The sequence below is a fragment of the Lysinibacillus sp. GW823-FHT06C08 genome, assembly GCF_058795135.1.
Map to the genome: position 1 here is coordinate 1 of NZ_JBXAHN010000006.1, position 115,343 is coordinate 115,343.

Here is a 115,343-nt window from a genome sequence, read left to right on the forward strand (position 1 = left end):
CAGCGTTCGTCCTGAGCCAGGATCAAACTCTCCATAAAAGAAATTTGATTAGCTCAAATTGTTTTGCTGGCATCAATTTTGATGTCCAAAATTTTGTTTCGTTCACTAGCTAAGCTAGCTACTTAAAACTTTATTGATTACGTTTTGCTTGTTCAGTTTTCAAGGTTCATAACGTTGTCGAATCAGACAACTATTTAATCTTATCAAACAACCAAGAGGTTGTCAACACTTTTTTTTGGAGCGGGTGATGAGAATCGAACTCACGACATCAGCTTGGAAGGCTGAGGTTTTACCATTAAACTACACCCGCATTATTTTTAAAAAAATATGGCGCGCCCGGCAGGAGTCGAACCCACAACCTTCTGATCCGTAGTCAGACGCTCTATCCAATTGAGCTACGGGCGCATATGAATTAATTAACTTTGTAATTGACTTTGGTGCGGCCGAGAGGACTTGAACCTCCACGGGGTTGCCCCCACTAGGCCCTCAACCTAGCGCGTCTGCCGTTCCGCCACGACCGCATTCAATTAGTAACTTTCTTATTATACTATACATCAATAGAAAGTCAACCTTTTTCTTAAAAGAGATGAGCCATGAAGGACTCGAACCTTCGACCCTCTGATTAAAAGTCAGATGCTCTACCAACTGAGCTAATGGCTCAAATTAAGAAATGAATGGCTGGGGTACTAGGATTCGAACCTAGGCATGACGGAATCAAAATCCGTTGCCTTACCGCTTGGCTATACCCCAATAAGTGGCGGTCCCGACCGGGATCGAACCGGCGATCTCCTGCGTGACAGGCAGGCATGTTAACCGCTACACCACGGGACCAATATTATTTGCAAAGTAAATTATGAAAATGACCCCTACGGGATTCGAACCCGTGTTACCGCCGTGAAAGGGCGGTGTCTTAACCACTTGACCAAGGGGCCATGGCTCCGAAGGCAGGACTCGAACCTGCGACAACCTGATTAACAGTCAGGTGCTACTACCAACTGAGCTACTTCGGAATAATGAGTGTTATGTTGTCGTCGTTATCTTGTCGACTTTTACTATTATAGGGATAACTAAACAATACGTCAATCTTTTTTTAATATTTTTTTACTCTAATAATTTAAGCCTGCCCAAACACTTGCTACAACAGTACTTTTCAACATTCATTTTAATTTTTCTTACATATAATTGCTGGCAATTAGTACATGTATAGGTGTAGCGTCGTTGTTTTTTTATAGATGATTTAGAAGTATGTAACGCTGAACAGAAACGAGGTGCCTTTACTTTATTTAATAGTTCCCTGAATTCTTTATCCCGATGCTGATACCCCTTACCTTCAATATGTAAATGGTAATGACACAGTTCATGAAGTACAATGCCTTGAATTTCCTTAATACCATATAATTCAAAAGCTTTTGGATTGATCTCAATATTGTGCGTTTGTAAAAGATATCGCCCGCCCGTTGAACGTAACCTTCCATTAAAATAAGCTTGGTGTATAAATGGTTTTTGAAAACTTTCCAAAGAAATTCGACATACAAGCTGTTGTAGTTCCTCATTGTCCAACTTGATCACCTCCAACAACAAGAATACCACACTGTGTAGTATGCACAGCGTGGTAAAAATTTATTACTCAATCTAATAATTGATTTTTAGGAGGAAGCATTGTTAAAGAAATCCGCCCTTTACTAACATCAATCTGTTCAACCCAAACGGTTACAATATCTCCTAACGCCACAACTTCTAATGGATGTTTAATGCGTTTATTTTGAAGTTTTGAAATGTGCACAAGTCCATCTTGCTTCACACCAATATCAACAAAAGCTCCAAAGTCTACTACATTTCGCACAGTTCCCTGTAGCTCCATACCAACTTTTAAATCTTCCATTTTCAATACATCTGTTTTCAGCAATGGCTGTGGGAACGCATCACGTGGATCACGACTTGGCTTCATCAAAGTATCTACAATATCTTGAATCGTTACAACACCAATCTCTAGTACTCCACTTAATTGTTGAATATCCAAAGCAGCAATAGCTTCCTCCGCCTTCTTCGTTCCAAGTTCTTTTTTATCGATCTTTGCCTCTCCTAAAATCTGTTCTGCAAGATGATAGCTTTCAGGGTGGATACCTGTAGAATCAAATGGATTTTTTGCCTCAGAGATACGTAAGAAACCAATGGCTTGCTCATAAGTTTTCGCACCCAATCTTGGAATTTTCTTTAATTGTACACGGGTAGTGAATTGACCATTCTCTTCTCGAACCTTCACGATATTTTCTGCAACTGTTTTAGATAAACCAGAAACGTATTGTAAAAGTGATGAAGAGGCCGTGTTTACATCAACTCCCACTTGGTTAACTGCTGTTTCTACTATAAATGTTAATGATTCATTTAATTTCTTTTGAGAAACATCATGCTGATACTGCCCCACTCCAACTGCTTTTGGTTCAATCTTCACTAGCTCTGATAAAGGATCTTGTAAGCGTCGGGCAATAGACACAGCACTTCGTTGCTCAACCTGTAAATCAGGGAATTCAGCCCGAGCAATATCCGATGCTGAGTACACAGATGCTCCCGCTTCATTAACAATAACGTAGGCTACGTCCGTAGTCAGCTCGTTTAATACATCAACAATGAATTGTTCTGTTTCACGGGAGGCTGTCCCATTACCAATAGCAATTATACTAATTGGGTATTTTGCTAAGATTGCTTTTACAACAGCTTTCGATTTTGCCACATCTGGTTTAGGTGGATGTGGATAGATAGCGGTAACCTCTAGCATTTTCCCAGTTTCATCGACAACTGCTAATTTACAACCGGTACGATAAGCTGGGTCAACGCCCAAGACATATTTGCCTTTCATAGGTGGTTGTAATAGTAGATTACGTAAGTTTGCAGAGAAAATATGAATAGCCTGTGTTTCTGCTTTTTCAGTAAGCTCATTACGTATTTCTCTTTCTATAGAAGGTTGAATTAAACGCTTGTACGAATCTTCGATAGCTAGCTTCACTTCAGCAATAGCAGGAGATGTTCCCGTTGCTGGTATCCATTCTTTCCACATGATCATCAATACGCGATCCACCGGAACATGAATCGAAACTTTTAAAACATCTTCTTTTTCCCCACGATTTATCGCTAGAATACGATGAGGAACAATTCGATTAACAGGCTCCTCATACTCGTAGTACATTTCAAATACATTTTTCTCATCTATTTCTGCATTTTTCACACTCGTTACAAGTACGCCATCTTTCAATGAATACGTACGAATTTTCTCACGAATAGCAGCATCATCAGCAAAGCGTTCTGCTAAAATATCTCTCGCTCCTGCTAGCGCGTCTTCAGTATTAGCTACTTGATCATTATCGACGAATTTAATAGCTAGTTGCTCTAGTGGATCATGACTAAAAGCTACTAAAAGATCTGCCAGTGGTTCTAAGCCCTTTTCTTTTGCAATAGTAGCCTTAGTACGACGCTTTTGCTTGTAAGGTCTATATAAATCCTCTACACGCTGTAGTACTGTTGCTGAAAGAATAGATTTTTCTAATTCTGGTGTAAGCTTATCTTGCTCTTGGATTAATCGAATAACTTCTTCTTTCCGTTGTTCGAGCTGCTGTATGTAGTGATAACGATCCTCTACAGCTTTAATTTGCACCTCATCCAGAGATCCCGTTACTTCTTTTCGATAACGCGCAATAAACGGAACTGTATTTCCTTCTTCTAATAATTTAATAACAGCATCAACTTGCCCTGGTTTAACCGCTACATCTTTTGCAATGAGCTGTAACATTTGCTTTTGTTCCACACCATCACTACCTTTTTCTTTTCATTTTACCATTACACTTTACTAAAAATGCAAAAAAATAGTCTACTCAAACGAATATGAGTAGACTATTTTCAAACATTTAAAAGGTGTTTAGTATGATTCACAGCACACCCATTGATGGATTAGAGCGACACACCGCCACTTGCTAGAATAGCCTCTTGTAATTTCTTGATTGCTTTTCTTTGTATTCTAGATACATGCATTTGAGAAATCCCTAATTGTTCTCCAGCTTCTTTTTGACTTAGTTGCTCTAAATATGTAAGCTGAATGATTTGTTTTTCTCTTTCATTCAAAACAACCATTGCCTCGGAAACAATCATTCGTTTATCAGTCATTTCATAGCCATCGTCTTCCCTACCCAAAATATCGAATAGTGTTACGGTGCTACCATCTGAATCTGACTCTATTGAATGATCCATAGAAAGAGCTTGATAACTACGGCTCATTTCCATAGCCTCTAATACTTCTTCCTCCGCTACATCTAAACGCTCGGCAATTTCTTGAATGGATGGAGAACGCTGCAATTCAATAGTCAGCGCCTCCACCGTAGATTTGATTCTCGGCCCAATTTCTTTTATGCGTCTAGGCACATGAACATCCCATGTTTTATCACGTAAAAAGCGCTTGATTTCTCCAACAATTGTTGGTACAGCAAATGCTTCAAAACTACGGCCAACATTTGGATCAAAACGTCTAATTGCACCTAATAAACCCAGCATCCCTACTTGAACAATATCATCATAATAAGATTTACCATTCGAATACTTACGTGCTATTGACTCAACTAGATATCGATAATGAATCACTAAATTCGTTTGCGCTTCATCATCCTCCGTTGATTGGTACAATTCAATCCACTTTAATACATCTTCTTTGGATGAAGATTTATGTAGTGATTCTTTCGACATTTTTTTCCACCTGCTCCCTAGTGACATACTTTGTCATAAAGACAGTTACGCCACCATCGTTATTGATCATCACCTCATCCATCAAAGTTTCCATTAAATAAAGCCCTAACCCACCTTCTCTTAGCCCTGCAATATTTTCCTCAGGATGGTACGGTCCAATCTTAGTTTTAATCTCCTCGAAATTAAAACTATTACCGTAGTCAGCAATCATCAATTCCATTTTATTGTCGTATAACGCACATCCGATGACGATTTCGCCTTCTTCATCTTCTTTATAAGCGTGATGCACGACATTAGTGACAGCCTCACTTGCAGCAATTTTCAAGTCTTCGATATCATCATAATTAAAGCCAATCCTGCTTGCTAAGCCAGAGACAGTTAACCGAATAACACTGACAAATTGCGGTTTAGCAGGAACTCTAATTTCAATATAGTCAAATTCCTTCATTATCTTAATTCCACCTTTTTATCAGTTTCGATATCCATCAAATCACTCAGTCCTGTAATTTCAAACAATCTTTGTAATCTAGTCGATAAACCAACGAGCTTCACTTTGCCATTTTCACGTAATGTTCTTTTATAAAAGGCAACAAAAATCCCGAGTCCTGTACTATCCATGTAATTTACCTTTGATAAATCGAGTTCAATTTCCAATCCTTCTGTAATCTTTACAGCTTCCAATTCTTCACGTAATCCTGATGCCGTAAACGTATCAATTTCACCTTCTACAAAGCCAAATAATTTATGATCAATTTCTTTAAAATGTATTGTAACGTCCATATAGCACACCTCCACCATATTTATTAGACTATTTTCTGTTCCCTGTTTCATTAAAACGTAAACCTATTTTTTAAAATAACTACAGTAAAATCATCTGTCAGTTTAAAATCCTGTATTTTCTCTATCTCTCTATATAGAAGCAAGCACAATTGTTGAGCTGATAAGTACTTGTTTTCTTTTATGAGTGCTGAAATAATTTCTCTTGAATTTAAGTCATCCTGCCCTCTAAATTCTGTTACTCCATCGGTCATCATGATGATCAAATCATCTTCCTCTAAAACAATTTCATGAAATGTATATTTGGTTTCAGACAACACACCTAGTAATAAGCCTTTAGCTTCTAAAGGAATAAATTCATCTTGCTTGGCTCTATAATGTAAAGCCGGCTCATGTCCTGCAGAAGCATAGGAAAATATATTTTGGCGAATATCTAAGCAGCCATAGAACATAGAAACAAACATACTATCATCAACACCTTTTTCTATTACCCTATTAATGACTTCTAAAACATACGAAGGATCTTTATAGGCATAACTCAATGTCTCAAGTCCGTATTTCACCATAGACATACATAAAGCAGCAGGTACACCCTTTCCTACAACATCTGTTACTGCCACACTTAAATACTCTTCTCCATCGTGAAAAAAATGAACATAATCACCATTCATTTTACGAATAGGAAACGAAACCATTCCTATATCAATACTTTGTAGCTCAGGCACATATGATTTTAATAAGGTCTTTTGAATGTTAGTTGCAATCTTCATTTCCAATTCATACTCAGCCTGTTTTTGTAGTAAGCTTTGATGCTCTCGATGTGCCATACCATAATGCACCATAACTTCAATAAGAAAATCATATGCTGGCTGCGATTCACCCATTCGATTAGGAAATATTGCTTCTACAGCATTTTTATGAATACTAACAACATCCTCAGGGGCTATACTTTTTTGAATTAATTGACGTGTGAAATTTTGAGCAATATATAGATTTTTTTCTGTTTGATTCAACATATAATCTGACAATATTTTTTTATACTGAGCTTCTAATTGTTTCAATTTCTTCACGTCCTAACGCAGCCATTTTTCGGTCCTTATTGTTGTACCCTCTCCAATGACAGATTGGATGTGTAAGCTGTCCATCAATCGCTTAACCCCTGGAAGGCCAGCACCTAGACCCCCCGATGTAGAATAACCATCCTCTGTTACTTTGCGAATATCCTTAATTCCAGGTCCTTGATCAGTTGCAACAACTACTATTTTCTTTTCAGTTTCTGTCTCAATTCTTTCAATTTCAATTATACCTATACTGGCATATAAATAAATATTTCTTGCTAATTCACTAATAGCTGTGGTTATACGAGCTTGATCAACAGTGCCAAATCCAAGTGCCTTTGCCTCATTACGCCCCAGTTGTCTTGCTGTAATAATATCCCACTCTGTAATAATTTCAACCGAAGACTTACTTGTCACTGCTGCCCCTCCATTTCCTTACGGAGTAATACCCTTTTACTTTTATTCGACATATTACACACAAACTATATAGTATTTATAAATGGAATATTCTATGTATATTTTCATATACCTTTAAGAATTTTTTCAATAATCTATTTTTATTAAAAATCTTGTGTATATCTTAAATCTTTTTTTATTATTTATCAAATACGTCATAGCATAATAACGAAGAGATTTTTTGCTACCATCAAACATTTCAACATTCTTCCTATGTACTAATGACATAAGAATTTCAAAGTATACGAAATAACTGAAGGAATAGAAAAGACAAAAAAGCATCGAGATATCAATTATCTCGATGCTTTCTATACACATATGTATATCAAAATTTAACTAGACCTAAACTGATCATCAACGCACCATCAACTTTTTCCATCACAGCATGATCAAGTTGTGTAATACGATCTGTCAATCTTGACTTATCAATTGTCCGCACTTGTTCTAGCAAAATAACCGAATCACGTTCAAAACCATACTTTTCAGCATTGATTTCAACGTGTGTCGGTAACTTTGCCTTTTGAATCTGTGCAGTGATAGCCGCGATGATGACAGTCGGACTAAATCGATTGCCAATATCATTTTGAATAATCAGCACCGGCCTAGTGCCCCCTTGTTCAGAGCCTACTACCGGTGATAAATCTGCAAAAAAAACGTCACCACGTTTTACATTCAAAGTGTCATCCCCCGCTTACGAGACGCTCCACCATATGTTGTGCTTCATATTCTGCATGCAAGCATTCACTCGCGATCATTAAATTAATATGAGACATTTCAACATATCCTTTAATCATAGCTTCCCGTATTTGATTTGGTTGCTCCTGCATTAAATTTTTGCGCGCTAAAGAACGCACAAAAGATTCACCTTCAATTACTTCCTTTGTTTGTAGAAATAGTCTGTCTTGAACAGCAATTGTAGCTTCTCTTAACTTTTTATCGTACACAGCAAGCACCTCCAACGGAACCATACACTTTTCATTACTTCCCATTCTATCATTGAAAGATATTGTTGAAAAGACATGAAATGACAAAATATCTGACAATTTGAAGTACAAATTGTAAAAATATGTTGGCTGTCGAAGGTATATGACGAATAATTATTATTGCAACTTATTACCAATTATGATTCATCTATCATTCGGAAAAGAAATAAGATCTCCAGTGCTTATTAATTGACCAAATTCTTCATACTGGCATAAATTGAAAGCTAAAATATATTGGCATAAATGTGTTTATTAAAAGTATATTCTAGGAACTCTTGCTGTGATCATGCATGGTATTTCATAGTTAATGGTTTCAAGCTTAGTTGCCCATTCATCGATGGAAATCCTATTCTGTCCTTGTTGGCCAATAAGTGTTACCTTCTCACCTATAGCATATGCTTTTGGTAGGGCAACCATACATTGGTCCATACAAATTCGTCCAACAATCGGCATTCTCTGTCCATCAATTAAAACCTCTTGTCCACCTAACTTACGAATAACACCATCTGCGTAACCTATTGGAAGAGTTCCAATCCACATATCTGTTGGCGCAACATATGTAGCTCCATAGCCTACAGATTCACCTTTTTTTATTTCCTTCACATGAACAAGTTCACTTTCGAGTGAAAATGCAGGTTGTAAGGCAAAGGGTAGGATACTCTCTACATAGGAGGACGGTGATAAACCATACATTGAAATCCCATATCTCACAGCATCATACTGCAAGTTAGAATCCTTTACTAATGAAGCTGCTGTATTAGATGCATGAACAAGTGGCGGCTTTATCGGCAATACTGCTAAACAGCTTTCAAAAAATTGTACTTGCTGATCAAAATAAGTTGTATCTTTCTCATCCGCTGTTGCAAAGTGCGTAAATATTCCGTTCAACTCTACATTATCAGTAGAATCAATTGTCTGATACAATGCTAACAAATCCTGCTCAGAGCGAATGCCGATTCTACCCATACCACTATCTACTTTCATATGTAGCAGTAAAGGAAGCGCTTCATTGGCTATAAGTGGTGCTGCTTGCTGTACCCACTCACTTCCATACACAGTGAGCATAATACGCTGTTGAGCTGCGAAAGGAGCAAAGGACACTGGAGATGCACCTAATATTAGTATGTCTGGATCTTCAAAATGTGCTCGAATATGTAATGCTTCATCAGGCGTTGCCACTGCAAGTATTGTGGCACCAGCCTCAAGAGCTGCCTGTGCTACGGCTACATCTCCATGACCATATGCATTCGCCTTTACTACAGCAATTATTTGAACATTAGGTCGTATAAATTTTTTTAAATTTTTGACGTTTTGTTGGATTGCTTGTAGATTTATCATTGCTTTCGTTGGTCGAAAATATTGCTGTGTCTTCATAAGAATACCCTCTTTATTTTTAATTAAAACATTATGTATTACATACATATTTTTTATTTAGCTTGTACAATTATACGTTTATTAGTCCTGAAACGTTTACTTTATAGACAATCACTTAACATTTTCTAAACCACAAATTTTTATATTGTCAATAAGCTACAGCTTTCATGAACTAGAAAGCTGTAGCTAGAAAAGTTACTTCATACTACCTATCGTCATAGATGTAGCAACTTCAATCATTTCTTCACGCGTTAGTTTACTGGAAGCTACAAAGAATTCAACACCATCTTTTTCCCAACTAACTGAAGTATCTGTAATCGCACCTATTGTAAATCCTAAATCAACTGGATCACCAGGCGAAGATACTGGTAACATAGAGTTTTCCTTTGTCACTGGCTGTTGCATAACTGTAAAGGCTTTTTCTCCTTCAAATGTTAAGATAACGCGTTCCATACCACTTTCTTGAACGACTTTTTCATTCGCCAATTGTGCCCAATTTAATACTGGATAGCTAGTTTGGAACTCTTGATATTCTACTTCTGCACCAACTGCTTCTTTGTCTTCTTTGTCTTCTTTACCATCTTTCTCTGCTGGTGTAGCTTGTTCACCTTTAGTTTTATCTTTATCTGTAAATTGCTCAACTGCATACTCTTTGGCAGCATGCTGCACACCTAGTTTAATTTTCTTAAATGTAATTCGAATTTGTTCTTCTTTCACATCATTCATAATGACAACAGAAGTTGGTAGTAAAGTTTTCTTATCTACTGTAATCACCTGATGAGGCATACTATTTTTATAGCTATTTCTAGTAGCCGCTTCAAATATATATGCTTTCTCTTCCTCTTTCATGACAAGATTTTTATCTTCTGCTAAATCTTCTGCAAGAGCTCCTATTAGATATGCTTGACTATTCTTCTTAGGCCAATCACTTTGGAATTTATACATTTTGTTTAATGTTGGTGTTACAACAAATACGCCATCCGCATTACGCACAATCATTTGAGAAACATCTTTTCCACTTTCCATAACTTCTACTCGATAGAAATCAGGTTTAGTATGCCATACTGTTACATTATAATTTCTAGGCTCCCCACCAGATTTGATCTCCATCGTAGCATTTAATTCATAGCCATTTGTCTCTCCCCATTTACCATTCACTTTCTTCAACACTTTTTCCTGTGAGGCTGTACCACATGCCGACAGAAGTAATATCGTACAAAATAAGACGAGCCATTTAACTATTCGGTTGCCCACGCTTTCACCCTTTCTTCTTTCAAATCCACTACGACAATATATGAACCGTATTTGTCAGTTATGTCATTTGTAGAAAAGGCAATATATTTAAATTTACTGGCTAACCTTTTTAGACAACTTCATTCCTATTCTAATAAGATTACTTGAGCAGCTGCATATTGCTTGGAATGCGTAATACTAACAAAACCATTGGCAAGCTCCCCCTTAAAATATAAAACGGGTTTTCCAGCCTCTCCTCGTAATATCTCCATATCATGAAGTTTACATTGTTCGCCAATGCCAGTACCCATCGCTTTCGAAAATGCTTCTTTCGCAGCAAAGCGTCCTGCTAAAAATTCTATTTTACGAGTTTCTGAGTAACCATCAAATAATTTTTTTTCCCTTGTTGATAAAATGCGGTCTTTAAATTTATCTGTACGCTTCATCGCTTTTTCAATACGGTCTATTTCTACAATATCTAGACCAATTCCCTTAATCATGTAACCTTCTCCTTTACCTATTTCCAACAAGGCATGTATAATAATTGTAAATTGAGGTGGAGCCATGTTTAGTAGAACAGAAAATTTTAAGCAATATACAAAGTATTACCCTGTTGTGTCAACGTTAATAGCAATCAATTTAATTCTTTATGTATTGTCTCTTTTACCCGGTGTAGGAACTCTTTTGTGGAATTACGGAATTCAAGCGAATTTCCTCGTTCAAAAAGGTGAGTGGTGGCGTGTATTCTCTGCTATGTTTTTACATGCAGGGTTTATGCATGTGTTTTTTAATATGTTTTCCTTATATCTCTTTGGACCAGAGCTTGAAAAAATTGCAGGTAAAGCCCGTTTTATTACAATTTATTTAGTATCGGGTATTGTTGGCAACATGGCAACCTACATATTCTATGATAGTAGTTATGCGAGTCTTGGTGCAAGCGGAGCTATTTTTGGAATTTTTGGTGCTTTTGGGGCATTAGTGTATTATACTCGTAGAACAATGCCAATGCTTCGTAAGCTTATTTTACCAATCATCATTATCAGTGTCATTATGACTTTTCTTCAACCGAATGTAAACGTTTTTGCACATTTAGGTGGGCTAGTAACCGGATTCATTCTAGGGCTTATTTATTTACATCCAAAAAGAATTTTAAGCTGGCGCAAACAAAAAATGGCGGGTAGACCATAATTTAAGAGAGGAGCAGCACCATGGGTTATAAGTTAGATCTCATGGCACTGCTCCTCTTTATATGAATCGCTTTTTACAGGGCGACCGTCGCTTCATTGGTCATCTTAATTTTTTTCCACTCAGCTGCCGTTATACCATAAACCACTTGGTCTACATGATGATCATACAGCCACTCCGCATCCCTTAATCGCCCTTCTTCATGAAAGCCCAACACTTTTGGAATCGTACGGCTACGAATATTTCCAACCGCTACTCGCACTTCAATACGGTGTAGCTTCAAATAATGAAAGGCATAATCAATTAATGCTTTCATTGAATTTGTTACAAGCCCCTTGCCTACAAACTCATTCCCTAACCAATAGCCAATACTTGTCCACTTGTGTTGCCAGTTGATTTGATGATACCCAATGACACCCGCGAGCTGTCCATCATAGTAAATTCCTGCCTGTATCCCATCGTTATCAGCGTATTGTTGCATAGCCTTTTTTACAAATGCCTCTGTATCTTTAACTGTCTGAACACCATCTACAAAAGGTAACCATTCACGTAATGTATCCCTTGAACGATCAGTCAATGCAAATAAATCATGAACATCACTTAAATCCAATAATTTTAAATAAGCGTCTTCATTAATATCATATTTAAACATAGTCCCCACCCCTTTTGTTCTATTTATTTTATTATAAACTTCATTACCAAATATTTGTATGTAAAAAGCTAATCCTTCCATAAAATTGAAAGAATTAGCTTTGCATTTAATGTTCGTACCAAGATAATATTGTTTCAGCATCTCGTTGTTCCAGACTCGAAACACTACCCGTTGTACCGGATGCTCCGGACATGACTGTTGCTTTTATAGACATAACATTTTTTCTTTTTTGAAAATACGATTGTGTACTTCCCATCGATTGTATACGTTTTTTCTCCACTATCAATGTGATTCGACTGAATACTCTATATTGTAAAGCCAGTTGCTTCCCATCAATTTGATAGCCTGCTGTTTTATGCTGCCAAACCCCAAGTAGTATCGTTAATGGAATGAGTAGCAATGACAATAGACCATACGGGTAGAAGAAATAACTACATGCACCAATAATAGGGACAAGCCAAATAAAATCTATGCGATAAAAGAAAGGTCTTGCTTTTTTAGGTGATCGAGTAAAGGAAGGATTCCAATTCATATCTGGGAAAAGACCCTCTAATGTCTGCATACAATCTTGTTTCTTAATGAGTGGGAATAAGGTAATTTTTTTATCCTTCCCCTCTTCACCATTACCTCCAGCACTCTCAACAACAACCGTTGCAAAGCCTGTTAATTGACGCAATGGATTTTCAACAATACGAATAGCCTGGATTCGGTTTAAAGGTAAGGTTATACGCTTTTTCTCTAAAAGTCCTTTAGTTATGATCAGCTTATCTTCTTCGATACGGACTGTATATTCATAGTAATTAATCAAGGTAATAAGGACAGAAACAACCCAGGCTACTATTAAAATTAACATAACCGATATCGCTATTAAAAAGGCCCCGACTTTCACAAAATCAGCCAACTCATGGAAAACAGTTTCATAAGGAATAATATCTGAAAACTGAGAGGCGATAGCAGCAAGACCAGATAACACAACACCAATCCCACCAGAAGTTGTGGCTAACACTAGTAAGTCACGCATGGACATATGGTAAAGAGTTGGTGCGGAAATTGAAATTGAATCGTCTGCGACCTCCGTCTGTTCTGCATATTGTTGGTTTACACCTTCATTTTTGGCACGGCGCATTTCTAGTTCAATAACATCTGCCGCTTCTTTACGAATTGCAGTAAGTTCTACTTCAGGCTTGCCACCTTTACTCCCTGCTGTTTCCACCTGAACTTTGACTAATCCAAAAATACGGTGGAAAATTCCTTCATTATAGTTCAAACTTTGAATACGTTCAAACGGAATATAACGCTTCTTTTTAACAAACAATCCATATTTGATACGGAGTTCTCCATCCTCATACCAATAAACAAATGTCCGCCATTTAATAATGCCTCCAATCAATGCAAGGAGTGCGGCTATTCCCCATACACCGAAGAGTAAAATGGTATCAAAAAAATGATCACTACGGAAATTTAGTGAAAAATTAAAGCCATTCGTTATGATAATGATCGCAATGGGTAATATCATACTTTTTAATGCTTTGACGCTCGTAATTACTGCTGATATAGGATGTAAACGATTAATCTCCTTAGACATCATCTTCCGCCACCCTTGCTAACTCAGAGATACGAGCACGAAGTGAATCTGCTTCGTCCATGATAAGTGCGGGAATTGTATGTACGGTTGCTGCCGTTGATATGGAGATATTACCTAAATCATATTTCTTTAAAATCGGTCCCTGTGTCGTATCAACATGTTGGACACGAACCATTGGTATGAGCGTACGTTTTACTACAAATAAGCCATGTTGTACTTCAATTTCATGTTCTCGCACTTCATATCGCCATCGTTCCCATCTAATTTTAGGAAAAATAAAAACTGATAATATGGCACTTAATACTACAATCGCCCCAGCTATGTAATAAATAAACGTTGGCCATTCAAAATAATAAGTACCATAGCTTACGATTCCTGCTGCAATTAATAGCACCACTGTTTGTATGACACCATATAAACGCCATACAGTTAACCCTTTACGGGAAATTTGATGCACTGGTTGAGCTCTCATTGTCGTTCCCCCTCTTTTCTATAGTAGGTTATACGGAATTCATGACCGTTTTGTTTCAACTATATACGAAAAAAAACCTTACAGCCAGTATGACTGCAAGGTTTTAATATCTACTTACGAAAATTAATCTTCGTGACGTCGAGGAGAACGAGAACGACCTTGTCCACCTTCACGACGGCCTCCTTCACGGCGACCACCTTCACGACGACTGCTACTGTTACTATTACTATTACGGCGATCTCCACCACGAGAGTCACGACGTCCACCGTAGTTACGATTATTACCACCGCGACCACGATCTCCACCGCCACGATTACTGCTAGAGCGTTCACGACGCATTGGTAATGGACGTTCTTCTGAAATTGTTACTGGTGTATCATCTGGCTCTTTCGTTAATGAGCGAAGAGCAGCTGCAACAACATCAATTGCCTCATGATTATCAAGTATTTCTGACGCAAGTGTACGGTAATCACCTAAGTTGTTATTAGCAATAAGACCTTCAAGAGTATCAAGAGCTAATCGTTGTTGTCCTACTAATGCTTCATCTGTTGTTGGCGGACGAAGTGGAGTCATACGTTTCTTCGTAGTTTCTTCTACGATACGCAAGTAACCCATTTCACGTGGCGTTACAAACGTAACAGCAAGACCTGACTTACCTGCACGACCTGTACGACCAATACGGTGAACATAAGATTCAGGGTCTTGTGGAATATCGAAGTTGTATACGTGTGTGACACCAGAAATATCAAGACCACGTGCCGCTACATCCGTCGCAACAAGGATATCAATTTTATTTTCTTTAAATTGACGCAATACAGAAATTCGCTTAGCTTGACTTAAATCACCGTGAATACCTTCAGCAAGGTAACCACGAATAGATAAAGCTTGAGCTAGCTCATCTACACGACGTTTTGTACGACCAAAGATAATAGCAAGTTCTGGTTGGTGAACATTTAATAAACGAGATAAAACATCGAATTTTTCACGTTCAGCAGATTTTACGAAATATTGATCAATATTATCAACAGTTAATTCTTTTGCTTTAATTTTTACGATTTCTGGATCACGCATAAATGTTTCCGCAATTTTACGGATTGCTGGCGGCATTGTTGCTGAGAACAGTAATGTTTGACGCTCAGCAGGAACGTTTTCTAGGATGGAATTAATATCATCGATAAAGCCCATATTTAACATTTCATCTGCTTCATCCAATACTAATGTTTGCACATCTTCTAATTTTAACGTACGACGATTAATATGGTCAATAATACGTCCTGGCGTACCAACAATGATTTGAGGTTTATTTTTCAGTGCACGGATTTGACGGCCAATTTCTTGTCCCCCGTAAACTGATAATAATTTCACACGTTTATCATAGCCAATCTTGTAAAGCTCTTCAGATACTTGAATAGCTAATTCACGAGTTGGAGCAATAACCAATGCTTGGATATTAGGGTTTTTTGGATCGATTTTTTCAATTAGTGGAATCCCGAAAGCGGCAGTTTTACCAGTACCTGTTTGCGCTTGACCTAATACATCACGGCCTTCAATAGCAAAACGAATAGTACCTTCTTGGATTGGTGTTGCTTCTTCAAATCCCATACGCTTTACAGAGCGTAATGTAGATTCGCTAATATTTAATTCTGAAAAATTTGTCAAACTTCTCAATCTCCTTTTTTTCCTTTTAAGTTGACAAATGGTTACATTTTCAGATGAAGTTGTCGGCAAATTCGAGCCTGTGTAGTGGAACGTTTCCGTTACTTAAAAATTCTCTCTACATGATCATTCATGTAGAGCTCTCTTATATGAAAAGGAAAGCCCGGTCTTTACCGAGCGGTTCGATTCTGTCGTAATTATTCACTTTAGAATAAAACCGTTGTGTTCAAAAAAAAGTACTCTTCAACCAAATATGAAGAGTCTTCGCACAAAATGTATCCATTGCTTACACTAGTCTAACATGGCTTTAATACGTATGCAACGATAACGCATGAGTCGTAATAATCTGACTACTTCAAGTATCCTTTAAAAACAGCAAAACCCGCGGAAACCAATCGGAGCAATCTTCCTCAAGACATATATGATGCCTTCCATTATCAGAAAAATACAAAATTTTATCAGTGGAAGCCAATTCATCATAAAGAAATTGTGCTGTGTTAAACGGCACTATTCCATCCTGTTTCCCTTGCACTATAAAGACAGGAATTTCGATATGCCGATAATACGGTTCCACGATTCGAACCAATTTCATAAATTCAATTGTTGAAGCTAATGGCACATTATTAAACTTATGTCGATAACGTAAAAATAGCTCATTATTCGTTAAATTATGATGATATGCATCTGTCGCAAGTAATTTGAAATCAATGACCAGTTGCTTAGGACTAATATATTTTGCAGCAGCACTCAATAATACTAGCTTTTTTACCTTATAACGTTTCGCCAAATATAAAGCTATAATGCCCCCCATTGAAAATCCAACAACGATGAGCTCATCTACTTTTTTAGCTAATGACCGTATGGCTAGCTCTGCGTCCATTAACCAGTGCTTTGCAGTAAATCCATCCATATGCAAGGCTTCACCATGACCCGATAATGTTGGTTCTACTATGAGCCAATCCGTATGCGTCCGTAAGTATGTTGTAAACGGCTCCATCTCATAGGGACCACCTGAAAAGCCATGAATGCATAGTACACCTATTGACAAATCCCTCACCTCGTTTAACAAAGAAACCTCTAAAAAAATGAATCGGTGAGCAATTTATCCCACCGATTCAATGAAAATTATGACGTAAAAGCTTGTAAAATTGTCTCTAATTTCATACCACGGGAACCCTTCAGCAAAACAATAGATGATTCATTAGCAAGTTTTAGTTTTTCAATAATAGCCGTATAATCATCTTCGGCATATAACAATCGCTCTGCTCCAAAGCGCTCTTTTAATACTTCATAAAGATGAGTCATTCGAGGCCCAAATAGACAAACGTAATCGATTTCTTGCTCATCTATTTCCTCCGCTAGCCCTTCATGGAAACGCTGTTCATCCGGCCCAAGCTCTAGCATATCCCCTAATACAAGCCATTTTTCAGGTCGAATAGTTGAAGTAGCGATAAATTGAATAGCCGCTTTTACAGAGGTAGGTGCAGCATTATAAGCATCATTAATAAATAATGCACCATTTGTACCTTGTACTTGTTGCATCCTCATATCTGTTAATACTACATGCTCTAAGGATGTACGAATTTGCTCATTTTTTAAACCTAGTTGATGAGAAATTAACATGGCAACCAATGTATTTTTCACTTGATGCTTTCCAAGTACAGAAATAAAGAAGTCACCCTCTATCATACCGTGGGTAGTAAAGCTACTACCATTAGCATTGGCATGAATATGATCAGCATATAAAAGGTTATTTGGCTCTAATCCAAACGCTACGGCATTTAAATGCATTTCCTTAGCCACTAATTCCTGTAGCAATGGTTCATCTCCATCATAGAATAATAGGCCATCCGGCTGCATTCCTTGAATAATCTCAAACTTTGCCTGTGCGATACTTGCACGGGACCCTAAGTCCTGCATATGGGCCTCACCGATATTTGTAATAACTGTCATATGTGGCTGAGCTAGCTTTGTTAAAAATTCAATTTCGCCGAATCCACTCATTCCCATTTCAAGGACAGCTACCTCTGTATCTTCATCAAGCTGTAAAATAGTAATCGGTAAACCTAGTTGATTGTTAAAATTCCCAATTGTCTTTTGAACTTTAAAGAACGGTGCAAGTGTACCCGCTAAAATATCTTTTGTTGATGTTTTACCGTTAGAGCCAGTAATACCAATAAATTTGGCTTTATGTTCATTACGATAAGCTCGTGCCATTTCCTGTAAAGCTACTTCCGGATCATCCACAAACAATAAAGGTATACCTTCCGGCGGATTAGGTTCATCCTTTTGCCAGAGAGAAGCACCTGCACCTTTTTCAAACGCCTGAGCAACGAACCGGTGTCCATTTGTTTGCTCACCACGAAATGGTACAAATAAATCCCCCTGTTGAATTGTTCTTGTATCAATGGAAATTCCTGATACAACCGTATCATCGTAAGCCGACATATCCTCATTTAACCATGCAGCTAATTGTTTTAATGTTTTTTTCACAATAATCCCACTCAGTCTTTTTTATAGTGAAGCTGTTGTTTTTCTTCAAAACGTTCAATGGCTAACGTAATCAAACGATTGATCAGCTCTGGATAGCTTACATTTGTATGTTGCCACAATAGTGGATACATACTTACTGGCGTGAAACCAGGCAATGTATTGACTTCATTAATGTAAACGCTATGATCAGCTGTTACAAAGAAGTCGGCACGAACTAAACCGCTACCATCAATCGCTTTAAAAGCCCGTTTTGCCAGATCTTTTAAGCTTGATTCTGTTTCCTCTGGTAGCTCAGCTGGAATAATAAGTGCTGTGGAGCCGTCCGTGTACTTAGAATCATAATCATAAAATTCTGTAACAGGTTTAATTTCACCTGGTACTGAAACTTCCGGATAATCATTTCCTAAGACGGCAAGTTCAATTTCTCGAGCGATAATACCTTGCTCGACAACAATTTTACGATCGTATTGTAAGGCAACCTCGATTGCTTTTTTTAATTCATCACGGCTTGTTGCTTTGCTAATTCCAACGCTAGATCCTAAATTTGCAGGTTTCACAAACATTGGCCAAGTTAATCTTTCTTCACAGCGTTCAATGATAGCCTGTTGTTCATTCTTCCATTCACTGCGAATAAAGTACGTATAGGGCACTTGTGGTAAACCAGCAATCTCGAATAATTGCTTCATAACCACTTTATCCATTCCAGCAGAAGATGCTAAAACCCCATTTCCTACATAGGGAAGATTTAAAACTTCTAGTAAACCTTGCACGGTTCCATCCTCACCATTTGTTCCATGTAGCAATGGGAAAATAACATCGAACTGTACTGATTTGCCATGTTCATCGATTAAAAAATCAGTAATATTATTTTCTAAAATTGTAGTATTATCACCAAATTGTAGTTCTTCGATAGTACTTACAGGCTTTTCTAAACGATCTCCACGTCGCCATTCTCCTTCAGATGTTATGAAAATCGGATATACTTCATACTCCTCGAAATTCAAAGCACCAGTGACTGCACGAGCTGTTGATAAGGATACCTCATGCTCCGCTGACTTTCCGCCGTATAATAAACCGATTCTTTTTTTCATTTTTGTGCCCTCCACATACTTCTTGAGTACTATTAGTTTATCACGAAACGTCTTGACAAATGACATAAAAATCCCACCGTAATTTTCGACGGTGAGATTTAAGTGTATATTTCGTTAAATAATATAAATCAATTCATCGTGCTCAGTTTTCAAAATGGTATTTAAATCGTCCCATACTTCATCAGGAAAAGAATATTCTGACAGGTTGCGGACTTCTATCCCATATGCCACTTTTGGTTTTTCAATACGGTACAACGATAATAATGCACCGTCTTTAGCAAATGATCGATAAGAACGTAAGAATTCAGGTGAAATGGTAGGGATACTTGATTTTACTTTTCTACGCCAAAATCCAGAGCTACGTTCCTTTTCGCGAATTAAACTATTAAAAACATTTGCCACCAATAAATCCGAATCACTTAAATGTCGGAAATAAATTTTTGTCATTTTTTCTAAATCTGAAGAGTAATAGACGAATCTATTTTGCAATTTGTTAAAAAATGCAGATGTAATCGGTTCTTTTTTATGACTTATGTAAAGCAATTCCCCTTGTTCCATCGGTGTTAGATGGTCTAGCCTCTTCTCATCCATAAAATCGACCCAACATAGTTCCTTGGACTCAGCCGATTTTTTTACAAAATGGGGTACCTCTTCATCCAATACATATTCAAATTGTGTATGCATATTAAAAGAACCGTCTTCATAGGAATGTTTTAATAAAAGTAAGTGATGCAGTGGTTCAAGCGAAGCCGCAAATTGCGAGAATTTTAACCCGCTAAAAATGACAAATTTATCGACATCATTCATATGAACATAAATATGATACATAAAATCATCAGCTGACTTTAATTTTTTAGCCACAACCATCACCCCATTCTTCACTACATTATAAGACTAAACTCGATTTTTTTGAAACATTTTATGTTAATTGTCGTCACAACTATATACGCAGGCATAAAAGTGCTTTTTGCGTTATAATAGGAATGTTACACATGCATTTGCATACAGGTTTTCGATTACTCATTGAGTTAAAATATTTGCTTAAAAGTTCCATTGACAACGTTCAAAGCAAATTGCAATCTTATCAGTAGACATTCTTCTTTCTGATTTTGAATTCGCACTATTCTTTCAACATTATAAACGAAAATGGAAGAAACGCATTATATTTACTCATATTGAGATACTATTTTTATTTAGGTGGATTTTATGGAAAATAAACGAAATTTCGCAAATCGTTTTGACTGGACCCTTGCTTTTATTCTTTTCACTTTTCTAGTCATTAGTTTGTTAGCTATTGCATCTGCCCAAACATCCGGTCAATATGGCATTAACTACGTTCCAAAACAAATGCAATGGTATGTAATTGGTGCAGTAATTATTGGCATAGTGATGTTTTTTGAGCCAGATCAATATAAAAAAATGTCATGGTATATGTATGGAGCAGGGATTGCCTTATTGGTACTGCTTATATTTATGCCTGAAGGAGAAGGTCAAATTGGTGCACCGGTCAATGGCGCAAAAAGCTGGTACCATACACCGCTTGGTAACATTCAACCTTCAGAGTTTATGAAAACATTCTACATCTTAGCACTGGCACGATTAATTAGTAAGCATCATGAAGTCTATTCATTAAAATCATTAAAAACAGACTTCTTATTATTAGGAAAAATCGGTTTAACTCTTATCGTTCCATTAGCGATTATTTTGAAACAACCAGACCTTGGTTCAGCACTTGTATTCTTTGCCATTACCGCTGCCCTTATTATTGTAGCAGGTATTTCATGGAAAATAATATTACCTACATTTTTAGGTGGCGTAGTAGCAGGTGGTTCACTATTATGGATGGCTCTCTATATGCAAGATTTCTTAGAGAAAACATTCGGTTTTAAAACGTATCAGTTCGCTCGAATCTATTCTTGGCTCGATCCCTACTCCTATTCTTCCAGTGATGGTTACCATTTAATTACATCGCTCAATGCAATTGGATCAGGTGAAATTTTCGGTAAGGGCTTTCGAAACCGAGAAGTATATGTTGCAGAGAACCATACCGATTTCATTTTCACTGTAATCGGTGAGGAATGGGGCTTTATTGGGGCAAGCATTGTTATTTGTATTTTCTTCCTACTAATTTATCATTTAACAAAAACTACTCTTTTATTGAAAGACCCATTTTCAACATATGTTTGTGCTGGTATTATCGCTATGATTACATTCCATGTGTTCGAGAATATAGGAATGACGATTCAATTATTACCGATTACCGGTATTCCACTTCCATTCATTAGCTATGGTGGTAGTTCATTAATGGGGAATGCTCTAGCTATCGGACTTGTCTTTAGTATGAGGTTCCACTATCGGACATACATGTTTACTACACATGATGAAGATGAATAAAAATAGAAAAAGGGAAGCCTCTAGTACAGAGACTTCCCTTTTTCTATTGTAAACGAGTTAAGCTTGAACTTGCGGTGTCTGCGTTGGTGGTGTTAGCACTTTTAAAAGTTCTAGTCGAGACTTTGTTACAGTGGCTGTTACACCCAACTTAGATAAATTCGAAACAATCTTTTTCAAATCTACTTCTTTCCTCATACATTCCACCTCAATCTTTCCTCGATTTTATATAACGTTTAATTGGCAAAAAAGTTTCATTTTTCTACGAGTATGATGTCTGACAAGTTTATCATACCATTTAACTTTGCTTTGAAATTTTTCTTTTTTGTGACATTGTATTTTTTTATACCCTGCCCTGTTCACCACCAAACATTTATAAACTAACCTAAACCCCCATATTTTATTCATTTACATTATTTCACAGCAAAAGAAAAGCCGTCTATCCATGTTTCTCCTTCCGTTTTCTTGTAATAGCAAGAACAACGGGGTTAGAATATACATATTGAAATAATGTATGAAAGCAGGGAACTATATGAAAAAGGCAATTTTATTATTAATGTCTGTTCAATTCCTCGTTTACCTAGGGTTCGGTATTATTATTCCAGTCTTACCTGAGGTTATTGTGCAGCAAAATTGGGATAATCTCCATGTTGGTGGCTTACTGACCGTCTATTCATTAGCTAGCTTTTTCACTGCACCATTTTGGGGCATGCTATCAGATAAGGTAGGTCGTAAACAGCTAATCTTAACGGGACTAATTGGTTTTAGCCTAAGCTTTGTTATTTTTTCATTATTTATTGATAACTTAGCTATTTTATATGTTTCCCGCGTTGTAGGAGGATTATTTTCAGGAGCTTTATATACGGCTGTAACAGGATTTATTGCAGATATGTCTAGCGAGGAGACACGTAATAAATATATGGGCTTTATGGGTATGTCCATCGGTCTAGGATTTATTTTTGGCCCAGCAATTGGTGGAATGCTAGGTCATTATAGCTTGCAATTACCGTTTATCGCATCAGCTATATTAATTGGACTATTATTTATTTATGCAAGTTTCGTCTTAAAAGAACCTGAAAAACGAAAAGATTCAAATAAACGTGCTATTGTGCCAAAAGGTGCTGGGAAAATGCTACAATACCGTGTGCGTTACTTATTTATGTTTTCATTTTTAGTAACATTTATGTTAGCAGGTGTAGAAGCTACATTCCAACTATTCCAAATCGAAAAAATTCAAATTACACCATTACAAATTGGTTATTTATTTATGTTTAGTGGCTTTGTTGATGCTGCGATACAAGGTGGTGTCGTTCGCCGAATTAAAAACGGCAGTGAGACAACTTGGCTAATCGGGGCACAAATTGTAACGGCTGTGGGTATGCTTTTATTCACGTTAACCGCTAACCTATTTATCGCAGGGCTAGCATTATGTGTCTTTACAGCCGGAAACGCACTTGCGAGAACATGTGTTGTTTCACTATCCTCTAAAGAATCTGGCGGGCAATATGGTACAGCAGCTGGACTATCTTATTCCATGGATAATCTGGGACGCATACTAGGTCCACTATTTTTCACCTGGTTATTTACAATGCATGCAAGTCTCGGTTACTATACATCAGCAGTAATCGCTATTCTTTCTATTAGCTTAATTTTTATTTTTAAAGCCTCTAAAAAATCGTTGCGTTTTGATTAACATTGATCATGGCTACGATAGAATGATTATCAAGCAATTCGGATTATCTCTAGTAAATCATAGAGATAATCCTTTTCTATGCTAACTAGCTATTTAAAATCTTCTTTCCTCATTTGAAGTAGGCTATACTAAGTATGTTATTATCAATAGTAAAGGCAGGTGTAGGAATGAGCATTTTTACAGATATAGAATACTTAGTTCCTTTTACTTTATTTTTTAATATTTTATTAGCCATGACTATCATTTTTTTAGAACGTAAAGATGCTACATCTACATGGGCATGGATTCTCGTCCTATTTTTCATACCATTAGCTGGGTTTATTTTGTATCTATTACTTGGAAGACAGTTACGAAAAAAACATTTATTCCGTTGGGAAGGGCGTAAAGATATCGGTATCGATACGCTCATCAACTATCAAATGGATGCCATTCGTAATGAAACATTTGAGTTTCGTATTTCAAATGCAGAGAATTATCAAGAGATGATTTACATGCACCTTAGAACAAACAATGCCGTTTTAACGCAGGACAATCATCTAGATATTTTTGATGATGGGGCCAATAAATTTGAACAGCTCCTTAAAGATATTGAAGCGGCTAAGGACCATATCCATATTCAATACTATATCTTCCGTCTTGATGATTTAGGAACACGAATCGTTCAAGCACTAATTAAAAAGGCGCAGCAAGGTGTCAAAGTACGCCTCCTCTATGATGAGATGGGCTCACGTAATGTGAAGAAACGTCATTTCAAAGAATTGCTTAATGCCGGAGGCGAGGTAGAAGTCTTCTTCCCTTCCATCTTCCCACTACTTAATCCCCGTTTAAATTTTAGAAATCACCGAAAAATCGTTGTCATTGATGGCCGTATTGGCTATATCGGAGGTTTTAATGTTGGGGATGAATATTTAGGCTTACAAAAAAAGTTTGGGTATTGGAGAGATACACATTTACGTATTGAAGGTAGTGCTGTACATCCACTCCAAACACGCTTTTTATTAGATTGGAATCAAGCAAGCTCCCAGCAAAAGATGGGTTACTCGGACCGCTACTTCCCTGCTATCCCGAAAAAAGGTGATGTTGGTTTACAAATTGTATCAAGCGGACCTGACTCCGATTGGGAGCAAATTAAGATTGGTTACTTAAAGCTGATAAATATGGCTCAAAAGTATATCTATATTCAAACGCCTTATTTTATTCCCGATGTAAGCTTCTTAGATGCCATTAAAATTGCGACTTTGTCCGGTATCGATGTACGTATTATGATCCCTAACAAGCCAGATCACATGTTTGTTTATTGGGCTACATATTCCTATGTTGGACAGCTGCTTCGTGCAGGAGCAAAAGTATATATCTATGAAAAGGGCTTTATTCATGCCAAAGCTATCATTATCGATGATGAGGCTTCCACTGTTGGTACAGCTAATATCGATGTTCGAAGCTTTAGCTTAAATTTCGAGGTGAATGCCTTTATCTATGATGCCAACATTTCGCATCAGCTGGCGGAGCTGTTTGAAAAGGATATTTTTGATTGTACAGAGCTGACGTGGGAGATGTACCAAAACCGTTCCTCATTGATCAAATTTAAAGAATCAATATCTCGGTTATTAACTCCTATCTTATAAAATGAAAAAGGAAGAGAGCTTGTTCGTTTAGAACCGCATCTCTTCCTTTTTCTTATTTCACGCCTAAATATTCTTCTAGCGTAATGCTTTGCTTAGCAATTTCTTTAGCTACATCCTTACCAACATAACGATAATGCCAAGACTCATACATATAGCCTGTAATTTCCTCTTTGTTTTGAGGGAATCGTAGAATAAACCCATACTCTTGAGCGTGTGCAAATAACCACTGCCCTGCTGGTGTTTCTCCAAATTCCTCTGTCAGCCATACATCTTCTTTTCCACGCTCTCCTATATCAAACGCTAAGCCTGTTTGGTGTTCTGAATAGCCTGGACGAGCACTGTATCGATCTGCCGCCTCTTGTCCATCACGATTAACATAGTTGTTATAAAGTGTTGTTTGATATTCAAAAGAACGATAACCGCTAAAAGCAACTAAATCAAACCCTTGTTGCTTGGCAGCCTCTAGCATTTGATTGAGCGCTTGTCTTGCTTCTGGATTTTCCTCAGGTGCAAAGGTAGAAGGAAGCGGATAAATTTTATTTGCTAGCAGAATGCCTTTTATATACGTTGGTTCGGTAGGTAAAGTTTGATTAGGCAGATAGCCATTTTCGTCTGGTTGCTGCTCTGGCTTTTCAGGTGTTTCAGGTGTAGTGTCTGTCTTCTCTGTTGTAGAAGAATCTTGGTCTGTTGATTTATTTGTTTCTGTAGATTTTGGTTGCTCATTAGATGCACTATTTACTTGATTATTTTTATAGTTGTAAACTACAAAAATAGATACGATTAACGCAACAGAAATCAAAGCACCCATGATGAGCAAAAGACGATTGTTTTTCACTATTTATGCCCCTTTTAAAAATAGCACATACGAAAAGAGTAGGTCCTCCCTCTGTAAATACTTATCTTATTTTATTACTTGATTGATATAATCTCATTTTAGCACTGTTCACATTTTCAGGTGTGAAATTCACCTGTTATTTTGTAAATATTAGTCTGTAAGAATAATGATGAATACGATGATTGAAGCTAACGCAAAAAATATCGCCATATACTTCATCCATTTTGCTTCTTTTCCATATCCTTGTTCTTCAAAACTTTTTGCTCTAAAGCCATTTGACATGGCAAACATAATTGTCATTGCAAGTACAGCAAAATTAAATTTCCCTATAATAATAAATACAAGTGCCGCAATACTAAAAATAGCGACTAAAATGGATGATAGCCATTTTCTGTTCATCATGTTGTCCCCCTAAAAAAATCGAGGCAACAGAGGCGCCTCGACATGAATAAATTATTTTGCTTTTTCTGGATGTTGCGAATAGTACTTTCGCCCAATATATGTTTGTAGAATTAACAACGCACCACTGACAGACCAATACAAAGGTAATGCTGCCATAGATGACATCGAAATAAAGACAATCATAATTGGTGAAATATAAATAAACATTTTCATTTGAGCCTTTTGCTGCTCAGGTACAGTCCATAATGATACTCGTGCCTGAACGAGGTACACAATACCCGCTACAATCGTCATGACGATATCAGGTGACCCTAAGCTAAACCATAAAAACTCATGTGACTTCACATCTGTTGAATATAAAATTGAGAAATAAAGACCCATAATAATCGGCATTTGAATTAACATTGGTAAGCATCCCATGTTTAATGGATTAATGCCATGCTTTTGATAGAGAGCCATCATTTCTTGTTGATATTGCGTTTGCTCTTCTTTTGTCTTAGCTTCTTTCATTTTCTTCTGAACTGCTTCCATTTCAGGCTTGAATGCATCCATTTTTGTTTTCATCAATTGTTGTTGACGATAGTTTTTCAACATAATTGGCATTAAGACTAAACGGATTAGAACAGTAATCGCAATGATTGCTAAACCATAGCTGCCTGCAAAGATATTGTTCCCGAAAAATTCCAATAAAAATTCCATAGGTTTTACAAAGATACTATAGAAAAAACCTTCTTTGTTTTGCACTGCTTGACAGCCACTAAGTACAAAAACAGCCAGCCCAAGCATTGAAAATAGTTTCAAATTTTTCATTTTTCCACCTACTATAATTTATCAACTACTGTGAAGTATACCTTATAGGGTCTATCTTTATCAAATAGCAAGTGCTACTATTTATGTTTGTTATTTTCATAAAAAAAGGTGCGAGCTATAGCAGTATAGCTAACACCTCTGCACCTCATATTTTTCTATGCTCAAAAGCTATGCATTTTGTAATTCTGTCTCAGCCATTTCAAATCGGTAAAATTCATGATGAAGCTCATCTCTAAAATGCTTCGGCGTAACACCAGTATACTTTTTGAAAATACGTGTAAAATAACTTTGGTTACAGAAATGGAATTGATCAGATATAGATGTGATACTTTTGTTGGTATGTCGTAAGTAGTATTGTGACTCTTCTACACGTCGAACATTTAAGTATTCAACTAATGTAATACCTACATGTTCTCTAAAAATACGTGATAAGTGACTAGTACTTATGTGGAAATTATTAGCTATACTTTCCACAGTTAAATCATTTTCTAATTCATCATTTATATACATGATCACTTTGTTGACAGTTTGATGTCGGAAAGTCGGTTGTTTGCGATCTGCAATAAAATAAACAAAGAAATCAATTAAATCATCGGCAAATTGCAAAAATTCTGCGTCTTTCATTTGGTTTTCGATCATATCATTACAAGCAATATTGAAAGCAAATGCCTTTTTTGAAGGTACTTGATTGTCTAGCAATTTTCGAGCAACGATCGAAGACAAAACGGAAAAATAACCTCGAACAATTTTAATGACCTGCTTCCCAAAACGAATTGAAAGAATATCAATTAATTCATGTAAAGATTTTTTCGCTTTGGTGGATTCTAAATGGTAAATTTCAAAAATTAATTTCGACTCAATATTAAAAAATTCTTCGACGCCGATATATTGATTTATATTATCGATTTCTTGGAAGTATCTTTTGGAAATCGTTTCTGACATAGAATGTTGATGTAGTTGCATAATCTTCCCCATCTTTCCTCAGAGTGCACGAACTGCATTACAATATTTGACATCAATCCCAGTGAATAAAAAATAAGAAAATAGTATTTATTAATTTATCTTAAGAACTGAGTCCTATTTCACATTTTTTTTAAAAAACTACCTTATAAATAACCTAACTTAAACACCAGAACACAAGAAAATAGACTATACAGTGAATTTTACCATATTCTGCGATTTCCTTTCAACCACATTTTAATTGCTACTCTAGTTCTAATTTATCACATAGCCATAGTAGAAACCTTGTAAACTTATTCCTAACAATTAAATTTTACCATATACGTATTAAAATATTTTAGTCATTATCTAAATGTATTTACAAATTATACAAGACAAATTTCACCATTCTAATGAGTCAATCGACATTTTTCTATTTTATTCCTAAATCTTCTCTATATAATTTATATGATTATGTAGTAAAATAGATGATAATACTATTTTTAAAAGTTTAGACGAGGTGTTTAAAGTGGAACCAAAACAAATAGAAGAAATTATGGAGATTATTAAGGAATTCTTTCCCGAGAATACTTCCATTGCTATCTCTGATACCAATGAGTATTTGTATTACCAGCCAAGTAAAAAGGTTGATTTAAAAATTAAACCTGGCGACCCTATTAAAGAAGGTTCAGCGGCTCACAAAGCCCTAAGCTATGGTCAAAAAATTAGCTCGTACATCGAACCTGATGTTTTCGGTGTAGCTTATTACGGTATGAGTATTCCTTTAATGGAGGAAGGCGAAACTAAAGGAGCTATTACTGCTATCTTCCCGCAAAAACCATCAGCATTCTTAACAAACTACATTACCATTAAAATCGATGATTGCTGGTACCCAATTAAGCATGATCAAGTGATTTATTTAGAAACACAACTCCGTAAAACATTTGTTAAAACAATGTCTCGTGAAGGTTATCACCGTTTAAACCTAAGTGATTTAGAGCTATTTTTAGCACCTGATTCATTTATTCGTTGTCACCGCTCTTACATCGTTAACATTGACTACATCGATGAAATTCAACCAGATTCTCACTCAACGTTTTTATTAATTATGAAAGACGGTACTCGTATCCCTGTTAGCCAACGCTATGCAAGCTATTTCCGCCGTTCTTTAGGTTTCTAATTTTAAATACAGCGAGCAATCTATGTGGATTGTTCGCTGTATTTTTTTAATCCGAAATAGATCCCCTCATGTCCCCTATTAACAATTTTTGCATAGTTTTTATGTAGAAATTACCTATATTTATACAGCTCTACAATAAAACGTTTTCTCTGTCGAAAAATCATCTTAATGCTCGATTTTCCTTTTTTTACTCAATTTAATGCTATTCATAAAGTAATTGTGACAATTTGGTGATAGTATTATTCAAATGGTTGGAGTCATACTACAACTGAATAAACAGAAAATTCTCAAATGTTTTTTCTAGTTTTGTAATCGGTTTCCATCAAAATTATTTAGGGGAGGATTTTTTTATGGATGCAAATGTTCAAAAACGCCTAGGTTTAAAAGAGCTTGAGAGTAAAATTGTCACTGCTGAAGAAGCAGCAGCGCTTATTTCTAATGGTGATGTAGTTGGGATGAGTGGTTTTACTCGTGCTGGGGACGCAAAAGTTGTGCCAATGGCTTTAGTTGAGCGAGCAAAAAATGAAGAATTCAAAATTGATGTATATACAGGTGCATCATTAGGACCAGAAGTGGATAAGTACTTAGCAGAAGCTGGTGCCATTCGTAAACGTGGACCATTCCAAGGAGACGCTGGTATCCGTAATTTAATTAACTCTGGTGATGTTTTATATGTAGATGCTCACCTTTCTCATAATGCTGAGCTAGTGCGCCAAGGAATTATCGGACCAATTAAGTATTTAATTCTTGAAGCGGTTGCTATTACTGAAGATGGGTTAATCATTCCAACAAACTCTGTAGGTAACTCACCTATCTTTGCAGAATATGCAGAAAATATTATTATCGAGTTAAACATCTCACATCCAGAAGCTTTAATCGGCATCCATGATATTTATGTACCTGGTGAACAAGGTAAGCGTGAAGCTATTCCAATGACAGACGCTATGCAACGAATTGGTGATATCGGTATTAAAGTGGATCCAGCTAAAATTAAAGCAATTGTTATTTCTGAAGAGCCAGATGCTCCTTCATTAATCGTACCTCCAGATGAAGAAACACAAACTATGGCAAACATTTTATTAGACTTCTTTAGCAATGAAATTAAAGCAGGTCGTTTAACCAAACAATTAATGCCATTACAATCTGGTGTTGGTTCTGTTGCAAACGCTGTACTTGATGGCTTTGCAGATTCAGAATTTGAAGATTTAATCGTGGCATCAGAAGTACTTCAAGATGCAGTATTTAACTTAATCGATGCAGGTAAGGTTAAATTTGCCGCTGCAACTTCAATTACATTGACTGAAGAATTACAGCAAAAAGTATATGGCAATTTAGAAAAATATGCTGATAAAATTTGCTTACGTCCACAAGAAATTTCTAACCACCCTGAGCTTATCCGTCGTTTGGGTCTAATCTCAATCAACACAGCTCTTGAGTTAGATATCTATGGTAACGTAAACTCAACGCATGTCTCTGGTACTCGTATGATGAACGGTATCGGTGGTTCAGGAGACTTCGCTCGTAACGCACGCCTTGGTATTTTTGTTACAAAATCATACGCAAAAGGTGGAGCAATTTCTTCTATCGTGCCAATGGTATCTCACGTTGATCATACTGAGCATGATGTAGATGTTATCGTAACAGAACAAGGTATCGCTGACTTACGTGGTCTTGCACCAAAAGAACGTGTACCTTTAATTATTGAAAACTGTGCACACCCAGATTATAAAGAGCAATTATGGGATTACTACAACCGTGCTGTCGAAGCAACTGGTAGCCATCAAACGCCTCACCTTTTAGAGGAAGCACTTTCTTGGCATGTAAATCTTGCTAAAAACAAAACAATGAAAAAAGAAGTTTCAAACGCTTAATCTTCAATTTTCAGGACGCCTACTAAGTGAAAACTTATTGGGCGTTCTTTTTTATTGGAAATGTTATAATAGGAATATATGCAACTAACTTACTAATTTGTTCTAATTCATGGGAGGAGCTATGAAAAAATTTATTTATGTAATTATTTTCTTTTCTTTTTTCGACCTATTTACCCAGCTACCTGTTATGAGTACATATGCTGAGTCTTTAGGAGCATCAGCATTCCTTACAGGTCTTGCAGTAGGTATGTATTCGTTATCCAATACATTTGGTAATATAATTTCAGGCTTTTTAACGGATCGCAAAGGACCTTTTATCATACTCATCGTTGGTCTCTTAACAACAGGTTTATCATTAACACTTTATAACTTAGTAGAGGAGCCTATTGCGCTTTTAGTAGTCCGTTTTATTCATGGACTTGTTGCAGGCCTCATTGTCCCTGCCGCCTTTACATTTTTAGCAAACGCTACTGAGCAAGAAAAAAGAGGTAAGGGTAGTGCTATTTCTGGCGCATTTGTTGGTATTGCTGCTATTATTGGCCCTGCTTTTAGTGGTATTCTAGCAAGCCGGACAAGTGTCCCATTTGTTTTTAATATTACTGCAAGCTTTATGCTTTTATTAGGGATTCTTTCTTTCTTTTTACTAAGAGCAAATCAAGTAAAAAAAGAAAAAGCGGCACCAAGTACATATATTCCGATAAGTGTATTTTTTAATAATACAGGAACATTAAAGGCATTTTCAGGAGCCTTTTTCTTAATGTTTTCACAAGGTGTAATTGCATATCTTCTACCGCTCAAAGTTCAATCTCTAGGCTTTGACTCTCGTTTAAGTGGCACATTGATGAGCACATTTGGTATTATCGCTGTACTTGTTTTTTTATTACCAACTAATCGTATCTTTGATAAGGTTAACCCTCTAAAAACATTGTCACTCGGTATTGGATTAATGGGATTAAGCCAATTATTAATAAGCCAAGCCGATTCTAGCTCTTTTCTTTATCTAGCAATGGCATGTTATGGGATTGGGTTTGGATTCCTTTTCCCTTCCGTCAATTCACTTTTAATCGATTCTACAACGGCTGAAATACGAGGAAAAGCATATGGTTATTTCTATGCATTCTTCTCTCTTGGTGTAGTATTAGGTTCTTCCTTGTTAGGATGGCTATCACTTGGAGTGATCAGCGGCTTTATCTTTACGGGAATTGTATTATTAATATTTGCTGGAGTAATACTACTCCCACACAAAAGACCTTCTCATGCATAGATGAGAAGGTTTTGTCATTATTTTTCCTTATCTTGAATTTCCTCATTATAGAAGTGGACACCAGTATGTCCTCCACCTTCAGCGACCATTTCATTTGATGCAATCTTCGTTGGAGAAGTACCAGCCTCTGTTGCCACCTCTGTTGATACGCGTTCTGCAATATTGTCGTGCATATCAGGACCTGTTGTCAGATAAGATTCTAATCTTGATTTCATATTATTAAACATCGATAGTGCTTTATCACGGTTCTCTTTTTTACTTAAATAAGATGCTGCTAATCCCGCTAATCCTGCAATGACAACACCTGTTCCTTTTCGTTTAGCCATAATTTATTACCTCCTAAAAATATAGAAACTAGCTCTGTACTATAGTTTTTCCCTATTCTTAGAAGAATAAACATTTATTTTTTTATCTCTATCTGCATATATATAAGAATAAGAAATATACTTGCCTACATATCCGCCGTACTAACCATTCTTCTATTAACATTCAGCTCAATTTTCGACATTTATCATAATTATGTAATTTTTTATGATTATAATAGGCAAGTAAAGGGAATTAATGAATTAATACTAAAAATAGGAGCGTGATTATGATGAAGGATTTCGATTTAGCGTATGATTGGATAGACATGGCTTCATTAGTAGGTGGGGCAGGCCTTTTAACCGTACTAATTTATGGTGTGATACTTCTGTAAGGAGCTACTTGAATGAGTTATCTTAGCAATTAAAAGGCAATCCGCTTACCTTATAAGCAGATTGCCTTTATTTTATCGTTTTACATCATTATAAGCATCTGATTTGGCAAAGGCCGCAACTACATAGGAACAAACTGCTTCCATCTTATAGCCATGTTCACGCGCATACTGTGCTGCCTGATCAAGCAATTGTTTGGCCACCCCTTGACCTCGGAGCTTATCTGATACATATGTGTGATCCATTACCATTACTTGCCCGTTTTGCTGCCAAGTAATTTCTGCAAGTCTTTCCCCTGCTTGCTCATTCAAAAATGCAAATTTATTTCCTGCTAATTGCTGTAATTGAAATTCCATTTCTCACCACTCCTTTTATTCATAGTACCATAGCCTTTTGGATTTTCACAAAACTTGCGACTGTTCTAAACAAAAAGAATCTGTCCACTCATTCTAGTAGATGAGTATGACAGATTCTTTTATTATTCATTGTTAGTTAAACCAAGAAGATATAGTATCTTTTAAATTAGCAAAGAAGCTTTTCACACTCTCCCAAAATCCTTTATCTTCCATAAGAGAGCCGAACTTTTCTTGAATCGTATTACTAATATCGTTTAATTGTTCAGACCATTTACTGAAATCAATATCCAGCTTACTGATTTTATCCATTAAATCTACGAGCAATTGACGGTCCTTTTCACTTAAATTGATGTCAAGCTTGTTTAATTGCTCTTGAACGATCTTTTCAACTTCTTCACGTGTAGCTGGCTTTAATTCAGCAATTTGCTTTTTAATTTCTGTTAGTAATTCAGCTACCTTTGCATCATCCACACCGGCAGATTCAGCAATAGATGTTGCAACCGATAACTCCTCATTTGCTACATCTGTTCGTTCAATATCAAGCGTTTCACCTGTAGTAACCTCGTATGCCTTGTAAATACCAACTAACGCCGAATGCCCTGTTACCGCCTTAGGTGCAGCCACCTGTACTGTAGCATCTTCAATCCCCGCCGTTAACATTGCATTCGCGTACATTTCTGATGTCACCTGTGTAATATTTGTTGGTGTGACAATTTCTATTACTAGACCTTCCCCTACATCTCTTCGTGTAATTTTAGCAGAAGAATACATGCGGGAACTTGAATTACTATCTTTAATGTATTTAACTAGATCCTGACCTGATACCGTTATTTCTTCGATTTCAGGTTCTTCATTGACTTTTAATGATTTTTTTACTGACTCTTTTTCAGCTTCAGATAAATTTGCTCCATATACAACGATTGGAACGCCTAACTTTTCATCAATTGCTTTCGGAGGCGTATTATCAGATGCAAACCCTGTCGCTGGTGCCATCACACCAAATACCAACATAGTAGCTGTTAGTATTTTCATCCAAGTTTTTTTCAAATCGTGTGACCCCTTTCGATAAAACCTCATAATTAGCCTGTATAATGTATACCACTATACAGTTATTAGTACGTAAAAAAGCAGAGAAGGTTTCAAGGATGTCTCTTGTCGCTATTACTTAGTTTAATTAATCGTCCACTAGACTTCTTCAGTCCAGCCGTCCTGTTGCTTCACTTTACCAGCTTTCATCAATGTTCCTAAGGCACGTTTAAAGGCACCCTTACTCATATGAAACATTTCTTGAACTTCTTCAGGAGAGGATTTATCGCCAAATGGCATTTTGCCCCCAACATCCTGTAGATAGCTCAAAATTTGCTGCGCATCATCGGAAAGGCGCTCATGTTTTCTCGGTAAAAGAGAACCGTTCATGGAGCCATCTTCTTTTACATCAATAATTCGAACTACTACATCTTGTCCTAAGCGTGGCTCTGCATTACGCTCTGATTCATGCACAAAAATACGATATGGATGTTCTACACCTAATAAAAACGAGCCAACTGGTAACAAACGGTATGGGCGTGCCTGAATGTTTTTATTATGCAAATCTTCAAATGCACCTTCATATAACTCCAAAATCTTTTCTTCCGTTGCTAATCGTCCAAATAAATCACCGTTACGATCTGTGCGTAGTGTCATAAATAAATGATCACCTGGAACCGGCCATACTTCTTTTAATGGTGGTAAATCCTCTGCTTTAACTAACACTTCTCGAGAGGAACCAATATCTACATAAGCCCCTTCACGTTCTACTACTTTTAGCACTTTCGCCCAACCGTATTCTCCTTGTGTAAAAGCTGGGATTGCTGTTGTAGCAGCTAAATCCCCTCGTCGATCTACAAATAAAAATACTTCAAGGCGGTCACCTACTGTTAGCGGCTCTGTTACCTCTGAAGCATTTAAAGGTAGTTCTTCAACTCCATTTGTTAAAATCCATTTTGATGTTTGTTGCTCTAATACCGTTAATGTAACGACTTCACCTGATTTTAATGCGTCCATATTGTCTCCCTTTCCTCCACACTATCATTTTATAGATTGTGCTGTGTCTTTGATGCCTCTAATTTTTTCACGATGTCTGGATTCTCTTCCATTACTTGCACAAGATCCGCTATACGATCGATTGAATTCCAACTTAAATGATGCTCAATTCCTTCAACATCATTATATATACGCTCTTCATCCACACCAATCATTCGTAAAAACTGCTCGAGCAATTCATGGCGCTGCACAAGACGCTTTCCTAGCTTTTCACCTTTCGGCGTCAATGTCAGTCCACGGTATTTTTCATAAACTAAATAACCATCTTTATCTAATTTTTGAACCATTTTTGTAACAGAAGAAGGAAGAACAGATAATGCTTCAGCAATGTCAGACACTCGCGCATATCCTTTGTTAGCGATTAGTAAATAAATTTGTTCGATATGGTCCTCCATACTAGGTGTTGGCATATCCTTTTCCCTCTCTTTCCTTTTCTTACTCTCTAGTTTACTACAAGCTTGGCTTAAAAGTTAACTGAAAATACATATGCCAGAAAATCACGACCTGTACAACTTAAAAAGAGCCTCTTCATTTAAGAAGTAGGCTCCACTTTGTGTCGAGGATACTTATTTACCACATGTAACGCGTGAATAATCTCTTTGTTGATGCGCTCAATACTTTCAGGAGTATTCATTTCCTTAAATGCCTCGTCTCTAGCTTCCATAGATGTAACATACTTACTCGGCAATGCATTTAGTGTAAGTGCCACCGTGTCGAGTTCACAGATTTCGCATTTACAAAATGTTTGATATTCCGGTCCTCGTAGTAAAAAGCTTACTAAACCACGCACAATCTCTTCTGTAACATTTACTAAAATAGGATCTGACTTATTCAAACTTTCGCCTCATTTTATATTGAATGGTTACATTACTCCTGAAACTATAATAGCTTTTAAAAAGTACTTTTTCAAGAATCACTAGTAGCATCTATTCGCACAAAATTAGTAGTGTCAAAGTAAGATTAATCTCCTGCTTTTTCCTATCAAATCACATCTTACCTACTATTTTTTTGCTTTTATTAGTCTTAATGAATTAAAAACAACTAATAGGGTTGCGCCCATATCTGCAAAAATTGCTATCCATAACGTTAGCCATCCTGGGATAACTAGCAGCAACGCAATTAATTTTAAGGCTAGGGCAAAAATAATATTTTCCTTAATAATGCGTAGTGTTTTTCTGCTTAATCCAATTGTGTATGGGAGCTTTGTTAAATCGTCACCCATTAAGGCAATATCGGCTGTCTCGAGAGCTGCATCTGTGCCTGCTCCCCCCATTGCAATTCCCACATTTGCAGTGGCCAATGCTGGCGCATCATTTACGCCATCCCCAACCATTGCTACGGCTCCAAACTGTGCACGTAAATCTTTAATCGCCATTAATTTTTCCTCTGGTAATAAACCAGCACGCACATCTGTTACCTGTAATGATGTAGCAATGGCCTTAGCAGTAGGCTCTGCATCACCTGTTAACATCACCATATGTTTTACTTTTAGGGCATTAAGTTTTTGTAAGACATCCTTACTTTCATGACGCAATTGATCAGCAATCCCAATTAATCCAATGAGTTGGCTTTTCGAAACCGCTGCTACTACTGTCTTACCCTGTTCCTGTAGCTTTTTAACCTGATTTTCTATATTTTTATCGATAAAGGCTAATGTGGACACCCATTTCATGCTACCTACGTAAATAATCTGCTGATCAACTGTTGCAAAGGCTCCTTTGCCTGTGACTGATTGGAATTCTGTAGGCACTAGCTCAGGTAAATTTTTATCATGTAATCTATTTAATATAGCTTTTGCCAAAGGGTGCTGGGACTGTTTTTCTACTGCTGCCACTAGCTGTAATACATATTCCTCTGACCAACCATCCATTGTCACTATATCCGTAACAGCTGGCTGTCCTTCGGTTAATGTACCTGTTTTATCAAAGGCTACCGCTTCAATATGTCCTAATTGTTCTAAATGAATTCCGCCTTTAATAAGGACACCTTGTCTTGCAGCATTCCCAATCGCAGTAACAATAGCCACCGGTGTAGAAACAACGAGTGCACAAGGACATCCTACTACTAACACTGCTAAGCCTTGGTAAATCCAGTGCTGCCAATCTCCTATAAATAAAGGTGGAATAACAGCTACTAAAAAAGCAACAATGATAATAGCTGGTGTGTAATACTTCGCAAAGCGATCTACAAATTGCTGAGAAGGTGCTTTCTCTGCCTGCGCCTCTTCTACAAGATGAATGATCTTAGCAATTGTTGTGTCTTCTACTCGCTTTGTCACGCGAACCTCAAGCGCACCCTCTTCATTTAATGTACCTGCGAATACTTCATCATTCACTGTTTTATTCACTGGAATGGACTCACCTGTTATAGCTGCTTGATTCACTGCAGATAGCCCGCTAATGACAATGCCATCCATCGCAATCTTTTGCCCAGGCTTTACAAGTAAAATATCCCCTATCTCGATATCTTCTGTCGGCAGTTCAAGCTCATGAAAATGCTCGCCATGCGCTCTTTTAATGATAGCTGTCGGTGGAGCGATATCCATTAACCCTCGAATCGATTGTCTTGCCTTATCCATAGAGTAAGCTTCAAGTGCTTCACTTACGGCAAATAAAAAGACTACAACTGCCGCTTCTTCCCATTCCCCAATAATAGCAGCTCCAATAATAGCGATTGTCATAAGGGTCTTCATATCAAATTCAAAGCGAGCTAAATTACGGAATCCCGTTTTAAAAATACCAATTCCCCCTACAAGAATAGCTATGATGAACATGGCTATTGGAATCGGGTTTGTTTCTCCCTGCATAGAAACAAATAAATAGCCTAGAATGACAAAGAACAAAGATATCCCTGCCAAAATATTCTCTTTTTTGCGGTAAAAAGGTGTAGATTTTTCAACTGTTCTCACTGCTGATTGCGACACCTTGATCCCATCAAAGGCACCTGCTTCTTCAATTTGATTCACACTAATGTTGCCGACTACCGTTATTTTAGAAGCACCAAAGTTGACTTGTGCATCCTCCACCTCAGGAATAGCCTTTACATTTTTCTCAAACTTCGCTGCACAGCTAGCACAGGAAAGATTTTGCAATCTGTATTCTTGTTTAGTTGGCGTCGCTACCATTCGCAATCCCTTCTTTCGCATGTTCATAGGCAATTGTTACAATTTGAAATACATGCTCATCCGCTAAAGAGTAATACATTTGCTTCCCTTTGCGGTGTGACTTTGCTAAATTATTATCTTTTAAGTAACGTAAATGATGTGATGCTGTTGCGACTGACGAGCCAATAATCGATGCTACATCACAAACACATAATTCATCCTCTACCGTTAAAGCAAAGGCGATTTTAAGCCTTGTTTCATCAGATAATGCTTTTAAAAACTTTGCTACCCCTGATAGATCAGGCATTTGTTGTTGTACCTTAGTGACTGCTTCTTCATGTACTTGCGTCACCTCACAAATTTCTTTTGGCATTGTTCCTCACCTCATTCAAATATTCGTTTGATTGTATTCAATGTAACATATTATTCCATCTTATTCAAATGAATATTTGAATGTTGTGATTTATATCCTAGTAAAAAAAATTAACGTACTTTAAAAAGTACGCTAATCATTTTTGTTACTTCGCTTTTAATTTTAATGTTTTACCTTTAATATCTTCCTGTTTTACAAAAGTTCGATGATAATCACCATCTGCCCAATCGAGTACTTGATCTTGGTACCAATCAGACTTTACATGACCACTTTGACCAGGTCCAACAATATGATAGCCAGAAGTTAAATCACCCACATCCACAACAAAACGCCAAGAAGCACCATGATCCACATTACCAGAAAGATCATTATCAGCAGCCTGTACCGTCACTTTGGATCCTCCAATTGGAACCTTTTTAGCATTAAAATAGGCAGCTAAAATTGGAGAGGCACTACCTAACGTATGATCAAAAGTGAGCTGGTGGAAATCTCCCCATTGCCACTTGGATGCATTTTTACCAAATTGATCTTCTAATTGTGCAATGGTAAGCTCTAGTGCCTTGTAAACTGTTGCATCAACTCCACCTTGCTCCTCGATCCAAATACTCTTGCCCCCTGCATAGGCTGTGCGTAAAAGCTGGTCTGTAATATTAAATTTACCATGCATGATGTCATACATATCTGCAGGCATTTGATCTTTAAACAATACTTCCTGTAATTTGGTCATAAGCGTATGGAATACGAGTGGTGCACCTGATTCCTTAGCATCCACCATATCCCAATTCTCCAGCATGGCAATAATCTCTGTGTACGTACCAGCCTGATCTTGCGCTTTCATAGATGTTAATAAACTAGGAAGAAATTCCCTAGCATAGAGATTATGTTGATCCATTTGCAAGTTCATCATATCTTCTACCGTTATCGAATCATTCGCCTCAAGTACTTCTTTAATTCGTTCAAAACGGTAAGGCTGAGCCCAGAAATCTGTAATGTGATAAGGATATTCCTCTCCTACGACTTGATTATTGGCGGTAGCAATAAAGCCTTGCTCTGGATTCACTACTGTTGGCAGCTCATCCCATGGAATAAAACCATCCCAACCATAATCACTAGAATCACCTGGAACTGGCAATTGACCATCACCTTGCTTACGAATAGGAATTTGACCATTTGCTTTATAAGCAATTGTGCCATCCTTTGAGGCAAAAACGAAGTTCTGCGCAGGTGCCTTAAAGTCTTCTAAAGCTTTTTCAAAGTCATCCCAAGATTCCGCCTTATTAAAACCAATTACTGCACGTAATTCTGCAGTTGATTGAAGCGCTGTCCACTGCATTGAAAATTGTGCAGTTGGCTTGGTATCTTTGAATGCTAGATCCGTCATAATCGGACCATGGCGTGTCACCACCACTTCAAAATCTACAGTTTCTCCGTCCTTCACCTTAATAGATTCATCACGTACCTCGGCTTGCTCCCATTTTCCATCGTAGCGGTATTGTGTTGGATTATCTGGATTAGGTATTTCAATATATAAATCCTGCACATCCGGGCCAACATTCGTCACACCCCATGCTATATCATCATTATGACCTAAAATAATACCTGGAATTCCTGCAAAAATAACACCACTAACATTTTGTTGTGGAGATTGCAGATGCATCTGATACCAAATTGATGGAGTACTCAATCCTAGGTGAGGATCGTCCGCCAAAATAGGTGTACCTGATTTAGTTTTATCACCAGAAACAACCCAGTTATTACTGCCGTTAAATTCATTAGGCAGTAGATCTGCATTAAATTGTCCTGCTACCGCTACAGGGTTTTTAATATTTGCCTCAATAATAGATGAAGCATTTTCAGGATATTTAATAAATAATTCTTTGGCCTTTTCTTCATCAAAATTTTGTAAAGCCCAATGACGGAAGGCAAGTGTATTCCAATTCCCTCCCAAATCATATGCCATATACTTCCCAATCGTTAAAGAATCCACAACTGTCCATTCCTCTGGCTCGTAGCCCAATAATGAAAATTCATAGCTTAAAGTTTTATTTTCCTTAGCTTGTGCAATAAATGCATTTACCCCTTCTGCATACCACTCTAGTACTTGCTTGCTTTCCTCATCATAGGCTGCGAGTGATTTCTCAGCGGCATCGCGTAAGCTAAAAGTACGAAAGTGTTTGTCCGTATTTATTGTTGCTTCCCCAATAATTTCTGATAATCGACCACTCGCCTGTCTTCGTGCTAAATCCATTTGAAATAATCGATCTTGTGCCTGAACATAACCTTGCGCACGATATAAATCAGCATCTGTCTTTGCAAAAATATGAGGAACCCCTTTGTCGTCCCTTGTAACCGACACATCCTGCTCTAAAATATTGACAGCTAATTCGCCATCAATTATCGGCTTAGATTTATTCATAAACCATGTTAATCCGATAAAAGCTACGATAGCTAAAGTCGCTACGATCCCAGCAAGGACGATAAGCCACTTTCTCCATTTGAACTTTCTCTTTTCCATCTCATTACCCCCTCTGTGCACTATATTCCTTCCTACCTCTTAAAATCCTTAAAACAAGGTTTAAAAGATTGTCGATAGCGAATATTTGTGCGTTATGTAAGTAAATCCATCTTTAAATACAAAATTTCGTCACCATTCGCTATTAGACTAGTATAAACAATTGGCTATATGAAGGCTACAGAGCATTGTTAAAAAATGTATTTATAGATAAATGGCTTTCCTTTCATTAGTCTCCTTTTTTATTCATTCTATGTATTATTGCAAAGACAAAAAAATCGTATTTCCAATAGAAAATACGATTTTTAATGCTAGACATGTAGTTGTAATTCAATAGGGCAATGATCGCTGCCCATAATGTGTGGGTGAATAGTCGCTTGATCAATCTGATTTTTTAATTGCTCCGACACAATAAAGTAGTCGATGCGCCAACCAATATTTCGTTCACGTACTTTATTCATATAGGACCACCATGTAAAATGGTCAGTTTCATTAGGATGCTTGTATCTGAAAGAATCTACAAAACCACTGGCTAAAAGCTCCGAAAATTTAGCACGCTCCTCATATGTAAATCCGGAATTTCCCACATTCGATTTAGCATTTTTCAAATCTATTTCAGTGTGTGCAACATTTAAGTCACCACAATAGACAACAGGCTTTTTACTATTCAAGTCTTGTAAATAGCCGGCTAAACGATCTTCCCAAGTTAGTCGAAGTGGTAATCTCGCTAAATCTCGCTGTGCATTGGGGGTATAGACATTTACTAAATAGAAATTTTGATATTCTAAAGTAATGATTCTACCTTCATCCTGAGAATCTTCATCGCCAACTCCATACATAACGGATAATGGTGTATGCTTTGTAAATATAGCCGTCCCCGAGTAGCCTTTCTTTTGGGCATAGTTCCAATATTGCTCATAATCATCTAGTGCAAGCTCTACTTGTCCAGCCTGACATTTGGTTTCTTGGATACAAAAAAAATCTGCCTCTATTTGATGAAAGAAATCTAGAAAGCCTTTCCCCAGGCAAGCCCTAATTCCATTAACATTCCATGATATAAATTTCATCTCATACTCACTCCTTAAAAAAACGCCCTTCGACTCAAGTGAAGAGCGTCACATTATAGATCATCACCAACAATTTTAACTTCTGTTTCTAATTCAATACCGAATTTTTCTTTCACAATCCGCTGTACCATTTGAATAGTTGCAATATAATCAGAAGCAGTAGCATTTCCTTTATTGACAATAAAACCTGCGTGCTTCGTAGAGACCTCTGCACCGCCTACTCCTTTGCCTTGCAAGCCACTATCTTGAATAAGCTTACCTGCAAAATGACCTGGTGGGCGTTTAAAAACACTTCCCGCAGATGGATATTCTAATGGTTGCTTAGATTCTCGCTGAAATGTTAAGTCAGCAATCTTCGCATCAATTTCCCCCTGTTCGCCAGGAGCTAATTGGAACTCAGAGGATAACACGTAATAGCCTTTCTTCGCAATAACGCTTTTACGATAACCAAGTTCAAGCTCATCCTTTGACAAGGTTAAAATTTCTCCCTCTTTTGTTAACACCTTAGATGAAATAATTATATCTTTAATCTCACCGCCATAAGCACCTGCGTTCATAGCCATTGCACCACCAATTGATCCAGGGATACCACAGGCAAACTCGAAGCCTGTTAAAGATGCTTTAGCAGATAGCTTCGACACATCTTTAATTAGCGCACCACTTTGAGCATAAACATGTTCACCATTAATACGAATCTCATCTAAATTTGAAAATGTTACAACGATTCCTCTATGACCACCATCACGAACAACCATATTAGATCCGTTACCTAACATTAATAAAGGAATATTATTTATATATGCATAGCGTATTACAAATGCTGCTTCTTCTTCTGTATCAGGAAGAACAAAAACATCTGCTTTGCCACCTAATTTTGTCATTGTATATTGTTGTAATGATTCATCTAACTTAATATTGGCAGGATTAATGCTCTTCGCTAAATCCTTTGCCCATTGTTGTTTTGTCATGAGAGCTAATTCCTTTCTAACGTCCTTCTTACTCTACACCAGTATGGATTTAGAACCCCAATTTGACAAGTAAAATGAAGGGTATTTTTATCTCACATAAAAAGACAGGTAAGTCCTGTGCAGAGATGATGAATATTATAAAGAAAATTGACAGTCATTCCAAGTGTCGTTTTTGGCACAATACTACCTAAAGAACAAGCCATTCACTTTAAAGCCAGCTACTTGCCCATGTTTCAATATTACGGATAGCGCCTTCTAGTGCTTGCCCTTTATCCGTTAATGAATATTCAACTCGTACTGGGACTTCAGAATACACTTTACGTTCAACAAGTCCTTCTTTTTCCAGTTCCTTCAAACGTTCTGATAATAAACGGCCACTAACAGGTAATGCAGACTCTATTTCATTAAAACGCTGTGGTCCATCTAATAATTGATATAATATTAAACCCGTCCATCGTTTTCCGATTAAATCCATTGCTTTAGCTAAACGAGGACATAAAGTTGTCTCATTCATATTTCTTCACCTCTATGTAACTATTGTAACGATTATTGCAGGAAATGTAAATTTAGAGTAACTTATTTACATAACATAATTAATATACTTTTATATACTTAATTACAAAAAGTAACTTTAATATTCAGTCTTTTTCAATTACGGTGGAACCTTCCATCATTAAACCGTCCGTCCTCCTAATAATACAATGCCCTAGATATCAGTAATATGACTAACTATTTATTTTAAGTCTTGTAAATGTTCACAGTTTACACTTTTATTGGTGATTATCCATTCCTATTTATGAAAAACCCATTGAATATGGTATTTGTTTCCTTTATCATTCGTTGTAGAATGCTGTTTTAGGGGGTTTTTAAATGAAAAAATACACTATTGATATCAGTCATTCCACACTTAGTTTTTCTGTACGACATATGATGATATCTAAAATTCACGGTACTTTCGAATCGTACAACGCTGAAATTGCTGCAGCCAATATTGAGCATATGCAAGATGCAAGTATCTCTATTACCATTGACGTGGCTAGTGTCTCCACAAAAAATCATGACCGTGATGTACACCTTGTGTCTCCAGATTTTTTTGATGCAGACGTCTATCCAAAAATAGTTTTCACCTCTACATATATTGATAAACAAAATGATAAAACTTTTTTGATACATGGGGATTTAACGATTAAAAACATAACAAAGCCTATCGTATTTACAACAGTATATACAGGAAACGGTGTTAATCCTTGGGCACAAGTATATGGCTTTCAGGCAAAGACACAAATTGATCGCCGCGATTTTAATTTAGTCTACAATACAATTCTAGAAACAGGTGGCGTATTAATCAGTGATGAGATTGACATTGTGGTAGATGTCGAATTAAGCCCCCTTTAGTTATTGATTTACTTTAAGGAAAGAGGGAACTTTACATGCTATGGTTTGATAACGAAATTACATTTGTATCGAGCTTTATTACAATCGTCTTTTTTATTGTTTTTGGTAGCATCGCCTTCAGCCTTATTAAAGCTATTGTCACTTGGTCTATTAATAACCAATCACAAACCTTAACTGTACCCGCTAAGGTTGTGTCAAAACGTACAAATATTCGGGGAGGCTCTACTAATTCTGCGGCATATACTTCCTATTTCATAACGTTTGAAGAACGACATGGGGAGCGTCAGGAATTTAAAGTGAATGGTCGTAATTATGGACAGCTAGTGGAGGGTGACATTGGTCTTTTAACGTATCAGGGTACACGCTTTCATACTTTCGAAAGACAATAAAGGGAGAGTAGCGATTAACTCGTACTCTCCCTTTTAGTTTTATTTAATTAAATACTTGGAAAATCCTGCCTCTGTATCTTCTAAATATTCAATGTTGCTATCTGCTGAGATAAATTTTTGTGCATCTTTCGCAGATAGATAAACAACTTTCGTCTTGGCTGGGAATGGTACAAATGACCAGTTTTTATCCGCAGCAGGGTTAATTGTTTTATTTGCCATAATATAATCAACTACAGCTTGACGATTTTCATAGGCATAGTTAGTTATATTCGAGCCGTCCGTATTTTTAAATGTCGCTCCATAAGAACCACCAACACGATAATTATTTGTAATGATAATGAATTCTTGTTTTAAATCAATTGGTTTACCATTATATTGTACATTTTTAATACGGTTCGCCTTTTCATCAACAAGATTACCACGTCGGTCATATTTAGATGGAGATGTCACATCAATTTGATAGGTTAAGCCATCTAACACGTCAAAATTATAAGAGCGTGCTTCTGAATCAATAATATTTTGCTCTTCTGTCTTATTCGGATCTATTGTTGCAAAAATACCTGCAGCCATCTCTAACCACTCGACGGCTTGTGCACCTGTAACTTTAATTGTGGCTACAGTATTATCGTAATGATAAATGTCTGCCATATTTTTAATGGCAAGTGGACCAACTGGAATGTTTGTATAATCTAATGGATTATTTCGTGAACCGGCTTTAAAAGGTGCCCCAGCAGAAAGAATCGGCGTTTTTTCATCAGCCGTTCCCTTTAATTCCTGTTCAATAAACCATTTTTGTGCTTGTGTGACGATTTGAATAGAAGGATCATCTTGCACCATTGAGAAATAACTATGGATTGGCGCAGTTGTTTCACCAACAGGCTGGCGAATATAAGTTAAAGTGCCTTCATGTGCTTGTTTCACAGCTTTTAATACCGTAGTGGATGGTTGTAAACCTTCTTGCTTGATTGATTGTAATGACCCACTACCATCTACTACAACCCACTCTGATCCTTGTTGTTCTAGTTTTAGATCAATGATACCAAGATGGCTACCATAGCTACCTGCCATAACTGTTGGAACACCGTGAATCGTTCCCTTTTCTTGATCTACATCTTTCAAATCTTTGTAGTCACCTGGGAATGTTAAATGCGAGTGCCCTGTAATCAAAGCATCAATTCCGTCAATTCCTGCTAGTTGATAGCCAACATTTTCAGCACCTTCCACGTAAGTGTCCTCACCAATACCTGAATGTGAAAGAACAACAATTACGTCTGCTCCAGCCTTCTGCATTTCAGGAACTACTTCTTTTACTGCTTCAACAGGTTCTTGCATGTCAACTTTACCAGCTAAATGAATGGCATCCCATTCAACAATTTTTGTTGGTACAATCCCTGTCACACCAACTTTCAGTGTATGTTTCTTACCTGTGCTATCCACTACTTCTTTATCAAGAATAACATAAGGTGTAAACATACGCTTTTTTGTTTTAGCATCGTAAGTATTAGCATTTACGACTGGATATTTGGCATCATTTAAAACTTCATTTAAGAAATCAAGACCATAGTTGAATTCATGGTTTCCTAAAGTTCCACCATCATATTTTAAAGCGTTAAGTGCCGCAATAGCCGGATGTACTTCCCCTGGCTTTAATACACTTTCTAATGCTTTATAAGAGCCAAGTGGCGTACCTTGAATTAAATCCCCATTATCAAATAGTAATGTGTTGGGATTTTTAGCACGAGCTTGTTCAATTAATGTAGCTGTATTAGCTAAACCAACCTCAGATGATGGAGCATCTAAATAGTAATTATAATTTGCTAAATTTGTATGAATATCTGTAGTTCCTAAAATTTGAAGATCTACTGACACTCCATTAGATGGTGCCTTGTATTCTGCTACAAAGCGCTCTACAATACTTTCCATTTGCTCATGTGTTACATATTCAAGAGGACGGATCGTATTATCCTCATACGCTTGAAGAATATCTGCTGCAACAGCATTAGCTAAATCTTGTTTATAAGCTTTAGCAATTTGATCAGCATCCTTAAATTGGTCTAAGACCGCAAGGGAAGCGTTTTCACTAACAAGTCCACGAGCAGATATAACAAATGCTTGTTGACGTGTTAATTTATCGTTTGGACCAAATGTAGTTGCTGTTTTTCCTTTTATAAGTTTTAACTGTACAGCCTTTTCTACATATGGTGCTAAATCCTTGGAGACATCCGTAAAAGTAAGGGAAGAACCATCACCTATTTTGACATCTAAGCTTTCTACTAATTCTTTTACATAATCAGCGCGTGTAACTTCATTGGAAGCAGCATTAGCAGTGAATCCAAATGGTATCAACGCGAATAAAACTAGTAGCATGGCTAAAAATTTAGTTATTAATTTCTTGTTCATACAACAACCTCCTTATTCATCTAGTATTTTCCTACAGATACTATTATATTAAACTAACTCTATTTTTTACTGAATAATTAGTCCTAATTATATGTATTTTTAAAAGAATGGGTTATTACTTTCCTATAAAATCACATTTTTCTATCATTTTTATTTTTATACCACCAATAGAATGTTAGGAAATGTAAATTCCGAATAAATAGTTAATACCAATATATCCGACTTCTATACCACACCATACCTCTGTTCGCAAAATAAAAAAAGACCTCTCAAATTTGAGAGGACTTTTATTAAAAAATATTTTTTACGCGTTTACTGCTTGAAGTGATTGAGCTACTTTTTTCACTTCTTCTAGGCCATTTGCAATAATTTCTTGTGCTTTATCAGGTGATGCATTGTGACCTTCAATAATTACTTCTTCGATAATTTCCATACCGAACACGCCGCCTGCTACATTTTTAATGTAGTTTACTGACATTTCCATCGGCTGTGTTTCTGGTAGTGAGTAGTAGCCACCACGAGCATTTAAAATAATCGCTTTTTTATCCGTCATTAAGCTAACCATTTGGCCATCTTCACCATATTTGAATGTGAAGCCTGCTTGGTACACATAGTCAATAAATGTTTGTAAAGGTGCTGGAATAGTTAAGTTCCAAAGTGGGAAAGCAAATACTACTAAATCAGCTGCTGTTAATGCATCCATCGCTTTTTGTTTAGCAGCTAAAAGACGTGATTCGATGTCTGTTAACTCCCCACCATTTTGTACTTTACCAAATGCATTGAAAAGATCTTGCCCAAAGTATGGCATATCTTCTGCAAATACGTCAAAAGTTGTAACGTTTACACCTTGTACGTTTTCCATAAAAGTATCGTACATTTTTGTTGAAATACCATCTGGACGGTTGTTTGCTTTTACTACTAAAACGTTCATTATATAAAATCTCCCTTATATCTCATAGTCTATTATCTCGAATTCAAGATATAAACTTATCTTAAAAAAATTCTTCTAAAAAGTCAACGATACTTTCCTCAGACTTTTGACTGAAATATTAGATAAAATTTTCACTAAAACGAATAAAAGAGGCTTGTTATGTCAAGCCCCTCCGTAGTTAGAGTAATTTTAGCACTATAATTTACAGTTATCATCTGTACAAACACCAGCGTCACCCGTGCCAGCCATTTTTAGACCAGGTTGTAAGCCCTCTTCCTCAGCCACTTTACGTAGTGTATCTTCGAATACTTCTTGTGGCTGGGCACCAGAAATACCATATTTACGGTTTAAGACAAAGAATGGGACCCCACGAACTCCAAGCTGCAATCCTTCTTGAATATCTGCTTCTACCTCATTTTTAAATTCATCCACAGCAAGAACTTTTGCCACTTCCTCGCGTTGCAATCCTACTTGTTCGGCTATATCTAATAATACATCCTCTTGTCCAATACGTTTTCCTTCAATAAAATGACTGTGCAGTAGAGCTTCAACTAATGCTGTAACATCTCCCTGCTGCTCAGCCCATTTAACAAGTCGATGTGCCTTTAACGTATTCTCTTCCATTAGATTGCTAAAGTCATAGTTTAAGCCCACTTCTTTCGCACGCTCTGTAACACCTAATGTCATTTCTTTGGCTTTTTCTAAAGTCATACCATATTTCTTCGCTAACGATTCATAAACAGTAATGTTCGAATCTACTGGGGTATTAGGATCAAGTTGATAGCTTTTATAAACAAGCTCCACTTGCCCACCAAAGCCAGTATCTTCAATCGCTTGCTCTAATTGTTTTTTACCAATATAACAAAATGGACATACGTAGTCAGACCATATTTCAATTTTCATTACTCACACTCTCCTTTTGCTACATTGTAGCGATAGATTAAATCGCAAGGCAATTTTTATGCTTCATCGCATAAATTCTCCAGTACATCTACATACTGAACATAAAAACATTGTGAGGTTTATCTATGACTCAATCTCTTTGGCTCGCTACTTCCGAATCAGTCTCACTATCTTCACTTTCTTCATCTACAACTTGTGATGTATGTATAGTCGGAGGAGGCTTAACTGGTCTTTATACAGCCTATGTCTTGGCAAAAGCAGGTGTTGATGTACTTTTACTTGAGGCGAATGCCCATTTTGGTCACGGTACTACAGGCCATTCCACGGGTAAACTAACTGCCCAGCATAGTATCGTTTATGCTAACCTTTTAGAAAAACTATCCGTTGATGAGGCACAGCTCTATTACCAACTCAATCAACAAGCCATTGAAAAGGTAACACAATTATTCCCAAAAGGCAGTGTAAAGCAAGTAGATTCACTATTGTATGCTCAAACAAAAGATGGGTATGCGCAATTGTTAAAAGAATGGAATGCTTATAAGGTGTTAAATATCCAATCAAAAATCACCACAGAAACAGAGCTTCCCTTCCCCATTACAAAGGCTTTATGCATGTCCCAGCAAGCTCAAATAAATCCTGTAGAGGTAAGTAATTTTCTTGCTAAAGAAGCACAAGCGATGGGTGCCAAGCTTTATACAAATACCCGAGTTCAGCAATTAAACATAGCTCAAAATAACTTACATACCGAAAAGAATATATCGGTTCAATATAAAAAACTTATTTTGTGCTCACATTATCCAATTGAAGCTTTCAAGGGGCTAAAGTTATTTAAACTGTCAAATAGTCGTTCTTACATGGTGGCTAGTAAAATTGCTGAAACGATGCAGGGGCAATATCTATCCGTTGATTTCCCTTCTCGTTCCATTCGTACAGCTACAATTAACAACGAGCATTATTTAGTACTTGGTGGAGCGAATCACATCGCTGGGGAAACAGTCAATACAGAGCCGTACTATGATGCCATTGCAAATGAAATGAAAGAACATTTTGAGCAAGAGCCCATTTATCGATGGTCTGCTCAGGATATCGAAACTCCTGACATCGTTCCTTACGTAGGAAGAATTACAAACTCATTGCCAAACGTATTCATTGCTACTGGCTATAGAAAGTGGGGCATTTCTAATTCCTTTGTTGCTGGTGACATTTTATCCAGCCTAATCACGGGATCAAGAAGTGAGGATGGTGCCATCGCACTCTATTCACCATCACGTACAAAATTCGGTGCCCAGTTTATGCAAATGCTTAAAGTTGGCGGCTTTGTCGCAAAAGAATTTATTACTGGGTATATGAGAAATGCCAGTGCTCCAACATGTACTCACTTGGGCTGTAAGACGAAATGGAATGAGGCTGATGAAACATGGGATTGTCCTTGCCATGGCTCCCGCTTCAATGCTCAAGGAGAAGTACTGGAAGGACCAGCAGTACAACCTTTGAAATTAGATTAAAAAAGAGGCTGTAGACAAACTCTCCATAAATTATGAGTTTGCTACAGTCTTTTTTACGATGAAATAAAGTAAAGCCGTTGATGTCCACTATGGGCGCACTTCGTTCCTATCAATTTTCTATATAAGAGACTCCCTTTTCATATGTTGAAAAAAGTAAAAAATCTATGCAAAGCGCAAAGAAAAAGCATGGTGTATGATGGACAACCTGTAGAGGTCATAAAAAAACTGACCATACAGTCGATGCTTACTTGAGCATGTTAGATTCGACAGTAATTACCCAATATGATACATGCAAGAAACATGACAAAAGCCATCGAAAGTGTGAACTTTTCGATGGCTATTATCTACAGCCTAAGTAGCTGTCTTCTTGTGTAAATTACTTTAGCGCTTCTGTTAATACTGGCACAATTTGCTTTTTACGAGAAACAACGCCTGGTAACACAACACGGTTGTTGATAAGCTCAGCACCGAATCCTTTTGCTGCAGCTTGTGCGACTTGTCCAATTGCTACAGCTGTAGAATCGTTATTTAGGATATCTGTCACAACGAAGAAGAATAAATCTAAACCATTCTCAGCAACATTTTTATTTAATAAAATCTCTAATTCCTCTTGTCGATTAAGCACATCATCAATATCCACAGCATTCACCTGTGCAACTACAGATTTGTACTCACCGAATTGGAACTCCTTAGCATCTAATGATAGTAGATCTTCTAAAGATTTATCAGATAGGTCTGCACCGGCTTTTAGCATAGCTAAACCATATTCTGCAACATCCACATTAGCAATTTTCGCTAGTTCTTCGCCAGCTTTTACATCTTGCTCTGTGCAAGTTGGTGATTTGAATAATAATGTATCTGAAACGATTGCTGATAGCATTAAACCAGCAATGTTCGCTGGAATATCTAAACCGTTTTCGTTAAAAATTTTCTTTAGAATTGTAGCCGTACAGCCTACTGGTTCTGCACGATAATATAGCGGATCAGCTGTTTGGAAGTTAGCGATGCGGTGGTGATCAATTACCTCGGCAATTTGCACTTCCTCAATACCATCAGCCGATTGCTGGAATTCATTGTGGTCTACTAGAATAACTTTGTCCGCTTCTCCAACTACAGATGAGATTAAACGTGGCGCTTCAAAGCCAAATTTATCTAAAGCAAACCGGGTTTCATTATTAACATCTCCAAGACGTACAGCCTCGGCTTCTTCTCCAATTTGTTGTTTTAAATAAGCATATACAATTGCAGACGTGATCGTGTCTGTATCTGGGTTTTTATGTCCAAAAACTAATACTTTACTCATTGAATTTATTCCTCCTAAAATGACCTTACATTTATCTTTTATTTTATCATATCTTATGGACTAACAAATGATAAATTGAAACATTAAGTAAACTATGCTCATTCATTTAATATACAATAATAATTCCCCACTCCCAATAACCAACTATACAAATATGAATAAAGTATAATGGACCTTCAAACTGTCACATACATATATTTTGTGCACCCATCCCCTTTGTTTGCATTATCTTTTTTTACCATCCTATTTTTAACATTCAATAGCAAAAGCGCATATTTTTCTAGTATTAATTATTTTACATAGATATTTAGTTGGATTTTCATATTTATGTAAGCGTAATTTTATGCTATTATCAGATAGTCTATATTTTTGGATATTCAGGAAATGGGGATTACGATGACAAAGAAGATGGAAAAAAAGTACATTCCTTTAGCAAATTATTTTGAAGTAGCTTTACAACAAGAAATCACTTTATCCTTTAGTGAATTAGAAAACATTATGGGACAAGCCTTACCGAATGCCGCCTACTTAAATAAGAGCTGGTGGAAAAAAACAAAGCCCCCTCTATCACACTATTTGTCATGGACAAATGCAGGCTATCATGTCATTGATGTTAGACTAGGTACTAGTATAACTTTCTCATGCACGCAAACTAAGGCAACTGTAAACAATCTTTCTAAAAATGAAGAAGAGAACCCATCTGCATACATAATTCGAGGGATTGAAGCATCGGATGCTAGATCGTTTATTCTTTTACAGGAAGAAATTTTTCAACAAACCGACTTCATGTATAATGTTCAAAATGAAGTAGATCTAACTGTCCAACAACTTCGTAAAAATTTAACCTATTGGAAACAACTAAAAAATCGCACTATATTACTTTGCGTATTAAATGGTATTTTTGCAGGCTATGCAGTTGTACATGGGTATAAACAAACGAAAGCTAAACATGTTGCCTCTGTTCGCTTAGCTGTGAAGGAAGAGTACCAACAAAAAGGCATTGGCTCTGCGCTAATGAAGGCTGTGGAAGGTTGGTCAAAACAGCGTGATATATCCAGATTAGAATTATCAGTTATGGAACATAATAATGTTGCTTTACATCTTTTTACGAAAATAGGATTTAAACAAGAAGGCATTCGACAAAATGCTATTAAATTAAATGATACTTTCATTAACGAGTATAACTTAAGTAAAATTTTATAAATCACTTTGCCTAGATGTCTAAAGAATATTTGGACATCTTTTTATATAGTTAGACTATAAAAAATGCATAGAAAAGCAATATAACACTTTTCCATGCATAACATTAAAATACCTGTTTCTCTCTAGCAGCATCCAGGAATAATATATTACTATCTACTTGCTCATAGGATTTTTGATATTTTTCATACTGCCGCTTATCTTGGCTAATCATTTCCTCCAATAAAGCATGTAAGAAAGAAAATAAAACGGGCACTATATCTAGCGAGGAATACTTGTTTGTTCCAAGCGCAAACAAAATATTAGCATATTCACGAACGGGTGAAAATGCAGTTCCAGTAATAGCAATAATTTTTACTTTCTTCATCCTTGCAATTTCAACAATCGTTTGAATATCCTTTAACTGTTTATCAAATGATAAAACAATTAATGTTGTACGCTCTCCCATGCTATTAATTTGATTCATTATTTCATCGGAATCTATACGAAGCTGCTTAATATTAGAACGTAGTGTTTTTAATGTGTTGGATAACCAATTTGCTACAGATGCTGCCTGACGAGTACCTAGAATATAGATATTATCTGCTTCATGCATCCATTTTGAACCTTTTTGAATCTGTTGATCGCTAATTATTTGAATTGTTTCCTGAATGTTTTGGCTATCTTGCTGCATTACCTTGCCAAAACGAGAATTAGTTTGCTTTTTACCCGTATAGGTAGATTGTAGATTTGTTCCTACATCTTGGGACATGACATAGCCTCTTATTTCTTCTTGCAGTTCCACATATCCCGATAAATCCATGGCATAGCAAAAGCGAATAACCGTTGATTCACTTACATTAGCCAGTCTGCCTACTTCTGCTGCTCCATTAGCAATCACTGTATTGGGATTATCCATTACAAATTGTGCTACTTTACGCTGCCCCTTTGACAGTCTTACAAACCTTTTCTTTATATCCTCATGAATGCACATTCCTAACAACCTTTCTTTCAATGACCTTATCACGAATGGGAGATTGTTTCCTACTTACTCAAAATTCGATTAAAAATACAGTATCATGATTGCAATTTGAATACAATGACTTTTCTGAAAAATCTTCAGCGCATTAACCTGCTAATATGTCGACTTTTTGTACTTTTCTATGTTGATTTGTTATTTTACCAAATTTATTGGTACCGATGAATAAAATTCAATAATTCCTAATTTTTATGTAATACACTAGCGAATAAAGACAAAAATGTCCTGGATTGATTACTCTTATCCAGGACATTGTTTAGTTATTATTCTAATTCTAGCTGCTTGGTTTCCTTCCCAAGGAAAATGACACCAATAACACCTATAAGAATGGCTCCACAGAAAATGGCAAAAATGAAGCCTATATCATAACCAGCTGTTAATAAAGAACCAACTAGTAGCGGTCCGAAAATACCACCAATTCGTCCAGCAGCTGCTGCCATCCCTGCACCAGTACCACGAATAATGGAAGGGTATTGCTCAGGTGTATAAGCATATAGGGCCCCCCATGCTCCTAAGTTAAAGAAAGATAAAAACATGCCTGACAATAACAGTACTACAAGTGTTTCAGCATTCCCAAAAATGAAAGCACTCACTGCAGTACCAATTAGATAGGAAACAAGCACAAATTTCCGTCCAAACTTTTCAATAAACCAGGCTGCAGTAAAATAACCTGGCAATTGAGCTAATGTCATAATGAGAACATACTTAAAGCTCGTAATCATATCAAAGCCCTTACCAACCATGACACTTGGAAGCCATAAGAACATACCGTAATACGAAAATACAACTGTAAACCAAAGCACCCAAAGCATCAATGTGGAACGTGCATATTTTTTTGACCATACTTCTTTTATATTTTGAAGGATACTACGTGATTTGGCCTCTTGCTTCACCGTAAACTGTGGTGAATCTGGGAGATGCCATCTAAGATAAATAGCATAAAATGCAGGGAGTGCTGTTAAGATGAGCGCTACTCGCCATCCCCACGTTGGAATAACGAAATAGGATATCAATGCGGCAATTAGCCATCCAGCTGCCCAAAAGCTTTCCAGTAAAACAACTACGCGTCCTCTTTCTTTTGCTGCTACGCTTTCAGATACTAACGTTGATGCTACAGGTAGTTCACCGCCCAGACCCATTCCTACTAAAAAACGTAGCATTAAAAATGCCGTTAATGTAGTCGTAAAAGCGGATAGACCACTTGCAAGGGAAAATAGGACAAGTGTCCACATAAAAATTTGTTTTCTCCCTATTTTATCGGCAAAAACACCGAATACAAGGGCTCCAACAGCCATTCCAATTGAGTTAATACTACCAATCCAGCCAGCTTGACTTGGTGTCAGTCCCCAATCTGCTGCCAATGCTGCAATGACAAACGATAATATTCCAACATCCATTGCATCGAAAAGCCATCCAATCCCTGCAACGCCCAATAGTCTATTTCTAGAAATAGTTTGCTGAGATTTATTTGTTCCTACAGTATTTGTCGCCATTTCAACCACCTGTCTTTACACTTGACTTTACATTACAAGATTACTATACAGTTGTTTCAAGAAAGTGACAAGCAAAATTCTAATTACCGAATTGTTTCGACAATTTATGAAATGCTATTGAAATAATAGTGTGATTTGCGTTAAAATGTCTTTTATACAAATACAACTGTTCTTTCTATAAGAACAAAAGGAGATCGTATCTTTATGTGGAAAGGCCTTATTGAAGAATATAAACAATTTTTACCTGTAACAGAAAATACACCCGCATTAACTTTAAACGAAGGCAATACGCCTCTTATACATTTAGTGAATTTATCTAAGCAATTAGGCATTGAGCTTTACGGTAAAATTGAGGGTGCAAACCCAACTGGCTCATTTAAAGACCGTGGTATGGTGTTTGCAGTAGCTAAAGCTATTGAAGATGGTAGTAAGTGTGTGATTTGTGCCTCTACAGGAAATACATCCGCTGCTGCAGCTGCTTATGCTACAAGAGCTGGTATTCAATCCATCGTTGTAATTCCTAAAGGAAAAGTTGCCCTTGGTAAGCTTGCACAAGCAACTATGTATGGTGCAAAAATCATTGAGATTGATGGTAATTTTGATGATGCTTTAAGTATTGTTCGCCAAGTAAGTGAAACAACTCCTGTCGCACTTGTAAACTCCGTTAATCCATACCGCATTGAAGGTCAAAAAACTGCATCATTTGAAATTGTAGATGCCTTAGGCTCAGCTCCTGATTATCTATGCATCCCGGTTGGTAATGCAGGGAATATTACTGCTTACTGGAAAGGCTTTAAAGAATATCATGCTTCTAAAGATTCTGGTCTACCAAAGATGTATGGCTTTGAAGCAGAAGGTGCAGCAGCAATCGTTAAAGGAGAGCCTATTACAAATCCGGAGACAGTTGCCACTGCTATTCGAATTGGTAACCCAGCTAGCTGGAAATTGGCAGAAGCAGCTCGAGATGAATCTGGAGGTATTATTGATTCCGTAACAGATCAAGAAATTATTGCTGCTTATCAATTAATCGCCAATACAGAAGGTATTTTCGTTGAACCCGGCTCTGCCGCATCATTAGCAGGTGTTATTAAATCAGTGGAGAACGGAAAAATTCCAAAGGGTTCAAAAGTAGTTACAATCTTCACAGGTAATGGACTAAAAGATCCCGATACAGCTATGGATGTATCCACAGTCGAAGTAATATCCCTTAAAAATGACGAGAATGAAATTCGAGAATATATCGAGGGAGTACTATGAGTAAAGCATGGCAAATCTCAGTTCCAGGAAGTACAGCCAATCTAGGGCCTGGCTTTGATTCCATAGGACTCGGCTTGTCTCTATACTTACAATTAACAGTTACTTTACAAGATACATGGGATATTATCCATCTTGATGATAACGGTCCTAAAAAGTTTGAGCTTGACGAACATTTACTATACGTCATTGCAAAAAAAGTTGCTGATCAATATGGTCAACAATTACCTGCATGCCGTGTCGAGATGGCTAGCGAGCTACCATTAGCACGTGGGCTTGGAAGCAGTGCTGCTGTGATAGTTGCAGGTATTGAACTAGCCAATCAAGTATGTGGGCTTAACTTAACAATACAAGATAAACTTAACTTATCATCCCAAATTGAGGGACACCCAGATAACGCAACCGCTTCTGTTTTAGGAGGCTTAACCATTTCTTCTATGGATGAAAAAGGTAATGTTGATACTTTTCATATCAATGAAATTGATGCTTCCTTTGTGGTATATGTACCAAATGTCGAATTAAAAACGAGCGAGTCTCGATCTGTATTGCCAGACCAATTTGACAGAGCCTATGCAGTTCATGCTTCGGCAAATGCTAATATGTTAGCAGCTTCACTAATGGCACGTGATTTCCAGCGTGCTGGGCGTTATATGGAAAACGATCTATTCCATGAACCGTTTCGTGCAAAGCTAATACCCGAGTATACAGAAATTCGTACAGCAGCAAAGATGAATGGTGCGTATGGTACAGCTTTAAGTGGAGCTGGCCCTACATTGATTTCTATCATTCCTTCTACCATTGCATATGACTTTGTTCAAACTATGAAAAATCAATTTCCTGAACATCAAGTGATTTTAACAAAAGCTGATGAACAAGGTATACAAGTACGTGAATATATAAAACGTCTACTATAATAGTAGGCGTTTTTTCTTGAAAGCAAGTGTGGATAAAACTAATATTATAGAAGTATAGGATTTACCTTGAAACACCTATTATTTACAACTAGGATGTGCGCTTTTCTAAGGAGGAACTATCTTGAAGCCAATTATATTCTGTGATTTCGATGGCACAATAACAGAAACTGATAATATCTTTTCTCTGATGACGGAATTTGTTCCACAAGAATCTGAGAAAATTGCAAAAGCTATTATGGAGCAAACCATTTCGTTTAAAGATGGGCTCTCTGCCATGTTTCATTTACTTTCTACTCAACAGAAAGATGAAGTCATTCAATATCTTATGGATACAGCTATCATTCGTGATGGCTTTGGAGATTTTGTTCGATATGCTCAAGATCATGGCATACCATTTTACATTGTAAGTGGAGGGGTCGATTTTTTTATTGAGCCTTTAGTAGAAAAATACGGTCCTTTCTCAGGTATTTACTGCAATACAGCTGACTTTTCTGGTGAGCAAATTAAACTGATTTATTCAAATAGCTGTGATGAGGAATGCGCAAAATATAGCATACAAGGGTGTGGTTGCTGCAAACCTAGCGTTATGCGGAAAGTGGCAAAAGAAGATCATTTTAAAATCGTTATCGGTGATTCTCTTTCAGATTTTGAAGCTGCTAAACAAGCTGATATTGTTCTGGCTAGAGATCATCTCATTCAACGCTGTGAAGAGCTTCAAGTTCCATATAAACCATTTATCACATTCCACGACTGTTTAAAAATTGTACAAGAACTTATAGAAACCAAACATACTATTCCAGCAACTTAATGCACGACTATAAAAAAAAGGGAACCACATGAATGGCTCCCTTTTTTATAGACTTATACTAATAACACGAGGCTGATGGCCATGACAGCCATTCCAGCTACCAAACCATACATAGATAAATGAGTTTCATCATACCTCTGCGCTGCTGGTAATAATTCATCCAATGAAATAAAGACCATTATGCCTGCCACTCCAGCAAAAATGATGCCAAACATAACGTCTGTTAAAAATGGCATAAGGAGCAAAAATGCTACTATTGCACCGACGGGCTCTGCTAACCCCGATAAAAATGATAATTTAAAAGCCTTTCGACGATTACCCGTGGCAAAGAAAATCGGGACAGATACTGCTATCCCCTCTGGAATATTGTGAATCGCTACTGCTATGGCAATGGCAATTCCTACATTTGGGTCATTAATAGCTGACATAAATGTAGCTATCCCCTCTGGAAAGTTATGAATTCCAATAGCTAGAGCTGTAAAAATACCCATCTTCATCAAATGATCTTCATTGACCTGTGGCTTTATTGCATTCACATCTTCTACTAGCTTTACTTCATGAGGATTTGTTGATTTTGGAATGAATTTATCGATTAAAGCAATGAATAACATGCCACCGAAGAATCCGGCGATTGTCATCCAATAACCATTTGTAGTACCTAATGCATTCGTTAAAGCATCTTTAGCCTTAACAAAAATCTCAACAAGTGAGACATAAATCATAACGCCTGCAGAAAAACCCAATGCTAGCGATAAAAATTTTGTATTTGTTCGTGATGTAAAAAACGCTATTAAACTACCTACCCCAGTTGCGAGCCCTGCAAATAGAGTCAGTCCAAATGCTAGTAAAACGTTTCCGTCCATACCCTTCTTCCTTTTCCCTTTTTTTTATTGTACTCATCTTAACGCAGAAGTTTCCTAAGAGCAATTCTTTTTTACAAGGTAAATATCGCCCTTGTCCTTCCTTTATCCTTTTGCACAGAAAAAAGCAGTATCAAATCCTATGAATTTGATACTGCTCTCACAACCTATTTATGATTCGATTGGAATGTTTTTTTGCGACGTTCATACCAGATGACACAAATGATAAACCAAGTATAGCCCATACTCCAGCCTGCAAGTACATCCGTAGCAAAGTGTCTAGCACCAGCTATACGAGCTAATCCTATAAGCACCATTAGGATTGTAGCCCCAACCCACAATAGGATTTTACGACTTTTACTGTTATTTTCAGCTAATATATAAGCAGTTGCAAATAAATACAGAATACCCGTCATAGCATGTCCAGATGGAAAACTATACGATGTTAATTGATCTTCAATTTCAGGTCGTGCTCGTTGGATCCACTTTTTTAATACTTGATTTAACACATTCCCTGCTGCAAATGTTAAAACAACAAATAGCATGCCTCGATAATTTTTTGTCTTCCACGCTAAATACACAATCAAAAGTACCGCTACAATGACAACAAATATCGGTTCTCCTATATAATGAAAGACTTCAATAAATTGATTGCCAAAAAAGACATCTGCCATTTTCACATCAAATTTATTCATCCAATCACTTTGAAAAGTAAATTTTAAAAAAATAAAAATAATTAGTGTGATAATTGCCAAAGGATAGGCCCATTTTTTCATACGTTCACCTCAAAAACATACTGCTATGATCTTCATATCATAACATAATTATGTCCGAACTAGAGGGAGAGAAGCATTAATTTTTATAAATACAGTTTACATTCTTCAGTGACAATCATGGCCTGTTCATTAGGCTTGTTAAAATAATTAGAGACGACCAATGCAACAATGAATAAAATGGCCACGATAGGTAGAATTTTTCTAAATATCATCAACACACCTCTGTTCCACATCTATATTATTTGATGAGTACTGGATCAAACAGCCAATCCTTTGGACCAAAGTTTCGATCTTTTTCTCCTCTTACTTCACGAGAGATTCCATGTTTTATAATCACTTCTCTAAACCTTTTACTAAATAAAGTTTTTTTATAAAGATATCTTCCATCATGACTCCATTCAGCTGAGTAAAAGACATCGCCTTTTAAAGCAGCTAAATCTTCCTGATGATAAATATCTGGCCCCTTAATAACACCATTTAAACCACAGCTACATGGAGGTTGTTCAGTTGCAAAGTATAATTTCACTCTATCCTGACTACTAGACGGTAGAATTTGTGTAGGAATAATTTGATAAGCTGGCTGTTTTCCTTGCTCAGGTCCCTGATGGATTACCTCTAAAAATTCAAAGCCTTCTAGTTTTTCATTTTTCAATAATGCTACCAGTTCCTCTGAAGCTACCCAATATCCACTTACATGAACTAAATGACGTCCTTTCATGTGTGAAGTATCAATAACTATAGGAGATAATTGCTCTTTATCCATAAGTCCGCAATTTTTACAATGAGTACTTAAAGAAAATAAGGTCCCTTTGTCCTCTAGAAACATCTCGGGTGAATTTCCTGTTGAATTTAAAGTAAACAATGGTGCCCATTCATATTCCAAATCAGAAAACTCAAAGTAGAAACGCTCTCCTATTGAGACAATGCCAAATTCACGTTCTAATGACTCGTATACGGCAGCTACTTTCTCATATGTTACATCTTCATTTAATGTAAAAATAGGATTAAATTTTGTTTTTAAATTTCTCTTTCTAATTTCAGGCGCACCAATAGCAATACCATGACGATTATAAACGTTAATCACTTGATCTTGACTAGATTCATCTATAGAAAACAAATTTTCGAGTTCTACTTTCACAATACACGCCTACCTTTATAAAGTTTTATGGTGAAGTATATTGACTGCTAGTTACCATTCTATTATCTACCTTTTACATAGATAGTCAGGTTCCTTTATTTTGAAGAAAATCATTTGTATTATTACTCACTATAGCAAATCTACTTAACCACGGTAATTTAAGCGTACCAGTACTTATACCGATATTTCAACTTCGGGTTTACGCCAATTTTTTGGCGTGATTCATACGAAAATATGGCGTGATTTGGCGGACATAAAAATACACCGCCACTTTTTTGGCGGTGTTTGAAAATTTTATAGTAAATCAAGCATAATAATAAGGTGCTTTTTTCCATAAAATTATATGAGAAGAATTTTTGTCATAAAGTACCTTTTGATAGAAAAATACACCAACAGTATAGCATGGAATTTCTTTAGAGTAAATTCATTCTTTCAGCAAGATTGACAGCCTCTGTTCTTGAATCTACATTTAGCAAAGAAAAGAGCTGTGTTAAATATCTCTCAGTAGTTCGCTGAGGAATATTCAACTCAATAGCAATGGCTTTATTTGTATGACCTTCTGCAATCAGTCTTAAAATTTTCTTTTCTTTTTCATTTAAATGAATATCTTTAGCACTTTGCAATTTAAATTTATCATCCAGAAAATCTAAGAAATTTTTCGGTAGAACAAATTCACCATTTGCAATCGCTCTGACTGTCCGTATGATTTGCTCCTTAGAGGCCGTTTTCGCTAAAATGCCTTCTATTTTTCTCTCTAAAATAAGGGGATAATAATCCGTTATATCGTCTCCTGTATAAAGGATAACGGAAGCATCCGACTGAATAGATTTAATATGACGGGCTAAATTAATACCATTTTCCAATGGCATGTTAATATCAATCAGGTAAATAGCATATGGTTTATTTTTTATTCTTTGTATAACACATGTGGCATCACTTTCAGTATCAATTATAATATCTTCATTTTCGTGAAATAAATTTTTAGTTCCCTCTAAAACTATAGGGTGATCATCCACTATGAGCATGGTAATCATGTGTTTCACTCCCTTCTTTAACTGCTATTCTAATTGACATCCCTTGATTTAGTTGTGAGTCAATATAAAAATGACCATTAAAGGCTTTTACACGTTCTTGCATACCTCGGATGCCCATTGACTCTGCTACGATAATATCCTCTACATGACACCCAACACCATCGTCACTATAAATGATTTCAAAACCATCATTCATTTCCTTTAGATGGATTTCAACAGCTGTTGCATAAGAATGTTTTAAGGCGTTATTCAGTACTTCTTGGAATAATCGGTAAATCATTAAATTCATACGCTCATCTTCTAAATACAGACGATCTATTGAATAAATTAGAACAAAATTAGCTCTTTCTTGAACCTTTCGAATTAACTTTTCTAACGCAGCATTTAAACCTAATGTATCCAGTAATGGAGGTTTTAAATTCTCACAATATGATCGTAATTCATGTAGAGAGTCAACCATTTGCTTATGAATTTTTGCAAGCTTCTCCTGAATGTCTGTTGTATCCTTTGCATTAACAAGGACATCCACCTCTCTTGCAATATGAAGTTGTTCCTGCAAATTGGTGTCGTGTAGCTCTTGGGCTAACTGGTACTTTTCTTCTTCGAATCTCAACCATAACAGCTTATTAAGCCACGGCAATTGGCCGTCATCAGCTTGCTTCATATGCTTCAATTCCTCTAATAGTTCTTCCACCATCTTTGTATTTTCAATAAAATTATTTACATACAATAGGAGCAATTCGAGCCATAGTAGCTCCTCATCTTTTAAATGAATTGTATTGTTATGCCCCAGCACTAATGCTCGTTTATAATGTACATCCTGATGGAGAAATGCTAAATAAATTTTATCAATCTTACGTATTTCTCCTAATCTTATATCATCCATTGTGTCAGGATGTATCAAAATTCTTTCCCCACTATTTGTAAGGAATTCATTCGTATCATAGTTATATGTTAAAACAAAAACATCCTCTAGCTCCAAATGAACAGAAACCTCATATGCGAATTTCTCTAAAAGCTCATCCATTTTAATAGTTTTCCCTATTTTATCGACAGCCGTGTACAGCTGATGAATGTAATCACCTTTTGTTGAAAATAATATTTTCCGCTTGCGATAGTCAACTTTTTCTTTTACATAAAAGAGTATTACTAACGAAGAAAATGTAAAGAAGGACACGCCTGACATGACAGTGATTCTTAAATGTTGACCGGCAATGAAATACAAGCCAACTGTGAACCATAAGGTAAATAGTAAAGAAAAAATAACATAGTAGCGCAATCTAGTAATATGATACTCGATATCAAATAATCGTTCTGCTAATTGTGTAAATATAAAGCTAAAAGGTATCAGTAATAAAAATAAGGAGCTAATCTCAGATGAAAGGATATACGTATGAAAAAGGATTTTTGGAAGTACATATAAAAATAGAAATGGTAAGAACGGAATCATTATACTACTTAATAAAATTTTCAACTGAGGTGAGCTATATTTGAAATAGCTTATTAATAAAATACCTAAGATAATAATAAGCAAAATAAGGAACATAAATAATACAATATTCGAAAGTATATCATTAGAAGCAGGGAAAACAGTTCCAATACAAGCCAATATAAAACCAATCAAAGGCATTAAATAAAAGAACCGGATATTATTCGTAAACATCCATTTTGTTTTCATAAATGCAAAATAATTTCTTAAAAAATGTAATAAAATCACTAAACATAATAACATAGTAGTACGATTTACAATAATCCCTATCCCATCTAACCTACCCGAAACTCCACTACTTACATAAGCTAGCGAGACAGCTAATATAAAAAGAATTAGTAAATCTGTTAACCTAGTATTTCTTTGCTTGAAATATAAATAAAAAGCAACAAATAACGTTAATAAATAATAGCAAGCTGGAACTATTAATACATAAAAAAACTGCTGAGGAATATCTAAATGTTTAATATGTATATTTATTATTTTCCCATCTGGCTTCATAATTGTAAGGTCATTCGCAGATAGTATTTTTGATTTATATTTCAATTGATTTAGTTCGGCAATCGGGCCATCATCTACGTTTAAAACAGCATCGCCAATGGATATATTCTGCCCCTTAGCCCAATCTTTATAATATAGTTGAGATACTAGCCATTTACCATCTTTTTCTTCTACCCCAATTTCAATATATGGCGCGCTATAATTCACAAAATTTAAGTATAAACCTAACACTAAATAAAGAACTATAGCGGGCCAAAAAAACTTGCTACGCAAAGTTTTTAGTTCCAAATTTCACTTTCTATATTCATTTCATCAATAAATGCTTCTAAAATTGCCATTTGTTCTATAGATGAAATTCCAATTAATGAGGCTCTTTGTTCTTTTAATAATGCAACTAGGCTTGGGTTTTTTTCTAAGTACTGAATTACATTAATCATCCAATCGCTCCTCATCACTTTATTAATTTTTGTAGGTAGTCTTTAGCTAAATCATTTAATTCTATATTTTCAAGATCATTTATCGCCTTCAATTTATAGACATTTTTCACAGTAATTGCATAGCGTATTGCTCCGCCATTTGTCAACTCATTTTCTGCTTCTTTATGATCCAAAATTGTAACTATATCATCATTATAATAGTCAGCTACAGATTTTGAAACATCATTTTTCAGTGATAAAAGATAAATAATCGGCAAGGAGAATCTTTTATTTAGTAGGTCATTTTTAGGTCCCCATGTTTTCAAACTTTGGATATCATTTTTAATTTGTTGGATAATGCCTATGTACTTTCCATAAGCCTCTACTTCTTTGGATACTTCACCTTTGGCAAGAACCTCTCCTATTAAGCAACTCATCGCTGTTAAGGAACCAGATTTAAGTGTAATCATGTGTATATAAGAATCTTCATCCCGGCAGTTATTTAATAAGTCCAATTGCTGACCACTAATACTTTTTAATGCGCATTCTTCAAGTATTGTTATAGCCGCTCTTTTATGTTCAAAGGAAGTTTCGTCAATTGTTTTTGAAGCCATAATCAACATAGCTAGAGCAACGTTTAAAGAAAGTTCTGGCGTCCTGCTCCAACTATTATCTGAATCCTTATCTTGAAGATCATCAATAATATCAAAAGACAGTATTAAAAGTTCAACCGCTGCAGCAATTTTGTAAATGTCGTCATTTACACTATCTGAAAACGACTCATAGTGCCAATAGCATAATTTACCAAAAGAAAAACCTACTTCTATTTTTTCTTCTTTAAAGCTTTTAAACAGCAATTTTAGCTCATGATCAAGAAATGTTTCATTTTCAATAAGAATGTCTAATGATTTATTAATACACTCATCCAACCCGTTCAATAGTCCTCTCTCCCTCCCGATATATTAATAAATATTATATATATTTGTGGGAATTAATACTAGCAGTGTCAATATTTAATGCATATAATCCCATAGTTTCTTATATAAAGAAGTATCCCGCCAAAAATTGGCGTTAATTATACAAACCACGCCATTATTTTGTTAAATAATAGTTATAATATGGCGGTAGAGAACTATGTACCGCCATAAAATTGGCGTAAACTCACCATTGAAATGGCGTTATGACAGATGTTACGCTTATATTAATATAAATTGATTTTCGCATTATCCTGATAGATTGATGAACATGAATTTTTTTGTACTGGGAGTGTTTTAAAATGAAAAATGGATTTAACGAAACTGTTTTCATACTTACGGCTACTTTTTCATGTAATATCTCTGTCTCAGCTGAAGAAATTACACTTAAAAAGCCTACAGAGGAGCAACTACGAATTGAACAGATTATTATTCAATCTGAGTTAAAAGCTTATCAAGAAACCTTAAAGGTCTATAAAAAGCTTTCAACCTTTTCAAACTTTATTAGTGATGTTCCTGGATTTGAAGATACATTTCAGCAAAAAAGAGATTGCTATATTCAGCAATATGGCATTATTAAAATTTCGAATGACAACCTATCTAGTATGCCATCCGTCAATCCATTAACCTTTGGATTAAATATAGCGTCATCTACCGCTTACATGACAGCAAACTACACAATTATTAATGCTAGAGGACTGGCAGCGGTGACAGAATCATCTATAACTCATAAGCTAGATGAAAATACTAGCATCTCAGGGCTTTCCATTAATGAAAGCACTATTTCCTTTAATATGGATGCTACATTTTGTAGGTCAATAAAAACACCGATTACCCATTAGTTTGAATAAGCTGATAGCAATGGCATCCCTTTTCGTTCCATTGTTATCTGCTTTTTTATGTACAACAAAAAGGTGCCTCAATCGCTTGAGACACCTCTAGGCTATTAACCTTTTACATAATATACTTCTTGTCCGCTTTCAATAATATGATCAGGCTTTGGCTTACCTGCGCTTGCCTTATGACCAGCAATATGCTCAGGGCTCTTCTCCCAATTCTTCCATGCTTCTTCTGATTCCCAACGAACCATCACTAGCACTTCCTCATCACCACGGCGAACTTTCTTAACAAGTACCTGTTTATCAATGAAACCAGGTTGTTGTTCAAGTAATGATGGTCCGTTTGGATTAGCACCAAAACGTTCCACCACTTTATCCGAATTCCCTTCCGTCACAACGATACGTTTAATTTGTACAAACATATTAGTTAAACGCCTTTAATACATCTTCAACTTTTAACGTTTCAGATTGTAAACCACCACCTGAAAGGTACCAAACTTCTGGATCTAGGTAGAATACTTTACCGTTTTTCACAGCGTTTGTTGCACTTACGATTTCGTTTTCAATTGCAGCTTTTGTACCTGATTCACCGTTTTCATTTACAACAGCGTCACGGTCAACTACAAATAGAATATCAGGGTTTGTTTCACGAACATATTCAAAACTTACATTATCACCATGTGTGCCAACTTTAACTTTCTCATCAGCAGCTTTCACACCAAATACATCATGAATAACACCGAAACGTGAACCAGAACCATATGCTGATAATGCGCCTTCACTACCTAATACGATTAAAGCTTTCTCTTCTGATGCAGTTGCTTTGCCTTTTACTTCTTCAACTTTTGCTTCATATGCAGAGATTGCATCTGCTGCTTCTTTTTCTTTACCAAAGATTTTACCAGCTAATTCTGTATTAGCTTTGAATGATTCTAGGAAGTTTTTGTTATCTACACCAATGTAAACTGTCGGTGCAATTTTAGATAACTCAGCATATGCTGCTGACGCACGACCAGAGATGAAAATAATATCTGGGTTGATTTCAGATAATTTTTCATAATCAGGCTCGAATAAAGTACCAGCGTTTACATAAGTGCTATCTTTATACTTGCTTAAGTAAGATGGTAATGAATCTTGTACTACTGCAGTAGGATTAACACCTAGTGCATCTAGAGTATCTAGGAAACCATTATCAAAAACAACAACTTTTTCTGGGATCTTATCAAGCTTTACTTCTTCAAACGTAGTATTACCATCGCGACCTTCAATTGTGCTACCTGGAATAGTTAGTGGATATGCTGAAGACGCCTCGTTTTGTTCTTCTGCCGGTTTGTCAGTTGACGTACCTTTATCTTCTTCTTTTGCTTCGTCTTTTGAACCGCAAGCAGCTAAAACTAATAGCATCATCGCCATTAATACTGTTAGTAATTTCCATTTTTTCATTTTAAAAATTCTCCTTTAAAATTTATTTTATAGTTAATGGATGGTTAAACCATCTGTTACTATTTCTAAGAATTAAAATAAACACAAATTCGGCAGCCATCCTGCTCTTGAACAGGGATATCCATATCATAGATTTCCTTCAGCGCGTCCGAGTTAATAATATCGTTGGTAGAACCGTTTTTCACAACACGGCCATCTTTTAATGCAACAATATTATCTGAGTATACTGATGCAAAATTAATGTCATGGAGTACAATTACAACTGTTTTCCCTAACTCATCCACTAGCTTACGTAAAATCTTCATAATCTGAACAGAATGTTTCATATCTAAATTATTTAATGGCTCGTCCAGTAAGATGTATTCTGTATCCTGAGCAATAACCATTGCAATAAAAGCCCGCTGACGTTGACCGCCTGATAATTCATCTAAGTAATTATGTTGAATATCTTCTAAATTCATATATTGAATAGCTTCATCCACTTTTTCTTCATCTTCGGGTTTTAAATTTCCTTTTGAATAAGGGAAACGACCAAAGGATACAAGCTCACGAATCGTTAAGCGGACATTCATAAAGTTAGACTGCTTTAATATGGATACACGCTTGGCGAAATCATCTGATTTCCAGCGTCTTACATCTGCTTTGTCGAGTAGTACTTCACCAGTATCTGCATTCAGCAAACGGCTCACCATTGAAAGTAGCGTGGACTTTCCTGCACCATTGGGTCCAATAAAAGACGTTATTTTCCCTGAAACAATGTCAACACTTACATCTTGAACGACAGGTTTTTTCCCGAAAAACTTCGTAATTTCTTTGACTTGTATCATCCTGCTGACCTACTTTCTCTTAATAATAAGTAGATGAAGTATACTCCACCCACAAAATTAATAATGACGCTTAGTGTAGTACTGAAAGTGAATACTCGTTCAACCATCCACTGCCCACCGATTAAAGCAATAATACTCATTACACAAGAACCAGCAATTAAGACGGAGTGCTTGTATGTTTTAAAATACTGATACGATAAATTCGCAACGATTAATCCAAAGAATGTAATTGGCCCAACTAGCGCTGTCGAAACAGAAATCAAGATAGAAGCTAAAATTAACATGCGTTGTACCAGCTTATCGTATGGTACACCTAAATTAATTGCTGTATCTCGGCCTAAAGACATGACATCTAATTGATTCATATGACGCCAACCATATATAAACGTTAGTAAAATGATTACACCAGCAAGCCAAACTAAATCTGAATTAACATTGTTAAAACTTGCAAACATTTTACTTTGTAAGCCTAAAAATTCATTAGGATCGATCAATACTTGGAAGAATGTTGTGATACTTCCTAAGAACGTACCGACAATCATACCAACAAGTAGTAAGAAATATATTGGTCGCTTTCCTTCTTTAAACAAAACTCGATAAAAAATTAAAGCGAAAACAATCATTGATACAATAGCAAGGGTAAAATTATAGTAAATATTGATAACTAAAATAGATGTAGAGCCAAAGAAAAAGTAGATGCATGTTTGAATCAACATATACAAAGCATCTAATCCCATAACACTTGGCGTTAAAATCCGATTATGGGTAATGGTTTGGAAAACCACTGTTGAATAGGCAATAGCTATACCCGTTAGCCCCATCGCTATAACTTTTATGACACGTCTCGGAAAAGCATAGTGATAATTCCCATTCAACTCCCAAAATAGATACAATAAGATAGCTATCACGGCAAGACCCAGCAAAATGAACATTCTTGTACGATTACGCATATGCTCTCCCCCTAAACAACATGACTAGGAAGATGGCACTTCCAATTACACCAACAGTCATACTAATTGGTATCTCATAAGGGAAAATCAGTACGCGTCCTAAAATATCGCAGAATAATAAGAATGACATACCAAGTAATGCTGTATGCGGCAATGTTTTTGCCAAATTGTCACCTTTAAACAGTGAAATAATATTCGGTATGATCAAGCCAAGGAATGGAATGACACCGACTGTTAGCACCACTGTTGTGGAGATAAGAGCCACCAATACTAAGCCTAAATTCACCACAAACTTATAGGATAGACCAAGATTTTTAGCAAAATCCTCACCCATACCGGCTACTGTAAAACGATTGGCATAAATATAAGCTAAAATAAGTACTGGTACACTTATGTATAACAGTTCATAACGGCCTTTCATGATTAATGAGAAATCTCCTTGTAACCATGCAGAAATGTTTTGGATAATATTTGCCTTATAAGCAAAGAACGTTGTTACGGAAGACAGGATATTACCATACATTAAGCCAATAAGCGGTATAAAAATCGCATCTTTAAACTTAATTCGATTTAATATTTGCATAAATAATAATGTGCCGGCTAAAGCAAATATGAAAGCGAAGGAAATTTTCTGGAAATACGTGACATTTGTGAAAAACATCATGGAAATCAATACACCCAGTCGAGTGGCATCTAAAGTACCTGCTGTCGTTGGTGATACGAACTTATTCCTACTTAAGCTTTGCATAATTAAACCAGCAATACTCATACCTGCACCTGCTAGCAAAATAGCAACAAGTCTAGGTACACGACTAATTAAAAATAGTCTAGTTTCTTCTGATTGGAAGTCTAATAGATCAAATGGTTTAATATCTACTACTCCGATAAATAGCGATACTATAGACAACACAACAGTTGCTGTTAAAAGATATCTTATTTTCATAGTAATCCCCGGTAGATTTCAATTTTGTGTGTAATGAATGTGTAGTGAAAATGATTATCATTACTCACGATTTCCATTATAGTCATGTTTTCATTCTCAGTCAACATGCAAATGAGAATTATTCTCGGTTTATTTTAAAGGAACTAGAAAACGTGTCTAATTAATGAAATATTAGTATTTTCGGCAAATTTCACACCTTAAATAATTCACTATTTCTACAATTTCTTTATCCAAACAAAATGGTAATTGAGAACACCCCCGCGTCTCAATTACCATTTTTATTCGCTATATGATTCGTCTCACTTTTCTTAACCATGCTGAAATAATGAATATAATTAATACCAAACCTACATATCCCATTACTGCATAGAGCTTAGCTACAAGCGTCGTAAATCCTGCTAGACTTGCTAAAAAGCCTAAAACCCCTATAAAAATAACTGCTACTTTAAAGCTAGGTCTATTAGGCTTAAAGAATCTTACCATAAATGAATAGAGCATCCCTACTGCAGTATTGTAAATCATCCCTAATAGAGAGAAAGTCATTAATAGCCCAACTAATGGATGAATTTCATTTGCTAATGCTAGCATAGGAATATCTAGTCCTATAACAACGTTCATTTTTGCAAGAAGAGAAAAATTAATAAGCAGAATTAAAGCGCCTAATAGAATTCCGCCAATAATGCCCCCCATTCCAGCTATTTTATCATTGCGCACCGAGCCGCACATCACCGTTAATAATGAGAAACTTACTCCAATATTAAATGACATATATAACAAAGCAGTCAACCACCAGCTTTTCGAGCTTATTTGCGCCTGCTGGGCAATTACCGCTTGTTCGACAAAGGTAAGATCCATCGTTGCAATGGCATAGATAGCAATAATAGAAACAATCACTAATAAGTACGGAGTTGCTAGTGCAATAATATTAATGATACTTTTAACATCCATCATCACGGTGGCTACTGTTAGCAGTATCATACATATACTCCCTAGCCAAATAGGTAGTCCAAACATTTGCTGCAATGTTGCACCCGCACCAGCAAACATAATAACAGCCACGCCAAATAAAAACAGTGATAATAAATAATCCAATACAAGACCAACAGCATTACCAGAAATCTGATAAATTAAATCCTTATGAGATGCAGTGCGTAGTCTTGAACTAACCTGGGCTACACACATACCAACAATAGAGAAACCAACCATCGCTAATAGGGCACCATAAACCCCTTTAAAGCCATAGCTTGTAAAATAGAGGACAATTTCCTGTCCAGATGCAAATCCTGCACCAACGATAATTCCTACATAGGCACCGCCGATTTGCAAGCTTTTTTTCAATCAGTTCTCTCCTCGTTTTTTCCTTTATCGTAAATGATTTTTATTGATAGACCTCTTTGCTAATCGTTAGCTTATCAATAACAGCCCTATTAATTGTATAGCCAATGCCGATTTCTTGAGGTACATCAATGTATCCATTTTTGACGATGACTTCTGGATTAATAATATCCTCATACCAATAATGACTAGAGCCAGCAGTATCTCCAGGCAACATAAAATGGCTAAGAGAAGTTAAGGCAATATTATGTGCTCGTCCGATTCCTGCCTCTAACATTCCTCCACACCAAACGGGAATTTGATTCTCCTTGCAGAGGTCATGAATTCGTTTCGCCTCTGTTAAACCGCCAACTCGTCCAATTTTAATATTTATTACACCACAGCTCCCTAGCTCAATTGCTTTACGAGCATCTTCAAACGATGTGATACTTTCATCTAAACATATTGGTGTTTTTATGTTTTTCTGTAGGGTTGCATGATCCACAATATCATCAGTAGCTAGTGGCTGTTCGATCATTAATAAGTTGTAATCATCAAGCTGCTGTAATATGGCGATATCATCCAACGTATAAGCTGAGTTCGCATCGACCATTAAAGGTAGATCCGGTAGCTCTGCACGGATTGCACGCACCACTTCTACATCATAGCCAGGCTTAATTTTCACTTTCACCCTTTTGTAGCCCTTTTCCATATGGCTTTTTATTACTTCTATTAATTGAGCTGTTGAAGCTTGAATACCTACGCTGACCCCAACTTCAATTCGTTGTTTTTGCCCTCCTAAAGCCCTTGCGAGTGATTGCTTTGTTTGCTGGGAATAAATATCCCATATCGTACCTTCTATCGAAGCTTTCGCCATGCAATTTCTGCGAATAGGAGCAAACAATGTAGTCACCTCATCTGGATGCCCAACCTCTTTATGTAGCAAGAGAGGTATTAGAAAATCTTTCAGCATATGCCATGTCGTCTTTAAAGTCTCCTCTGTATACCAAGGCGCTACAAAAGCTACCGTTTCTCCCCATCCAGTAATCCCAGATTCATCTTGTGCTTCTATTAATAACAGTTCCTTTTCATCGATTGTGCCAAAGCTTGTTGTAAATGGTGCTTTCATCGGCATTTTAATATGTCTTAACGTCATCTTTTCTATTTTCACAAACTTCACTCCCTATTATAATTATAAGGCTAATAAGGAGCGTCTGACTAACAGATAGCTATGGACATATTCTGGGTGCTTCTTGACGCGTACAATGGCATAGTCTTGATTGAATAATGTTGTTAAGATCTTTCTAATTTTATAGCGCCAGTCCTCAGCTAGTTTAGGACTTTCAACTTTCACTTTCTGCAAATATTGAGGAATCGGTAATAGATAGGCATCCTGATGAAAGGATTCCTCCATTTGAAATGTATTATCTATGTCTAGGACAGGCAAGCCATCGACAGTTAGTGTCCACGGTACGATTTCATCTGCGATCTCTTCTAGTTCGTCAAGGCTATCCGCCATTTGTTCACGCTCTATCCACCACTCTACAACCAGCCTATCTGATGGCAATCCTTCATTAAAGTCATCTTGAAGAGCGCCGTAATAATCATTTTCGTATTGATAACTCATAGCATTTAGCTTTAAAAATGCTAAATTTGCTAAACTCACCTCCAGAGGCTCAAATAACCAACGAACCAGCTGAAATCCATTTTCTTTTGCGTATTCTTGCTGAGCATGCTTTAATAACTCACCTACACCTTGTTCACGATATGCTTTTTTTACACCAATCATGTGTGAATGTAAGTATATTTCTCTATCATGAGAACCTACAAAGCAATAGTTGAAGCCAATTAGCTTTTCTTCTAAATAAGCACCTAAAACTAATCCGCCATTTTGTACAACTGCTAGTAATTGGTGAGAGGGAATTGCTTGGCTTCCCCATATTTCAGCATTCAACTTTTGGACCTCTCCAATTTCTATAGGTGTCATTACTTTGCGAATATGCACTTGCTCTAACATTATGCTGACGCCTCCTTTGTATCCGTTGATTCCAATGCTAACAAGACTGCTCTCGTAAGAATCTCCACGCCAGTAACAAGTCTTGCTTGTTTAAACTTCATTTTCGGATGGTGTAACCCTGGTGATAACCCACACCCTAAACCCAACATTGTTGTTTTTAAGTGTGGTCGTTTTACCGCATAATGATGAAAATCCTCTCCACCAGGTGTGTGTACCGGCTTTCTTAAATTTGATAATCCAGCAGCTTGTATAATTGCTTGTTCCATAATATATTGTGCACTCGTATCAACTTCTGCTGCTACAATATTGGCAACAGTACGTAATTCAATCTGCACCTTATGCAATAACTTAGACGAATCAATAACACGTTTGACCCCTTGCGCTAAATCGTCCATAACATTATTTTGTTGGGCTCGAATATCAATCGTAAATGAGGCATTTCCAGGTATAATATTTCCTGATTCTCCCCCTGCATGAAACTTTGTCATCTTCACCGAAACAGGTACCATTGGATCGGTATGAATGGTTCGTAAATCCTCAATGATGGTAGCCCCTACTTCGATTGCATTAATGCCAAGGTGTGGCCTTGCAGCATGTGCATCTTCCCCAATAATCTCCCCTTCAAGTAAACGAGAGGCACCATGATACAAGGCAGCACAGTATGTACCATCCTCTAGCTCATGGACTGGTCTTACATGAACTCCAAATAAATAGTCGAGCTCATCAATTACCCCTTCTTCTAAGACCGCTAATGCTCCTGTCCCTTTTTCTTCAGCCGGTTGGAAAATGACACGGATTGTACCATTAAATGATGGCTGTTGTTCTTTTAATAATAAGAGTGCACCAATAGCCATTGTCATATGTCCATCATGCCCACAGGAATGGTTGGCACGGAAATGGCCATCAACCTCCTGCCATAATGCGTCTATATCTGTGCGTAAACCTACTTTAGGACTACCATGACCCACATCCACATAAAGACCTGTAGAATTTTTAAAACGAATTGGCGAAAATCCTTCTTCAGTTAATAAATCTACTATATAATTGGTTGTTTCTACCTCATGCCAGCTAATTTCCGGATTGGCGTGTAAATACGTAAAAATCTCCATTAATCTTGACCTCAAACGGTCCAATTCTTCTTTCATAACATCCAACCCCTTAAAATTTTCTTATAATTATGATTATTATAGCGAAAATAATGATCTTCTACATAGAAACTTATACCCATACTCAATAAAATTACTACTTAAGATAATATATTTCGCGCTAGACTTCATAAATAGACATTAATTTAGATAACAAAAAAAGATGTAAATACAGCCCATTATCCGGACTGTATTTACATCTTTAATTTAGTTAATACCTTTCATTGCCTTTGAAATAATCGGCGATAAAACTAACAATAATATACCAATGACAATTGAAAGCGATCCTAAGAAGCCAAAGTATGTGAATTCGCTTACAACTTCATAAACCTTTACTAACTGCGCATTAATTGCTTGTGCTGCCGCACTTGTTAAAAACCATAAAGACATTGTTTGTGCAGCAAATGCTTGTGGTGCCAATTTCGTCGTAGCAGATAAACCAACTGGTGATAATAATAATTCACCTACAACTACTAAGAAGAATGACAGTACTAACCACCAAGGACTAACTAATGTTTCTCCACCAGATAAATGTGCTGGAATCATCATGACAAGGAATGATAAACCTGCAAAGAATAAGGCGTATGAAAACTTACGTGGCGTAGTTGGCTGCTTGTCTCCCCATTTAAGCCATAACATCGCAAATAATGGTGCCATTGTTATAACAAATAGCGGGTTTAATGACTGGAACCACGAAGATTGAAGCTGAATGCTACCAATACTTAGTTGTGTACGTTCGTCTGCATACGTAGCCAGAATTGTTGCCCCTTGTTCTTGAATCGCCCAAAACATAACGGCTGACAAGAATAATGGAATATAGGCAAGAAGTCGAGATTTTTCATCTTTTGTTGTCTTTTCACTACGATACATATAAATAAAGAAGACTGTTGGAATTAATACACCTAGAGCTGTAATGATTAAACTGAATACATTCATTGTTAAAGTACCCGTTTTAATACCAATAGCACCAAGAATAATAATAAGTAAAGCAACAATACCAAATTGCGCAAAGACTTTTTTACGTTCTTCAGGCTTTAATGGGTTATTAACTTGTAAACCCGCTAAGCCTAAGTATTTTTTCTCTGTTAATTTATAAACAATTAGCCCAATGAACATCCCTAAACCGGCTAAACCAAAGCCTAAGTGGAAGCTATACTTTTGTCCAATTGTTCCGACAATAAATGGTGCAATGAATGCCCCCATATTAATACCCATATAGAAAATAGAGAAGCCTGCATCACGACGGCTATCTGTTTCAGCGTAAATATCCCCAACAATACTTGAAACGTTTGGTTTTAATAACCCAGTCCCCATTACGATAAATGCCATTGAAGCAAATAGCATCGTTACACCGCCAGGCAGTGCTAGCAATAAGTGACCAATCATAATTAACACGCCACCATAAAAAATAGTTCTACGTGTTCCTAATACTCGGTCGGCAATCCATCCACCTATAATACCTGACATATAAACAAGGGAACCATAAATGGCCATAATAGAGTTCGCTGTACCGCGGTCTAGACCTAATCCACCCTGATTCAATTCGTAATACATAAAGAAAATGAGAATTGCTCGCATACCGTAATACGAGAAACGTTCCCAAAATTCTGTGAAAAACAAAGTAAAGAGCCCTTTAGGGTGTCCAACAAAGCCATTTTGAGGGACAGATTTTACAACTTCATCTTTACTAGACATACAATACCCTCTCCCAATTAAAAATATTCTCTTAAAAAAACATTATTACCCTAAAATAAGGATTAAAAAACTGTGTTTCATCATACTAAAGTGTTTTTTTAACTTTAGCAAGAGTTTTAAAAAATGTTGAAAATTTATCATTTTTCTTTAAATTCTGATTGTTCATTTTGATAATTATTAAATCCTTTGATATATCTAAGTTTTCTCACACTTCCGTAGTACAAACTTGTTTTCTGAACATTAAATTATTCTAAAATATTTAAAATTCAGATTTATAACTTTTTATCCAAATTTAAACTATTTTTTCTAAAAATTATTAAAATACGTACATGCTGTTGCTCTAGATTCTATATTCCCCTTAATAACAAAAAGCATGCCAAAATCTTTTTGGCATGCTTTTTATTATTTTTTCATTTTATTAATTTACAACGTATTGCTGATATTTTGCATAATCTGCTTCTTTAACTTCAAGCGATAATAAAGTACCGCCTTCTTCGTATGCTGTATTAGAAACAGAGGCATGTTCATTTAAATAAGAAACAATATTCCCTTGGTCATAAGGTATGAGCATTTCACATGTCACATAATCAGAGAAAATGTGTTGACGAACTAATTGAATTAATTCTTCTAACCCTACCCCTTGTTTTGCTGAAACCCAAATATTATCCCCACTTACAACAGGGTAAGGCACTTGGGCAAGATCAGCTTTATTGTAAACATAGATGGTTGGGATACCTTCAACTCCTACCGCTTTTAATGTTTCATTTGTAACGTCCATCATAAAACCATGCTCTGAATTAGAAACATCTACGACATGTAATAAAAGATCTGCATCTCTTGCCTCTTCTAATGTGGAGCGGAACGCTTTTACTAGATGGTGAGGCAACTTGCTTACAAATCCAACTGTGTCCGTTAATAAAAATGTCTTTTTATCAGGTAGCTCTATCTGACGAACTGAGGTTTCAAGCGTAGCAAAAAGCATATCCTTCTCAAAGACTTGTTTATGCTCTTCTTGTCCTATCTCTGCCAGCAACTGATTCATAATCGTTGACTTACCAGCATTCGTATAGCCGACAATAGATACTACCGGAAGGGCATTTTTTCGACGCTGTTTCCGCTGCGTTTCTCGTTGATCTTTGACCTGCTCTAGATCCTTTTTGATTTTCGCTATTTGATCTTCAATTTTTCGACGATCCAATTCTAGCTTTGTTTCCCCAGCACCTCGGTTTTTAAAGCCACCACCTGTACCTCCACCCTGACGGCTTAAAGAGGCATGTAAGCCCACTAAGCGTGGGAGCATATATTGAAGCTGTGCTAGTTCTACCTGCATTTGTGCCTCCCGTGTTTTCGCACGTCGGCCAAAAATATCTAAAATAAGCATTGTTCGATCAATAACTTTTGTTGCTAGATCACGCTCTAAATTACGAATTTGCGACGGTGATAGCTCATCATTAAAAATAACGAGATTTGCTTGTGCTTCTTCATAGAAATTTTTGATTTCTTCTATTTTACCTGTACCAACATAATGGGAAGGTGTCACGCGCTCTAAATTTTGCGTAACTACCCCTACAACCTCCACATTGAGAGCCTCTGTTAAATTTCGAAGCTCTTCCATTGAATACTCAAAGTGCGCATCATTCCGTAAATTTACGCCAACGAGAATGGCCTTTTCAATTAATACATCAACTTCCTTAATTCTATCCATTAGAAACCTCCCACCAAAGCCTTGGTGACCCTACGACAAATTTTCTCCATCTTACCATAAATTACACCTGTCCGTATGTTCGGAACGTTATGAAAAACGTTTCAAAAAATGCGCCTCTTAGAAAAGGCGCATTTCACTTATTTTCTTTCTTCTTTTAATAATACTTCCGAACGGTTAAACTCTTCTTCAATTTCTTCATTATGTCTATACGTCAATAGACTAACAATAACCGCAACGATTAAACATACAAAGAAGCCTGGCACAATTTCATATAGGGCACTTGATAATGATTCAACTTTCCCCCAAATAAATGCTGTTGCAGCACCCGTTACCATTCCACTTAAAGCTCCGTAATTCGTTAACTTTCTCCAATATAAAGAAAGTAAAATGACTGGCCCAAATGCTGCACCGAATCCTGCCCATGCAAAACCAACTAAACTTAAGATCGAGCTATCTGGATTCCAGGCTAAAATTGCTGCAATAATCGCAACAACTAATACAGCCATACGCCCTACAAAAACATAATGCTTATCGGTTGCTGTTTTGTTAAACAGTGCTTTATAAATATCCTCTACAAGTGCCGAAGAGGTAACGATTAATTGCGATGAAATGGTACTCATAACAGCAGCTAAAATGGCCGCTAGCATAATTCCAGCTATAAATGGATGGAATAAAATTTGTCCAAGTACAATAAATACTGTTTCAGCGTCTTTTAGCTCACCTGCATTTTGTTCATAATAAGCTACCCCTACTAACGCTGTCCCAATGGCGCCAAATAAACTTAACATCATCCAGCCAATACCAATACGACGAGCCTGCTTTGTTTCCTTTACAGAGCTGATGGCCATAAAGCGTACAATAATATGTGGCTGCCCAAAATAGCCTAATCCCCAGGCAAGTGAGGAAATAATACCGGCTGCTGTTGCAGTGGCAGGTAACATGTTTAACAGATCTGGGCTAACTGCTTTAATAGAAGTAATTGTATCCCCTATCCCACCTGTTACAAAAAGACCGAATAGCGGTACAGCAATAAGTGCTATAAACATGATAAGTCCTTGTAAAAAATCGGTATAACTTACTGCTAAAAATCCACCGAACAATGTATAGGCTACTACTACTGCCGAAACAATTAACAAACCTGTATGATAGTCATAACCAAATGAGCTATCGAAAAATTTGCCCCCTGCTACCATCCCGGAAGAAACATAAAATGTGAAAAATAATAAAATAATGATACCTGAAGCAATTCTTATTAACTTCGTATGATCGCGTAATCGATTGTCCAAATAACTCGGTATTGTAATGGAATCATTGGTAACCTGTGTATAAACGCGTAGCCGTGGTGCTACTAATAACCAGTTTAAATAAGCACCTACAGTTAACCCAATGGCAATCCAAGCCTCAACAAGACCTGATAAAAAAATAGCACCAGGTAAGCCCATTAAAAGCCAGCCAGACATGTCCGCCGCACCTGCACTTAGAGCCGTTACAGCCGGACCTAAGGAACGACCACCAAGCATATAGTCTGTTAAATTGGATGTTTTAACGAATGCATACCAACCTATCGCTAGCATGGCGACCATATAAATAATAATTGCTAATAATTGATACATATTATCTGACATACTTTTTCCTCCTATTCAGTCTTTAGTATCACCAATTCATAAAGAAATACTATACACATAAAGATACCATGAACATACAATTCTACCTATAATTACACAGAATTTTTGTGAAATTTTTTTCAAAAACATTGTTCGTTATAAAATGTGTTAAACTAGTGCCATCTATTACACAATAAAGTAGGCGAAAATGTATGACATTTGAAGAAATGAAAGCTCATCTCATAGAAAGAATTTTACAGCAACAGCTAGTTACTGCGACAATAAGTCAACCTCGCATGAAATCTAATGAAGTTAAACGCATGAAGTTGAAGCCTTTAATGTTAAAGAACAGTTATCATATACAAATTGAATACCAATATGAACGAATTTTAAAACATGAAAATATTCAATTGACCGAATTTCCCGCTAAGCTGGAGACTATATTCGAAGATTATCGCCAAGCCCATGTTGATTTTATTGATGAAAAAGTACAAGTCCAATTATCCAAAAAGAATAAAGTACTTTGGAAATCCGATCAATCCGGTACACCTAAGCAAGTTAATTTGGCACATAATCGTAAAAAGAATTACTTACTTTCGGATGATCAACCTTATCCGTTTTTAATCCGGCTTGGCGTGCAAACAGAGGATGGAAAAGTTAAAAAACAAAAATACGATAAATTTAAGCAAATTAATCGCTTTATTGAATTTATTGACGATGCTTTATCCTACTTACCAAAAAATCGGCAAGTTCGTATTTTAGATTTCGGATCAGGCAAATCGTATTTAACGTTTGCTTTGTATCATTATTTAAAAATCGAAAAAGGTCTAGATATACGTGTAACAGGCCTAGATCTAAAAAAGGAAGTTATTGAAGAGTGTTCAAGAATAGCACAAGACCTAGGCTATGACCAGCTTGAATTTCTTGTAGGAGATATTAATGATTATAATGAGGAATCCGCTGTAGACATGGTCGTAACACTGCATGCGTGCGATGTTGCCACAGATATGGCTTTAGCCCGTGCCGTGAAATGGGGCGCAAGCGTTATATTAAGTGTTCCTTGTTGCCAACATGAATTGAATCGTCAACTAAATACCCCTTCATTGGACATTATGTTACAACACGGTCTTATCCGAGAGCGTTTCGCCGCCCTTGCTACCGATTCCATTCGGGCCGAAATCTTGTCCCTTGTAGGCTATGAAGCACAGCTTCTTGAATTTATTGATATGGAAAATACGCCTAAAAATATTTTAATCCGAGCATACCGAACAGGAAAAAAAGCAAGTATAGAGCAACGTGCCAACTATGATGCTTTCTTAAATTTATTACATGCAACACCATTTTTACAAACGGAGTTAAAAGAGTATTTATAACATACCAAAAAGGGTCATCCGACTATAGACAAGCTCGAAAATTTTGAGTGTGGCTATAGTCTTTTTTGTTTTACGAAGCTGATGCTTTTCATGATGGATAGTCGAGAGAAAATATCCACTCTCTTCATGTTTACTTTTGAACAGCTACTAGCCTATCTGGTGTAGTTATTCACCAATAAAGAACAAAAACCATCGAGAATGAAAACTTCTCGATGGTTTTGTCTACAGTCTAAGGCAAGCCAACCTTATTATAGCTCTTGTCGTAAAGCATGGATGACATCAATTTTCGTCGCCTTACGAGCAGGACGATAACCTGAGATCATTGCTACTCCAATACTAATACCTGCTGCAATAACGACTAGCTGCCATGGAATAAGAGAGAATGTAATATCATTTGTAGCAAATGCATCTTCTCCTGTGGCTGCTTTTAGAATCAACGGCAGCACTGCATTTGCCGCAAAACTAATGGCGTATGAAATGATAACCGCAATGAAGGTTCCTAAAAGCCCAATAAACGTACTTTCCATTAAAAATAAACGTTGGATCAGTTTTGGACTCGCACCGATCGCTTTTAATACACCTATTTCACGAGTTCGCTCTGTCACCGCCATTGTCATCGTATTGAAAATACCGATGGAAGCAATGAGCACCGCAATCGTACCAACAAAAATCAAACCAATTTTTAATACTAAGAAAAATACATTCATTTGATCTAATTGCTCCGTCACGGAATAGACACTGTAGCCATTATCTTTTAGTTTTTCTAAAATTGGCTTCACGTTTTCCAAAGTATCAGCAAAAATATTGAATTCTGAGTAAAACAATTCCTCCTTGGTTGTATCTCCAAGAGCGGAAAAATTCTCAACTAATGCTGGCTTTTGTGCTATGTCCATATGAATAGTATTATCAATCATCCAATCATACGAAGGTTGCTCCATGACACCAACAATTGTATAGGTCATTTTTTCTGTTTCCTCATTGTTACCAGTGTTAGGCAATAGTGATATGTTAATGTTCTGTCCAATTAATGATTTTTTATAGCCTTCATCACTTCCATTATAATAGGTACCATCTGCCTCAGCCTTTTTGCTTTTTTCTTTAATCACATTGCGATCGGCCTCATTCAATAATGTTTGTGCAAAATGATAGCCGACCACTATTTCATTTGGCTTTGATGGATATACACCTTCTGCAAGCTTGCCATTCACCTGCTCAAAATCCTTCATATCGTTCAAAATTAAACTAGAAGTTGAATCACGATCACCTAAGAAGGAATGTGCAGAGGCATTCATGCCCACCGTTTCAAGTACTGTTTCCACATGATCTATCCTTTTAATTTCTTGGACCTGATCTTCTGTAAATTGCTTATCCCCATACACTTGAATTTTCGTAACTGTTTCATTTGAAAGGATTTCATTACGTAGAGATTCCTGTAATCCAAAACCGACGGATGCTAGTACGATAAGGAAAGCACAGCCCATCGTTGCAGCTAGAACCGTCATAAAAACACGTAATTTATTTTTCTTGATATGCTGCGTGACAAAATCTATTTGGTCTTTAAATAACATATTAAGCTTCCTCCTTTACCAATTCGCCATCATACATACGGAAGCGTCTATGTGCGATTGTCGCTACTTCTTCATCATGAGTAATAATGACAAAGGTTAACCCAAACTCTTGGTTTAAACTTTGAATAAGCATCAAAATATCTTGCTCTGTTTCTGAATCCAAACTTCCTGTTGGCTCATCTGCCAGCAACACAGGAGGATTCGTAATGAGCGCTCTTGCAATACTGACACGCTGTTGCTGCCCACCTGATAATTCATTTGGATAATGATCGGCGACTTCTGTTAGACCAACCTTGTCCATTATTTTTTTCACTTTTTCTTTTCTCATTGCTTTGCGCAATCCTTGTAGCTTCAAGGGTAACTCAATATTTTCGAATGCCGTCAAGCCAGGCATTAGTTGAAAGTTTTGAAAGATAAAACCGAATTGTCTCAAGCGAAATGCGGCGCTTTCTGTTTCATTTAGCTGTGCTGTTTCTTTACCATTCACTTTAATAGAACCCTGCTCAACCTTCATAAATCCAGCTAAAACTTGTAATAAAGTTGACTTTCCAGAGCCACTTTTTCCGACAATTGCTACAATCTCTCCTTTATTGACCTCAAAGTTCACGCCTTTTAAAACGGGAACCTGCTTTTCTTTCCCCTTTTTTCCAATTAAAAATGTATGTTGTAAGTTTTCAACTTGAATCATTTGTTAATAAACACTCCTTTCTCACTCATTTCCCATTGTAGAAAACAATTCTTAATAAAGAGGAAGGATAAAAATGAAGATATTCTTAAGAATAAGGAGAGACTCCTTCTAAAACAAATTGAGTTTACATTCCCTTTACAATTCAAGTATTATTTTCACTGATTTTCATTGTAAATCACACATAATTCTGTGCTAAACACGTGTGAATGTCAGTAAAAAACCTAATAACAAAGGATTTATCTGTACTAATAATAACAATTACAGTTTAATCCCCCTTTATTTTGTGAACGAATTGTATATTACAGCAATGTAAATTTTTATGTCGAATATAAAATTTTTATGTAGATAAATTAAAGATTTTGTTATGATAGTAAAGTTTAGAGGTCGATTAATTTATTTATATCCAGGAGGATTCGATTTACATGCTTAACTCAAAAAAACAAGACCCTTTCTTTATTGCATTGCATAAAATTGCTGAAAATATGAGAGAGGCTGTGCATTACGCAAATGATTTTCGTATTAACAGTGTAGCTGACCTAAAAGAGATTAGCATTACAATGAAAAATTACGAAACTGCTGGCGATAAGCTCATTCACGAACTGATCGTAATGCTAAACAAATCATTTATGACACCTATTGAGCGTGAAGATATTTTAGAGTTTGCCATTCGTATGGATGATATTTTAGATGGTACAGAACATTGTATTGCCCATTTTGAAATGTTTTCACTCACAGAAATTGATGAATCCATGCGCACTTTCCTAGGCTATATTTCTAAAAGTGTGGATGAAATTGTCAAAGCAACTGAAGAGTTAAAGAAAAAGAATCTAATTGGTATGCGTCCTCACGCTATTCTAATTAAAGACTATGAACGTGAATGTGATGAAGTACAACGTTCTTCCATTAAACAACTGTTTTTAAACGAAAAAGATCCGATTCGCCTCATTAAATTTAAAGATATATATGAACAACTTGAAGATATCGCTGATCATTGTCAAAACGTAGCTAATACTATGGAAACAATTATCATGCGTAACGCATAATTAGGAGATGGGCACTTTACAATGAATACAATCATTATACTAACCGTACTGGTCGTCATCTTTGCCCTAACATTTGACTTTATCAACGGCTTCCACGATACTGCAAATGCTATTGCAACTTCGGTTTCCACTCGAGCATTGCCACCTCGTGTAGCGATCATCATGGCCGCAACCATGAACTTTATCGGCGCTATCACTTTTGTAGGGGTTGCTAAAGCTTTAACAAAAGACATTGTAGATCCGTTTTCTTTAAATGCCTTTGAAGGAGACACAACCGGCTCAGTCGTTATTTTGGCCGCACTAATTTCAGCTATTATTTGGAATTTACTTACATGGTATTTCGGTATTCCATCAAGTTCTTCCCACACATTGATTGGCTCTATCGCAGGTGCTGCTGTCGCATCTGCTGGCTTCGATGTATTAAACTATGGCGGCTTTACTAAAATCCTTATGGCCTTAGTGTTTTCTCCAATACTGGCTATTTGTGCTGGTTTTATTATGATGACACTATTTAAATTATGGTTTAAAAACCTTAACTTATATCGCACTAATAAAGGTTTCCGTACGATGCAAATCTTCACCGCAGCCATTCAATCGTTCACACACGGTACGAACGATGCGCAAAAAGCAATGGGGATTATGACAATGGCTTTAATCGCTGGAGGATTGCATAGCGGTGATGAAATACCTTTCTGGGTACGTGCTGCTGCTGCCACAGCTATGGGTCTAGGTACATCTATTGGTGGTTATAAAATTATTAAAACCGTTGGCGGTAAAATTATGAAAATTCGCCCTGTTAATGGGGTAGCGGCAGACTTAGCGTCAGCAACAGTTATTTTTGGTGCGACATTAATCCATCTACCTGTATCTACAACACATGTTATTTCTTCATCGATTATGGGTGTTGGTTCTGCACAGCGTGTACGTGGCGTTAACTGGGGAATGGCCCGCAAGATTGTTACTACTTGGGTTATTACAATGCCTATTTCAGCCGTAATGGCATCCATTATTTATTTCATCCTATCATTATTCTTTTAATAACAAGGCTCCTGTCTAATAAATGGACAGGAGTCTTTACTTTGTCACACGACAAAATGTGACACATCCTTTAAATAAATGGAAAAGGGGGATACATAAACAACTATGAAAACTTTTTCAACTTTTATTACCACACATGCAAAAGCAATCGTAGCCCTGTGGATTGTTATTTTTCTAGCAATGGCTTATTTTGCTTTACAGCTTCCCGGTAAACTTCAAGGGGATGGCTTTTTTGTTGAAGCGGATCATAACTATGTCACAAAAGAGCTAGCAAAAACATTCGATATACCAACCAATACAATCTTGGTTGTGTTCGATCCAGCTCAGGATAAGAAAATTGAAGAAACTTTAAATAAACTCGATCACATAAAAGAAATACATTCCATCCAGTCACCTTTAGAGGACGCTTCTTTACGTAAAGATGGGATTGCCTATGCTATGGTCCATTTAAAAAACGATGCTGAAAACCTTTCTGAAATCGTTGAGGATATCCGTTCATTAATTGAAGAAGACGGAGTTCATATTACGGGTGGACCAGTTATTTCTGCTGACATTAATACAGCCAGCCAAAAGGATTTAGCATCTGCTGAGGCCATTGGTTTACCTATCGCCATTATCGTCCTATTATTGGCTTTTGGTACGGTTATTGCTTCTATTTTGCCAATTATCATTGGGGTTGTTACAGTTGTAACCGCCTTTGGTATTATGACATTACTTAGCGGTAGCGTGAATCTATCCATTTTCGTTTTAAATATTGTTCCAATGCTTGGTCTTGCTTTAAGTATTGATTTCGCACTATTGTTCATTAATCGTTACCGTGAAGAGCGTGCTCACACATCCATTGCACAAGCTATTCAAACTGCCACCCAGACAGCAGGACGCTCCATCATCTTTTCTGCAGTATGTGTCATGATTGGTTTAGGTGCCATGATCGTCATTGATGTTGAAATATTCCAGAATATCGCTCTAGGAGGCACCATAGTAGTTCTATTAGCTGTTCTTTCCGGCTTAACCTTACTCCCTGCAACGATGATGCTTTTGGGCGACCGACTCAATAAATGGCGTCTACTGCGTGTTAAACCAGGTGGCGCAAATCGTTGGCGGAGCTTTGCAGGCTTTGTCATGAAACATCCAGTAGCTATCGTAATCGCTGCATTATTAATACTTGGTATCGGAATGCTTCCATTAAAGGACATCCAATTAACAATTCCTCAGGTAGATTCCCTACCGACAAAATATGATGCACGTGTAGCGTACGATAAATTAGATGAAACGTTTAGACTCGGTGAAACATCTACTTTATATTTGTTAGCTGAACGTAAAGAAGGCTGGGAGGATGCTGAAGCTAGAGAGCTGATTTATACTATTCAAGAAAAGTTATTAAAAGATCCACTCGTTACCAATGTTTCAACTATCTATACAGCAACAAACATTCCAACACCTAAGGAACTCTCTGCTTCTTTAGCAATCCCACAGGTGGCGGAGCAATTAAAACCGGCTATTCAAACCTTTTCAAAAGATACAAAGCTATTCATCCCAATTACCATTGATGCAGCTGGCTCTTCCACTACTGCCCAAAAATTTGCACGAACTTGGATGGATAAAGATTTAGGTGTACACTTTGCGCTTGGAGGACCTGCAAAATTTAACCAAGAGATATTTGATGAGATCGCTAATAAAATTGTTTTAGCGATAGCCATAATCATCGTGTCCACTTTCTTTATTTTAATGCTGGCATTCCGTTCAGTATTAATTCCATTAAAGGCCATTATTATGAACATTATTGGGCTTTCCTCTGCCTTCGGAATACTCGTCTATATTTTCCAATACGGACATTTTGGCATTGAGGCAGGATCAATTGTATTGATTATCCCAGTTATTGTTTTCTGTCTTGTTTTTGGCTTAAGTATGGACTACGAAGTCTTTTTAATTTCTCGTATCCAAGAGGAATATTTAAAAGGCGCCAACAATACACACGCTACAATAGAGGGACTGACATCCACAAGTCGGATTATTACTTCAGCAGCGCTCATTATGATTGTTATTACAGGAGCGTTTGCCTTCACAGATGTCATGCCTGTGAAACAAATTGGTGTTGGTATAGCCATTGCTGTTGCTATTGATGCCACAATCATTCGTCTTATGCTAGTACCAAGTCTCATGAAACTATTTGGTGATTGGAACTGGTGGCTTCCTTTCGCAAAGAAAAATAAATAATAAAAAATCCGCCTCCTTGTTCAAGGAAGCGGATTTTTTCTCTATGCATAAATACTGTTATACCACTCTTTTGCTGCGTGAACTTCAGGAATCGTTAGCTGATGTCCAAAATCAAACCAGTTCGTCGTCACTGTCGCACCCGCTGAACTTAAAAGAGCCTCTAAATCCTCTGATTCTTGTGCTGTACACATTGGATCATTGGTACCTGCACCTATAAAAACAGGGGTAGCAGATAGCTTAGGTAGCTCTATCCCTCGTCTCGGCACCATTGGATGATGTAATATAGCCCCTGCTAAAACGTCCTCGTAGTGGAATAATAAGCTAGCCGCAATATTAGCGCCATTTGAATAACCGACGGCTACAATTCGTTGACGATCAAAGCCATATTGCTGTGACGCCTCGTTCAAAAATTCATTCAGTTCCTTTGTACGAATGATTAAATCCTCTATATCAAAGACACCTTCCGCTAGTCGACGGAAAAACCTTGGCATTCCATGTTCTAGTACATTGCCTCGTACACTTAATATATTGGCTGTATCATCAATTTCCTTGGCAAGTCCAATTAAGCTTTCTTCATTACCACCCGTGCCATGTAACAACAATAGAGTTGGTTTTGTTTCGTCTGTACCTTTATAAAAAATATGTTTCATTGACAGTCCACCTCTCGATTATCTTGAATTCGAGATAATTGTAGCCTGTGGCAAAATTAAATTCAAGCTCTTTGACTTATTCATTTCGCGATTTTCACGATTCGGTTGTTCCTCATGGTTTTTATAAAAATTAGTTATAGTAAAAACTGATAGTAAACAAGCCACAATCACAACAACAATAACAATTCCCACTAGTTTTTTCCCGTTCATTTTATGATAATCCCCCGTATTTATTATTTCTTTTTACGAAAGCCTTCTTCTAGCAAATATTCTTTTGCTGCATCATACGTACCAAACGCCTCTTCAAGATTTTCCCCATGGTAGACATTCCAAGAACGTTGTTCAAATACTAGCTGTAATTGATCACCCTCTCGACTATGCCAAATCTCGATAATCGGTTCTTCCGTCTCTACCTCTTCAGATAGATATTGAATAGCATCCGCAATAATCTCACGAAGTTGTTGCTCATCATAATCACGGATATTTACTAATCCTTTATTAGCCTCTTGCTCATAGCGCAATAAATCTCCAACAAAGATAAAGCCATTGCCATTCGGATGTAGCTTTTCAACTACAATTGTCTTTTCATAAAGACTGTCCATAAAGTGATAATTTAAGCGTTTTAATGATATTTCCTTTTTCGTTAGTTCAGAAAATGATTCAATAATTGCTTGTTTTTGTTCAAATGTTAGCATATAAAAAATGCTCCTTTTCTTTACAATCTATCTAACAGTATAACTTATTTTTTCCTGTTATATTGTGTACATTCTCATCATTTTTACAAAGAAAATAGGATAAGCTATTTTCTAGCTTATCCTACCCAAATTAGGATGTTTGATTAAATATTTTCTCACGCGCAAATTTGATCACATGTGCAACATACAATTCACGATAAGGAACAAATTGTGCCGTTCCAACTGGTCTGACAATTTTCACACGTTGACCATCAGGGAAGTATTCGTATCCTTCAATATTCAGAGTTGTCGTTTCTCCCAAGAAGAAAGCTTCGGCCTCATTCAGTCTTGCTCTTACTACACCTGATACTTCCTCATATTGTAAAGCAAAGGAATTCCAATCATGCTCGAAAGGATATATGTAGACATGGCAAAATTCATTATCAATCATATTTTCAGAAACGATACTACAAGAGGTCATGCCCATTTTGACAACATCTTGGACATCTATTTGGAGCCCTAATTCTTCTTTTACTTCTCGTATACCTGATTCCACTGTTTCAACAGCTAAAAGATGGCCAGCTGCTGTAATATCGAGTAAACCTGGATAATCCTTTTTCTGTGAGCTTCGTACTTGAAAATAAATATAGTCCTCATTGACAAGCCAGCAATGAAATGTCTCATGCCAAAGCCCTTTTTCATGTACTTCCGACCGTGTAGCTGTCCCAATTTCCTCATGCTGTTCATTAAATACCTTTACAATTTCTTGTTCCATTGTTTCGACTCCTATACTGATTTCGTCGCTTTTTTCTTGATTGCATTACGTTGATCATAAATATTGGATACGATAACTTTCAATACTGCATAAAATGGTACAGCGATAATAATTCCTATAAAGCCTGCAATATTACCTGCTGCGAGAATAATTGTAATAACAGTTAGTGGATGGATATCGAGCGATTTCCCCATCACGTTAGGTGTAATAAAGTTGCTATCAATTTGTTGAGCAACAAGCGTCACAACGGATACCCAAACAACTAAAATAGGATCCTGAATAACCGCTACGATTAGGGCTGGCGTAAATGCAATCCAAGGCCCAATAAATGGAATCATATTCATAAAGAATGCAAATATTACTAATAGTAACGAATATTCTAATCCAATAATTAAGTAACCCACATACATAATAAGCGCTAATAAAAAACTAATTTGCAGTTGGCCCTGAATATAACTACGTAAAACATCATCAATTTCACTTAATGTTTTCTTTACCCATTGCTGACGTTCGCCACTGAAATATTTATAAATAGATGGTGCAAATTTCTCATGATCCTTCAACATAAAAATAAAGAAGAATGGAATTAAAACAGCTAGTAATGATACAGACACTATGGATTGTAAAAAGGAAATAAACCCTTTACTCGCCACCATTGCAACATCTTGCACAGAGTTCGCCATTTTTTCAATTACATCATTTACCTGCTGTGGGAAGTTATCTTTATTGAGCAGTACATAGTCTGTTAATTGCTGAATACTCGTACTAATACTTGAACTAATCATAGGGGCATTCTTCACTAATTTATTGACCTGCTCGGCAATCGGGTTCCCAATAATCCAGCCAAAAACCCCTGCAATTCCTATGAGGCCGAACACAATCGTCAATATGCTTGCCCATCTAGGAAATTTACGCTTTTCTAAAAATCTCTGAATTGGTTCAGTCACATAATAAAAGACACCCCCAAGTAGTAAAGGGATAAAAATGGCTTTTAATATGATAACTAGTGGTGAAAAAATCCAATGAATTTCTATAAAATATTTAATAATTAATAGTGTAAGTAATATCCCTACACCTACTTGAAACCAAACCTTCCTCGTCACTTTCATTCACTTCCTTTTATCGCCGTTACTCAAGATACTACTGATATATTAACCATTTCGCAAGTATCCTAGTATGTTTTGACTCAATCAATTTTTTCTGTGCGAATTTACTACCAGATTTTCGCGATTACTTAAAAAGCTCCCTTCCAACAAACTAAAAAATTCGCTCACTTCCACTATACTAGTCGTGGAAGTGTAGCGAATTTCAGTATTTGTTATAGCGAGGAATCGTCTACAGAATTTAGGTATGCCTCAATTTCACCAATAACTGATTCGACACAGCCATCTTCAAATGGTGAAATTAAGCCTGCCTCTTTTACAAGCTTTGTAAATGACATGGAGCCACCTAAACCACATAGATGAATATAGTCTTTCCAAGCCGCCTCAAAGTCTTCACGTGAACGCTTCCAGAATTGGAAGGCACAAATTTGTGCTAGCGTGTAATCAATATAGTAGAACGGACTAGCATAAATATGACCCTGACGTTGCCAAATTCCACCTGCTTCGAGGTAGCTATTGTGATCATAGTCACGATGTGGCAAATATGTTTCCTCAATTTTCTTCCATGCTGCCTTACGCTCAGCTGGTGTCATTGTAGGATTTTCATAAATAATATGTTGGAATTCATCAACTGCAACACCATATGGTAAGAATAAAAGACCACTACTTAAATGTGTAAATTTATACTTTTCTGTATCTTCTTTAAAGAATAGCTCCATCCATGGCCATGTGAAAAACTCCATACTCATCGAGTGGATTTCACAAGATTCGTAAGTTGGCCATAAGTATTCAGGAATGCCGATGTTACGGCTTGAATAAACTTGGAAGGCATGTCCGGCTTCATGTGTTAACACATCGATGTCACCTGAAGTACCGTTAAAGTTTGAGAAAATGTACGGAGAATGATAGTTTTCGATAAATGTACAATACCCGCCACTCTCTTTTCCTTTCTTCGCCACTAGGTCCATAAGGTCATGATCAATCATGAAATTGAAAAACTCTCCCGTTTCAGGTGATAGCTCCTCATACATCTTTTTACCATTCGCCACAATCCATTCTGGATCACCCTTTGGCGTCGCATTGCCTGATAAAAAGTTCAGTGCTTCATCATAGAATTTTAAATCGTCAATCCCAATACGCTTCGCCTGACGCTCATACAGCTTTGTCGCTACAGGAACAATTAAGTCGCGAACTTGATCACGGAATTTCTTCACCATCTCTGCGTTATAATCAATACGATTCATACGAATATAACCAAGCTCAACATAGTTGTTATAGCCAAGTTTAACCGCAATTTCATGGCGTACTTTTACAAGTTCATCGTATAAGCGATCAAATTCATCGTCATGCTCCGCAAAGAAACCAAAGCGTGCATTTGTTGCTTCTTTACGCGTAGCTCTATCTGTAGACTCTGCAAACGGTCCAAGCTGAGCAAGTGTTAAAGTCTCACCATTAAATTCGATTTGTGCAGATGCTACAAGCTTATTATACTCAGAAGCTAGCTTATTTTCTTTTTGCATCAAATCAATGACGTCTGGTGAGAACCCTTTAATTTGATAGTTAGCGAGATCGAATAATTGTTGACCCCATTTTTCTTCTAGTTGCTCACGGAAAGGTGAGGCAATCAATGCTTTATAATACTCCGTTGTTACTTCTTCTAGCTCAGGACTAACTTCATCGAAATAGTCGCGCTCTGCTTGATAAAATTCATCGTTTGTATCAATCGATGCGCGAATATACACTAAGTTAGCCATTGTAGCAAAGTCATTACTGATTGCATTTAATTTTTCAATGATGCTACTTTGTTCGTCCATCGATTGCGCTTTTTTAAATTGGTCGACGAGCGCTAATTGTTGCTCTTTCATCCCCGCAACATGTGGACGGTTGTACTCATAGTCTTTAAACGTTTTCATTGAAGTCCCCTCTTTCTGTCATATACCCCGTGATATTTCTATTATATGTCAAATCTTAGCTATTAAGAAACAATTTTTTAATAACCTACTATATATGTTTTTAGTAATGCCGCTCGCTCTCTTATTTTTAGTTTAGCTTCTACTGACTTTGGCGTTTTAGCTGACACTACATCTACTTCAAAATCTAAAGACTCGGCTAAATATTTCGCACGTTTTAGATGGAAGTCATTTGAAACAATCGTAATTTTCTTTGTTTCCTTTGGTATAAGTTCTTTAGAAAATACTAAATTCTCATACGTGGAGGTGGACTGATCCTCCTCGATAATTCTCGTAGCATCAATACCATTTTGCTCGAGATAATCTCTCATCACGGATGACTCCGTTCGATCTTCATCGGGTCCTTGTCCCCCTGACACAATGACCTTTACTTGGGGATACTTTACTAAATATGGAACGGCCTCCTCTAATCTACTTTTTAAAGAAAGTGATGGTACACCTCCTGGTTTTACTTTCGCTCCCAGTATGATCATATAATTAGCCGAGCCATCTGCATTTGCTTCCACCCCACGTTCAATTTCTTTCCCCAACCAAATATAGAGGACAATTGCTATAAAAATTAGAACAACACCTACTCTAATCAACCATTTTTTCACAAATCAACCCTCCCTTACCTTTTATTAACGTGACTACAGAAAAAAGGATGCTTGATTACCAAGCACCCTCAATAATTTTATCTTAAAATAAAGCGTTTAATGGATTCCTGTAACGCTGTAATCTCATCTGTTAAATCATTGGAAGATTCACTAATAAGCTGAATCGCTAGTTGTTGCTCATCTACCGATGCTGTCACCTCTTCAGAAGCAGCGGCATTTTTTTCACTGATCATTGCAATACTTTCAATGGATTTCATCATATCATTCTTAGCGCTATTTACATATTTTACGCCATCGGTCATATCACCAATAATTGAAATGATCTTTTCCACAGCCATTTTGATTTCTTTGAAGGAAGACTCTGTTACCATGACAGAATCATTTTGTTGACTTACAATGACGTGAGTTTTCTGCATTTCATCATTGACTAAATTTGTTTCACTCTCAATCCCCTTTAAGGTAGTGCGAACTAGCTCAGTTGCTACGGATGTTTGATCAGCTAGCTTTCGTACTTCCTCTGCGACCACAGCAAATCCTTTGCCATGTTCACCTGCTCGTGCAGCCTCAATAGATGCATTTAGAGCCAGGAGATTGGTTTGATCAGAGATCTCTGTAATTGTCCCTACAATGCCTTCTATTTCACGTACCTTCACAATTAAACTCCCAAAAACGGACTGAATATTCTGAATAAGCATTGAAGATTCCTGCGACTTATCCTTTAAACTAGCGATATTAACGATACCCTCTTCATTTGATTTTTGCATATGTTGTGATGCATCTAGCATTAATTCATTTTTATCGTGCAATCCTTCAATTTGTTGAGCAAACTCAGTAGCTGTTCGATTTGTATCTTCCGCCTCTGCTGCTTGTTTTACGGCGCCATTCGATACTTCATTAATAGCTTTAACGATTTCATCGCCATAAGCATTTGTTTCTTCAGCAACCGCGGTTAAATTTGACGATGTCGATTGAATTTCTACAATTGCTTCTTCTACATCTGAAATTAGTGTTTTTAATTGATCAACCATTTCATTGAAGCCCTCATTTAACTGGCCAATTTCATCTGTACGCTGTAAATGCTCAATATCTACAGTTAAATTACCCTTTGCTACTTCACGTACGCGTTGGGATAATTTTTTGACTGGTAATGCCAAATGCCTAGATACTAAAATAACAACCATAACACCTATGATAATAGCACCCGCTAACGTCAAACCAATGACTAATAGTAACGAGTTTGCCTCTGCATTAAAATCCTGCATATATGTACCTGATGCAATAATCCATCCCCAATGTGGATCTTTTGCTGAATAAATAATTTTATCCGCCAATACATTCTGGCCTGGTAGCTCAAATTCGTATTTAGTAAAACCACCCCCATCCAATGCTCGGTCAGTTACTTCCCGAATAAAGTAATTTCCACTACTATCTTGATCGTTCCAAAGATTGTCACCTTCTCGAGTAGGGTGTGTTGTTAATGTTCCCTTATCATCTAATACATAGATATAGCCGTATTCCCCCAAGTCACCTGGATAATTAATCGGCCGCTTCCCTTCACTATCCTTAGGTCCCAAGAAAGCCTCGCGAACCCGTTCCTGTGCTACATCTAAAGGTATATCTCCCTTTTCAACACTTTCATTGGCAAGTTCAATTATTTGCAAAGCAGATTGAACACTATTATAAATTACTTGCTCTCCTATATCCTCCATACCATTCTTGGCCTTACTATAACTAACCACGCCAATTATTAAACTTGGAATAATTAGTAGTGCCAATGAAATAACGACTAGTTTCCCCTGTATCGAACGTAAAAACCTCATACTTTAGCCCCCCTTATTCTTCTCGTTCAAAGAGTATATTAACTTATATTATGTTATGATTTGGAAGTTTCCGCAATGGATAAAACGCAAATTAATTCCCCTATTCGGTTTATTTCGATAAATACATATCATTATATTTTTATTTTTCTCCAACTAGCGTAAAAAAACTATTTTTCTACAAGACTTCTTCTCATAGAAAAATAGTTTACAATGATCATAATTTGAACGTATTGATTGTTTCAGTTACCTCTTTAGATGTTTGATCTAACAACGCTACAACTTCATTTAATTCTGAAACCCTTGTTACTTGTAAGTCAGAAGCCATTGCTACTTCTTTTGTTCCTTGCACATTATGCTGAGCAATATCATTCATCTGTTCTGTAGTAGCTAATATTTCTTCAGAGCCCGCTGACATTTCTTCAATGACAGCTGAATCATCCTGAATCTTATTGTTTACCTCAACAACTGATTCTAATATTTGTTCTAGGCTTTCACCAATACGTTGTACAGCCCTATTACCTGCTTGTACATCTACCGCACTACCAGACATTTCATGTAATGCTCGTTCTGTAATGGTCTTAAAGCTTTTCAGATGTGTATGTATTTCATCCGCTGATGCTTTAGACAGTTCAGCAAGCTTCCTTACTTCATCTGCAACGACTGCAAACCCCTTACCAGCTTCCCCCGCCCTCGCCGCCTCTATCGCCGCATTTAATGCCAGTAAGTTGGTTTGGTCAGCAATGCTCGTAATAATTGTTACCATCTCTTCAATAGAGCCGAATCGATCTCCCATTTCCTCAACATGTTTAGCCGTTCGTAAAACGGAGGATTCCACGTTTTGAATTTGAGATACGACCTCTTGAGAATGATTCACGCTAGTTTCCACTAGGCCCGTCATCGTTGAGGATGATTCAGCAATCTCAGAAGTTGTATCAGCCAGTCGTTGAATACCTATCGACATTTCATTCATCGTTAAGACAACTTCTTGATTGTTTTGCTGTTGCTGCTCACTACCAGCAGCGATTTCAACTATACGATCAGCAATTTGAGCATTTGATGTTTCAACATGTTGTGTAGTTTCATCAATCTTTTTCACAACGCTTTGTAAGGCGAATGTTTGTTGCTGAATGGTTTGGAATGTTTCTTTTAATTTTTGTAAGGACTCCTGAAAGGCTCGTGCAAACATAGAAATTTCATTTTTCCCTCTTAGCTGGATTTTTTCAACCTCCATTGTTGCCTTCGCGATATCCCCTTGTGCAAAACTTGACACCGCGTCCCCTAAATTTGCCAATGGCTTTAGTGCTTGATTTATGTAACGGTACATTATAAACATAACAATTCCTGTTAAAACTAACATTACTATAATTAATGCTGGCAAAATGGCTATCAATACAGCATTCGTTACACCGCTTACCTCGTTAGCCTCTATATCTACCCCTATAAACGCCACAATATTTCCTGAAGCATCCTTTAATGGTACTGTACCAGACAAATAATCCCCAAAACCGCTATGTAAAATATTAGAGTAATAACTTCCTGTATCCATTACTTTTTCAATATCTTTATATAATGTAGAAGAAGACTCCTCTCCTATAACACCTGCATTTTCTTGGTCATCTGCTGGCATACCATCCACTAAAAATCGAACTTTTTGATCTTCCTGTGGAACGGCAAAAGTATAGGCATACAGGACCCCATTTATTTCACGCAATTCATTCAGTTCTTCTCTTAGCTGCCAATATAAATTTGATTCCCTTGGGTCCTTTGATAGTTGTTCATAGTCCTCTGGGTTTAATTGTTTCGCAATGTTTTCTGCTACCGCGACAGCCTGTGCACCCATTGTTTTATTAACGGATGATTTCGCTGTGTAGATCATTGTGACAATAAAAAATGCTAACAAAGCTACTAACATAACAAATGACATCAACACGATTCTATTACTTAATTTACCTGGTACTCGCATGCTTACCTCCTTTAACATACTACTAAGTTAATCTATTAACTATTGTACTATTATTTGCACTATTTCGACAATAAAACTATGCTAATAACGATATCCAAATAACTAAAGCAATTAAAGTAGCGAATAATGTCGGAACTGTAAGAATTATGCCGAACTTAAAATATTGCCCCCAGCTAATTTTAATCCCTTTTTGAGCTAAAATATGAAGCCATATTAATGTCGCAAGTGAACCGATTGGAGTCATCTTTGGGCCAAGATTAGTACCAATTATGTTGGCATAAATGAGTCCCTCTTTCATCATGCCTGTTGCGCTTGTTTCAGAGATTGCTAATGCATCAATCATGACTGTTGGTAGATTGTTCATGACTGCTGATAAAACGGCAGCTACAAATCCCATAGTCATGGTCGCTACAACGAATCCTTGCTGCACAGCATGTTCTATTAAACTAGCTAGTATACCTGTCATCCCTACATTTTTCAGGCCGTAAACAACCACATACATACCAATGGAAAAGAACACTATATTCCATGGTGCCCCTTTGACAACTCTCTTTGTATCTACAAAAGAACTACGATTTGCCAGCCATAAGAAAATAGCGGCTACACTACATAAAATAAATGACACTGGAACGTGGAACATTTCGCCGATTACAAATCCCACTAGTAAAATTACTATTACATACCAAGATATCGCAAATAACTTCGGGTCTCTAATCGCCTGCTTAGGTTGTTCAACTGCATCGAGAGAATAGCACTGTGGTATGGAACGACGAAAAACCACATACAGTACAGCTATACTTGCAATTAAAGAAAAGAAGTTCGGTACAACCATATGAATCGCATAATCCATAAAGCCAATCTCAAAAAAATCTGCTGATACAATATTTGTTAAATTACTAATAACAAAGGGTAAGGATGTTGTATCTGCTATAAAGCCACTAGCAATAATAAATGGGAAAATCATTTTTTCCGTCATATTCAGTTTTCTAACCATTGCTAAAACAATTGGCGTTAATATTAACGCCGCCCCATCGTTAGCGAATAGCGCTGATACTATCGCTCCTAAGCAAGCAATATAAACAAATAAACGTATACCACTTCCTTTAGCAAGTCGTGCCATATGCAGGGCAGCCCATTCAAAAAAGCCAATTTCATCTAAAATTAGGGAAATTAAAATAATACCAATAAACGATAAAGTAGCATTCCAAACGATTCCTGTTACTTCCAGCACATCCTGCCATGTAACTACTCCAATTATGAGTGCGATGGCGGCTCCTATACAGGCTGACCAACCAATCGATAATTTACGTGGCTGTACAATAACAAAAAATAAAGTCACTAAAAACAAAATAATCGCTAATGCAGTCTGCATGATTTTCCTCCCTAATTAAAAACCAGTAGCTTTATGTGCTACTGGTTTACTCAATCAATAATATATTGGATTATTCACCTAAATCAGCATTGTGGAAGACATTTTGAACATCTTCTAAATCTTCTAATGCATCGATTAATTTTTCGAACTTTGCAACATCGTCGCCAGTTAATGTTACTTCAGTCTGCGGTAGCATAGAAAGCTCAGCTACTGTGAATTCTTGTATGCCAGCAGCCTTTAATGCCTCTTGTGTAGCAAAGAATTGATCCGGTTCTGCATAAATAATAACCGCTTCCTCTTCTTCCAGAATATCACGAGCATCTACATCTGCTTCCATTAAAATTTCTAGTACTTCATCAGCTGTTTTACCTTCTAAACCGATAACTGCAGTAGAATCAAACATATACGCAACAGATCCACTAACACCCATATTTCCGTTATTCTTACCAAATGCTGCGCGCACATCAGATGCTGTACGATTTACATTGTTTGTTAAAGCATCTACGATAATCATTGTGCCGGCTGGACCAAAACCTTCATAACGTAATTCATCAAAGTTTTCGTCACCGCCACCTTTTGCTTTATCGATGGCTTTTTCTATAATATGCTTAGGAACACTATATGTTTTTGCACGTTCAAGCACCACTTTAAGTGCACGGTTTGACTCTGGATCTGGTTCGCCTGATTTAGCTGCCACATAAATTTCTCGCCCAAATTTAGCATTGATACGACTAGTGCTTTGATCTTTAGACGCTTTCTTTTCTTTAATGTTATTCCACTTACGACCCATTGTTTCCACTCTCTTTCAAAGGATAGATTTATAAAAAAATAATAGATATGCAGTTGCACATCTTAAAATGGTAATTAAATACTTATCGTATCTTTACTCTGCAAATAATAACATAATGATGCTTACAAAGCTAGATATACCAATGTTTATGCTTGTTTTTTCTGTAGCAATAGCTGTAAAAATTTACGCTATTTAGCATCCTTCTATAACCATTCCTCTTTAATTTTATCTAGTAATGCCGTACAGCCTTCTAGCACTAAATCATAGGTTTCTTGAAAATCCCCTGTGTAATAAGGATCAGGAACGTCTTTACGATGTTCTGTTAAATCTAAAAAACGAAAAATCTTTGGTGAAGTAGGATTTCCTAAGATCGTTCTGATATTGCGAATATTGCTCTCATCCATACCAATAATGTATGTGAATCTTTCTACATCAGCCTTTTGTAGCTGTCGACCTACCATTCCTATTGTAGAAATACCATATTCTCTAAGCTTATCCTGTGTGCCTCGGTGAGGAGGTTCATCGATATGCCATGAGCTTGTTGCGGCAGAATCCACAGCAATTTTATCGTCTAAACCCTCTTTTCTCACCAGCTCTCGCATAACCGCCTCCGCCATTGGCGAGCGACAAATATTGCCTAAGCAAACAAAAAGTACTTGAATCATTACGATAATCCTCCTACAACAAAGCACCCAAAATCAATACGATTATGGGTGCCACTTCATTTTATTTTACTGCAATACGATTTTCCAATTCTTCTGTTAAAGCGACTAGTTCACGTTCAAGGTGTTGAGTAAATTGCTCCCGACCTTCTTTTCCTTTACCCGTTACATAAAACGGCTCGCCATAAATTAAATAGCCTTTACCGCGCTTCATGACATCTCCAGCATTACGTGCACCAACGTAGGCCGCTGGAACAATTTGCGCCTTTGCCAATTGAGCGATTGTAATGGCTCCTTGCTTTAAGTCCGTTCCTTCTGAATTACGTGTTCCAGATGGGAATATCCCCACTACTTTTCCTTCTTTCAATAACTGTGAGGGAATTTTAATAACGCTCGGACCAGGATTATCACGGTCCACTGGGAAGGCATTTAAATGTTCAATAAGCCAGCCAAGACCCTTCATTTCAAATAATTGCTTCTTCGCCATAAAGTGAATTTCTTGAGGGTACATGGCAACGCCGAGGTTTAAAATATCTACATAGCCTGTATGCGTACAAGCTATAATATATCCACCTTCTTTTGGCAAGTTTTCCTCACCATACACACGAGCCTTCGAACCCATAAGTTTTAATATTACTTTAACAATATTTGCTACTAATTTATACACTGTCACATTCCTACCTTATTCAATAGTTATTCCCATTGTAATCGAAAAGACTAGTATACTGCAATTGTAGGTGATCATCTTACATCTTTCCAACCAATAGATCTACATCAATCGTAATTTCACTTAATACAATATCTGTCTCATCTTTTTTATGCCAGCCCATCGGTGTCATCTCCAATAAAGCAGGGACAAGCTCCTGAGCAAGTGGCAATGTATAAGTGACTCGTTCTATATTTACTTCGCCAAAACTATCTTGGAAACGAGCAACAATTTGTTCATTAGAATATGTTTCCTTACTCGAATCGGCATATAATTGAGCACGCAGCTCCTGTAAATAGCCGCTTTGTGGCACAACCTTCACCATACAGCCATTAGGCGCAAGAAGCCTTTTAAATTCTTCATAATTTGCCGGTGATAAAATATTTAAAATAGCGTCAAAGCTACCTTGTGCAAAAGGACTCTTAGCTAAATCGCCAACACACCAAATTTGCTGTGGATAATGTCGAGCCGCAGCCAAAATACCCTCTTTAGCTATATCAATACCGATGCCTACCCCATTCTTTTTCTCATTCATAATACGGGCTAAATGCGATCCCTCTCCACAGCCCGTATCGAGCACTGTATTCGCAGAGTTAATAAGCTCCCCAATCTTTGCTTCTACAACATCATAAATCCCACTATCAATAACAGCTTTGCGAGATTCAAAAAGATCTTTACTATATTTAGAAGTAGAGCCATGTGTCAGCATATTGACATAGCCCTGCTTGGCAATATCAAAAGAGTGATTGGCAGAACAAACGAGTCTCCCTTGCTCATAGACGTGCATAGATTGCTGACATAACGGACATGCAAAAAGCGCGATATGTTGATCGATCAATGCTGCACCTATTGCACGTTTAGATAGTGCTCCCATTGCTATTCCTCCTTCTGTTCATTCGGTGAAACGAGGGCAAAACGCTCCCACTTTCGGCTTTTCCATCTAAAGTATACGATAATTGCCCGTACCCATTCATCTGCAGAGATAGCTAACCAAATACCTACTAAACCCCAATCGAGGACAAATACAAAAAAGTAACCTAATGGGAGGCTCATACAAACCATCGACAGAAAACCGATTTTAACAGGGAACCTTGCGTCTCCTGAGGCACGTAAAGAGTTAATGACGACTATATTCATCGTCCGACCAGTTTCTAGCACTATACTTAATGCCAAGACAGATGCTCCGATAGCCATCACCTCGGGGTTATCTGTAAAAACATGCATAAGCTGCTTGCGGAAAATGGTCACTACACCAACCATAATAATGGTGAAAATAAATGCTGCTCGGACACTTGTCCACAGCTGATGATAAGCCTCATCCTTTTCTCCAGCACCTACATGCCTACCGATAATGATGGCCGTTCCTGTCCCAATCGCAATAGCGAATAAATAGGTAAACATTGATATGTTCATAGCATATTGTCTGGCTGCCAAAGTTTCTGCCCCTAAATATGTGGCATAATATAAAAATATGATCTGGCAAAACTGGTAAAGAACCTGCTCAAAGGCAGACGGTAAACCAATGTTTAAAATTTTTCTTACATATTCCTTGGAATACTCAAAGTAGTAGTGTAGCTTTACTCGTACTTCCATTACTTGATAAAGCAACCAGAAAAACACGATCATCGCTAATCCTCTACTAATCACTGAAGAGATGGCTGCACCTTTTACACCAAGCTCTGGTAAACCAAAATTCCCAAAGATCAGGCCGTAATTAAGGATAACATGCAGTACATTCATGCCAAGTGATACATACATCGTCTGTTTCGTCCAACCATGAACACGAATAATTGCAGCAAGGGCATTAATAATTGCTTGAAGGAAAATAAAACTCCCTATAATCACTAAATAACTTTGAGCATAATGAAGGACCTCACCTTGCAAGTTCATCATCGACATTAAATGACTAGCAAAGAAGAAAAATAGAACACTCATTATAAGGCCAACTGCCAAATTCATTGTGACTGCTAGAGCCGATATTTTAGCCGCTTCAAAAAACCGTTTCGAACCTAAATATTGTGATACAACGATGGACGCACCGTTGCCGACTACCTCAAGAATTAAAATAGCGATATGAATATATTGATTGGCTGCACCTACTCCTGACACAGCATTATCTGATAGAGCACTAAGCATAAAAGTATCGGCTAGTCCCATCAACATAAATAAAAACACTTCTAAAAAGATAGGCCATGTTAAATGGAATAGACTTAACTTAGTTGTTTCTTTTATTGTGTCTGCCAATACCTTCACTTCTCCTATACTTTTCTTAAAAATCTATTGTATCTTATCATAAATTTTCAGACTGTAAAGAGATTTATAGGAAGACAGCGCTTCCACATAAAAAATCCCTCTCACTAATTGTGAAAGGGATTTTATTTAGATTAAGCAATATGACTGTAATTGCTCACGCTTATCAGCCGTTAGACCAAACTCCTGCTCCAAAAAAGCTGTCTTTGAGCCATAACGATGATCCATAGCATCTAACGCTGCCTGTAAATAATCCTCACGAGCGGACATTAAAGCATAAAATTGCTGTAATTCTTGTTCATTATACTGGTGCTGGATCGTTTGAGCCATTCTTTCTACCATGGGACGCAAATGAATATTCGTATCTAAATAATCTTCCATAATGGTCTCTTCAGGTACGTCTAAAGCCAATAAAATAAGAGCTCCGCCAATTCCTGTTCGGTCTTTTCCAACTGCGCAATGATGGACTAGCCCTAAATTATCAGGGTTTTGTATAGTCATCATTAATTCTTTAAAAGAGGGATTATGAAAAGGCATTTGTGCATAAAAGTCCTTGAACATATCAGCGTTAACTACTTTATAAAACTCTCTACCACCTGTATTAGTTGGCATTTCAAAAGCATGCTTTCCCTTCGCAGGGATTTGAATATATCGAGTTTGTGGAAACACAGGATTAGGATTATGTTGTACTTCATTCGTGTCACGATAATCAAAAATTGTTTTAATACCTAATGTTTCAAATAATTCTTTATCTGTCGATGTCATTTTACCAAGTGCGGCAGAGCGATAAAATAAGCCATTTCTTATAACACGCCCATCCCTCGTTTGATATCCCCCCATATCTCGGAAATTATAAACGGCCTCAAACGAAATATTTTTTTGTATTTGCTTCACTGAACTACACCTCCCTATATTAATAAGCGTTCTTATCTTTATTCTATCGAACAAACTACATTAATACCAATTTTCACACTAGGTAATAAAATAAAAAATGCTAGCTGTAATAAACAACTAGCATTTTCTACGATCTTATTTATATAACTCTGGATACACAGCTTTAGCAACAAGCTCAACTGCTTCACCGATACGTGGACCTGGACGATTTGAGATATCTGTGTCAAGGGACTGAACTGCCTTGTTCTGAATAGCTGTTACCGTATTCCACCCATCACGAGCAAGGATTTCTCCAATTGGATTTTCTGTATAGTTGACTGTTGTTAAAATGACGTCTGGATTTCTCGCAATTACATCTTCCTCAGATATTTGCTTCCAGCCATCTAAATCTGCAAACACATTCTTTACATTTGCCGCATTTAATATTTCTTGTTGGAAAGTGCCAGAGCCTGCTGTATATATTTCTGGCTTTGGACTAATTTCTAAATAAACATTTTTTGGTGTTTTTACTTCCTTAATCTTTGTTTGCACATCAGCGATTTTTGCTTTAATTTCCTCGTTTAATGCCTTTCCTTTATCCTTAACATCCATAACAGCTGCAATTTGTTCGATATCTCCATATACATCATCAAATGTAGCCGCTGATTGAATAACAAATACTTTAATTCCTGCATCCTCGAGTGGCTTAAGTGCATCCTTCTCACCAATCGTATACGCAATAACAACATCTGGCTTTAACGCTAAAATTCGCTCACTGTTATAATTCACAGTATCAGAAACACGTTCGATTTTTTGGGCAGCTTCTGGATATGTATCATATTCAGTGGCACCTACAATTTTATCGCCAACCCCTAATGCAAATAGAATTTCTGTGTTACTTGGTTGTAAGGACACAACTGTTTTTGGTACTTCCTTAAACTCTATTTCTACACCACGATCATCGGTTACTTTGTAACTTGTTTGCTCAATCTTTTGTTCATCTTGGGTAACATTTTTATTTTTTGTATCTTCCGCAGTTCCACAACCTGCTAAAACGAGCGCTAGCAATAAAACCGATAGCCATTGTAAATTAAATAGTTTCTTCATTATTATTCACCTTTTTCTTTTTCATTGGATATGATTTACTCATAAACGGAATTTCAGCGATTCCAGCTTGTTGATTCGTATAGACAGCCATTACAAAACATACATTGGCTAATAAGCCTAAATAATCGAAGAGAATAGTCGGTACCTCTCGTTCTTCCGAAACCCTGTGTAAAGTTCGATATGATTTTTTCGCCTCACTACGACAAAGATGTAAAGCAGCAGCAGCCTCTGTTCCTTGAGGTAAAACAAAATTTTGAATCTCTTCCTTCACATGACTTACATAAAAATCATAGCGCTCACTTAACCAGGATAGATCCTCATCTGTAACTGCTAGCTTCCCACGAACCGAGCCATTCACATGATAAGCCATAGGTAAAATCTGTGTTAAATCATCTGCAACAACCTGGACATCCTCTTTCTTCACTATAGCTAGTGCAGCCCCTAAATGCGTTGTTAAACTATCTGTGCGAATCTCAAAATCGACAGTTGAAGCCTTCTCTCGCATAAAAGGATAACAAGAATAACGTGCATCTTTTTTCAACCTGCTGTCCCCCTTTTCATAATGAAAACCCTTACTTTTTTAGAACATAAAAAAACGTCGCTCCTCACGCAAAGGAACGACGAAAATAACATAATGATTGTCATAGAAACACGACACTGCCTATGTATTTGCCGTATATCCTCCTAGCTTCCGAAGAGTTGTTATACGTTCAAATAAAGGTCGGTCTCCTGGCTTGTACAACGCTCCTATATAATTAAATAAGAGCTATAAAGAACCTTCCCATTTCCTATGAAACAGTGGTTCATCTTTATAATAGTTGTACTTACAGTTGCGGAAACAGCTTCGGCTTATACCGAATTCCCGATTATGCTAGCTAGCACCTTTATTCTGCAAGAATAATTCACTTGTAAAGCAGTTTATCATAGTTTGATAGGAAAAAATAGTTGCGTACAAAAATGATAGCCGTTTTAGAAGAATTTTCATTTCCATAAAATCACTCTACTATAATACTTTTTCAATTGCTTGCTCAATATCTAGCTGTGAGTCTGTAGGCTCAAAGCGAGCTATGGTTTTTCCGCTTGCATCTACTAGGAATTTAGTAAAATTCCAGCGAATATTACGACCATCTAAAAAGCTTGGAGCAAGTTGAACAATTGCCTCAGCAAGCATTTTCTCCTGCATGCTTGCTTTTCCGAATTCACGAAAATCAACTTCATGTTTTAAATAATTAAATAAAGGATGTGTCGTCTCACCATTTACTTGGACTAGTTCAAAAATGGGAAACGAAACTCCATAGTTGACCTTACAAAGATGCGCAGTTTCCTCTCCATCTTCAGGATTTTGATGGCCAAACTGATCACAAGGAAATCCTAGAACGACAAAATTATTTTTGCCATATTTATCGTACATTTTTTGTAAGTCTTCAAATTGATATGTAAATCGGCATTGATTGGCCGTATTAACAATTAGCATCGTTTTCCCTCGAAAAGTTTCCATTGATAAAATTTCACCATTCGGCTTTCGTACTAAATAATTATAAATGCTCATTCCCTAACCCCTTTTGTCTTTTTCATATATTATAGTTGACTAATCTCCTAATAACCAAAGAGTTTGCACAAAAAACACCATCTCGTTACTAAGAACGGATGGCTGACTTATATTTCTTTTTATATTTAACATTTTGCTCTTCATTAATTAAGCGATGGGCTATGTCTAATAATTTAGGATCACTCGTTTGATCATATAATTTTTTTAAAGATACAATAATATCATAGCGAATGAGAGTAGGATGCTTTTCATCTAAACAGGTTTGAAATCTCTTGGCTAAATAAGATACGACTAAATCGCTTTGTACTTGACCTGCTAAACCAATTTTCCAAATAGCCTGTAATGTATGCCTTGCCGTGACGGGCTTTTCATCATAAGTCACAGCCCAAATCTTTAAAAAATCTTCTAATACTCTTTCTTCGGGATCACTTTTTGCAGCTAAAGCACATAAAATTTGTGCGGCAAGTGCACGTGCATGCCCATTTTTATATGTAAGCGCTTGTACAAGCTGTTCCCACACTGCATATGTCCAATCTACGGGCTCCTGCATAATTTTCATCAGTTCCTCGTAAGATTCATATTGAATATCTCGATCACGCTCTGTTAGATTACTAAAAAGTTGCAAAATCTCTTTTTCCATAATTTATCCCTACCTTTATTGTTTCAGAACGTCATAAAACTTGATTTATGTTACACTTAACTTAATTTTTTCGCAAAGAAGGTGAGTTTATGAATAAATTTAATGCTAGGAAATTGATTTTTCGATTGCTAGTGATTCTGTCCCTAATTATAGCCGCTTATTTTATTATTCCGGTATCTATGCCGTTAATATTAGCAGCTATCAGCGCATTTTTCCTTGAACCAATCGTCATGTTCTTTAAAAGGCGCTGGAAAATGTCTCGAAAAATTGCAGTTGCCTTTATATACATAGTGAGTGTCATTATAATTTCCATTATTTGCTATATTTCAATTACGCAGATCATGACGCAAATAATTTTATTGTCTAAGCAAGCTCCCTATTATATTTCCAAGCTATCAGATATGTGGCTTCATATGCAAGAAAATATTTCTAAATACACGGAAGACTTTCCACCCGAAGTAAGTACTTCGCTTCAAAAAACCACAATGGATTTCATAAAGAAAATTGAAGAAACGTTTTTAAGCTTCTTTAATTATAGCAAAGTTTCAGCCTTCTTTTCAGAGATTCCAAGTCTATTTATCAGTCTTCTCGTCTATATGATTGCCCTATTCCTATTTATGCTAGATCTGCCGAAATTGAAGCGCATTACTTATAAGTATTTAAAGCCAAACACAGCAAAGAAAATAAAAATTATTTTAAACCGTTTAAAGGATGCAACATTCGGCTATATGAAAGCACATTTATTTGTAAGCTTCATTATTGGAGGCGTTACACTTATTGGACTTTTATTAATCCAGCCTAAATATGCCATAACCATGACCATTATTATTTGGCTAATAGATATTGTCCCTTTTTTAGGCTCCATCATTATTTTAGCACCATGGGGGCTTTATCACCTTTTAATGGGAAACACATCTATTGCTGTAAAATTATTCATCTTAGCTGCTATTTTACTCATTATTCGTCGTGTAGTCGAGCCTAAACTAATGGGTGAGCATATTGGGTTATCAACTTTACCAACATTAATTGCCATGTTTATTGGTCTACAGTTATTTGGTATTATCGGTTTACTTGTCGGGCCATTTGTCATTATTTTCTTTATCGCCTTAAAGGAAACAGGCATCATAAAAGTAAATTTCAAAATTTGATACCAATAAAAAAGGTCATCTTTGTATTTTTCCCTTACAAAGATGACCTTTTTATCATGTTAATCGTCTATATAATATAGAGGCTTATTGAATTCGACCAAAGCCTACTAAATATTGATTCCACCAATCAAGTGATTCAATGACAACACCATTATTTTGAGCATCAATCATTGTGTTATTACCTAAGTAGATACCTACGTGCGCTACACCTGAGCCATAGCTAAAGAATACTAAGTCACCAACGCGTGCTTCCCCAGCAGAAATACGTTGTGTTGCTAAATATTGTTGAGATGCAGTACGTGGTAAAGAAACGCCTGCTTGTTTATAAGACCATTGGACAAGACCTGAGCAGTCAAACCCTGAAGTTGGGTTACTACCACCCCAAACATATGGACGACCAAGGAATTGTTTTGCTGTAGAAATAGCATCACCTGAAGAGGCAGTACCAGCGCCTGAACCAACGATAATTTTTTGTGGTTGTTGACCATCACCATCACTGTTATTTTGAGTAGCTTGTACTACTGGCGTTGCTGCTTGAAGAGCACGTAAACGAGCCGCTTCTTCTTCAGCTGCCTTACGTTCAGCTTCTAAACGTTCTTCTTCCTGTTTTGTTGCAATTTGAGCTTTTAGGGCTAATGATTTTGCTTCATTTTCAGCCTTTTTCACTTCCATTTCGCTTTCCTTTTGTTGAAGCTCTTGGAATTGCTTTTGAAGCTCTTTCTGTTTTTCATCTAGAATGGCTTTTTGTTGCTCTAAGCTCGCTTTGTCAGCTTCTTGTTGATCCACTAATTCTTGGTCAGCATCCATTAATGTTTTAACCGCTACGACACGGTCCATTAAATCAGCAAAGCTTTTTGCTTCAAGAACTACATTTAAATAAACACCCACTGTATTGTCTTGTGCTTGGTATGCAGCCATACGTTCACTTAAGATTTTAGAACGTTGCTCAATACGTTTTTTTGTTTCAACAATACTAGCATCCACTTCTTTAATTTCCGCTTGTACTTGTTTAAAAACTTTTACTTTTTCGTCGATCTCTTTTTGTAAATTCGTTAGTTCTTCTTGTAATTTTTTAACCTGTGCATCTATTTCAGCCTTTTTCTCAATCATTTGTTGAGAAGTTTCTTCAGCATGTACTTCTGTTGGTTGAATTGTATTAAATAATAAGCCGCCTGCTAGTGCTAAAGCGAGCACCATCGACTTACGCCATTTATTGCGCTTACCCACGTACCTTCAATTCCCTTCATTTATCAATTTCGCTCTGAATACTCTATGTAATCTGTTGAACGATCCTATATTTAATCAATTGTTCTTATATATTTGTTTTAGCCTTTTAAAGTTTAGCATTTTCAGCATAACTTTTATACTATTTCCTATCTATTTAATACATTAGTAAAACTCGAAACATTCCTGTAACATTCGCGTAAAATTCCAATTATTCTACAATGTCCTTATATATTCTACACAAGTCTGTTATTAGCTAATTCGACAATAGTCACATGACCTACTTTGTAATGTTTTTGTAATATTACTTGGAAATGTTTCAAAAAAAAAGAGGTAGGGGAATAATCCCTACCTACTGCTTCATGGAACGCAATGCCTGTATCGATAACCTTACTAACAAAATTGCACATAAAAATAAACCTAAATAAGCAGCTGTGTTTAAATACACTGCATAAGAATCGTGGATAAATTGTGAGATTGCTAAAAGGGCAACAGAAATAATTCCAAATGTAATCCCTACTAAAAGCAATACAAATCGGGAAAACAAGTTGGTAATGAAGCGGGCATTATGCTCATCAGAGAATATATCGTGATGTAAAATAATTTTTCCGCTCTCTACACGCTGAATTAGTTGATCCACTCTTCTTGGCATTTTACGCAAAGTTGGTATCAGCATAGATAATTCCTCTTGCAGCCGTTCTTTTGTAGCCATTGGTTCTTTAAATGGTTTTAGGAAGGAAGCACGCATATATGTAGCAGAGAAATCCTTAGCTTCCGTAAAAATATCAAAACGTGAATCAATTACCCTTAATGTTCCATCTAATGTCACCAACGAGCGGAGTGCTAAACCTACCGCTGGGTAAAAGGCTAGCCCAAAATCCCGCACCACTGTAAATAAAGCATGTATTAATTCTTCTGTTGGTATGCGGTCAACATACGAGATTTTTAGTAAAATTTGATCGATTGCTTGTTCCATTCTTGCACGTTCCGCATGATCGGCATTTTCCACTAATAGTGTTAAGCCATCGTACAAGACACTGGAGTCATTGAGCTGAATACCCATTAAAAATAGCTTTAAGCCCTCTTGTTGTGTGGCACCCAATCTTCCAACTGCTCCAAAATCGAGCAATACGGGTGTACCATCCTTCTCATCAATGTGAATATTTCCCGGATGAGGATCAGCATGAAAAATACCTGAAAAAAGCATCTGTTCAAAAAAAGAATATAATATTGTTCTAGCAAATTGTCTGCGATCAATGGACAGACGATTGAATTCTGCCCCCCCATCCGCCACACTATGTCCACGAATATATTCCATCACTATAATATTTTCATTACTGTAAGCTGTATAAATTTTCGGAATGCGGACCTTATAATCACTTTTGGATAATGCGTTCTTTACCTGTAACGTATTACGTACCTCAATATCTAGATGAATCTCTTCACGTAGTCCATCTGCGAATCCACCAGCTAGCTCACGAAAGCCTAGTGACTCTGCCCATGTAGATTTGGATGAAAGCCAATTTGCAAATTCCTCTAAAATTTCAAGATCATCGCGCATAATCCCTTTTACTTCTGGACGGAGAAGCTTGACGACAACATCTTCATAATTTTTAAGCCGTGCTTTGTGCACCTGACCGATAGAGGCTGCTGCAATAGGCTCCATTTGAAATTGGCTAAATACTTCATCCATTGATTGAGGAAGTGAGCGCTCCAAAATACTTGTCACTTGCTCTGCTGGTAAAGGCTTCACACGATGTTGTAGCCTCTCTAGCTCATCAATAAAGATGGGTGAAAATAATTCTTTACGTGTAGACAATACTTGTCCAAATTTAATGAAAATCCCACCACATTGCTCTAATGTTGCGCGCAATGCAATCGCCAGCTCTTTTTCGTTTTCACGTTGCCTTGCATATTTAATCGTTTGGACGACACCATTTGTAACTGCAATTTTTAAAACTTGTCGCAATCGTTTCTGCTGTCGCCAATAGCTCCGCAGCCGTAAGAGCAAAGATTTTTGACCATTTCGACGATCTCCAGTTGTAATACCACTTGGATCAAAGAGCTCAAAAACCAAATACAGCAACATAGAAATGAGTAGCATACTCCCAATCCAAATTAATGTGCTGACCTCTGTCACAGTTTGCATCATGGTTTCTGACAAAAAATCTGTATGACGTAAATAAGAGTACCAGTAAACAAAAGAGGTTAATGTCACACTAATGACGACTGAAAGCACTCTTCGTACAAAATTAATATTAGAGCCTATTAATCGTCCACTCACAATATAAATCAAACCCGATACTATAATGATTTGCATCAAAAATTTCAAAAAAATCAACAATGTCACCTCCAATGTCATTTCCATTTCCTACTACTGCTAGTATAGCAAATTTATACATTAACTTTCTTTCACAAGGAACACCTTAGAAAATTAATTAAGTCTTTCATCTTGAAAATATACCCATTAGGGTATATTATTTAGTTTGTAGTACTTATACTACATTATTTATTGATTTCAATAGCAAAACATATATTTAAAAGCTTTTATATACCCTTATATGTATTAATCAAAAGGAGTGTTGACCATTGAGTAAAAAATTTTTAATTGTTGGTGGCGTTGCAGGTGGAGCATCCACTGCCGCCCGCATTCGTCGTCTCGATGAAAAGGCAGAAATTATTATGTTTGAAAAAGGACCAAATGTTTCATTCTCCAACTGTTCTCTCCCCTTCCATTTAAGCGGGATTGTTGAAAATAGAGACAAATTGATCTTAATGACACCTCAAGCCTTTCAAACAAAATACAATATAGAGGCTCGTGTACAGCAAGAGGTTGTACGCATTAACCGAGAACAAAAAACCATTACCATTAAGAATTTAATAACGGGTAGAGATTATGAGGAAAGTTTCGATACATTAGTTCTATCACCAGGAGCAAGTCCCATCGTCCCTGACCTAGAGGGTATTCGTTCAAACCATGTCTTTACCATTAGAAACGTGGTAGATATTAACCGTTTAAATCAATACCTACAAACGGATCATGTACAGGATATTGCTGTGATCGGTGGAGGCTTCATTGGTGTAGAGGTAGCGGAAAATTTGAAGCTAGCGGGCTATAATGTCTCTTTAATTGAATTCGGCCAACAAATTATGGCCCCCTTTGATTATGATATGGTTCAAATATTGCACAAAGAAATGACCGATAAGGGGGTTCATGTTATTGTCAATGACGGTCTCGCAAGGGTTACTCCAAGTGATGTGACGTTAAATTCTGGCAAACAATTGAAAGCACAAGCCGTCGTATTAGCGATTGGCGTTCGTCCTGACATCCACTTAGCCAAAGAAGCCGGGCTAACTATCGGTGCACTCGGAGGCATTCAGGTTGATGCTAATTACGTGACATCCGATCCTTCCATATATGCTGTGGGCGATGCGATTGAAGTATTCCATCAGCTTACCCATAAACAGACACGACTTGCTTTAGCCGGCCCCGCTCAGCGACAAGCTCGTGCTGCAGCTAATCATATGTATAACATCCCTCATCACAATAAAGGGGTTATCGGATCTTCAAGTGTACAAATTTTCGACCTTGCCTGTGCTTCAACGGGTTTGAACGAAAAAACAGCTCTATCAAATGGCTTTCAGGCGAAAAGCGTTTATCTGATAGCTCCTGATAAAGTAGGCTTAATGCCGAATAGTAATCCACTTCACTTTAAGCTCGTTTATGAAACACCAACAGGTAAAATCCTTGGAGCCCAAGCTATAGGTAAAGGCAATGCAGATAAACGAATTGATGTAATAGCTACCCTCATCACAATGGGTGGTACTTTAGAAGATTTGAAGGAGCTGGAGCTATCCTACTCTCCAATGTTTAGCACTGCCCGCGATATTGTCAATTTAGCAGCTCTTGTAGCTCAAAATCAACTACATGGACACTACAAACAAATAAAAGTTGATGAAGTGCGAACACTCATTGAAAATGAAGCCTACTTCTTAGACGTACGCGAAAAGAATGAATTTGAATCTGGTCATCTCCTTCATGCACACAATATTCCTTTAAGTGAACTTCGAGAAAGAATGCATGAGGTACCTAATGATCAACCAGTGTATGTACATTGCCGATCCGGTCAGCGTAGCTATAATGCTGTTATGGCCCTTCAAAATAGCGGATTTTCTAACATCTTTAACGTAAGTGGGTCATTCCTCGGTATTAGCCTATATGAATATTTTACTGATTTCACAACAAACAGAGATAAAATTGTCACTGCTTATAATTTTCAATAATAGAAAAGGGATGCCCATAAACAGCATCCCTTTTCGTTAGTTTGTAGATAGCACCTTTTCCCAATCAATCGTACCATTTTTAACTTGTTCACGTTTTTCTTTAGTCATAATATCATTTGGTTTTCCGCCTTTTGGCCAATCTTTATCATGATTTGGCCATTCAGGTCG

The 115,343-nt window shown here is 36.8% G+C and carries 109 protein-coding genes, 8 tRNA genes and 1 riboswitch (1 of these 118 running past the window's edge); of the genes, 21 read left to right on the forward strand and 96 right to left on the reverse strand.

Annotated elements, in window-relative coordinates:
• Positions 1-236 precede the first annotated feature (236 nt).
• The 20 genes from AC1Q6O_RS14425 to acpS all read right to left on the reverse strand — a co-directional run bounded on the left by AC1Q6O_RS14425 (position 237) and on the right by acpS (position 11,109).
• A tRNA-Gly gene (locus tag AC1Q6O_RS14425) sits at positions 237-310 on the reverse strand.
• A gap of 18 nt (positions 311-328) precedes the next feature.
• Positions 329-405: transfer RNA gene (locus AC1Q6O_RS14430), tRNA-Arg, on the reverse strand.
• Between the two features lie 30 nt (positions 406-435).
• A tRNA-Leu gene (locus AC1Q6O_RS14435) sits at positions 436-521 on the reverse strand.
• 66 nt (positions 522-587) lie between these two features.
• Positions 588-660 (reverse strand) — tRNA-Lys (locus AC1Q6O_RS14440).
• Positions 661-675: 15 nt separating this feature from the next.
• A tRNA-Gln gene (locus AC1Q6O_RS14445) sits at positions 676-750 on the reverse strand.
• 5 nt (positions 751-755) lie between these two features.
• Positions 756-831 (reverse strand) — tRNA-Asp (locus AC1Q6O_RS14450).
• Positions 832-860: 29 nt separating this feature from the next.
• Positions 861-932: transfer RNA gene (locus AC1Q6O_RS14455), tRNA-Glu, on the reverse strand.
• A gap of 1 nt (position 933) precedes the next feature.
• Positions 934-1,010, reverse strand: a tRNA-Asn gene (locus tag AC1Q6O_RS14460).
• 91 nt (positions 1,011-1,101) lie between these two features.
• On the reverse strand, positions 1,102-1,560 hold the full coding sequence (locus tag AC1Q6O_RS14465; RefSeq protein WP_043990239.1) for a SprT family protein: 459 nt from the start codon (positions 1,558-1,560) through the stop codon (positions 1,102-1,104).
• 67 nt (positions 1,561-1,627) lie between these two features.
• Positions 1,628-3,799 carry a Tex family protein gene (locus tag AC1Q6O_RS14470; RefSeq protein WP_008177042.1) on the reverse strand — a complete coding sequence of 724 codons (2,172 nt, stop codon included), beginning with the start codon at positions 3,797-3,799 and terminating at the stop codon, positions 1,628-1,630.
• A 143-nt stretch (positions 3,800-3,942) separates the two neighbouring features.
• Complete coding sequence (sigB, locus tag AC1Q6O_RS14475; protein WP_089985767.1) at positions 3,943-4,728, reverse strand: RNA polymerase sigma factor SigB; 786 nt, start codon at positions 4,726-4,728, stop codon at positions 3,943-3,945.
• The gene (rsbW, locus tag AC1Q6O_RS14480) at positions 4,706-5,176 is read right to left on the reverse strand and encodes an anti-sigma B factor RsbW (RefSeq protein ID WP_008177047.1); all 471 of its coding nucleotides are present in this window, start codon (positions 5,174-5,176) and stop codon (positions 4,706-4,708) included. The genes sigB and rsbW overlap by 23 nt, the downstream gene beginning before the upstream one ends.
• Complete coding sequence (locus AC1Q6O_RS14485; RefSeq protein ID WP_025114281.1) at positions 5,176-5,508, reverse strand: STAS domain-containing protein; 333 nt, start codon at positions 5,506-5,508, stop codon at positions 5,176-5,178. Before AC1Q6O_RS14485 ends, rsbW begins: the two co-directional genes overlap by 1 nt.
• A gap of 50 nt (positions 5,509-5,558) precedes the next feature.
• Complete coding sequence (locus AC1Q6O_RS14490; protein ID WP_089985768.1) at positions 5,559-6,566, reverse strand: PP2C family protein-serine/threonine phosphatase; 1,008 nt, start codon at positions 6,564-6,566, stop codon at positions 5,559-5,561.
• A gap of 12 nt (positions 6,567-6,578) precedes the next feature.
• On the reverse strand, positions 6,579-6,980 hold the full coding sequence (locus AC1Q6O_RS14495) for an anti-sigma regulatory factor (protein WP_008177053.1): 402 nt from the start codon (positions 6,978-6,980) through the stop codon (positions 6,579-6,581).
• 364 nt (positions 6,981-7,344) lie between these two features.
• Complete coding sequence (locus tag AC1Q6O_RS14500) at positions 7,345-7,695, reverse strand: type II toxin-antitoxin system PemK/MazF family toxin (RefSeq protein ID WP_008177055.1); 351 nt, start codon at positions 7,693-7,695, stop codon at positions 7,345-7,347.
• 4 nt (positions 7,696-7,699) lie between these two features.
• Positions 7,700-7,963: a hypothetical protein gene (locus tag AC1Q6O_RS14505; protein WP_036162355.1), complete on the reverse strand. Its 264-nt coding sequence runs from the start codon at positions 7,961-7,963 to the stop codon at positions 7,700-7,702.
• Positions 7,964-8,254: 291 nt separating this feature from the next.
• The gene (gene alr / locus AC1Q6O_RS14510; protein ID WP_239355151.1) at positions 8,255-9,376 is read right to left on the reverse strand and encodes an alanine racemase; all 1,122 of its coding nucleotides are present in this window, start codon (positions 9,374-9,376) and stop codon (positions 8,255-8,257) included.
• A 195-nt stretch (positions 9,377-9,571) separates the two neighbouring features.
• Complete coding sequence (locus AC1Q6O_RS14515) at positions 9,572-10,630, reverse strand: LolA family protein (protein WP_043990243.1); 1,059 nt, start codon at positions 10,628-10,630, stop codon at positions 9,572-9,574.
• 125 nt (positions 10,631-10,755) lie between these two features.
• Positions 10,756-11,109, reverse strand: coding sequence for a holo-ACP synthase (acpS, locus tag AC1Q6O_RS14520; protein ID WP_089985770.1), 354 nt, complete (start codon positions 11,107-11,109; stop codon positions 10,756-10,758).
• Between the two features lie 64 nt (positions 11,110-11,173).
• Between acpS and AC1Q6O_RS14525 the strand changes: the two genes are divergently transcribed.
• Entirely contained in the window at positions 11,174-11,797 is a 624-nt protein-coding gene (locus tag AC1Q6O_RS14525) for a rhomboid family intramembrane serine protease (RefSeq protein WP_036121030.1), read from the forward strand.
• A 73-nt stretch (positions 11,798-11,870) separates the two neighbouring features.
• Here the strand turns inward: AC1Q6O_RS14525 and AC1Q6O_RS14530 are convergent, their stop codons facing one another.
• The 8 genes from AC1Q6O_RS14530 to AC1Q6O_RS14565 form a co-directional block, all read right to left on the reverse strand.
• On the reverse strand, positions 11,871-12,446 hold the full coding sequence (locus tag AC1Q6O_RS14530) for a GNAT family N-acetyltransferase (protein WP_089985910.1): 576 nt from the start codon (positions 12,444-12,446) through the stop codon (positions 11,871-11,873).
• Positions 12,447-12,552: 106 nt separating this feature from the next.
• Positions 12,553-14,031 (reverse strand): PH domain-containing protein, encoded by a 1,479-nt coding sequence (locus AC1Q6O_RS14535; protein ID WP_043990246.1) that lies wholly within the window; start codon positions 14,029-14,031, stop codon positions 12,553-12,555.
• A complete protein-coding gene (locus AC1Q6O_RS14540; protein WP_008177068.1) occupies positions 14,024-14,503 on the reverse strand; it encodes a PH domain-containing protein in 480 nt (159 codons plus the stop codon). The genes AC1Q6O_RS14535 and AC1Q6O_RS14540 overlap by 8 nt, the downstream gene beginning before the upstream one ends.
• A gap of 123 nt (positions 14,504-14,626) precedes the next feature.
• Positions 14,627-16,162 (reverse strand): degradosome RNA helicase CshA, encoded by a 1,536-nt coding sequence (gene cshA, locus AC1Q6O_RS14545; RefSeq protein ID WP_090002031.1) that lies wholly within the window; start codon positions 16,160-16,162, stop codon positions 14,627-14,629.
• Positions 16,163-16,514: 352 nt separating this feature from the next.
• Positions 16,515-17,207, reverse strand: a complete 693-nt coding sequence (locus AC1Q6O_RS14550; RefSeq protein ID WP_089985772.1) for an alpha/beta hydrolase — start codon at positions 17,205-17,207, stop codon at positions 16,515-16,517.
• A gap of 77 nt (positions 17,208-17,284) precedes the next feature.
• Entirely contained in the window at positions 17,285-18,652 is a 1,368-nt protein-coding gene (locus tag AC1Q6O_RS14555) for a UDP-N-acetylmuramoyl-tripeptide--D-alanyl-D-alanine ligase (RefSeq protein ID WP_239355150.1), read from the reverse strand.
• An 11-nt stretch (positions 18,653-18,663) separates the two neighbouring features.
• Entirely contained in the window at positions 18,664-19,743 is a 1,080-nt protein-coding gene (locus tag AC1Q6O_RS14560) for a D-alanine--D-alanine ligase (RefSeq protein ID WP_043990248.1), read from the reverse strand.
• 114 nt (positions 19,744-19,857) lie between these two features.
• Positions 19,858-20,610: a hypothetical protein gene (locus AC1Q6O_RS14565; protein ID WP_008177079.1), complete on the reverse strand. Its 753-nt coding sequence runs from the start codon at positions 20,608-20,610 to the stop codon at positions 19,858-19,860.
• A gap of 339 nt (positions 20,611-20,949) precedes the next feature.
• Between AC1Q6O_RS14565 and AC1Q6O_RS14570 the strand changes: the two genes are divergently transcribed.
• On the forward strand, positions 20,950-22,137 hold the full coding sequence (locus tag AC1Q6O_RS14570) for an FtsW/RodA/SpoVE family cell cycle protein (RefSeq protein ID WP_008177081.1): 1,188 nt from the start codon (positions 20,950-20,952) through the stop codon (positions 22,135-22,137).
• A gap of 57 nt (positions 22,138-22,194) precedes the next feature.
• Here AC1Q6O_RS14570 and AC1Q6O_RS14575 read toward each other — a convergent pair whose 3' ends face one another.
• The gene (locus AC1Q6O_RS14575; protein ID WP_164908744.1) at positions 22,195-22,332 is read right to left on the reverse strand and encodes an Lmo0850 family protein; all 138 of its coding nucleotides are present in this window, start codon (positions 22,330-22,332) and stop codon (positions 22,195-22,197) included.
• 334 nt (positions 22,333-22,666) lie between these two features.
• On the opposite strand from AC1Q6O_RS14575, the gene AC1Q6O_RS14580 reads away from it, so the two are divergent.
• On the forward strand, positions 22,667-23,827 hold the full coding sequence (locus tag AC1Q6O_RS14580; protein ID WP_043990249.1) for an MFS transporter: 1,161 nt from the start codon (positions 22,667-22,669) through the stop codon (positions 23,825-23,827).
• Positions 23,828-23,994: 167 nt separating this feature from the next.
• Entirely contained in the window at positions 23,995-25,452 is a 1,458-nt protein-coding gene (cls, locus tag AC1Q6O_RS14585) for a cardiolipin synthase (protein ID WP_043990258.1), read from the forward strand.
• Between the two features lie 52 nt (positions 25,453-25,504).
• On the opposite strand, the gene AC1Q6O_RS14590 is transcribed toward cls, so the two are convergent.
• The 4 genes from AC1Q6O_RS14590 to AC1Q6O_RS14605 form a co-directional block, all read right to left on the reverse strand.
• Entirely contained in the window at positions 25,505-26,287 is a 783-nt protein-coding gene (locus tag AC1Q6O_RS14590; RefSeq protein ID WP_043990250.1) for a M15 family metallopeptidase, read from the reverse strand.
• A 150-nt stretch (positions 26,288-26,437) separates the two neighbouring features.
• Positions 26,438-26,689, reverse strand: a complete 252-nt coding sequence (locus tag AC1Q6O_RS14595) for a hypothetical protein (protein WP_008177088.1) — start codon at positions 26,687-26,689, stop codon at positions 26,438-26,440.
• A 51-nt stretch (positions 26,690-26,740) separates the two neighbouring features.
• A complete protein-coding gene (yidC, locus tag AC1Q6O_RS14600) occupies positions 26,741-27,499 on the reverse strand; it encodes a membrane protein insertase YidC (RefSeq protein WP_008177090.1) in 759 nt (252 codons plus the stop codon).
• 168 nt (positions 27,500-27,667) lie between these two features.
• A complete protein-coding gene (locus tag AC1Q6O_RS14605) occupies positions 27,668-28,462 on the reverse strand; it encodes a helix-turn-helix transcriptional regulator (RefSeq protein ID WP_025114261.1) in 795 nt (264 codons plus the stop codon).
• 505 nt (positions 28,463-28,967) lie between these two features.
• On the opposite strand from AC1Q6O_RS14605, the gene AC1Q6O_RS14610 reads away from it, so the two are divergent.
• The 3 genes from AC1Q6O_RS14610 to AC1Q6O_RS14620 all read left to right on the forward strand — a co-directional run bounded on the left by AC1Q6O_RS14610 (position 28,968) and on the right by AC1Q6O_RS14620 (position 32,753).
• Positions 28,968-29,618 (forward strand): LytTR family DNA-binding domain-containing protein, encoded by a 651-nt coding sequence (locus AC1Q6O_RS14610; RefSeq protein ID WP_008177095.1) that lies wholly within the window; start codon positions 28,968-28,970, stop codon positions 29,616-29,618.
• A 350-nt stretch (positions 29,619-29,968) separates the two neighbouring features.
• Entirely contained in the window at positions 29,969-31,489 is a 1,521-nt protein-coding gene (gene scpC, locus AC1Q6O_RS14615) for a succinyl-CoA:acetate CoA-transferase ScpC (protein ID WP_089985773.1), read from the forward strand.
• Positions 31,490-31,610: 121 nt separating this feature from the next.
• The gene (locus tag AC1Q6O_RS14620; RefSeq protein WP_239355149.1) at positions 31,611-32,753 is read left to right on the forward strand and encodes an MFS transporter; all 1,143 of its coding nucleotides are present in this window, start codon (positions 31,611-31,613) and stop codon (positions 32,751-32,753) included.
• 17 nt (positions 32,754-32,770) lie between these two features.
• On the opposite strand, the gene AC1Q6O_RS14625 is transcribed toward AC1Q6O_RS14620, so the two are convergent.
• From AC1Q6O_RS14625 to AC1Q6O_RS14680, 12 genes are all read right to left on the reverse strand, one after another.
• On the reverse strand, positions 32,771-33,079 hold the full coding sequence (locus AC1Q6O_RS14625) for a YbyB family protein (RefSeq protein ID WP_008177106.1): 309 nt from the start codon (positions 33,077-33,079) through the stop codon (positions 32,771-32,773).
• A 443-nt stretch (positions 33,080-33,522) separates the two neighbouring features.
• Positions 33,523-33,804 carry a GNAT family N-acetyltransferase gene (locus AC1Q6O_RS14630; protein ID WP_008177108.1) on the reverse strand — a complete coding sequence of 94 codons (282 nt, stop codon included), beginning with the start codon at positions 33,802-33,804 and terminating at the stop codon, positions 33,523-33,525.
• Between the two features lie 132 nt (positions 33,805-33,936).
• Positions 33,937-34,851 (reverse strand): DUF1002 domain-containing protein, encoded by a 915-nt coding sequence (locus tag AC1Q6O_RS14635; RefSeq protein WP_043990252.1) that lies wholly within the window; start codon positions 34,849-34,851, stop codon positions 33,937-33,939.
• A gap of 138 nt (positions 34,852-34,989) precedes the next feature.
• Positions 34,990-35,847 carry a CvfB family protein gene (locus AC1Q6O_RS14640; RefSeq protein WP_008177110.1) on the reverse strand — a complete coding sequence of 286 codons (858 nt, stop codon included), beginning with the start codon at positions 35,845-35,847 and terminating at the stop codon, positions 34,990-34,992.
• 29 nt (positions 35,848-35,876) lie between these two features.
• Positions 35,877-36,296: a transcriptional regulator MntR gene (gene mntR, locus AC1Q6O_RS14645; protein ID WP_008177112.1), complete on the reverse strand. Its 420-nt coding sequence runs from the start codon at positions 36,294-36,296 to the stop codon at positions 35,877-35,879.
• A 122-nt stretch (positions 36,297-36,418) separates the two neighbouring features.
• On the reverse strand, positions 36,419-36,721 hold the full coding sequence (locus tag AC1Q6O_RS14650) for a late competence development ComFB family protein (RefSeq protein ID WP_008177114.1): 303 nt from the start codon (positions 36,719-36,721) through the stop codon (positions 36,419-36,421).
• A 165-nt stretch (positions 36,722-36,886) separates the two neighbouring features.
• Positions 36,887-39,010: a heavy metal translocating P-type ATPase gene (locus AC1Q6O_RS14655; protein ID WP_008177115.1), complete on the reverse strand. Its 2,124-nt coding sequence runs from the start codon at positions 39,008-39,010 to the stop codon at positions 36,887-36,889.
• Complete coding sequence (locus AC1Q6O_RS14660) at positions 38,991-39,362, reverse strand: ArsR/SmtB family transcription factor (RefSeq protein ID WP_008177117.1); 372 nt, start codon at positions 39,360-39,362, stop codon at positions 38,991-38,993. The genes AC1Q6O_RS14655 and AC1Q6O_RS14660 overlap by 20 nt, the downstream gene beginning before the upstream one ends.
• A gap of 145 nt (positions 39,363-39,507) precedes the next feature.
• Positions 39,508-41,877, reverse strand: a complete 2,370-nt coding sequence (locus AC1Q6O_RS14665; RefSeq protein WP_239355147.1) for a penicillin acylase family protein — start codon at positions 41,875-41,877, stop codon at positions 39,508-39,510.
• Positions 41,878-42,185: 308 nt separating this feature from the next.
• Positions 42,186-42,941 (reverse strand): exodeoxyribonuclease III, encoded by a 756-nt coding sequence (locus AC1Q6O_RS14670; RefSeq protein ID WP_008177119.1) that lies wholly within the window; start codon positions 42,939-42,941, stop codon positions 42,186-42,188.
• 53 nt (positions 42,942-42,994) lie between these two features.
• Positions 42,995-43,909: a UDP-N-acetylmuramate dehydrogenase gene (gene murB, locus AC1Q6O_RS14675; protein WP_008177120.1), complete on the reverse strand. Its 915-nt coding sequence runs from the start codon at positions 43,907-43,909 to the stop codon at positions 42,995-42,997.
• Positions 43,910-44,117: 208 nt separating this feature from the next.
• A complete protein-coding gene (locus AC1Q6O_RS14680; RefSeq protein ID WP_004231981.1) occupies positions 44,118-44,423 on the reverse strand; it encodes a winged helix-turn-helix transcriptional regulator in 306 nt (101 codons plus the stop codon).
• Between the two features lie 356 nt (positions 44,424-44,779).
• Here AC1Q6O_RS14680 and AC1Q6O_RS14685 point away from each other — a divergent pair, with 356 nt between their 5' ends.
• Entirely contained in the window at positions 44,780-45,304 is a 525-nt protein-coding gene (locus AC1Q6O_RS14685; protein WP_008177127.1) for a YceI family protein, read from the forward strand.
• 35 nt (positions 45,305-45,339) lie between these two features.
• Positions 45,340-45,693: a DUF2500 domain-containing protein gene (locus AC1Q6O_RS14690; RefSeq protein WP_096365766.1), complete on the forward strand. Its 354-nt coding sequence runs from the start codon at positions 45,340-45,342 to the stop codon at positions 45,691-45,693.
• Positions 45,694-45,732: 39 nt separating this feature from the next.
• On the opposite strand, the gene AC1Q6O_RS14695 is transcribed toward AC1Q6O_RS14690, so the two are convergent.
• The 3 genes from AC1Q6O_RS14695 to AC1Q6O_RS14705 form a co-directional block, all read right to left on the reverse strand.
• Positions 45,733-48,093, reverse strand: coding sequence for a bifunctional 2',3'-cyclic-nucleotide 2'-phosphodiesterase/3'-nucleotidase (locus AC1Q6O_RS14695; RefSeq protein ID WP_239355146.1), 2,361 nt, complete (start codon positions 48,091-48,093; stop codon positions 45,733-45,735).
• A 304-nt stretch (positions 48,094-48,397) separates the two neighbouring features.
• A complete protein-coding gene (locus AC1Q6O_RS14700; protein WP_012295821.1) occupies positions 48,398-49,024 on the reverse strand; it encodes an FMN-dependent NADH-azoreductase in 627 nt (208 codons plus the stop codon).
• Between the two features lie 195 nt (positions 49,025-49,219).
• The gene (locus AC1Q6O_RS14705; protein WP_089985777.1) at positions 49,220-49,927 is read right to left on the reverse strand and encodes a DsbA family oxidoreductase; all 708 of its coding nucleotides are present in this window, start codon (positions 49,925-49,927) and stop codon (positions 49,220-49,222) included.
• A gap of 125 nt (positions 49,928-50,052) precedes the next feature.
• Here AC1Q6O_RS14705 and AC1Q6O_RS14710 point away from each other — a divergent pair, with 125 nt between their 5' ends.
• Positions 50,053-51,432 carry an FAD-dependent oxidoreductase gene (locus AC1Q6O_RS14710; RefSeq protein ID WP_239355145.1) on the forward strand — a complete coding sequence of 460 codons (1,380 nt, stop codon included), beginning with the start codon at positions 50,053-50,055 and terminating at the stop codon, positions 51,430-51,432.
• Positions 51,433-51,808: 376 nt separating this feature from the next.
• On the opposite strand, the gene AC1Q6O_RS14715 is transcribed toward AC1Q6O_RS14710, so the two are convergent.
• The gene (locus tag AC1Q6O_RS14715) at positions 51,809-52,735 is read right to left on the reverse strand and encodes a manganese-dependent inorganic pyrophosphatase (RefSeq protein WP_008177150.1); all 927 of its coding nucleotides are present in this window, start codon (positions 52,733-52,735) and stop codon (positions 51,809-51,811) included.
• A gap of 396 nt (positions 52,736-53,131) precedes the next feature.
• Between AC1Q6O_RS14715 and AC1Q6O_RS14720 the strand changes: the two genes are divergently transcribed.
• The gene (locus tag AC1Q6O_RS14720) at positions 53,132-53,938 is read left to right on the forward strand and encodes a GNAT family N-acetyltransferase (protein ID WP_237068839.1); all 807 of its coding nucleotides are present in this window, start codon (positions 53,132-53,134) and stop codon (positions 53,936-53,938) included.
• A gap of 103 nt (positions 53,939-54,041) precedes the next feature.
• Here the strand turns inward: AC1Q6O_RS14720 and AC1Q6O_RS14725 are convergent, their stop codons facing one another.
• Positions 54,042-54,908, reverse strand: a complete 867-nt coding sequence (locus tag AC1Q6O_RS14725) for a MurR/RpiR family transcriptional regulator (RefSeq protein WP_492401605.1) — start codon at positions 54,906-54,908, stop codon at positions 54,042-54,044.
• 308 nt (positions 54,909-55,216) lie between these two features.
• On the reverse strand, positions 55,217-56,446 hold the full coding sequence (locus AC1Q6O_RS14730; protein WP_492401606.1) for an MFS transporter: 1,230 nt from the start codon (positions 56,444-56,446) through the stop codon (positions 55,217-55,219).
• Positions 56,447-56,650: 204 nt separating this feature from the next.
• On the opposite strand from AC1Q6O_RS14730, the gene thrC reads away from it, so the two are divergent.
• The 3 genes from thrC to AC1Q6O_RS14745 all read left to right on the forward strand — a co-directional run bounded on the left by thrC (position 56,651) and on the right by AC1Q6O_RS14745 (position 59,422).
• Complete coding sequence (gene thrC / locus AC1Q6O_RS14735) at positions 56,651-57,703, forward strand: threonine synthase (RefSeq protein ID WP_492401608.1); 1,053 nt, start codon at positions 56,651-56,653, stop codon at positions 57,701-57,703.
• A complete protein-coding gene (gene thrB, locus AC1Q6O_RS14740; protein ID WP_107922310.1) occupies positions 57,700-58,614 on the forward strand; it encodes a homoserine kinase in 915 nt (304 codons plus the stop codon). The genes thrC and thrB overlap by 4 nt, the downstream gene beginning before the upstream one ends.
• 121 nt (positions 58,615-58,735) lie before the next feature.
• A complete protein-coding gene (locus tag AC1Q6O_RS14745) occupies positions 58,736-59,422 on the forward strand; it encodes an MtnX-like HAD-IB family phosphatase (protein ID WP_492401611.1) in 687 nt (228 codons plus the stop codon).
• 53 nt (positions 59,423-59,475) lie between these two features.
• Here AC1Q6O_RS14745 and zupT read toward each other — a convergent pair whose 3' ends face one another.
• The 8 genes from zupT to AC1Q6O_RS14785 form a co-directional block, all read right to left on the reverse strand.
• A complete protein-coding gene (gene zupT, locus AC1Q6O_RS14750; RefSeq protein ID WP_090002044.1) occupies positions 59,476-60,285 on the reverse strand; it encodes a zinc transporter ZupT in 810 nt (269 codons plus the stop codon).
• Between the two features lie 164 nt (positions 60,286-60,449).
• Positions 60,450-61,058 (reverse strand): phosphatase PAP2 family protein, encoded by a 609-nt coding sequence (locus AC1Q6O_RS14755; RefSeq protein WP_089985781.1) that lies wholly within the window; start codon positions 61,056-61,058, stop codon positions 60,450-60,452.
• A gap of 83 nt (positions 61,059-61,141) precedes the next feature.
• Complete coding sequence (locus AC1Q6O_RS14760; RefSeq protein ID WP_008175161.1) at positions 61,142-61,291, reverse strand: hypothetical protein; 150 nt, start codon at positions 61,289-61,291, stop codon at positions 61,142-61,144.
• Between the two features lie 5 nt (positions 61,292-61,296).
• Positions 61,297-62,196 carry a hypothetical protein gene (locus AC1Q6O_RS14765; RefSeq protein WP_008175163.1) on the reverse strand — a complete coding sequence of 300 codons (900 nt, stop codon included), beginning with the start codon at positions 62,194-62,196 and terminating at the stop codon, positions 61,297-61,299.
• Positions 62,197-62,609: 413 nt separating this feature from the next.
• Positions 62,610-63,221, reverse strand: a complete 612-nt coding sequence (locus AC1Q6O_RS14770; RefSeq protein ID WP_258955260.1) for a response regulator transcription factor — start codon at positions 63,219-63,221, stop codon at positions 62,610-62,612.
• A complete protein-coding gene (locus AC1Q6O_RS14775; protein ID WP_239355144.1) occupies positions 63,205-65,493 on the reverse strand; it encodes a sensor histidine kinase in 2,289 nt (762 codons plus the stop codon). The genes AC1Q6O_RS14770 and AC1Q6O_RS14775 overlap by 17 nt, the downstream gene beginning before the upstream one ends.
• Before the next feature lie 5 nt (positions 65,494-65,498).
• Positions 65,499-65,657 (reverse strand): competence pheromone ComX, encoded by a 159-nt coding sequence (comX, locus tag AC1Q6O_RS14780; protein WP_008175167.1) that lies wholly within the window; start codon positions 65,655-65,657, stop codon positions 65,499-65,501.
• 14 nt (positions 65,658-65,671) lie between these two features.
• Positions 65,672-66,574 carry a polyprenyl synthetase family protein gene (locus AC1Q6O_RS14785; RefSeq protein ID WP_089985782.1) on the reverse strand — a complete coding sequence of 301 codons (903 nt, stop codon included), beginning with the start codon at positions 66,572-66,574 and terminating at the stop codon, positions 65,672-65,674.
• Between the two features lie 338 nt (positions 66,575-66,912).
• On the opposite strand from AC1Q6O_RS14785, the gene AC1Q6O_RS14790 reads away from it, so the two are divergent.
• Entirely contained in the window at positions 66,913-67,452 is a 540-nt protein-coding gene (locus AC1Q6O_RS14790) for a hypothetical protein (RefSeq protein ID WP_090002048.1), read from the forward strand.
• A 104-nt stretch (positions 67,453-67,556) separates the two neighbouring features.
• Here the strand turns inward: AC1Q6O_RS14790 and AC1Q6O_RS14795 are convergent, their stop codons facing one another.
• The 12 genes from AC1Q6O_RS14795 to putP all read right to left on the reverse strand — a co-directional run bounded on the left by AC1Q6O_RS14795 (position 67,557) and on the right by putP (position 81,113).
• A complete protein-coding gene (locus tag AC1Q6O_RS14795; RefSeq protein WP_008175171.1) occupies positions 67,557-67,871 on the reverse strand; it encodes an antibiotic biosynthesis monooxygenase family protein in 315 nt (104 codons plus the stop codon).
• Between the two features lies 1 nt (position 67,872).
• Entirely contained in the window at positions 67,873-68,892 is a 1,020-nt protein-coding gene (locus AC1Q6O_RS14800) for a siderophore ABC transporter substrate-binding protein (protein WP_008175172.1), read from the reverse strand.
• Positions 68,893-68,957: 65 nt separating this feature from the next.
• Positions 68,958-69,719 carry an iron ABC transporter ATP-binding protein gene (locus AC1Q6O_RS14805; protein WP_008175175.1) on the reverse strand — a complete coding sequence of 254 codons (762 nt, stop codon included), beginning with the start codon at positions 69,717-69,719 and terminating at the stop codon, positions 68,958-68,960.
• Positions 69,716-70,669 carry an iron chelate uptake ABC transporter family permease subunit gene (locus tag AC1Q6O_RS14810; protein WP_008175176.1) on the reverse strand — a complete coding sequence of 318 codons (954 nt, stop codon included), beginning with the start codon at positions 70,667-70,669 and terminating at the stop codon, positions 69,716-69,718. Before AC1Q6O_RS14810 ends, AC1Q6O_RS14805 begins: the two co-directional genes overlap by 4 nt.
• Positions 70,662-71,612 carry an ABC transporter permease gene (locus AC1Q6O_RS14815; protein ID WP_008175177.1) on the reverse strand — a complete coding sequence of 317 codons (951 nt, stop codon included), beginning with the start codon at positions 71,610-71,612 and terminating at the stop codon, positions 70,662-70,664. The genes AC1Q6O_RS14810 and AC1Q6O_RS14815 overlap by 8 nt, the downstream gene beginning before the upstream one ends.
• Positions 71,613-71,897: 285 nt before the next feature.
• A complete protein-coding gene (locus tag AC1Q6O_RS14820) occupies positions 71,898-72,950 on the reverse strand; it encodes a YkvI family membrane protein (protein WP_008175178.1) in 1,053 nt (350 codons plus the stop codon).
• A gap of 40 nt (positions 72,951-72,990) precedes the next feature.
• Complete coding sequence (gene menC, locus AC1Q6O_RS14825) at positions 72,991-74,097, reverse strand: o-succinylbenzoate synthase (protein WP_043989909.1); 1,107 nt, start codon at positions 74,095-74,097, stop codon at positions 72,991-72,993.
• Positions 74,098-74,118: 21 nt separating this feature from the next.
• Positions 74,119-74,943, reverse strand: a complete 825-nt coding sequence (locus AC1Q6O_RS14830) for a GNAT family N-acetyltransferase (protein ID WP_008175180.1) — start codon at positions 74,941-74,943, stop codon at positions 74,119-74,121.
• Complete coding sequence (locus AC1Q6O_RS14835) at positions 74,943-76,088, reverse strand: M20 peptidase aminoacylase family protein (protein WP_036121158.1); 1,146 nt, start codon at positions 76,086-76,088, stop codon at positions 74,943-74,945. The genes AC1Q6O_RS14830 and AC1Q6O_RS14835 overlap by 1 nt, the downstream gene beginning before the upstream one ends.
• A gap of 207 nt (positions 76,089-76,295) precedes the next feature.
• Positions 76,296-77,783, reverse strand: a complete 1,488-nt coding sequence (locus tag AC1Q6O_RS14840) for a peptide MFS transporter (protein WP_008175182.1) — start codon at positions 77,781-77,783, stop codon at positions 76,296-76,298.
• Positions 77,784-78,201: 418 nt separating this feature from the next.
• Positions 78,202-79,488 carry a GTPase HflX gene (gene hflX, locus AC1Q6O_RS14845; protein WP_089985787.1) on the reverse strand — a complete coding sequence of 429 codons (1,287 nt, stop codon included), beginning with the start codon at positions 79,486-79,488 and terminating at the stop codon, positions 78,202-78,204.
• Positions 79,489-79,625: 137 nt separating this feature from the next.
• On the reverse strand, positions 79,626-81,113 hold the full coding sequence (gene putP, locus AC1Q6O_RS14850; protein ID WP_008175184.1) for a sodium/proline symporter PutP: 1,488 nt from the start codon (positions 81,111-81,113) through the stop codon (positions 79,626-79,628).
• A gap of 191 nt (positions 81,114-81,304) precedes the next feature.
• Between putP and AC1Q6O_RS14855 the strand changes: the two genes are divergently transcribed.
• Positions 81,305-82,465, forward strand: a complete 1,161-nt coding sequence (locus AC1Q6O_RS14855) for a class I SAM-dependent methyltransferase (protein WP_008175185.1) — start codon at positions 81,305-81,307, stop codon at positions 82,463-82,465.
• A gap of 248 nt (positions 82,466-82,713) precedes the next feature.
• On the opposite strand, the gene AC1Q6O_RS14860 is transcribed toward AC1Q6O_RS14855, so the two are convergent.
• Positions 82,714-84,033 (reverse strand): ABC transporter permease, encoded by a 1,320-nt coding sequence (locus AC1Q6O_RS14860; protein ID WP_089985788.1) that lies wholly within the window; start codon positions 84,031-84,033, stop codon positions 82,714-82,716.
• Position 84,034: 1 nt separating this feature from the next.
• The gene (locus tag AC1Q6O_RS14865) at positions 84,035-84,721 is read right to left on the reverse strand and encodes an ABC transporter ATP-binding protein (protein ID WP_008175188.1); all 687 of its coding nucleotides are present in this window, start codon (positions 84,719-84,721) and stop codon (positions 84,035-84,037) included.
• A gap of 422 nt (positions 84,722-85,143) precedes the next feature.
• Between AC1Q6O_RS14865 and AC1Q6O_RS14870 the strand changes: the two genes are divergently transcribed.
• The 3 genes from AC1Q6O_RS14870 (at position 85,144) to AC1Q6O_RS14880 (ending at position 89,019) form a co-directional block, all read left to right on the forward strand.
• Positions 85,144-85,764: a DUF47 domain-containing protein gene (locus AC1Q6O_RS14870; RefSeq protein ID WP_008175190.1), complete on the forward strand. Its 621-nt coding sequence runs from the start codon at positions 85,144-85,146 to the stop codon at positions 85,762-85,764.
• Positions 85,765-85,785: 21 nt separating this feature from the next.
• Positions 85,786-86,802 carry an inorganic phosphate transporter gene (locus AC1Q6O_RS14875; RefSeq protein WP_089985789.1) on the forward strand — a complete coding sequence of 339 codons (1,017 nt, stop codon included), beginning with the start codon at positions 85,786-85,788 and terminating at the stop codon, positions 86,800-86,802.
• Between the two features lie 105 nt (positions 86,803-86,907).
• On the forward strand, positions 86,908-89,019 hold the full coding sequence (locus AC1Q6O_RS14880) for an MMPL family transporter (protein WP_090002050.1): 2,112 nt from the start codon (positions 86,908-86,910) through the stop codon (positions 89,017-89,019).
• A 41-nt stretch (positions 89,020-89,060) separates the two neighbouring features.
• On the opposite strand, the gene AC1Q6O_RS14885 is transcribed toward AC1Q6O_RS14880, so the two are convergent.
• From AC1Q6O_RS14885 to AC1Q6O_RS14980, 20 genes are all read right to left on the reverse strand, one after another.
• Positions 89,061-89,669, reverse strand: a complete 609-nt coding sequence (locus tag AC1Q6O_RS14885; protein WP_008175196.1) for an alpha/beta hydrolase — start codon at positions 89,667-89,669, stop codon at positions 89,061-89,063.
• A gap of 18 nt (positions 89,670-89,687) precedes the next feature.
• The gene (locus AC1Q6O_RS14890; RefSeq protein WP_008175198.1) at positions 89,688-89,879 is read right to left on the reverse strand and encodes a hypothetical protein; all 192 of its coding nucleotides are present in this window, start codon (positions 89,877-89,879) and stop codon (positions 89,688-89,690) included.
• A 23-nt stretch (positions 89,880-89,902) separates the two neighbouring features.
• Positions 89,903-90,364 carry a hypothetical protein gene (locus AC1Q6O_RS14895; RefSeq protein WP_069482882.1) on the reverse strand — a complete coding sequence of 154 codons (462 nt, stop codon included), beginning with the start codon at positions 90,362-90,364 and terminating at the stop codon, positions 89,903-89,905.
• A 130-nt stretch (positions 90,365-90,494) separates the two neighbouring features.
• Positions 90,495-91,118, reverse strand: coding sequence for an NUDIX hydrolase (locus AC1Q6O_RS14900; RefSeq protein WP_008175203.1), 624 nt, complete (start codon positions 91,116-91,118; stop codon positions 90,495-90,497).
• A gap of 11 nt (positions 91,119-91,129) precedes the next feature.
• Positions 91,130-92,227, reverse strand: a complete 1,098-nt coding sequence (locus AC1Q6O_RS14905) for an AI-2E family transporter (RefSeq protein ID WP_008175205.1) — start codon at positions 92,225-92,227, stop codon at positions 91,130-91,132.
• Between the two features lie 209 nt (positions 92,228-92,436).
• On the reverse strand, positions 92,437-94,134 hold the full coding sequence (locus AC1Q6O_RS14910; RefSeq protein WP_008175207.1) for a M3 family oligoendopeptidase: 1,698 nt from the start codon (positions 94,132-94,134) through the stop codon (positions 92,437-92,439).
• A 77-nt stretch (positions 94,135-94,211) separates the two neighbouring features.
• Complete coding sequence (locus AC1Q6O_RS14915) at positions 94,212-94,787, reverse strand: YdcF family protein (protein ID WP_008175209.1); 576 nt, start codon at positions 94,785-94,787, stop codon at positions 94,212-94,214.
• Between the two features lie 77 nt (positions 94,788-94,864).
• Positions 94,865-96,607, reverse strand: coding sequence for a methyl-accepting chemotaxis protein (locus AC1Q6O_RS14920; RefSeq protein ID WP_089985791.1), 1,743 nt, complete (start codon positions 96,605-96,607; stop codon positions 94,865-94,867).
• A gap of 214 nt (positions 96,608-96,821) precedes the next feature.
• Positions 96,822-98,570 carry a methyl-accepting chemotaxis protein gene (locus AC1Q6O_RS14925; RefSeq protein ID WP_089985792.1) on the reverse strand — a complete coding sequence of 583 codons (1,749 nt, stop codon included), beginning with the start codon at positions 98,568-98,570 and terminating at the stop codon, positions 96,822-96,824.
• Positions 98,571-98,646: 76 nt separating this feature from the next.
• Positions 98,647-99,942, reverse strand: a complete 1,296-nt coding sequence (locus tag AC1Q6O_RS14930; protein ID WP_090002053.1) for an arsenic transporter — start codon at positions 99,940-99,942, stop codon at positions 98,647-98,649.
• A gap of 70 nt (positions 99,943-100,012) precedes the next feature.
• Positions 100,013-100,732 (reverse strand): YebC/PmpR family DNA-binding transcriptional regulator, encoded by a 720-nt coding sequence (locus tag AC1Q6O_RS14935; protein ID WP_008175214.1) that lies wholly within the window; start codon positions 100,730-100,732, stop codon positions 100,013-100,015.
• A gap of 203 nt (positions 100,733-100,935) precedes the next feature.
• Positions 100,936-101,397, reverse strand: a complete 462-nt coding sequence (locus AC1Q6O_RS14940) for a low molecular weight protein-tyrosine-phosphatase (protein ID WP_008175216.1) — start codon at positions 101,395-101,397, stop codon at positions 100,936-100,938.
• 61 nt (positions 101,398-101,458) lie between these two features.
• The gene (locus AC1Q6O_RS14945; RefSeq protein WP_036121211.1) at positions 101,459-102,061 is read right to left on the reverse strand and encodes a lysophospholipid acyltransferase family protein; all 603 of its coding nucleotides are present in this window, start codon (positions 102,059-102,061) and stop codon (positions 101,459-101,461) included.
• A 79-nt stretch (positions 102,062-102,140) separates the two neighbouring features.
• Positions 102,141-102,974 carry a putative RNA methyltransferase gene (locus AC1Q6O_RS14950; RefSeq protein WP_008175219.1) on the reverse strand — a complete coding sequence of 278 codons (834 nt, stop codon included), beginning with the start codon at positions 102,972-102,974 and terminating at the stop codon, positions 102,141-102,143.
• Between the two features lie 2 nt (positions 102,975-102,976).
• Positions 102,977-104,344 carry an MATE family efflux transporter gene (locus AC1Q6O_RS14955; RefSeq protein WP_043989914.1) on the reverse strand — a complete coding sequence of 456 codons (1,368 nt, stop codon included), beginning with the start codon at positions 104,342-104,344 and terminating at the stop codon, positions 102,977-102,979.
• A gap of 135 nt (positions 104,345-104,479) precedes the next feature.
• Positions 104,480-105,244: a tyrosine-protein phosphatase gene (locus tag AC1Q6O_RS14960; RefSeq protein ID WP_090002055.1), complete on the reverse strand. Its 765-nt coding sequence runs from the start codon at positions 105,242-105,244 to the stop codon at positions 104,480-104,482.
• A gap of 135 nt (positions 105,245-105,379) precedes the next feature.
• Positions 105,380-106,330, reverse strand: a complete 951-nt coding sequence (locus AC1Q6O_RS14965; protein WP_089985795.1) for an ABC transporter substrate-binding protein — start codon at positions 106,328-106,330, stop codon at positions 105,380-105,382.
• Entirely contained in the window at positions 106,314-106,871 is a 558-nt protein-coding gene (locus tag AC1Q6O_RS14970; protein ID WP_089985796.1) for a hypothetical protein, read from the reverse strand. Before AC1Q6O_RS14970 ends, AC1Q6O_RS14965 begins: the two co-directional genes overlap by 17 nt.
• A 161-nt stretch (positions 106,872-107,032) precedes the next feature.
• Positions 107,033-107,231, reverse strand: a riboswitch (cobalamin riboswitch).
• A gap of 102 nt (positions 107,232-107,333) precedes the next feature.
• Positions 107,334-107,879: a glutathione peroxidase gene (locus AC1Q6O_RS14975; protein WP_089985797.1), complete on the reverse strand. Its 546-nt coding sequence runs from the start codon at positions 107,877-107,879 to the stop codon at positions 107,334-107,336.
• An 88-nt stretch (positions 107,880-107,967) separates the two neighbouring features.
• Positions 107,968-108,519, reverse strand: coding sequence for a hypothetical protein (locus tag AC1Q6O_RS14980; protein ID WP_008175231.1), 552 nt, complete (start codon positions 108,517-108,519; stop codon positions 107,968-107,970).
• An 89-nt stretch (positions 108,520-108,608) separates the two neighbouring features.
• Between AC1Q6O_RS14980 and ytvI the strand changes: the two genes are divergently transcribed.
• Positions 108,609-109,667, forward strand: a complete 1,059-nt coding sequence (ytvI, locus tag AC1Q6O_RS14985; RefSeq protein WP_089985798.1) for a sporulation integral membrane protein YtvI — start codon at positions 108,609-108,611, stop codon at positions 109,665-109,667.
• An 84-nt stretch (positions 109,668-109,751) separates the two neighbouring features.
• On the opposite strand, the gene AC1Q6O_RS14990 is transcribed toward ytvI, so the two are convergent.
• Together AC1Q6O_RS14990 and AC1Q6O_RS14995 are read right to left on the reverse strand one after the other, a co-directional pair.
• Positions 109,752-110,894 carry a C40 family peptidase gene (locus AC1Q6O_RS14990; protein ID WP_239355137.1) on the reverse strand — a complete coding sequence of 381 codons (1,143 nt, stop codon included), beginning with the start codon at positions 110,892-110,894 and terminating at the stop codon, positions 109,752-109,754.
• A 349-nt stretch (positions 110,895-111,243) separates the two neighbouring features.
• Positions 111,244-113,232 carry an ABC1 kinase family protein gene (locus tag AC1Q6O_RS14995; protein ID WP_090002057.1) on the reverse strand — a complete coding sequence of 663 codons (1,989 nt, stop codon included), beginning with the start codon at positions 113,230-113,232 and terminating at the stop codon, positions 111,244-111,246.
• Between the two features lie 248 nt (positions 113,233-113,480).
• On the opposite strand from AC1Q6O_RS14995, the gene AC1Q6O_RS15000 reads away from it, so the two are divergent.
• Entirely contained in the window at positions 113,481-115,175 is a 1,695-nt protein-coding gene (locus tag AC1Q6O_RS15000; protein WP_089985800.1) for an FAD-dependent oxidoreductase, read from the forward strand.
• 36 nt (positions 115,176-115,211) lie between these two features.
• On the opposite strand, the gene AC1Q6O_RS15005 is transcribed toward AC1Q6O_RS15000, so the two are convergent.
• Positions 115,212-115,343, reverse strand: the final stretch of a protein-coding gene (locus AC1Q6O_RS15005) for a c-type cytochrome (RefSeq protein WP_008175239.1). It continues 819 nt past the right edge of the window; only the last 132 of its 951 coding nucleotides appear in the window; its start codon lies off the right edge, out of view; the stop codon is at positions 115,212-115,214.

Bases quoted from the DNA above. Each gene is read 5' to 3' on its own strand.
- sigB (WP_089985767.1), bottom strand. From the start codon at position 4,728: ATGTCGAAAGAATCACTACATAAATCTTCATCCAAAGAAGATGTATTA.
- rsbW (WP_008177047.1), bottom strand. From the start codon at position 5,176: ATGAAGGAATTTGACTATATTGAAATTAGAGTTCCTGCTAAACCGCAA.
- AC1Q6O_RS14485 (WP_025114281.1), bottom strand. From the start codon at position 5,508: ATGGACGTTACAATACATTTTAAAGAAATTGATCATAAATTATTTGGC.
- alr (WP_239355151.1), bottom strand. From the start codon at position 9,376: ATGAAGACACAGCAATATTTTCGACCAACGAAAGCAATGATAAATCTA.
- acpS (WP_089985770.1), bottom strand. From the start codon at position 11,109: ATGATTAAGGGAATTGGTCTAGATATTGTAGAAATAGACCGTATTGAA.
- AC1Q6O_RS14525 (WP_036121030.1), top strand. From the start codon at position 11,174: ATGTTTAGTAGAACAGAAAATTTTAAGCAATATACAAAGTATTACCCT.
- AC1Q6O_RS14530 (WP_089985910.1), bottom strand. From the start codon at position 12,446: ATGTTTAAATATGATATTAATGAAGACGCTTATTTAAAATTATTGGAT.
- AC1Q6O_RS14535 (WP_043990246.1), bottom strand. From the start codon at position 14,031: ATGTCTAAGGAGATTAATCGTTTACATCCTATATCAGCAGTAATTACG.
- AC1Q6O_RS14540 (WP_008177068.1), bottom strand. From the start codon at position 14,503: ATGAGAGCTCAACCAGTGCATCAAATTTCCCGTAAAGGGTTAACTGTA.
- AC1Q6O_RS14560 (WP_043990248.1), bottom strand. From the start codon at position 19,743: ATGAAAAAAAGAATCGGTTTATTATACGGCGGAAAGTCAGCGGAGCAT.
- AC1Q6O_RS14565 (WP_008177079.1), bottom strand. From the start codon at position 20,610: ATGGTTGTGGCTAAAAAATTAAAGTCAGCTGATGATTTTATGTATCAT.
- AC1Q6O_RS14570 (WP_008177081.1), top strand. From the start codon at position 20,950: ATGGAAAATAAACGAAATTTCGCAAATCGTTTTGACTGGACCCTTGCT.
- AC1Q6O_RS14575 (WP_164908744.1), bottom strand. From the start codon at position 22,332: ATGAGGAAAGAAGTAGATTTGAAAAAGATTGTTTCGAATTTATCTAAG.
- AC1Q6O_RS14580 (WP_043990249.1), top strand. From the start codon at position 22,667: ATGAAAAAGGCAATTTTATTATTAATGTCTGTTCAATTCCTCGTTTAC.
- cls (WP_043990258.1), top strand. From the start codon at position 23,995: ATGAGCATTTTTACAGATATAGAATACTTAGTTCCTTTTACTTTATTT.
- AC1Q6O_RS14595 (WP_008177088.1), bottom strand. From the start codon at position 26,689: ATGATGAACAGAAAATGGCTATCATCCATTTTAGTCGCTATTTTTAGT.
- yidC (WP_008177090.1), bottom strand. From the start codon at position 27,499: ATGAAAAATTTGAAACTATTTTCAATGCTTGGGCTGGCTGTTTTTGTA.
- AC1Q6O_RS14605 (WP_025114261.1), bottom strand. From the start codon at position 28,462: ATGCAACTACATCAACATTCTATGTCAGAAACGATTTCCAAAAGATAC.
- scpC (WP_089985773.1), top strand. From the start codon at position 29,969: ATGGATGCAAATGTTCAAAAACGCCTAGGTTTAAAAGAGCTTGAGAGT.
- AC1Q6O_RS14620 (WP_239355149.1), top strand. From the start codon at position 31,611: ATGAAAAAATTTATTTATGTAATTATTTTCTTTTCTTTTTTCGACCTA.
- AC1Q6O_RS14625 (WP_008177106.1), bottom strand. From the start codon at position 33,079: ATGGCTAAACGAAAAGGAACAGGTGTTGTCATTGCAGGATTAGCGGGA.
- AC1Q6O_RS14630 (WP_008177108.1), bottom strand. From the start codon at position 33,804: ATGGAATTTCAATTACAGCAATTAGCAGGAAATAAATTTGCATTTTTG.
- AC1Q6O_RS14640 (WP_008177110.1), bottom strand. From the start codon at position 35,847: ATGGACGCATTAAAATCAGGTGAAGTCGTTACATTAACGGTATTAGAG.
- mntR (WP_008177112.1), bottom strand. From the start codon at position 36,296: ATGCCAACACCTAGTATGGAGGACCATATCGAACAAATTTATTTACTA.
- AC1Q6O_RS14655 (WP_008177115.1), bottom strand. From the start codon at position 39,010: ATGGTAGCGACGCCAACTAAACAAGAATACAGATTGCAAAATCTTTCC.
- AC1Q6O_RS14660 (WP_008177117.1), bottom strand. From the start codon at position 39,362: ATGCCAAAAGAAATTTGTGAGGTGACGCAAGTACATGAAGAAGCAGTC.
- AC1Q6O_RS14665 (WP_239355147.1), bottom strand. From the start codon at position 41,877: ATGGAAAAGAGAAAGTTCAAATGGAGAAAGTGGCTTATCGTCCTTGCT.
- AC1Q6O_RS14670 (WP_008177119.1), bottom strand. From the start codon at position 42,941: ATGAAATTTATATCATGGAATGTTAATGGAATTAGGGCTTGCCTGGGG.
- murB (WP_008177120.1), bottom strand. From the start codon at position 43,909: ATGACAAAACAACAATGGGCAAAGGATTTAGCGAAGAGCATTAATCCT.
- AC1Q6O_RS14680 (WP_004231981.1), bottom strand. From the start codon at position 44,423: ATGAATGAGACAACTTTATGTCCTCGTTTAGCTAAAGCAATGGATTTA.
- AC1Q6O_RS14685 (WP_008177127.1), top strand. From the start codon at position 44,780: ATGAAAAAATACACTATTGATATCAGTCATTCCACACTTAGTTTTTCT.
- AC1Q6O_RS14690 (WP_096365766.1), top strand. From the start codon at position 45,340: ATGCTATGGTTTGATAACGAAATTACATTTGTATCGAGCTTTATTACA.
- AC1Q6O_RS14695 (WP_239355146.1), bottom strand. From the start codon at position 48,093: ATGAACAAGAAATTAATAACTAAATTTTTAGCCATGCTACTAGTTTTA.
- AC1Q6O_RS14700 (WP_012295821.1), bottom strand. From the start codon at position 49,024: ATGAACGTTTTAGTAGTAAAAGCAAACAACCGTCCAGATGGTATTTCA.
- AC1Q6O_RS14705 (WP_089985777.1), bottom strand. From the start codon at position 49,927: ATGAAAATTGAAATATGGTCTGACTACGTATGTCCATTTTGTTATATT.
- AC1Q6O_RS14710 (WP_239355145.1), top strand. From the start codon at position 50,053: ATGACTCAATCTCTTTGGCTCGCTACTTCCGAATCAGTCTCACTATCT.
- AC1Q6O_RS14715 (WP_008177150.1), bottom strand. From the start codon at position 52,735: ATGAGTAAAGTATTAGTTTTTGGACATAAAAACCCAGATACAGACACG.
- AC1Q6O_RS14720 (WP_237068839.1), top strand. From the start codon at position 53,132: ATGACAAAGAAGATGGAAAAAAAGTACATTCCTTTAGCAAATTATTTT.
- AC1Q6O_RS14725 (WP_492401605.1), bottom strand. From the start codon at position 54,908: ATGTGCATTCATGAGGATATAAAGAAAAGGTTTGTAAGACTGTCAAAG.
- AC1Q6O_RS14730 (WP_492401606.1), bottom strand. From the start codon at position 56,446: ATGGCGACAAATACTGTAGGAACAAATAAATCTCAGCAAACTATTTCT.
- thrC (WP_492401608.1), top strand. From the start codon at position 56,651: ATGTGGAAAGGCCTTATTGAAGAATATAAACAATTTTTACCTGTAACA.
- thrB (WP_107922310.1), top strand. From the start codon at position 57,700: ATGAGTAAAGCATGGCAAATCTCAGTTCCAGGAAGTACAGCCAATCTA.
- zupT (WP_090002044.1), bottom strand. From the start codon at position 60,285: ATGGACGGAAACGTTTTACTAGCATTTGGACTGACTCTATTTGCAGGG.
- AC1Q6O_RS14755 (WP_089985781.1), bottom strand. From the start codon at position 61,058: ATGAAAAAATGGGCCTATCCTTTGGCAATTATCACACTAATTATTTTT.
- AC1Q6O_RS14760 (WP_008175161.1), bottom strand. From the start codon at position 61,291: ATGTGGAACAGAGGTGTGTTGATGATATTTAGAAAAATTCTACCTATC.
- AC1Q6O_RS14770 (WP_258955260.1), bottom strand. From the start codon at position 63,221: ATGCTCATAGTGGATGATCACCCTATAGTTTTAGAGGGAACTAAAAAT.
- comX (WP_008175167.1), bottom strand. From the start codon at position 65,657: ATGATTAATGTAATTCAGTACTTAGAAAAAAACCCAAGCCTAGTTGCA.
- AC1Q6O_RS14790 (WP_090002048.1), top strand. From the start codon at position 66,913: ATGAAAAATGGATTTAACGAAACTGTTTTCATACTTACGGCTACTTTT.
- AC1Q6O_RS14795 (WP_008175171.1), bottom strand. From the start codon at position 67,871: ATGTTTGTACAAATTAAACGTATCGTTGTGACGGAAGGGAATTCGGAT.
- AC1Q6O_RS14800 (WP_008175172.1), bottom strand. From the start codon at position 68,892: ATGAAAAAATGGAAATTACTAACAGTATTAATGGCGATGATGCTATTA.
- AC1Q6O_RS14805 (WP_008175175.1), bottom strand. From the start codon at position 69,719: ATGATACAAGTCAAAGAAATTACGAAGTTTTTCGGGAAAAAACCTGTC.
- AC1Q6O_RS14810 (WP_008175176.1), bottom strand. From the start codon at position 70,669: ATGCGTAATCGTACAAGAATGTTCATTTTGCTGGGTCTTGCCGTGATA.
- AC1Q6O_RS14815 (WP_008175177.1), bottom strand. From the start codon at position 71,612: ATGAAAATAAGATATCTTTTAACAGCAACTGTTGTGTTGTCTATAGTA.
- AC1Q6O_RS14830 (WP_008175180.1), bottom strand. From the start codon at position 74,943: ATGTTAGAGCAAGTGCATATTCGCAAAGTAATGACACCTATAGAAATT.
- AC1Q6O_RS14835 (WP_036121158.1), bottom strand. From the start codon at position 76,088: ATGAAAGAAGAATTGGACCGTTTGAGGTCAAGATTAATGGAGATTTTT.
- AC1Q6O_RS14840 (WP_008175182.1), bottom strand. From the start codon at position 77,783: ATGTCTAGTAAAGATGAAGTTGTAAAATCTGTCCCTCAAAATGGCTTT.
- hflX (WP_089985787.1), bottom strand. From the start codon at position 79,488: ATGGATAGAATTAAGGAAGTTGATGTATTAATTGAAAAGGCCATTCTC.
- putP (WP_008175184.1), bottom strand. From the start codon at position 81,113: ATGTCAGATAATATGTATCAATTATTAGCAATTATTATTTATATGGTC.
- AC1Q6O_RS14855 (WP_008175185.1), top strand. From the start codon at position 81,305: ATGACATTTGAAGAAATGAAAGCTCATCTCATAGAAAGAATTTTACAG.
- AC1Q6O_RS14860 (WP_089985788.1), bottom strand. From the start codon at position 84,033: ATGTTATTTAAAGACCAAATAGATTTTGTCACGCAGCATATCAAGAAA.
- AC1Q6O_RS14865 (WP_008175188.1), bottom strand. From the start codon at position 84,721: ATGATTCAAGTTGAAAACTTACAACATACATTTTTAATTGGAAAAAAG.
- AC1Q6O_RS14870 (WP_008175190.1), top strand. From the start codon at position 85,144: ATGCTTAACTCAAAAAAACAAGACCCTTTCTTTATTGCATTGCATAAA.
- AC1Q6O_RS14875 (WP_089985789.1), top strand. From the start codon at position 85,786: ATGAATACAATCATTATACTAACCGTACTGGTCGTCATCTTTGCCCTA.
- AC1Q6O_RS14880 (WP_090002050.1), top strand. From the start codon at position 86,908: ATGAAAACTTTTTCAACTTTTATTACCACACATGCAAAAGCAATCGTA.
- AC1Q6O_RS14885 (WP_008175196.1), bottom strand. From the start codon at position 89,669: ATGAAACATATTTTTTATAAAGGTACAGACGAAACAAAACCAACTCTA.
- AC1Q6O_RS14890 (WP_008175198.1), bottom strand. From the start codon at position 89,879: ATGAACGGGAAAAAACTAGTGGGAATTGTTATTGTTGTTGTGATTGTG.
- AC1Q6O_RS14895 (WP_069482882.1), bottom strand. From the start codon at position 90,364: ATGCTAACATTTGAACAAAAACAAGCAATTATTGAATCATTTTCTGAA.
- AC1Q6O_RS14900 (WP_008175203.1), bottom strand. From the start codon at position 91,118: ATGGAACAAGAAATTGTAAAGGTATTTAATGAACAGCATGAGGAAATT.
- AC1Q6O_RS14905 (WP_008175205.1), bottom strand. From the start codon at position 92,227: ATGAAAGTGACGAGGAAGGTTTGGTTTCAAGTAGGTGTAGGGATATTA.
- AC1Q6O_RS14910 (WP_008175207.1), bottom strand. From the start codon at position 94,134: ATGAAAACGTTTAAAGACTATGAGTACAACCGTCCACATGTTGCGGGG.
- AC1Q6O_RS14920 (WP_089985791.1), bottom strand. From the start codon at position 96,607: ATGAGGTTTTTACGTTCGATACAGGGGAAACTAGTCGTTATTTCATTG.
- AC1Q6O_RS14925 (WP_089985792.1), bottom strand. From the start codon at position 98,570: ATGCGAGTACCAGGTAAATTAAGTAATAGAATCGTGTTGATGTCATTT.
- AC1Q6O_RS14930 (WP_090002053.1), bottom strand. From the start codon at position 99,942: ATGCAGACTGCATTAGCGATTATTTTGTTTTTAGTGACTTTATTTTTT.
- AC1Q6O_RS14935 (WP_008175214.1), bottom strand. From the start codon at position 100,732: ATGGGTCGTAAGTGGAATAACATTAAAGAAAAGAAAGCGTCTAAAGAT.
- AC1Q6O_RS14940 (WP_008175216.1), bottom strand. From the start codon at position 101,397: ATGATTCAAGTACTTTTTGTTTGCTTAGGCAATATTTGTCGCTCGCCA.
- AC1Q6O_RS14950 (WP_008175219.1), bottom strand. From the start codon at position 102,974: ATGGGAGCACTATCTAAACGTGCAATAGGTGCAGCATTGATCGATCAA.
- AC1Q6O_RS14965 (WP_089985795.1), bottom strand. From the start codon at position 106,330: ATGAAGAAACTATTTAATTTACAATGGCTATCGGTTTTATTGCTAGCG.
- AC1Q6O_RS14975 (WP_089985797.1), bottom strand. From the start codon at position 107,879: ATGAGCATTTATAATTATTTAGTACGAAAGCCGAATGGTGAAATTTTA.
- AC1Q6O_RS14980 (WP_008175231.1), bottom strand. From the start codon at position 108,519: ATGGAAAAAGAGATTTTGCAACTTTTTAGTAATCTAACAGAGCGTGAT.
- ytvI (WP_089985798.1), top strand. From the start codon at position 108,609: ATGAATAAATTTAATGCTAGGAAATTGATTTTTCGATTGCTAGTGATT.